Raw genomic sequence first — 115,343 nt, 5'->3', positions numbered from 1 at the left:
TTCCCGGCGCGGATCAATCGAGCCGGTGCCGGGCCCCGCCGTGGCGTCGCTCGCCTCCGAGGCGGTAGCCGTCCCGGTCCGAGAAGTCGGCGGTGATGGAGAAGCGGTCCGCGCGAACCAGGGTTTGGCGCCACTCCACGACCCGGTCCTGCCAACACCCCGCGCGGTCGATCGCGAACACGGCCGTGTCCTTCGGACACGCGAGCAACCGGCGTTCGGCGGGATTGGGTACCAGGGCCCGAATGCGCTCCCACCCGCTCAGGACGCGGATGCCGCAGTGTCGCGCGAGTTCGGCGTAGAGGCCCGTGTGCGTGAAGTCGGCCTGCAACAGCGGGGATGCCAGGTCCGCAGGCAGCCATGCCCGGTCGACCGCGAGCGGTTCCTCGTCGGCCAGGCGCAGTCGTTCCACGTGGACGAGCGGCGTGGACTCCTCCAGCCCGAGCCGGGCGGCCGCGACGCCGTCGGCTCGCCGGTCCAGGACGCGTACCGTACTGCGTTGCACCGAGCCGATCCGCTCGACGGCGTCGAAGAGGCTGTAGGCCCGTCCGACGGGCTGTTCGATGGGGGTCGCGGGTCTGGAAACCCTGCCGCGTCCGGCGATGACGTGTCCCTCGCTACGGAGCCTGCGCAGCGCCTCGCGGACTGTGTGCCGGCTGACGTCGTACTCGGCGACCAAGGCGTGTTCGCCGGGAAACGCGTCGTCGAACTCGTTCGCCGCGAGCCGGCGGTGTAGGTCCTCCCGCAGCTGAGCCCACAGCGGAATGTGGCTGGTGCGGTCGAGCGGTGTGGGCCCGGCGCCCTGCACTGTCACTTGCTGTCCCCCATGTGCACGAACCGGGTTTCGGTCGGCATGAATGTACGGTCGCCGGCGCGGGGCGGGCAAGCCGCGAACGACGCGGTGCTTTGCCGGCTTTCGGCTCGATGAGGATCGCGTCGTGCGCTCCCTGGTGCGAGTGCTCGTGCCGTTACGAGGGCCCCGGACGGTCGGATGGGTACCGGGCCTGCCACGCGGCGAAGCCGCCCCGCAGGTCCGAGACCCTCGTGAACCCGCGCGCCCGGAGCGTCGAGGCCGCCACCGAGGAGCGAGTCCCGCCGGCGCAGAAGACAACCGTGTCCTGGGTCGGGCTCAACTCCTCGATTCGGGCGAGAAGTTGCTGCAGAGCGATGTGCTTGGATCCCGCGATCGTGCCGTGTTCCCGGATCTCGCCGAGGTCACGGACATCGACGAGCCGGGTTTTTGGTCCGAGCGCCGCGATCTCTTCGGGAGTGAGTCTGGGTGCCCCGGCCAGTTCCCGCTCCGGCATCTCGGTCGCACTCGCCGCCAGGCCGGCTACCACGTTGTCGAAGCCGATGCGGGCGAGCCTGTTGCGCGCTTCGATCTCCGTACCCGGGGCTGTGACGAGCAACAGGGGGACATCGGCGTCGAGTATCTGTCCCACGAGGCCGGCGAACCTGCCGGAAAGGGCCACGTTCAGGGACCCGACGACATGGGCGTCGGCGAAGTCGTCCGGGTCGCGGGTGTCCAGCACGACGCATCCGGCGGCGCGGGCGCTCAGGAAATCCGCGGTGGCCAGTCGCGGTACGGGCTCCGTCTCGTCGAGGAGCGGCCGGTGTTCGCGGTTGCGTGCCGAGACCTTCGCGAAGTAGATCGGCGCGGCGGATTGCCCCGCGCAGACCGCGCGCACGAACTCGTCCTCGGTGAGGGGGGCGAGCGCGTAGTTCGAGCCCCGCTGTTCGCCGATGGTGCAACTGGTCTTCGAGGAAAGGTTCTTGCCGCACGCCGACCCGGCGCCGTGCGCCGGATACACCCGCGTCGGGTCCGGAAGAGCCAGGAGCCTGCGGGTCGATCGGAACAGCGCGCGGGCCAGGTCGGTCGCCGACCACCCGTGCGCGCCGAGCAGATCGGGACGCCCGACGTCTCCGATGAACAGCGTATCCCCGGTGAGTACGCCGAAGGGCACCGAGTCGCCGGCGGCGGCGCGAACGACGACGCAGATCGACTCGGGGGTATGGCCGGGGGTGTGCAGCACCTCCAACTCGACGTCGCCGAGGGAGATCCTTCGCCCGTCATCCAGGGAGTCCACCTCGAACTCGACCGAGACAGGTGACCCGTACGAGATGCGCGCGCCCGTGCGCGCGGCGAGTTCCAGGTGACCGGAGAGGAAGTCGGCGTGCACGTGCGTCTCGATCACGCGCTCGATGGTCAGGCCGTTGCGCTCCGCGTCGGCGAGATATTCCGCCACGTCCCGTCGCGGGTCCACGACGACCGCGCGACCCGTGCCCCGATCCCCGATGAGGTACGAGGCATGGGACAGGCAATCCAGGTAGTACTGCTTGAAGAACATCCGGTCGATCCGTCGCATCGAAGCGCCCCTTGGCAGTGTCGGGAGACGGGTGGGGCCGGCCGCCTCCGGGCGGCGACGCGCCGAGGGCGGATGGCGGAGGGAGGCGGTGCTCCCCGAGGCGGGGGCTCAGGCCCGGCCGCGGAGCATCAGGTTCCAGTACAGGAAGGGCAGCCCGCGACGCTTCAGGTGCCACATGTCCGTGCGCTCGCAGATCGTATCGATGAGGGGGATCGACGGCGTCGGCTTCATCGAGTAGTCGAATTCCGCCAGCAGCACCTTGCCCCGGGTCGTGGTCAGCGGGCACGAGGCGTAACCCTCGTAACGCGCTTGCACGGGCGCCGCGTTCATGGTGGCGACGAGGTTGCGCACGACGACCGGTGCCTGTTTGCGCACGGCCGCACCGGTCTTGGAATTCGGGGAGGAACCCACATCACCGAGCGCGAAGACGTTGGGGTAGCGCGTGTGCCGCATGGTGTGCTTGTCGATCCCGACGTAGCCTGCGGGGTCTTCGGGATCAGCCAAGGCGCTCTTCTTGAGCCAATCGGGTGCGCTCTGCGGAGGCACCACATGCGCCATGTCGTAGGGGAGTTCGCTCTCGACCCCGGTGGCATTGTCCCGAATCACGACGCACTTCCGGTCGGAGCGGACCCGGGTGACCTCACTGCCGAAGTGCACGTTGATCCCGTACCGGGCGACGACGTCGTCGAGAACGCGGGAGAACTCCGGGATGCCGAACATGGTCGGCGAGGGGATCACGAGGTGCACGTCGATGTCACGGAGGCGGCCTTGCGCGCGCCAGTAATCGGCGGCGAGGTACGCGATCTTCTGCGGGGCTCCCGCACACTTGATCGGGCCGGAAGGCATGGCGAAAACCGCCGAACCGGACTTGGTCGCGCGGATGAACTTCCATGTCAGTGGGGCGAGTTCGGCCAGGTAGTTGCTCGAGACCCCGTTCCGGCCGAGAGTTTCTTCCAACCCCGGGATCCGCTGCCAGTCGAGTTGGATGCCGGTGCACACGACCAGGTACTCGTATCCGACGATCGACCCGTCGTCGAGCGTCACCTCTCGGGCGTCCGGCTCGACGGCAACCGCACTGTGGCGGATCCACCGCACACCCGTCGGCATCACGGACCGCTGAGGCCGTCTGCTCTCCCCGATCGGTGCGCACCCACCGCCGACGAGCGTCCACAGCGGCTGGTAGTAGTGGTACGACGCCGGATCGACGACGGCGATGTCGGGCACACCGGCGCGGATCAGACGCGCGGCCACCGAGATGCCGGCGCTGCCGCCTCCCAGGATGACGATGCGGTGCTGGTGCCGTGTGGTCACAGTACGCCTCCCGCCACGCGTAATGTACGGACATACAAAATTAGGCATGTCGTCCTTCGTGGACAAGAGACCTCGGAGAAATCCTTCAGATGTCCGGACATTTGATCGGCGCTTACTCGGGGACGCAACGCGGGCCTGGCATGCGGGCGTTGCGTGCCATCGAGGGCTTCGGGGCCCGGCTCCGCGGCGCGGAGGCTCAGACCGTTGCCCGGCGGACCCGGTAGTTCCAGCGGGTGAGCGAGCGGACGACCGCCTCGGCGCCGGTGGGGTTGGCACTGTGGACGAAGATCGTTCCGATCCGGAAGGGCCGTCCGTCGAAGGCGGCTTCCTCCAGGACGGTCAGCACGGGCAGGATGCTGTCGTCGCCGCCGAGATCGTGGTCGAGCCAGAGTTCTTCCACGTAGCGGTCACGGTGCTCGTGCAGGAGCCGGATTCCGTCGGCGCTGGTCCGGGCGATCCGCGTGGCCCAGGGCAACGGCCGCAGGTCGTCGATACCGAGAATGATGAGCGTCGGCACCACGGGCGGGACTTCGTTCATCCGATCATGTTCCCATCGGAGCGACCACGGCGGGCACCGCTCCGAGGCAGCCGCCGGGATCTCGCGCAGGCGCGACATGCGAGGTATCGGCGACCACACCCAAGCGACCACACCCACGAGTGCCGGCGGTCACCACCTGCACGAGGTCACGGTCGACGGGGAGATCAGCGCCGAGTCGTCGCGGGTCGGACCGGTGGCTCGGTGCACATCGTCGGCGGGGTGATCGAGCCGTGCGGTTTTGCCGAACCGTCGACCAATGATCGTCTCCGCTCGGATGGGTTCCGGGGATCCGCCCTGCCAGAACCGTGCGGGCACTTCCGTTTCGCAGTCGCGATTACCGCGGGGCTCTGTCGCGGCCTGTTGCCCGTGTTGGCCACAGCAGTGCCTAGGCAACAACGATGCCGCGCTCGCCGTTGAAAGTGACGGCAGGGCCTACGTACAACTCGTAGCCGAGACTGACCGGTTGCGCACCGGTGCCCCGTGGCGGGATGTTCCGGTGCGGTACGGGCCCTGGCAGACGGTGTACGAGCGGTTCGTGCGGTGGGAGGCGGACGGGACGTGGGCCGCCTTGTTGGAGCACGTGCGGGTGCGGGACGACGCGGTCGGTCGGGTCGACTGGTGGGTGTCGGTGGACTCGACGGTCGTGCGTGCGCACCGACACGCGGCCGGGGCGCGGAAAAAGGCCCGAGACACCGACCCGTTCCGCGATCGCGCGGACAGTCAGCCGTCCGCGTCCGCGTCCGCGTCCGCGTTCGCGCCGGAGCCGGCCGATGGCCTTCCCGACGGCCGCCGTTGGGCAGACGCACCATCACCCCGTACGGCTGGTGGGTGTTCACGACCGCCGGGACGACCGCGCCACGCGTGTGGGGAACCGATCCGTCGATTCTCCCGCACGCGGCACACGCCCCTCAGTCGTGGATCGCCCGGGTTTCAGCTGCTCGTCGCCGGCGGTGACATCTCCCGCCCCCCTACCCGCGACCTGCGGCGGTCAGCTCCCGGTGAAGGCGTTGATCAGGTTGTGGGGTGTGCCGTCGCCCAGCATGTCGCGCAGCTCGGGCGCCTCGGCGTTGGCTGCTTCGGTTCGTACGAACATCGCCTGCTCGTACGCGGCCAGCCCGCTCTCGATGTCGTGGGAGTGCGCGGCGATGGCCTTGCCGAGTTCGGCGCCGTCGTACAGGGCCAGGTTGGCGCCTTCACCGTTGGGGGCCGTCAGGTGTGCGGCGTCGCCGAGCAGGGTCACCCCGGCCGTCCTGTGCCACCGGTGTTCGGCGGGCAGGGTGTGGATGTGGCGCAGGACGGGCGGGGTCTCGCCATCGGTGACCAGAGCGGTGAGTTCCGGTGCCCAGCCGTCGAATTCCCGCGCGATTCGTGCGGTGGCCGCGCCGGGATCGGTGAAATCGATATCGGCGAACCAGTTCTGCGGCCTGTCGAGCATGACCCAGGTGTGCAGGTTCCCGCCGCGCTCCCGGTGGGCCACGATCCCCTTGCCCGGTTCGAGCACCATCATCGCTCCGCCACCGACGGTCTTCGCGCTGGTCGGGTGGCGGTTGTCGCCGTCGAACAGATGGGTGTCGATGAACGAGACACCGGTGTACTCGGGTATCGCGCCGGACAGCAGCGGCCGGACCCGGGACCAGGCACCGTCCGCGCCGACCAGCAGGCTCGTGACGAGGGTAGCGCCATTGGCGAAGGCCACTTCGTGGCGGCCGGCGCCGAGGGAGCGGACGCCGTTGACCTTGTGACCCCACCGGACCGTGCCGACCGGGAGCGAGTCGAGCAGCATCCGCCGCAGTTCCCCGCGCTGCACCTCGGGGTTGCCGCCCGTGCCGTCGTCGGGCACGTCGAGCAGAACGTCCCCGTTCCGATCCAGGAGCCGCATCGCCTTACGCCCCTCCAGGATGAGCTTGCGGAACTCCTCGGTCAGGCCGGCCACCTCCAGTGCCGGTTGACCGTTGTGGTCGCGTATGTCGAGCAGCCCGCCCTGCATGCGCGCCGACGGAGACGATTCCGCCTCGTAGACCTCGGACGCGATGCCGTGCAGGTGCAGCACGCGGGCCAGCACCAGGCCGCCCAGACCTGCTCCGATGATCGTGACCGGCGTCGTCATGGTGATCCTCCTGATCCAGTGGACGATCCCCATTGGATTGCCACTCCAAAAACGTTAACACGACGTTGGAGCGACAATCCATTCGTGCGATACTGAGGGCATGGCGAAGACATCCGCGAACGGATCGGCGCGGGCTCCCCGGCGCAAGGACGGCCTGTCCAGGGAAGTGATCATCCAGAGTGCGATCGAGCTCCTGGACGGCGGCGGTGAGGGCGCACTGACTCTGCGCGCGCTCACCATTCGCCTGAACACCGGCTACGGGGCGATCTACCACCACGTCGCGGACAAGGGCGATCTGCTCGCGACCGCAACCGACGAGATCTTCGCCCGCGTGCTGACCGGTGCGGTCATCGATACGGATCCACGCGAAAACCTGCGGCACCTCGCCCTGGGACTCTTCGACGCGATCGACGCGCACCCCTGGGTCGCGGCAGAACTCTCCCGGCAGCCATGGCGGCCCGTGCTGCTGGACTTCTACGAGAGCATCGCCGGACTGCTGGACGCCCTCGACGTCCCCGAGCGGGCACGCTTCGACGCGGCCGGCACGTTCATGAGCTACGTCCTCGGTGATGCCGTACAGAACGCCGCGACCGCACGACACCTCGCCGCCAGCGGCATGGACCGAGCGGCCTTCCTCGGCGCCGCCGCCACACAATGGGCGGAAGTGAACCCCGGCAAGTACCCGTTCGTGCATGCGGCGGTGTCGCAACTGCGCGATCACGACGACCGCGAGCAGTTCCTCGCCGGCGTCGACATCTTCCTGGCCGGCATCGCAGCCCTGCGCTGATCATCCGCACCGGCGCCGGCCCCGTGTCGACATCGTCGCGAGCCGCGGCGACCACGCGCGCCGCCTTGGGCCAGGCTCGGTTCCGGTTCCGCGATCCGCGATCCGCGCTCCGGCGGAGACGAGTTCGGCGATGCGGCGTCTCTGCCGGTCGTGCGGGCAGATCGGGCGGGCAGATCGCGAATCGCGCCTGCTCGGCGCCTGGCACTTATCTCGACTCTGCCTGCTGATCTCGGTCCATAACCAGCGGCTTCGTGTCGTGGACAGCCCCGGGCGCACGTACTCATCTCGGTTGCCTGGGCGTGGGCGGCGCAGGCCGGACTGTCATGATCGCGGCTACTACGAGGCGTGCATCGAACGCATCGGCGGCCTGGCCGATGGCTTCTTCCGGGAGTTCTCCAACCATGTCGAGGGGCACATCTGGGCGGACCTGTGAGGGTCGGCTCGGTGGTCAGGCGACGTCCGTATCTCGTTCGACGGCGGCGATCCGGTGCGTTGGGCGACAGCGGCGGGGTCGAGGATGGCCCCGCTGATCTCTCCTCGGTGTGGAGGCTGCACGGAGCCGGCCGTGGGCGTGTGCGAGGGCATCGCGGAGCCGTCGGTTCTCTCTCGCGCAGTCGGCGGATTCGCTCGTGCGCGAGGGCGAGCCGCTGTCGCGGCGAGTCGTCGCCGGCCCGAGCGACGCTGTTCCGGACGCCATCCGCGGTCGTCGTTTGGGCACTCCGGCGCGGTCTGCGCGCGGTCGTGGGCACGGACGTCGAGGTGCGACCTCCGTCGCCCCCGGTCGAAACCGCCGACGCGGCGAGCGGCGAGGAACTGTGCGTCGCCCGGATCCTGTTCGGCCTTCCCTCAAGGTGGGCATCGTCCCTTGCTGCCAAAAAATTGGGAACGCGCGGTGACGGTGGCGGAAGAGGGTCAACTCACAGACGCGCTCCGGCCGGCTCCGGTCACGACGTGCAGGGCACTCTGGTGCAGGTCGAGACCGCAGGCGGCGGTGGGCTTGCCCACGCGGACGAGCCTGCCGGGTCCCTGGAACGCATCGATGCGAAGGCGGAGGTGTCCGGATCGGTGCAGCCGACGGTGCGCAGTCGCCAGGGGGCGAAGGAAGGGGCGTTCAGATGGGGCGCCGAAGCCCGAAGGCTTCACACTCGCGTCGGAGTCGGCCGCGTATCGGATGGCCGTGGGCCAACTCGCGCCGTTTCCCTGCCGGATTCAACGTGTCGATCTCCAAGACGCGGCGTGTGTGCGATTGGAGCCCGTATCGGAGGTCGACGTCACCCGGCTTCGAACCGTGCGGTGGCCTCGTTTCGGGCCGCGGACAACTCGGCGGGCACGAGCGTCCACTTCGAGCAGGCGACCCATCCAGTGGTCGGAGCCCTCGCGGCGATCCCCAGAACGGATCGGTGCTCTGGTGCAGGATTCTGGCCTCACCGGTGGTGTTCTGCGGTCGAAGCCGAGCCAACCGCGGAGCGAGCGTGCGATCGTCGAGCCCTTGCCCGTGTGCCTGCTGGGCCGGGAAAACGCTGACGGGGTGCTTTGGGCCGGCGTTGTCGGTGGCTCCGTGGTGTCGGGTGGATGTACGGATGGATCCCGGGACGGAAACGGTTCGTGGCCGGCTCGGGTCGACGGGATGCGCGGGGGCGCCGGCGGGTCGGTAAGGGCGTTTTGTACGGCGGGTGTCGCGGCGCTTCGGGCAAGTCGGGCCCGGTCGACGGTGGGCGTGGTTCGGCCGGAACGCGTCCTGTCGTGGGCCCGGTCGGGGGAGGACGCTTGGTGCCGGCGGGCGCTCCGCCCGCTCCGCCGCGTTCCCTCGCGTTCCCTCGCGTTCCCTTTTCGCCTGTTCTCCGATCGCACGTCGACCACGACGTCGTTCGGCAATGGGGGCGCGCGGCGGTGAGCGGCGGCGCGCCCGTGTCTCGGTCGGGCGCGTGCGTGTCGTCACGACCCGAAGGAGAGGGACGCGCATGTCGGTGAAACGTTGGTTCGCACAGCTCACGGCCGTGTTGCTCGTGGTGGCGGGCGGCACTGCCGGCACCACCATCGTCGCCGCGGCGGCACCCGCGGCCGCGCTGGCGGGCCCCACGCTGGTGTACCAGGAGAACGACGTGGTGCACGTGATCGCATCGCCGGGCGCGGTGAACGACATCCGCACCTCCGGGGAACCGGACGAGTTCCTGGTGGTGGAGGAGCTGGCCACCTCGATGGTGGTCGGCGACGGTTGCACGAAGTACAGCGATCACAAGGTGAGATGCCACATGGAGACCGACTGGACGAGCCTGGAGATCGATGCCGGCGACAAGAACGACTCGCTGGACATCCAGTTTCGGACCTGGTCCACGGACGTGTGCAAGGCGAACGGCGCCGCGGGTGACGACACGATCCGGGTATCCGGCTGCACGGCCCTCGGAGACGCCGGAAACGACACCATTCGTGTCATGGACAGTGCGAACGTGCAGGCCGGGCTGGGGAACGACCGGATCATCATCAGCTATACCGCCACCGGCACCGCGCGCAACATCTCGGGCGGCCCCGGCAAGGACGTGGTCAACTTCGCCGCCGCGACCGGTCCGGTATCGGTCACGCTGGACGACGTACGCAACGACGGGCAGGAGGGATATCAGACCATCGACATCCGCTCCGACGTCGAGGACCTGGAAGGCGGTCCCTACGGCGACGCCTTCGTCGGTTCCGCCATCGCCAACAACCTGGACGGCGGCGCGGGCAATGACCGGATCCTGGGCGGCGAGGGCAACGACACCCTGATCGGCGGATCGGGCAACGACGACCTCTACGGCGATGGCGGCTTGGACACGCTCAACGGCGGATTGGGCATCGATCGATGCGACGTCGGCGCCGGCGGCGGAACCCGCGTCGACTGCGAACTCCCCTGAACCCACGCACACCCGCCGGGCGGCCGGAACCACGTACCCGTCCGCCCGGCACATCCGCACGCCGCGCGCGCCGCCGACCCGGTGCTCGGGTACCACGTGCGGACGATCCTCGACGACTGCCCCCGGGAATGGATCGACGCCGGCGGTACCCGTCGTCCGGGGTCAGCGGCGGGGATCGCTCCCGTCGTCGGTGAGGTTCTTCTCCAGGTGGGTCATGATCTCCCCCATGAAGGAGCCGGTGGTGCCGTGACCGTGACCGCCCGGATCAGCTTCTCGGCCAAAACCCAATACACCAGGTTCCAGCCGTCCCCCAGCCTGGACGCGAGTCAGTCCCTGAACCCGTTCAGCAGGGCCGTGTCGGAGGCGGCGTCACAACCGTTGAGGAACGCGACCACTGTCACCAAAGGTGACACGGTCGACGAACATCTCCGGGCGCGGCCCGGGAAGTGCGGTACCGCGTGGTCCCATCACGCCCCGGACGAGGTCTTCGCGTCCCGGCCGGGAACACGTGGCGCAAACCCTTTGCGTGTTGTGCAAGGCGGTTCGTCGTGGGGATGTGCGGGTGCTATCACTGGGAGTTCCCGCACCGGCAGGCGAGGAGGTCGTCCGTGGCCGGCGTCAGGCAACAGCGGCAGCAACCGGGGTCGGGCGCGCGGGTGCGGCAGGCTCGGCCGGCCCGGGCGTGGACGCCGGCCGAACTCGGTCGGCGTGCCGGCTACTCCGCCGCGCAGGTCTCCCGGTACGAACGCGGCCTCGCGCCGTTGACGGACGTCACGGTCATCCGGCGGTTCGCCCACGCGCTGGAGTTGTCGGTCAAGGACTTCGAGCTGGCGCCCGCGCCGGCGTCACCGGCATCGCGTTCGGCCCCGGGTGGATCGCTTCCGGGGCCGGCCCTACCGTTGTGCGCCCCTCGCCGGCGCCGGGACGCCCGCGTGCGGTGATCTCCTGGTCGCACGGGTCAGGGATGCAATGCTCGGCTTGGACACGCCACCGGCGGCTGTCACCACCGCGCAATTGCGCGGCGCACTGGCCGTGGCCATGGGCGACTATCACGCCGGCCGCTACAACGCGCAATAGCGCACGCGATGATCGACCGGGTCGGGTTCCAACTCGCACGCGGCCGACTACAAGGCGTTCCTGGATCTCTACGGCCCCGGTGCCGTGGACGGCTACGTGTGGCTGGACCGGCCGATCGACGGTAGCCACGAGGAGGCCGAACGACTATGGCACCAGGGCGTCTGGGAAGCGTCGTTTCCCGATTCCTCTTCCTGGCCTTTCCATCCGACGAGGGGCGGCCTCCTCGAATGGGGCCACGACGAACAGGGCAACTCGTACTTCTTCCTGGTCCTCGAACCGGACCCCGACGACTGGCGCGTCGTCGTCGGGGAGAATGGTTCGAGACGGCCGGTACATTCACCGATTTCCTCCTGCGGTGCTTCGATCGGGTGGATCGCCCGCCGTTCCTCGACTCAGGATGGCCGGGAAGGAACGCCCGACGTCACGAATGGCCCGAACGTTCGACCGATACCGAGCACACCGACGCACGAACGCGCTGACGAACGTTGCCTCCCGGAGTCACCGGGATCGAACTGCCGGAGAACCTCGGCGTGTCCGGCGGACGCGACGTCGCCATCGCGCACCTGCGTGCCGCGGCCGACGTCGATGTGATCGTCTCGACCCCGACGACGGATTCCGCGCCGATAGCGAGACGCCGGCTATCACCGCATGACCGCCCGCAACCGCGTCCGGCTCGCCCTCCGCAACCTGCCCGCTCCACTGGTCCCCACCTATCTCGGCGCACCTGGACTCTCCCCGCCCTCGCCCGAGGCCGTCGCGTCCCCCGGGCATCAAGGGGCGGGCCGAAGGACTCCGCGAAGGCTGGTCGTCGCTCCGGGGGGCGGAGCGCGCGGTGTGGGGTCGGGTCAGGTCTCGTCGTCGGGGCGGAATGCGTGCGTCGGGCCCGGCTTGACGGTCCGCCAGATCGGCAGGTCGATGGGGCGCCCGTCGCGGAGTTGGAACATCCCGGCCCCGATCCGCGCGTCCGTGTGCGCGGAGGCCGCTCGGGCGGAGGCGGCGCGGTCGTCGAGGAGATGGGACGCGTCCGCGAACGCCGCCCGAGTGGCCGCCTCGATCGCGGCGGCCTCGCCCATCAGCCGGTCCGCGACCGTCCGTACCCAGGCGTCGAATTCGTCCGGGACCAGGTCGAGGAGTGCGTCGAAGGGGGCGGTCTGGGCGGTGACCTCCGCCTCCGCGCAGGTGAGCGCGTACGCCACGTGGCGCGGGTCGCGGTCGGCGAAGCGCTGCATGCCGAGGTAGCGCCAGATGTCCCGCTCGGTCACCCCGGTCAGGATCCGGTGCAGCCGCACGTAGTCGGCGAACTTGAGCTTGACCCGCCGGCCGGAGACGTGGCGCAGCACCCAGCCCTCGGCCGCCGTCCCGGTGATCGCCGTGCCGTCCGGCAGGCGGTTCTCGGCGGCGGCGCGGGCCAGTTCGTCCAGGGAGTCGATCGGCGTCGAGCGAACCACCCGGCCACCGAGGGCGTTCCAGGTGTCGGCGTGCGCGGCGAGCGGTTGTTCGGAGCCGTCGGCGGCGAGTACGGCGAGCAGAACGAGGGTGTACTCGCTGCCGTTGTCGACCACGATGCGGTTGTCGGGATGGATGATCTCGGTGACGTAGCCGAGTGCCGGGTCGAGCCGGTCGGTGTTGCGCTCGTCCAGCCACGCCTGTGCCCATCCGGCCTGTCGGGAGGTGAACGCGCCCTTGGACGCGGTTCGCCAACGGCCGGCGTAGTGGAACACCTGTCCCAGCGAGCCGTCTTCCTTGTCGAACGCCTCGAATCCGCCGTCCGGCAGCGCGGGGGCGTACGCGGCGCCGAGGTCGTGCTCCGCGAGACCGAAGAACTTGGGTAGGCAGGGCCCGACGATCAGGTCGGTCCCGTCCTCCACGACCAGGCCGCGGCAGTGCAGCGTCACCGGGGACCAGCGGCGCTCGAAGACGCAGGTCCTGGTGTAGGTGTAGATCGACAGTGGCAGTTGCGGATGCCGCCGACGCGCCACCAGACCACGCTCGACCGCACCGGCAAGGTCGTCGGGATGGAACAGGGCACTCACGGTGGCGGGTTCACTCATGCGGTGGCAGCGTAACCGGAACCCACACGTGACTTCGCCGGATTTTCCCGCCCGCACATCCGACGATCAGGACGCCCCACCGAACCGCGCCGAGACGAACCGACGACACAACCCCGGCTTGGGCCCCGACAGCGCCCGTGTCGCCGATGAACACCACCAACCGGTAGTCGCACGCACGTACGGCGGGAAGGCACGAACCGGGCCCGCCCTCGACCCGTCGACCCTGCGCCCGGGTCGGTGACGTGGTGGCGTGCGTAAACCGGGTTGTCGCCCCGTGCCCGTAGCCTCCCCGACGGCGAGGACCTCCGGAGGCACCATGCCTCAGCCCGGCAGCGGCCACACCGTGACGTGGACAGGGATGCCCTCGCCGGTGGGGAAATGAACAGTGTCGGTACGGGCGACACGGCCTTTGTCGGTGTGCACGCACAACACGCTGTCGTTGCCGACACGATCGGCCGCCGCCGTGCCCTGGGTGCTCGGGAGGCCGCAACAATGGCTGCATAGGTCGGAACGAAGAGCAGTTGAAGGTGAGAGTTGGCAGCACCAAGTGGCTGATGGAACCCGAGATGTCGATGAGGAATAACTGCGGCTCCCGTGCCTGGGAATGGTGGTGACAGCGACTTGGTGGCGTCCGTACCCTTCGGCGGGTGAGTCTGATCGAGATGGTTCCAGGGCAGGTCGAGCTCCTCGTCAAGGGGCCGGGAGCGCAGGCGGCCTCGGTCCGGTTGTTCGATTGGTCGCGGGCGGAGTACGAGGTCGCCTTCGCCGTCGAGGCCGTCGATGACGGTGTGCGCGCACGGCTCGGGACCGTGACCGTGACCGTCTGGGACGACATGGGCAAGTTCTTCGATGGCCTCGCGCGCGACTTCCGGGGTTGGGAGGGCGAGCGGGTCTGGGTCAACAACAACCTGATCGTGAAGGCTGTGTTCGGCTCGGGTGGTCACGTGTATTTGGGTTGGACCCTGAGTTCCGGATTCTTCCCCGGCGACTGGAGTTGCACCGTGACGACCGTGATCGAGGCCGGCGAAGGGATGACCGCCCTGGCGGCGGACCTGAGGGAGTTCCTGCGCGAGGAATAGGTCGTCGGCAGTCGGCCCGTCCCGATCGCTTTCTCAGCCGGCAGCCCGCTGTTCCGCGCGGGCGCGGGTCTGGGCGTAGCGGTAGACACCTCACGGTGCCAAGCGGTCAAGCTGGGGTCGTGAGAGGCCGGTGTAGCTTTCCGGCTGTTCGATTTCAGGCAAGGGGTGGGTATGCAATGGACGTAGCGCGGGTCATGGAGTCGTTGGCAGGGCAAGGTGTGACGGTGTTGTTCAAGGTCGATGCCGAGCGCATGCGCGATGCGACGAAACCTTGGACGTTCGTCGCGAGCGGGGCTCCGTTGCGGGATGATCTCCTGGTTCGCATGGACGCCGTGTCTCTGGAGGCGTGCCTGGAGGCCTGCCTTCCGCGGCTGCGTGAGCTGGGCTTGGTGATTCCCGATTGACCGCGCGATGCCGGGCGGTCAACGAGCCGTGATCGAGCTTCCGGAAGGCTCATGGTGGGACTGGGACATTGTCGACTGGACCCCCGGGCGGTTGCGTCTGGGCACCGGGCATGACATCTCGTATGCCCACGGCCTGGAAGTGGTGTTCAGCGACCCGGTCTTCGTCACGTGCCCGTCCTTCTTTCAGGACCCGGTGTTTCGTGCGCCGACGCCTGACGAGGTCCGACTCGTTGCTCGGCAGGTCGGTGAGATACCTCCCGTGCTGATTGCCTTCGAGGCCGATGCTGGGGGGCCGAGTCTGGCCTCCGGCCTGGTCGCGGCTGGGCAGCTCGACATCGTCCGGGGAACCGTCTTCCGCTACTGGCGCGAGAATCTGGCAGTCGGGGAACGTCTGGCCTCCTGGGTGAAACCTCCGGCTTGAGCGGTCCTCGGCCTATGCGACCGCCGCACCGAGGGCTTCGCCCGAAGGCGGGAAGGCGGCAAATTCGTCGAATAGCCGCCGGTTCTCGAGGCAGTGATGGAGCCGGCCCAGCAGCCGGTTGAAGAGGTTGCGCGCAGCCGGTTGAAGAGGTTGCGCTGGGCGGCGGCGAGCATCTGCCTACACGTCCTCGACCAGGGGCGGCTGGTGGGTCCAGCCCTGGCGGAAGGCCTCGCGGAGCCGCTCGGCTTCAGCCTCGATGCCGCGCTTACGGCCGGCTCGCTTGAGCGCGGCGATGATCTGCGGGCGCGTCAGGCGAGAGGCCCTGGCCGGCACCGGGCGGGTGGAGGCGTTCTCCCGGGCCCGATGCCCGCTTCGACGATCGGCATCGTCCGGATCTGGCGCGACGAGCGCTTCCACCGATCCGCAGGGCAGCTCACACGCAAGGTCGTGTCGTGAGCTTGTACCTCGAACGGACGCCTTCGGCACACTGGCGGCATGATCCCCGGTCGTGACCTCGCCTCGTCGGACGCCGTACGCGCATACCTCGTCGAACAGCTCAACCTCGCCCTGCGGCGGCCCGGGATGTTCGGCGGAAAGATCGCCATCCGGATGCTGTTCGACCACCTGCTGTTCGTCGAGCAGCGCCCGCAGGTGTGGAACGAGGAGCAGCACGCCCTGCAACAGCGCGGCGCTTTCGCCTCGACGGGGGTGCAGGGGGTACTGGACGCTCTGCTGCCTCGCGATCACGGCCACGGTATGTCCTCGGTGTACGCGGAGATCGCGCGTCGACAGGGCCGGCTCGTCGCCGACCGTGTACTGGATGGGGCGGCATACGCGTCGCTGCGCGAGAGCGCGGGCGAGTGGGCCGCGCGGGATCGCGTGTGGAGCGACGTCCTGGCCCGGTTCGGGCCGCCTTCGATCCTGTTCGGCGGGACGAACCCCTTGTACGGCAAGACGCTCGGCTACCTGAGCGAAGACGCCGGACAACCGATGGTGTTCTTCCACCTGTGGAACGGCACCGACGACGACGCGGAACAACCCTGGCCGCCCACGGACCCCGAGCCCCTGCTCCTGGCCGTTCGCCATGGCGACGGCCCCTTTCGGGACACCTTCACGTTCACCCCCGAGGGACGTCGTCGCAAACCTGCTCCCCCACCTTCACCGCTCTCGGAGTAGGCACCGCCGGCAACCGGGATGCCCTGCCCACCCGAACGCCGCGATGGCGGCAACGTGCGGTTCCCGTGGGGGACTTTCGTCTGTCGCGGTGGTGCTCCCGGCCGCGACCCGACGCCGTGCCCGGGCAAAGGGCTCGGGAATCGGAGCGGCGGCCGTCGAGGAGGATCGGCATGTCGACGTCCCGGCGCCCGGGGCGGGATTCACCCGATCGAGCCGCGAAATGCGGCGGGGGCGTCTCGTTCACCGCGCCGCAGCCATTGCGTATGGCCGAACACATGTCCGAAGATCTGTCGTCGTTGCCCGATCGCGTCCGGCCTCTGCTGGAGTACCAACTCGCCTTCGAACGGGCCCACCTCGCGTGCCTGCGCGCCGCCGAGACCGACAACGACGTCATCCTCGACAGGTGCCGGGCCGCGCGCCTGCAGGCCATGCGCGCGCTGATCACCGCCCGCGCCGACGCCGGCGCCGACAGCGCCCCGGACCGTGACACCCTCGAGGAGGCCGCCATGGCCGCACTCGCGCGTGAGACGGCGGACGCTTCGGAGTAGCGATCCGTGTTCGTCGAAGCCGACGCGATCGGGCGCATCGGGTCGGCCCGATCCCCGGCTGACGCGGCGCGGTCCGCGCCGGTTCGGGCGGCACCCCCACCGGGGTGGCCGGTCAAACGGGTGCGAGTCCTGTCCGGTTCGTCGTCCTGGCGTCGGCCGTCGGCGCGGGCGGGATCGGTGGTGGTCTCGCTCGCGGGCGTGGACGCCATGAGCGGGAGGCAGTTCGAGCACCTGGTGGCCGACCTGTGCCTGCGGGACGGCTGTTCGCGGGTGCGGGTGTCGGGAGGCGCGGGCGATCTGGGGGCGGACGTGGTCGGACTGCTCCCCGACGGACGCCGGTTCGTCGTCCAGTGCAAGAGGCTCGCGGTCACCTCCAAGGTCGGCTCGCCGGACATGCAGCGCTTCCTCGGCTCCGGACGGCACGTCCACGGCGCCCACGTCCTGATCTTCGCCACCACCACCGTGTTCACAACCCCCGCGCGGGACCTCGGCGTCGCCCAGTCCGTGGTCTTGATCGACCGGGACCGTCTCGGGGCGTGGTTGACGGGACGCCCCGTTCTCTCGTTCGTCGGTGGCGCACACCACTGACCACCGCCTGCTCGACGGCGCCGACGACGCTCGCGGGCCTCGAGCCGGGGCATCCGCCGGCCGTATTCGGGGCGCGGTCCGGACCGCCGTCCCTCCCTGTGGCGTCCGGGCCGCGCCCGCACCCGCGGTCCTTTCGGCGCCCGGGGCACAGTATGCCTCGCGGTGCCCAGTCGACACCCGCGCCGAACAGCCCGCTTCCGCGATCGTCCGCGGTGCGGGCCAACCGGGAGCCGGTACCGCTTCGTTGCCCTGCCGTGAGTCGGCGCGCGTACGAACACGACCTGGGTGCCTACTGCCTGGTTCCGGCCTCCGGGCACCGGGACGAGTAGGGAGCCTGTGTCCTCGCCACCCAGGTCAAGGTGAAACCGTCGGTGGTCGGGAGCGGCTCGGGATCGCGAGTACATCCGCCGGTTCGTCACGCGGGTGGATGCCCGTGGACGAGCCGTCCGGACGGACACGACCGGAGCGGAGAACCGACGGAGGGCACACCGTGTCGGTCCGGTCGCGGTTCGGCCCGTCGTGGAGCGCGCCCTGGCCGCGCCGGTGCTCGGCGGTCGGCGTGAGGTCGACCAGGGATGTCGCCGGGCCGTCAACGCACGGCAGTGCGTGGGCCGGTTCGAACAGCGGGACCGCCCAGGCGGTAGGTCGGTCGTCGAAGTCGACCCTGGACCCGAACAATGCGGCCAGGGACTCGAACCGCGAAAAATCGTCCGGCAGACTCACCTTCACGGCCTCGCCGTTGATCATCGATCTCGACAGCACACATGCCCGAGGCCGCTCCGGCGTCCCACGAACGGTGAAAATCCCCGGGCCGCGCCACACGTCGACATGGCACCCTGGGGCCGCCCAAGGGCCGGCCGCCGGACCATCGCGGGAGTGAGCAATGAAATATGTCGATCTCGATGCCCGAGTCGGCGAACTGGACGGGGTCCTCGACCCTGGTCCCTACCTTGAACTTCTGCCCGCGCTGAGCACCGACCTGCCCCCGGGTGCCAGGGCCTTCGCCACCGACCCGAGCCACTACGACTTCTCCGGGCGGCGCTGTGTGAAGGATCTGTCACTTCACCGGGCGACCTTCCTCCACGGCGGTCGAGCCCTCGACCTCCGTCTCCGTCACAACTGTTGGAAGCACGACGAGGACCTGGTCCTCTTTTACGCGGGAGTGGCGGCCGTCCGGATCGGGACTGCGAACGAGCCGTCGACCTGGAACGATCTCGGCACGCTGATCCTGGACGAGGTCCTTCCCCACGACGAGGGCTGCACTCACGAGATGGCCTTCAGACCCGGGTCGGTCAGTGTCACGTGCAACGACATCACCGCCACCTGGGTCGCAGTGGACTGCCCCGAAGCCCACTGAGGACAGAGAACAAGCTCAGGTGGTCAAGGGCCTGGTGCGGCCGCCTCGCTCATGGACACCCTCAGGCGTGGACTTCGAACTCTCGAAGTCCACGACGACTACCAGCGCGCCCTCGACGCCCTGGTCGAGACCAAGGCCGGCGGCGCCCACCCCGACGAGGCCGCCGAGCGCACCACGACCGCGAACAACGTCGTCGACCTCATGTCCGCGCTCATCGCCGGCGTCCAAGCCGCCACCAAGGGCCCGTCCCGGCGCCGAACGAACGACGCCGAAGACCACCATCAAAGGGCCCCGGAGTCCTGGCTCAGACACCAGCCGCAGGTCGCGGGTAGCCGGACGAGCCCCGTTTCCCTCCCCTTGGTGCCGTCGTTGGTCTGATCGAGTGATCGAGGTCAAAGGGGCGAGTGTGCGGCAAGGGCGGTCGCCAGAGGAGTTGTTGGCGAACTGGACGCTGGTCAACGACGTGCGCAGGCTCGGGTTGTCCGACGGGTTGTTCGCGGATTGCTCGGAGAAACTGGTGGCCGCGTGGCGGGCGCGGGCGATCACGCGCCGAGCGTCGGGTGGAGAAGCAGATCACCGCCGAGTTGAAGAAGGTCCGCCCGCGGCTAGGAGGGCATCCTCTTCAAGGCGGCGGCAGCCGCCTTCGACAAGCCCGCCGAGGTCGTACGCCCGGCCCTGTTCCCGGTGGTCGGGGATCAAGACGCTGCGTGAGCTGGTGGCCGAGGCGAAGGCGAACGAGAAGGTCTTCAAGGCCAAGGTCCGCACCCCCCTGCGCGGTTCGTACAGTTCGTACTACCGCCAGGTGCTGCCGCCGCTGCCGGCCATGCTCGGGTTCACGTGCGACAACACTGCCTACCGGCCGGTGATGGACGCGATGAAGCTGCTGAAGAGGTACGCCGGCGTCGACGGCAAGACCCGCTTGTACGAGGCCGTTGACACCGTGCCGATGGACGGCGTGGTGCTCAGGCGCGAGGCGGTCGTCGACGACAAGGGCCGCATCGAGCGCATCCCGTACGAGCTGTGTGCCCTGGTCGCGCTGCGCGACGCGGCGCGCCGCCGCGAGATCCATGTCGAGGGCGCGGCCCGCCGGCGTACCCCGGAGGACGACCTGCCGGGGGGCTTCGAGGCGACCCGTGCCGTGCACTACGCCGCGATCCGCCGGCCCCTCGATCCGGGGGTTTTCATCGCGGACCCGAAGAAGCGCATGGCCTCGGGTCTGGACCAGCTGTCCGGCGCGCTCGCCGACGGATCGTCGGGCGGGGTGAAGGTCACCACCCGCAAGGGCGAGCCGTGGATGGCCGTGCCGAAGCTTGCGCCGCTGGACGAGCCCACCGGCCTGGCGGCCCTCAAGGAGGAGGTCGCACGCCGAAGAACGCCGACTTCCTCACCGGCTTCACCGAGGAGTTCACCTCGGTGGCCGCGTACGAGCGCATCGGCCGCGCGAGGCCGCGCTGCGACACGGCGTGCGCGTCGGACTCGAAGAAGTTCGAGGTTCGAGTCCCGGTCCTCGAACTTCATGACCGAGTACCACGACCGCGGAAACCGAATACGCCGGAAAGGGGCCGCGGTAGCCGGCAGTTCGTCAGGGTGGACGTCGTGTTCGGTCGCGACGGGCGTCAGGAGGCTTTTCCCTCTCGACCGTCGGGAGGTTTACGGGGCATCGTCTGTCGAAGTCGCGTCACTGGCAGGCTTGTTGCTGTTCGGATCGACCACGGGAGTTCGGGGGCGCGGTGGTAGGCAGGTGGGACGGCGGTGCGGAGACAGGGCCTGACCCAACCGGGTCGACCGAGGCGTCCGGCGCCCCGGGCGAGACGGCGCGTTCCGCTCCTGTGGGGGGTTCGGCGGGTTCGCTTCTGCCCGGTGATCCACGGCAGTTGGGGGCTTTCTACCTCGACGGTCGGCTCGGGGCGGGCGGTCAGGGTGTGGTGTACGAGGGATACGGCCCCGACGGCACGCGCGTGGCTGTGAAGGCCCTGCACCGGGTGGGCGACGCGGACCGGGAGAATCTGCGCAAGGAGGTCCGCGCGTGGCGGCGGGTGGAACCGTTCTGCACGGCCAAGGTGCTCCAGGACGATATCGGCGGCCCGGTCCCGTTCGTCGTCAGCGAGTACGTTGCCGGTGCGGATCTGCGGCGCGCGGTCGCATCCGGTGCCCCGTTCGGGCCCGAGGAGTTGCGGCGCCTGGCGATCGGCGTGGCCACCGCGCTCGTGGCGATTCACCGCGCCGACGTCGTGCACCGGGACCTGAAGCCGGAGAACATCCTCCTCGGCCCCGACGGCCCCCGCGTGATCGACTTCGGCATCGCCCGTGTCCTGGTGGGCAGCGCCTCCGCGGGCCTGCCCATGGGCACCCTGCGCTACATGCCGCCCGAGCGCTACAACGGCGAACCCGGCGACGGCAAGGTCGACGTGTGGGCGTGGGGCGCGGTGATCCTGTTCGCCGCGACCGGACGCGACGCCTTCGACGGCGACAGCCCCGCCGTGCTGATGCTCAGAGTCGCCGGGCACCACCCGGACACGTCCGGGCTGGGGGAGCCGCTGCGCTCCCTCGTCGACGCCGCGCTGTCCAAGGACCCGGAGGAACGGCCGACGTCCGAGGAACTCCTGCTGTCCCTGGTCGGCCGCGCCGACCTGGCCGCCGCCGTGAAGACCGCGGCGGGCGGGGGGCGGCGTGGACCACGCGATCCGTCCCGCGCCGAGATCGCCGAGGCGGTCTTCGCCCGGCTGGACCCCGAGGCGCAGGAGGCCGTCTCCGCGGTCCTGCTGCGCCTGGTCGCGCCGGGCGAGCGGGCCGAGGACACGCTGCGCTCGGCCCGCCGGGCCGAGTTCGCCGACGACCGAGCCTCGGACGAGGCGGTCGACCGCGTCCTGCGGGAGTTCACCGCCTCCGGCATCCTCATCCGGGACGGCGACGCGGTGACCTTGGCCACTGCCGCGCTCATCCGGTCCTGGCCCCGGCTGCGCACCTGGGTGGACGCCGAACGCCAAGGCCTGAGCATCCACCAGCGCCTGGCCGAGGCCACCCGCACCTGGAACGACCACGGCCGCAGAAAGGGCGATCTCCTCCAGGGCACGGCCCTGGACCGCGCGCGGGACTGGGCCGCGACAGGCCGCCGCCTCCTCCCCCTCAACCGGACCGAGCGGGACTTCCTCGCCGCCGGCGCGGGACTCGCCCGCCGTCGCAGCCGCAACCGCACCCTGCTCGGCGGTCTCCTGGCCATCCTGACGGTCACCGCCGTGCTCCTCGGCCTGCTGTTCGCCTCCACCCGCGAGGAAGCCCGGGAACGCCGGGCGGCAGCCGACTCCCGGGCGCTGGCCCAAGCCTCGCGCGACACCGCGGCACTCGACCCGGTCCAGGCCACGATGCTCGCGATCGCGGGCTACCAGACCGCGCCGACGCAGGAAGCACGCAATCAACTGCTGCGACAGTACCTCGGATTCGCGGGAAAACGCCGGGTGCTGTCCGGGGTCCCCGGGGAGGTCCGAGACTTCGACACGAGTCGCGACGGCAATGTGGTTCTGTCTCTGACAGACCAAGCACTGACGACCGTGTTCGTGGGAGCCCTTTCCGGTCCGGTGCGCTCTCGGCCCGTAGACCTCGGCTACGCGAGGGACGTCGTGGTTTCCTCGGACGGCCGACGCGCGGCCTTTGTCACCTTCGGCGACATCGGCTGGTTCCCCATCGATCCGTCGGCGGCGGACCCGGTCGGTGCCGTGCACCGGTTGTCGCCCTTCCCAGCGGGGAAGTCCGGAACCGCAGTCGCGATGTCGGCTGACGGTACGCGCGTGGCCGCGCTCGTGGACAAGCGCCTCCTTTGGTGGGACCTCGACAACGGAAGCCGTGCAGGAGAGGTAGCCGTGCCTCAGCTCGACTCCTCCGGCGGCAACACGGAGGTCGAACTGTGGTTCGGCCAGGACAACCGGACGCTGCTGGCGACGACAACCGCCGGTTCCGGCGAAGGGCTCGTCTCCATCGACGTGGCGACCGGTGCGACCCGGACCGTGATTGAACCCCGGTACACGAAGGTGTTGCCTTCCGGAGACCGGACCGCCGTGGCAGTCAGCCGCGACGAAGACACCGGCGATGGGTCCACGCAGACCGTTGTCGTTGTCCGCCGTCTCGCCGACGGCGCCGACGTGGGGCGGCCATATCTCTCCCGAGGGTCGGACGGCAAACCGAAGGCGGTGGACGCGACCGGACGCCACATTCTCGTCGGGGAGGCAGGAGCCGGAGCGCTGAGGCTCGTGGACACGAATCAAGGAACGGTGGTCAACCGGCCGTATTCCGGTTACAGCAGGCTTTACGCGCCCGCCCTTGTCCCCGCCGCCGACGGGCGGCTGCTGTTGGTCGGCGGGTCAGGCAAAAGCGTCGTATACGAAGAAGTCTCGGCACACGAAGGCGTTATCGAAAGCCGCGATCGGATCCTCCTCGGCGATGGCAGCCGAAGCATCCACCTCCTGAAGGATGAAAGCCTTCAGCTCCGCACGGTGGGTGATGGCGGCAGGCTGCTTGTCCAGGCCCCGAGACCTGAACTCCACGGGGGACGGCTGGTGTCCAACCGGGATGACACCCTCATCGCGCTCCGGGAGGGCAAAGCCCCGAACATTGTCGAAGTGCGTGATGCCGCGACGCTGCGGCCGATTGCACGCATCACTGGGACCATGCCGCCGATCCGGACCGAATACCGCCTGGCGGATTTCGAGTACTTCTTTGTCGGGACGAGCCGCCTGGTGACTGTCTCCGGCACGCTGCTTCAGCAATGGGACGCGCGCACCGGCGCACTGCTCGCCACCACCGACGTCGGCGCGCTTCTCCCCCCGAACGTGGTGAACACGAACAACTGGAGCGCGAATCCCTCCCACCGGGAGAACCAGGTCGTACTCGTCGCTCTCGGAGACCCCGTTATTCGGATCGTCGACCTCGTCACGGGCCACACCACCGAGTCGTTGGACATCGGCCTCACCGACGTGCGCAGCGTCCAGTTCGACTCCGGTGGCCGTTACTTCGCGTTGGTGCGCCAAGGCAACGTGGTCGAACTGTGGCGGCACGCCCCGTTGCGGAAAGAACTTGGGCCCCTGCCCAGCTTCGAACCCACGACGTCTCCGGGGTTGCGAGCTGCTCGGTTCATCGACGACAAGGGCCACTACATGATCGGCGCCAACAACTTCGTTCGCATTTACGAAATCGGCCGACAGGCATACGCGGAATCCTACGAATTCGGTTTTCCCGACAACAGCTCGAGAGAGCGCTCGTTCGACTTCGTCGACGCCTCCAAAGACGGCAAGGTCCTCGCCTACGCCGTCGCCAACAGCATCAGCGGCACCCTGCTCCTGGACCCCGGCGTTTGGAAGCGCGACCTGTGCGACATCATCGGCAACCGCTCCTTCACCACCGACGAGCGCGACGGCCTGCCCGTCCGGATCCCCACGAAGCCCGTCTGCCCCCTCCCATACGATCCCCCAGCCGATCCCCAGCCCACGGCCGCGCAGGCCGCCGCGCTCACGACGCAGCGGGCACCCGGAGCACACGTCCGTCGCCGTTCGCGGCTCCGTGACGGATCGGGACCTGTAGACCCGGTTCGATGCTGTCGCGGGTGGTGGTCGCCGTGGAAAGCCGATCGTCGGTCTCGCCTCCGTGATGGGCGGGCGTCTACCGGGCGTGGGTAACGGTGGTGAGCGGGTCGTCGCAGCGGGCCTGGATGCGGTCGAGGGCGGCGAGTTCGGCGGTGTCGACGCTCAGGCCCCACCGGGTTTTCACGACGACCCGGTCGGTGAGTCGTCCAGGTCGTTGGCGTACGCCCGGCGTTCGGCCGCACTCCAGGCGGCGGCGCCGACGTCCCAGGCCTCGCCGAGAGGCACCATGTGGTCGACGTCGACGTCGAACTTGTCGGTCTGGGTGGTCTCGTCGTACCAGGACCATCCCTGGCCGGTGTTCGCGGTGATGGTGCAGCGGCGGGTGACCTCGGGTTGGACGGTGGCCTCGGCGAGCAGGACCTCGGCGCGGGTGTCGCATCCGTCCCGGTCCGCGTCGATCCAGCGACAGGAGATACGAACTCGCGCGTTGCCCGGATGAGTTCACCCGAATTGCCCACCCCGGCCCCTCGAACCGCACCACCTGCACCCTGCATCACCCCGGCCAGAAATCGGACCCCGACTCGCTCGGGTCACGACGGCGATGTTCCGGACATCACTGCGGTTACACGGCCCGGGAACTCTCCCGGACAGCTCGGGCCGACTCCCGCCGCGTGGCATTCGTCCGGTGGAGCGTTGGAAGAGGCGGTGGGCGGGGGCGGAACCGTCACTCGTTCGTGGGACTTCGCGGTCTCGGCCGGCCAACCGGTGCCGCATCAAGCAACGTTCGCCCTGGCGCGGTGCGGGTGATGATCTTTGTGGTACCTTCGGCGTCGCCGTGCACCACTGCACATTCGAGGAGGTGAGTCCGATCAACGCTGCGACCAGTCGGGACTCCCTCCCTTGCATGGCCTAGGGAGCGCCCGCACAAGGCATCCCGAAAGGCTTGAACCGCTGATGCGCTTCAGCTCCCAGACGTCCTCGGACGGCGTCACTGAACAGTTCTTCACCCTCGGCGAGATCCCCGGCGTGTTGTGGACGCCGGAAGACGCCTGCGGTACTCGTCCCCTGATTCTGCTGGGCCACGGCGGCGGGCAACACAAGACGGCCCCCGGCACCGTGGCCCGTGCGCGCCACTACGCAGCCGAGGGTTTCGCGGTCGTCGCGATCGATGCTCCCCATCACGGAGACCGGCCCAAGGACGAGGAGTTCGGCCGGATCACGGCCGAACTGCGGGCAGGCATTGCCGCAGGTCAGAGTCCGGGCGCGCTTGTCGCCGGAATGCACAGCCATCTGGCCTCGCAGGCCGTCGTGGACTGGCAAGCGATCCTCACTGCGGTCCAGCGCCTCGACCAGGTCGGCGTCGGCCCGGTGGGCTACTGCGGTATGTCGATGGGCTGCGGGCTCGGCATACCGCTCATCGCCGCGGAACCCCGGATCCGCGCCGCGGTGTTGGGCCTGCTCGGCGTGCACGGGCTGGCCGAGGATGCCGGGCGGATCACCGTGCCGGTGCAGTTCCTGGTGCAGTGGGACGACCAGATGGTGCCGCGGGACCAGTGCCTGGCATTGTTCGACGCCCTGGCCTCGGCTGAGAAGACGCTGCACGCCAACCCCGGCAAACACGCGGACGTGCCGTCGTTCGAAGTGGGCAGCTCGCTGCGGTTCTTCGCCCGGCATCTGAGCTGACACGAGATCCCAGCACCCGGCGCGCTGACCCGGAACCCGTTCCCGGCCGGCGCGTTCGGTCCAGACTGCTCGGCATGGCCGGACGGGTGCAGGTGCGGGAGATCGATGACGACGAGGGCAGGCGGCTGCTGCGGATCGTCCGCAGGGGCACCGGGTCGGTGGTGACCTGGCGGCGGGCGCACATGGTGCTGCCGGCCGCCCAGGGCATGAGCCTGGTGAAGGTCGCGGGCGGCCGACCGAGGACCTTCACGCTGCCCGAGCGCCGGGAGATCAAGAAGACCGCCAAGTCCAAGCCGGCCGAGCACGGCCTGCCCTTCTCGACCTGGAGCCTGGCCAAGCCGGCCGACTTCCTGGTCGCCGAGGGGGTGGTCGACGACATCAGCCACGAGGGCCTGCGCAGCCTGCTCCGCGAGGAAGGTGTCTCCTATCAACGCGTGAAGATCTGGAAGGCCTCCCGCGATACCGACTGCGACAGGCTCTACAGCCACATCAAGAAGGCCAAGAACCGCTCCAAGTTCCTGGAGTTCTGCCGCTACCCGCGCAGCCTCAATCCCGCGACGGTGCGGATCGCCCTCGTCTGTGACAACTACTCCCCGCACCTGACCACGAGGCGGTGCCGACGGGTCGCGACGTGGGCGGACGCAAACAACGTGGAGATCGCCTACACCCCGACCAACTCCTCCTGGCTCAACCGGATCGAGGCCCAGTTCACCGCCCTGCGCTACTTCACCCTCGACGGCACCGACGATCAAAGCCACAAGGAACAGGGCAGCATGATCCGCCGATACATCATCTGGCGAAACAAGCACGCCCGAGACCAGCGCCTACTCCGGATCATCAACAGGGCGAACATTGCCTGATGCGGCACCAGCATGAGGAAATCGGCTCGTGCAACATTGCACGAGCGACCGCGCGACCGTATAGGGGGCGTGCGGATCTCCGGTGGGTGGGAAAGCGGTGATCAACGTGCGGGAAGGTACGAACGGCGCGCCGGCGGGAACGCTGGGCGTCTCCGAGTGGGCGCGGAGCGCGGCGAGTTCGGCCACGGGGCACGGTGCCCGATCGGCCCTCCGCCGCGATGAAGGTCCTGGGGTCGATGCTGCGGAACGTGCGGGTGGGGCGGAGCGTGGGGTTGCAGGCGGCGGAGGTGGTGCGCGGGTCCCGTTCGAAGATCTCCCGCCTGGAACGCGGCGAGAGCCCGCCCAAACACCATGACGTCATGGGCCTGTTGCACGCCTACGGGGTGCGCGAGCCCGCGACGCCGGCCACGGTCGAGGACCTGCTGCGCAAGAGCGACGAGAAACCCTGGTGGCACCGCTACGCCGACGTCACCGCCGGCTGGCTGCGCCGGCTGATCAGCCAGATGGGGTTCCTGCTCGAAGCGATCGAACGCCAGTGGGTGTGGGCGCGGATCGTGCGGTTCGCCGGCGCCACGGACCTGACGCCGCCCTCCTCGATGGCACTGTCGCGATTCCCCCACGGCGGACCGCAGGAGATGCTGTACCTCGAACACGTCGAGGCCGCCGCCTACATCAGCCGCTGCCGCGACGTGGAGCGCTACCGCGCGCACGTGGAACGGCTCTACCTCGCCGCGGAGTCGCGCAGCCGCAGCCGCAGTAAGGAGATGCTCGCCGCGGCCCATCTCCGCTTTCGCGCGCAGGCCGAGACCTGATCATCCGGCGCGGCGCCCACGGGCCGAGAGAGTCGATGATCGAGGCCGCGGACGACGCTTTCGGCGACTGTTCCACGAAGCCGGCACGGCGGTGCCCGGGAAACCCGGGGGTCCCGGCCGACGGTGGGCCGGCGCCCGCGGCGGCGTATCGACGGATCGAACGTGACGAGGCGTCTACACGCGACACGACGCGGCACATCGTTTCGGCGCCGGTGAAGTACTCGAACGCCGTGGTCGCGGCGGGATTTGGCAACATCCGGCACCGGTTTCGCTGCTTTCGCCCGTGCGCAGGGCAGCATCCACGACGCGTTGCGTGCGGGGCAGTCGAAGGAGCTGTTCGGGACACACCGGGACAAGTCCGTTGACCTGCACGGACACGAGGGCGCTGTCCCGAACACGGTGTAGTGGTTGAGGACTCTTCCGTCCCTCGTCACATTGGTCGCGTCGGAACAGGGCCGACATTCCGGGCCCCGGATCCGCCGTGCGGGCTTCTCTGGTTCGTCCACGTGTCCCGGCGCAGCCGATGCCACGTCGTTCCTCGGGCCCGGACGGGTTCCGGCGACTCACCACCCATACGGAAGGGGTCTTTCGCCACATGATCCGAATACGACGTGCCCTCGCCATGATCGCCACCACCGTCGGCCTCATCGCCGCGGGCACCGCCATAGCGCCCGCGGCCTCCGCGTCGGCCGCAACGGACTGTTGGAGGCCGAAGCAGACCGACTTCTCCGTCGTCGCTGTGGCGATCCAGAACACCGTCACGCACGACGGGCCGTATGGCGCGTGCGGTGACGGCAGAATGCCCGGCGGCTACGTGTACGCGTCCTGCAAGTACCGGAACACCGCCGGAAACTGGTGGTACTTCACCGACTGGGGCTGGATCTACGGCGCCAAGTACATCGCCCGATGGCCCTACGGCCAACCGAACGTGACATGCACCAAGTACTGATCGGCCCAAGGCCGGACGGGCGACCGCGAGGTTGCCCGTCCGGCGGATCGCTCGACACGTCACGGGTCACGGAGTACTCGGCGAATCGGAACCTGTGTCTCGCCACCGTGCGCGAGTCCGTCGAGGCACGTGGACCGTGGCCGGCGTTCGCAAGGCCACCGGATCCGAGGACCTGATCCCCTCCGGCCCCGGAACCTCTCTCGGCCCCGGTTTGCTGCACCAGGCGACTTCGATGACGCCCCCGACCGCGCTGCCGTACGCCTTCGCCCAGCGCCCAGCGGAGCATTGCGCCGGCGTCGAGGCGTGCGCCCGTGCAACGGGTGGTGCGGGCCGGGGGGGCGTCTATCCGTGCTCCGCGCGGGCGGTCTGCGTCGACCGTGGGGCGTGGTCGAGGAGTTGGTGGCCCAGTCGGGGGTCGACGTGCAGGAACGGTCGCGGGTCGGTGCGGTCGAGTGCGCAGCTGTAGAGGGTCGGGGCGGGGCCCGGTGTGTCGGCGAACGTCTGGATCAGTCGGCCGTCGACGACGGCGTGGCACGAGCCGCTGTCCTCCGGTCGGCCGTGGAAGCGGTGGGCGACGGTGGTGCCGTCGTCGAGGTCCGCGACGAGCAGCAGCGGTACGAGATCCTCGTGTTCCTCCGGGAACAGGACGAGTCGGTGGTCGTCGAGCCAGGCGCCGTTCGGGACGCCGAGCATGCTCGCTCCCTCGTGATGGGCGACCAGGCGACCGTCGGCGGGGTCGAGGACCACGGTCACCTCGGTATCGCGGTCGTCGATGTGGGTGGCGGCCAGGAGGCGTCCGTCGGGCGAAAACCCGATCGCGCACTCCAGCGAGGACGAGCCGCCCGGGCCGGACCACATGCGCCGCCTGGCCCCGGTACGGATGTCGATCGTGGTGACAGTCGCGAGAGACTCGTCGTCACCCGCCGTCGCGAGGGTGTGTCCGTCAGGGGAGAACGCGACCAGGCGGTCGATGTCGTCCGGCCATCCGTCGAACACGAATCGCCCGCCGTCGGCCAACCGGTGCAGCACCCACCGCACGATGGGCCGCCGCGCCCACCGCACCCGAAAGACCACCCACCGTCCGTCGGGCGACAGGGCTGCGGCCGTGACCCCGGTGTCCGCAGGCGGCGGTGCGAGCGCAACGAAGCGGCCGGTGTCCGCGTCGAGCACCAGCAGGGACAGATCCGCGCAGCCCCGGGCCCCGAGAAGCAACCGGGCCCGTTCCACCGGCCGTTCCTCGAGCGTGTCGGGTGTCAGTTCCCAGGGCGGTCCGTGGATCGTGACGCCTCCGTAGGGTCGCCCGCCCGAGGGCGGATGATGTCCCGGATCTCGCACGGGACCCGGTCGAACCCGAGACCGTCGGCCCGCCGACCGGGGGGACGCGAGTGTGGCCGGCGAGCCGCTCGAGGCCGCGCCCGAAAGTGGATCACCGGGATCGGTACACGGCCGGGGTTCCCGCCCACGTCGTGGGTGTGCCGGGGTCGCCGTCCCGGTGTTCGAACCACCCTGCCCGGGTCCCGACGTGCCCAGGACACGGCTCGCTCGTCGAACCGACCGAGCGCCCCCAACCGGTAGCACACGATCCACACGTCGCACACCCCACCCGGCCCGCACACGCCCCGGACCCGGCGTCCGTACGGCAGGGCCCCGGGGCGTTCGACGCGCACTCGCCCCGCCCGACATCGGCGCCTGGAGTCACGTCCTCGGCATGGGCACACACGTCGGCATGGTGCAGGACCACCCGCAGTCCGCGCTGCCCCAGGGCTCGGAACCGTATCTGCGGCACCTGGCACAACGCCCGAGGGTGGCTCCCGCGGTGGCTCTGCGCCTGCGGGCGATCCTGCAGGAGTGGGACGCCGCGCCCACGACGGATCAAGGACGCGCCACCGGAAGCGTCGCGCCGTGCGAAAAACCCCTGCCGTAGGCGTTGTTCCCCCGCCGCAATCCGCCGTCTGCGTCGGACGCGGCCCCGCGAACGGGCCCGCAGACGCGGCGCGTTCGGCCCGGGACAAGCCCTGAGCCGGGATCCGGAAACTGGCGTGGCCGGGATCGGAAGTACGCCGGCGGAACATCCGCACAGGGAGTCGTCGTGAACGGCCCCGGCGTGCCCGGTGTGGCGACGGGGGTTCAGAGGATGCGGGCGAGGCTGCCGTATTCGATGAAGTCGCCGCCCTGGAGGACCCGGGATTCGGTGTCGGGGTGCCGGTCGGTGACCTCGGTTCAGTCGTTCTCGTCGAGGAGGGTGCGGCCGTGGGTCTCGGCGGTGGGGTCGTTGTCGACGTAGACGACGCGGCAGTCGGGGTGGACGGCCTGGGCGACCCGGTGGACGTTGTCGCGGGTCGGCAGCCCGGAGCCGTGGTCGAGGAACTGCCGGATCCCGTGCTCGCGCGCCGGCGTCCGGACCGCACGTCGTAGGAACGTGCGGTTGTTGAGCGCGAGCGCGCGGATGTCGGGGCGACGCGCAGGAGTTTCGAGCAGGCGCGGCGGTCGGCGGGGTAGTTGTCGGTGCCGCCGAGGAGGTAGTCGTGCATGCGGGGGACGCCGGGGGTTTTCGGGTCGATCGGGGGTGGGCCGGAATCGGTGTCCTGGTCCATGGTGTGCCCTCGACGTCCGTGCCACTCCCCCGCCCGGGTGACACGCCCCCATGCCAGGGAACCGGGCATCCCGTGGTGGGCAACTCCTGCGAGTGAACGCGGGTTTCGGGGCCTGTTCGTGCGGCGCCGGCGCGGATTCGGGCGCACGGGCGCGTGGCGGGGCGCGCGGCGTCGCGTTCTCCGGGATATCGGCGCCCGCGATGCGCAGGCGGAACCGAGCCGGGCGGTGCGTGACGATGTTGCGTTCCGTCCCGGCCCGCTCGTCAATCGCGGTGATCGTCAGACCCGGTCGCGCAGGGTGCCTCGTGGTCGAAGGCGACGATGTGGCTCACGCGTTCGAGCCGGTCGACGTCGACCCGTACCGCCACCGCTCCGCCGATGAAAATATCGCCTTTTCTTCTTAAACAGGGCAACTCACAGGATGGATGGTGACAAGCTGATTTGGCATCGTAACGCCAGGTATTTCAGGGCGACTTGCGTACTGCTCGTGCGCCCGGAATTTCGTCGCGTTCGTGACGGGCCGGCCCGGTTCCTCGCACGGCGGCGGCCCGTATGGACAGGACCTCGAAGTGCCCCAGGGGAGGAACCTCTTGCCCATCCGAATTCGGCTGCCGCGCGGCTTCGCCGCCGTAGGCACCGCCCTGCTCGCCATCCTGTTCGCCGCCGTCTCCGTTCCGCTGACGGCGTCCGGCGCCGCGGCGGCGTCCCCCATCTGTCTGAGCGGCAAGTTCCAGTACGACTACAAATCGGCCGAGGCCGGCACGAACAAGCCCACGATGACCAAGCCGGTCCGCAACGCGAACGCCCAACTGTGGGGCAAGGAGAAGTCCACCGACGCCCCGCGCCAACTCACCCCCGACTACCGGTACACCGGCAACGACGGCGGCTTCAACCTCTGCTACACCCCCACCTCGACCACCTCGATGAGCAGCATGTGGGTGCGGTTCCGCACCGAGAGCACCAAGCTGTGGAAGGTCGGCGACTCCACCGGCACCCCCTACATCCAGGACTCACCCACCCAGGCCGACATCTCTACCGGCATCGACCTCGGCACCCTCAAGCCGTCTGCCGACATGGCACGGGCCTGGCACGCGTTCGACACCGTCAACCTCCTGTGGTGGAGTCGCAACAACTCCGTCAGCGATTGCTGGTCCACCCACGAGGCGAACAACAACGCCTGCACCGAACTCAACATCCGGTGGACCGCCGACTCGGTCGACGGCCCGTCCTACGACCTGGCCAACACCGTCCACCTCTCCGCCACCGACCCCGACTCCGAGCACACCGTGCTCCACGAGGGCGGCCACTTCCTCCTGCATCGCCTGTACGACGGGTGGTGGCCGAACGTAACCGGCTGCAACCCGCACTACATCGAGAAGGCCAGCTCCGGCACGTGCGCCTGGGTCGAGGGCTTCGCCGACTCCGCCGCCGCCTACCTCCTCGGGGACTACCGCTACGTGTGGCCCACCGGCGACAGCCGGAGCTTCACCTACTCCACCGGCTGGGACACCGGGGACCGGGTCCAGGGCAACGTGGACGGCTCGCTGCTCGACCTGTGGAACAACGTCGACGGCGGCTGGAACGGCACGATCAGCGTGCTGACCACGCACACTCCCTCGACATTCGCCGACTACTTCAAGGCCGTTCGGCCCACCGCCAACCCCCCGCTCGCCACCACCGGAAGCGCGCTGACCCGCCTGGCCGCCCACGCCATCGACTACGGTCCCACGATCGTGGGCGACGGCCGAACCCACGCCCTCACCAACGGCGGCGGCCTGGCCATGGAACGCGTCGGCCAGTGCGGTGCGTCCGGCAGCGCCCCCGCCAACCTCTACACCTACGATCCCACCAGCACCAGACAGCAGTGGACGCTGAGGGCGAACGCGAACGGCACGGCGAAACTCATCGACGGCTGCCCGGACGCACTCGTGCTGACCGCGCCCTACAACGCCGGCGAACAGGCCACCCTGCGGGCCGTCAACTCCTCCAACGCCTGGCAGGAATGGCAGGTCACCCAGAACAGCAGCGGGACCTTCACGATCACCAACCCGGCCAGCGGATTCACCCTCGACAGCGCCTCCGTCACCATCGGCGCCGCCGTCATCACCAAGCCGACCGCCAACACCACCACCCAGAACTGGGCCGCGCTCAACTGACAGCCGACAACCCCCATGGCGCTCCTGCGGCCTCCGGCCGTCGGAGCGCCCCTCTTCGGTACGGCCCGACCCCGCGACCGGCGTGATCACCCGGACGGACACCGCCCCGCCGGCGATACCCGCCATCCCTGCCCCGGACCACCGTCTTCGAGGAACGACCCCCTCGAAGAGCGCGGCATTCCGGAACTGCGCCTTCGCGAACTCACCGGCAGCAGCCTCCTCTTCTCCGAACACGTGCCGATCGGCGGCCGGCTCGAACTGCCCTACACTCCACCCGGCTCGACCCGGCTCGCCCGCCAGGAGCGGGTGAACGGGGGCGCGTCTCGAGGCCCCGGGGGTGTCGCAGGCGGGGCCTATGCTGCGCCGCTGTGGACGTTGAAGATCTCGACTATCGGACCCGGACCCAGTCCGGGTGTATTCCTCCGGACCTGGTCACCCGCCTTCTCGAGCTCGGGCACCAGGAGGTGGTGGAGGGCTGGGCGGCGCGCGGGGAGTGGTTCTGCGCGCGCGAGCACGCACGGTGGCTGACCGCGCGGGACCGCCACGCCGAGGCGCTGCGGGTGCTCGACCCGTACGTGGCCACGGGGTGGTGGACGGCGGCCGAGGTGCTGGAGGGGTACGGGAAGGCCGAGGAGGCGATCGCGCTGGTGCGCCCGCACGCCGAGGGCGGGGGTTCGCCGGAACTGGCGTTCTGTGCCCGTCTGCTCGCCCGGCACGCTCGTGCCGACGAGGCGTTCTCGATGCTCGCTCCGCACGTCGCGGAGTGGATCCCCGCGGCGGCGCTGGTCGACGTCGCCGCGGTCGCCGGTCGCGACGAGGACGCCGCCGACCTGCTGACCGCCCGCATCCGGGCGGTGCGCGACTGTGGGCGCTGCGGCTCACCGTCGTGCGGTGGCCGTGGCGTCACCCCGTGGAACGCGGTCGAACTGCTCGCCGGGATCCGTGAGCGCCAGGGCCGTGTCGACGACGCCGTCGCCCTCCTGCGCACCCGGGAGTCCACGTCGGTCGGCAACCGCGACGCGCTCGCCGACCTGTTCGCGCGGCACGGCCGGTTCGAGGAACTGCGCGCCTATGCGATGGTCGAAGACCACGGCCACGCGGCGGCGCGTCTGGTGGAGTGGCTCGAGGAACGCGGCGACGTGGAGGGCGCGATCACGGTGCTTCGGGATCGCGTGGACGCGCGGGCCGGCTTCTCCCACCCCGAGGTGCACCTCGCGCGGTTCCTGGAGCGGCACGGCCGCGTCGACGAGGCGATCACGGTGATGCGCGCACTCGCCGACGACCACCCGGAGGACTGGACCGTGTCCATGCTGTGCACCCTGTACGCCGACCACGGCCGCGCCCGGGAAGGCCTGGCCCACCTCGACGACCTGATCCCGGGGCGACAGGACTGGGAGTTCTTCCGCAGCCGGATCACGCTGCTGGCCGCGTGCGGGCTGCACGAGGAGGCGATCGCCCAGGCCCGCGCACACCCCGAGGGAGACAGCTCGTACGCGGCGTGGACCATCGCCGAGGTGCTCGCCGACGCCGGCCGGCCCGAGGAGGCCGTGACCGAGCTCGAACGACACCCCACCGCCAACCCGAAGTTCCTGGCCCGGTATCTGATCGACCTCGGCCGCATCGAGGAAGCCGTGGCGCACCTACGACGGCCCAGCCCCAGGCCGGCCTGGCCGGCGGCGACCGGTGGCACGGACACACCTCCATTCTGAACGTCGGTGGATCGTGACATCCGGCGCGGTCGAAGCCGCGCTGTTCCGGGCCCGGGGTACGGATCGGGCGCTGACGACACCGATCTACTCCCGGGTGGGATCCTCTCGAACGTGGCCGAGCAAGTACTCGGCCTCCGAGAGGAGTTCCTCCGTCACCCGCACGCCCGTCAGCCGCTCGGCGAGCGCGAGGACGTTCGCCTTGTCGTCGTACACGTCGAGGTCGGCTCGGCCGTCGGGGTCGCACCAGACCTCCTCCATGACGGGGAGCAGGTCGTCGGGAGTGCTGCCGGCGCGGGCCTCGGGCCTGTCGAAGGTGATACGCAGTTCGCCGTCCTCGTACCAGTCGAAAAGGTGGATGGGCTTGCCGCCGTTGCTGGAATGCATGACGGCGCGCGACCCCGCGGACAGGATCTCCAGGAACCAACCGCGCATCCCGACACCACCGTCGAAGTGCAGGACCAGGGTCCAGTCCCCGCCCTCGCCCGGCACGGTGAACGCGCCCGCGAGGAACGACCCGTCCCACGTCTCGGCGGCGAAAAGCTCACTCTGCCGCTCGATCAGGCCACGAAATCCTGTGCACGCCCCCAGTGGCTCGGCCTCCATCACCCGTAGCACCTCCGCCGGCGCGACGCCGCGCACCAGGGTGAGGCAGTATCCGACCTCCATGCCGAGCCCGAGGAAGGGCGAGGAGCGTAGCCAGCCGTAATCGGCCGCGGTGACGGAATGCATGCGGCACAACCTCTCATCGGCCACCGACGCCGTCACCCCGCAACGGCAACCCGGGCCCGGACCCGCCCGGTCGGCCGGTATGAAACAGGTGCATACATCCGGGACGGGCGGGCGGGTATCGGGCCCGGCGCTCAGAGACCAGGTGCAGGGCGACGGCGGGCACGTCCAGGCCCATCAGGCCGGCGGTGTCGGCGAGTTCGCCGGTGGGCAGGGAGGCGAGAACCTTGGACACAGGCGGGTGATGTGGAGGATTCGGCCATCGCATGGCGAGATATCGCTTTGTGGTACCGAGTGATTGCGAAGTGTGATCTGATCGGGACCTGGCAGAGCCGTAGGCAGTGTCAGGTCACGCGCGTAGAGGGCGAGGGGGCGTCTCGTGCCGTTGTCCGTGGTGGATCCGCTCGTCGGTCATCCGATGCGGAGGGGACTTCGTCCCGCGCCCGGATAGGGCCCGACTCCCGAGGCGCGCCCGGCCGTCGTGACCCGAGCCGCACTGCCCGGCCGCCGGGTCGCCCGGTCGACCTGTTGTCCAGCCGCTCCGCTGCCTTGCACATCCGAGATGTCTGGAGTCTGCGATGGCCATTCCCATGCCACCCGGCCCCCACGCGAGGGTGATCTTCGTCGGTGTCGGTCAGGGCGACTGCACCCTGATCATCTTCCCCGACCCACCGCACGGCACCGGCGAGGTGGTGTTGATCGACTGCGGCTCCACCAAGGGCGCACGTTGCCTGATCACCACCCCCACGCAGGAGGTCGTGGACGCCCTCACCAATGTCAAGCGCCTCCTCGCCACCTTCGTGCCGAGGAAGACGATCGACTACCTGTTCATCTCGCACGCCGACGAGGACCACTACAACCTGCTGGTGCGCGCGCTCGACGGATTCACGGTGAAGTCCGCCTACTACACAGGGGTGCTGGAGGACTACCAAAACGGTCGCGACAAGTCCGGCGGTCTACCGAACGCCACCTACCGGTGGCTCCAGGCCAACGGCGCGCAACCACTGCCCAATTCCCTCGCGTTCAGCGGACCCCCGGCCGGCGGGGGCACCGGCGTGCCCTGGCAGTACGGTCAGCCGATCGTGCGTCTGGGCACCGACGAAGGGCTCTACGCCGTGGCGGCCAACGCCACCGGCACCTACGCGACGCGCAAGGCGAAGTGGGAGAAGTACCTGGCCCCGGCAACCGATCCGCACGAGAAGACGCGCCTGCGGAAGGAACTGGAACGCTACGACCCGAACCCGGACAGCGCGGTACTGGCGCTGGTCTACAAGAAGGCCGTGATGGTGTTCGCCGCGGACTCGACGGTGGTCACCGAGGACTTCATCCTCGCCAACTGGGCACCCCGGCTGCCGTCGGCGAACGTCACCCTCAAGATGGGGCACCACGGCAGCGACACCTCCTCCCGCGAGCGGTGGATCAAGCTGATCAAACCGCAGCGGCTCACCGTCAGTTCCGGGACCAAGTCCTTCAACGGCTCGGGTATCCCCAAGATCAGCCACCTGGAACAGGTGAAGACGTGGTCCGGCGTCGTCCAGCCCGCCGAACCGCACGAGTACACCTACTTCGACGACCGGGCCGCGCCGAACCCGTCGTTCCTGGTCGACCAGACCGACCGGGCCGTGTTCACCTCGCAGTTGATGGTCAACCCGAACTGGACGCCCACGACACCGGACGACGAGCGCTTCATCTGCGGCACATGGCACCTGACGCTCGACGCCGCCGGCAACGTCATGATCGGCTACTGAGACCCGGGGGGACAACGCCATGGCGCTGACCACAGACGAACTCCGGCGCAGGTTTCCCACGATCGGCGGCGAATTCCGCCTGACCGCCGCGGAACTGGCCGTGCCGGGCACGGAAGACCTCTTCGGCACCTACCTGGGCGGCCCGCTGGCCGTGACCGGGGTCACCGCCGTCGACCCGGAACACCTCACCCTCTCCGGGGCGGTGACCGTGCCCGGCCTGACCCCGGGCGCCGCGGCGACGATCACCTTCACCGCGAACACGACGGCATCGCCGCCGGTGGTGGCCGGCCTGACCGTCGATGTCACCCTGACCACCGCGCCGGACCCGGGCGAGTGGAAGATCGACCTCCCCTACCTCCGGCTCGAAGCCGGCTTCCTGCGCGCCTACGGCTTCGACCGACTGTTGTTGGTGTTGTCCGCCGAACCCGGCGCCGACGACGCGGTGTCCACGGTCGCGACCGTGGGCGGCGACCTGCCGTTCGCCGCCGCCGGGGAAGCGGCGCTGCGGTTGCGCACGCTCGTGCAGACCGGCCCGGCCGCCAGTACGTACACGTTGCACGGCGCGTTCGCCGGAGTGGGCTTCACCACCCTCGGCGACCTCGGCCAACTCGTCCCGGGAGTACCCGCCGGCCGCTTCGTACTGCCGGACCTGCCCGGTCTGCCGCTCCCGGCCACGCTCGAACTCCTCGAACTGAGCGTCGTGTTCACCCCCGACGCGCAGCGCGCGGCGGCCGGTCTCGATCCCGTGCTCGGCGCGTCGGTACGGGTGGGCATCCCGGCCCGCTGGGACCTGATCCCCGGCGTGTTCGACGTCGAGGAGATCGACGTCGAGTTCGGCATCGCGTCCCCGCGCAGCACCGGGGCGAACGTGCACGCCCGGCTCGGTGGAGTCCTGCGCGTCGGTGATGCCTTCGTCGGCGTGTCCGTCTCCGTGCCCGAACTCGACCTCACCGCCGAGCTGCTCCAACCGCTCCCGCTCGCCGACGTGCTCGCCCTCTTCGTACCCGGCGCCCGGATCCCCACCGGGACGGTGGAGGCGTTCGGGGCGTGGCTCGACGCGCGGTCGAAGGACTTCGGCGTCGAACTGGACCTGGCGGGCGACTGGGAGATCGGCGACGTCTTCGCGCTCACCGGCATCACGCTGTCCGTCGAGGGCACCGGGACAGCCGGCCGCACCGTCGGGCTGAGCGCCCAGGCCGCCGTCGGCGGGACCCGGCTGAGCATCGCGGCCCGCTACGACAACGGTCTGTGGCGATTCTCCGGCATCGCCAACGACCTGGTACCCGCCGACCTGTTCGCCCTCTTCGGCGTGGCGCCACCCGCGCTGCTCGCCGACCTGACGGTACGTGAGACCAGGGTGTCGTTCGACAGCGGCGGCCGGGAGTTCGACCTCGGCTGCTCCTGCGCCTTCCCGCTCGGCGACGCCGACGCCGTGCTCGACCTGACGGCCCGGCTGACGCGTCGGGCGGCCGGCGGGTACGACAAGAACGTCGCCGGCACGCTGACCGTGCAGGTCCCCGACGGGCAGGACGACCCACGCACGCTGGTCTTCGCCGTCGAGTACCACGAACAGGGCCCGGCGGCGACGATCACCGGGACGTGGCACGCGGACGAAGGTGTCGCGCTGACCGACCTGGTGGCCGCGCTCGGTATCGAACTGCCCGATCTGCCCAAGGTGTTGCGGCCCGTACTCACCGCACTGTCGGTGCGGTACGAGTCCGCGACCGGCCGGGTGCTGCTGACCGCCTCGACCGAACACACGGGCTGGGTCTACGCCGCCCGCCCCGGTACCGGTCCGGGCGCGCCCCGGGTGCACGCGGCGGCGGTGCGCGCCCGGCTCGGGGCACGCGCCTCGGACCTGCCGCTGGTCGGCGAGGCGATCCCGCCCGGCGCGGACCTCGTCGTCGACGGCGTCGCCTTCACCTCCACACCCCCCGGCTGGGACGCGCCGCAGGCCGCCGCGATCAACGACGCGTTGCACCGGATCGACTCCGGCCGCGAACGTCGACTGCCGCGTTTCGCCGGCGGCACCGCGGCCGGGCCCGGCTTCGCCGTACAGATCGAGATGAGCATCGGCGGGGTGGCGCAGGACCCGCTGCTGCTGCCGATCACCACCGGCCCCGGCGGCACGCTCGTGGCCGCCGCCCGAACCCCGCTCACGGTGCACGCGGCCCCGGCCGACACGGGCGCGCGTGACCTCGACCTGACCTTCGGGGCGGTGCGGATCTCGCGGATCGGCGTCGGCCTCGCGGACGGGCGCATCCTCGTCGCGCTGGACGCCGTGCTGTCGGTGGGCCCGGTCCGGCTCGTGCTGATGGGCCTCGGCCTGGGCATCGACGGGGAGTTGACCGTCTCGCCCCGACTGCGCGGCGCCGGTGTGCAGTTGCACCAACCGCCGCTGCGGATCAGCGGCATGGTCGAGCGCCGCACCGGTTCGGAGGTCGCCCCCGGCCTGACCGAACAGTTCATCGGACTCGCCTCCATCGAGACCGGATTCTTCGCCCTGCACGCCGCCGGCTCGTACGCCAAGGCCGTCGACGGCTGGTCGTCGATGTTCTTGTTCGGCGAACTCTCCGGCGGCGAGCGGGGGTTGTTCGGCCCGCCCCCGTTCCGGGTGATCGCCCTCTCGCTCGGCTTCGGCGTCAACAGCACCGTGCGCACCCCGACCATCGCGGACGTCGGCACCTTCCCGCTCGTCAACCGCCTGGACGGGAGCGGCAGCGGCGACACCCCGGAACAGGTGCTGGAGAAACTCGCCGGTCCCGGCGGCTGGATCACCCCGCGCGAGGGCCGGTACTGGGGCGCGGGCGGCATCGAGTTCAGCTCGTTCGAGTTCATCCGCTCCCGGGCGCTGCTCCTGGTCGAGGGCGGCGAACAGTGGAAGGTGCTGCTGATCGGGCGCACCACGATCGACCTGCCGCGCAACAAGGCCGCCGCCAAACCGATCGCCCGCGTCGTGATCGACCTGGCCATCGGATACCACCACGACCACGGCCTGTTCTCGATGGACGCCGTCATCGCGCCCGGCTCCTACGTCATCGACCCGGCGGCCGAACTCACCGGCGGCCTGTCCCTGTACATCTGGGGCAAGGACCGCACCGCCGTCGGCGGCGGCAAGGGCTTCGTGTTCACCCTGGGCGGCTACCACCCGCGGTTCAAACGACCCGCGTACTACCCCAACCCGCCACGTGTGGGCTGGCGTTGGGCGATCGGGCCGGTGGCCATCCGGGGCCGGGTGTACGCGGCGCTCACCGACGGCGCGTTCATGGCCGGCGGCGAGTTGTCCGCGAACTACGACAAGGGACACGGCATCAAGCTGCAAGCCTGGTTCACCGCCTGGCTGGACGCGCTCGTGCAGTGGAAACCCTTCTACTTCGACCTCTCCATGGGCCTGAGCATCGGCGTCGCGGCCACCGTCAAGGTGTTGTTCATCCGCGTGCGGGTCTCCCTGTCGGTCGGGGTGTCGCTGGACCTGTGGGGGCCGCCGATCGGCGGCCGGGCCCGGATCAAGGTGTGGTTCATCGGCTTCACCATCGGCTTCGGTACCGACCGCGCCGGTGTACCGGCGGTCGAATGGCCCGAGTTCGCCGTGCAGTTGCCCGCGCCGCTGTCGATCGCCCCGCTGGCCGGACTGCTGGTCGACGTCGACCCGGAGGAGACCGCGAGCCGGTCCGCCGCAGGGGAGCCACTGCTGGTCTCCGGCGACGGATTCACCGTACGCACCGAGTCCGCCGTGCCCGCGAGCCGTATCACCCTCAACGGCAAGACCTTCGCCGGCAGCGCGGACGACACCATCGACATCCGGCCGATGGGCGCCAAGGGACAGGGCGTGGTCTCCGAACACCACGTCACGCTCCAGCGGTTCGACACCGAGTACACCCCCACCGGATGGCGCGTCACCGTGCACCGGCAGGACATGCCCAAGGGCATGTGGGGCGCGCCACTGGCCAAGCCCACCGACGTGCTCGACGGCGACGGCCTGCTCACCGACCGCCCGGCCGGCCTCACCTTCGAGATCCCCGAACCCGAACTGGGCCCCGCCGTCGGCTGGGTCGACGGCAAGGCGCTGAAGGCCGACGGACTCCCGGACGCCGAGATCCCACGACTGGGCGCCCACCCGGAGGGGCCGCCGTCGATCCCCGACGACGAGGGCGAGGGCGGTATCCGCGCCATCGTCGACCCGGACACCGGCATCGCCGCGCCCACCACCGCCGAACGCCGCGCCTCGGTACACGCCGCCCTGGCCGCGCTCGGCCTCGCCCCCGGCACCGACAAACCGCCGACCCGCTACGCCGACCTCGCCCGGAGCACGTTCACCACCGCGCCCATGACCACCACAGCCGAGAGGTGAACCGACGTTGAGCGGTACCGAAGACCTCCTCGTCGCCTTCCACGACTACCGTCGCCCGCTCGCCCCCGCCGGCGTCTACACACTCACGGCGGAGCACCACCTGACCAAGGACGGCAACCGGGTCGACGCGAACCCGGCCATCCCGACCACCACGCGGCAGTTCGAGATCCGCGCGGTCCGGTTCGTGCTCGACCCGGCTTCCGTGCACGCCCACTACCCCGCCGAGGGCGCCGCGGGCGACTTCCGCCGTACCCTGCCGCACATCACGCTGGACCGCTCCATCCTGCCCTGGGAACGGCTGACCAAGGGCCGCGCCGTACCCGAACACGCGCCGTGGCCGGCGCTGATGGTCTTCCGGGCGGGCGAACTGCCCGACGACCCCGAGGGAATGGGCCGCACCACCACCCGTACCATCGCCGAACTGCGCGACCCCGGCGCCGGCATCCTCGGCCCCGACCTCAGCGACGAGGGCATCACCCCGGGCGTCGCGGCGAGTCGCTGCCAGAGCATCGACGTGCCCGCAGCGCTGTTCACCGCGCTCGTACCGCGCGAGGAGGAACTGCACTACCTCGCCCACGTCCGCGACGTCGCCACCAAGCCGCGACTCCTCGACGACGGCGAGATCCCGACCGAGGGTCGATACGCCGTCCTGGCCGCCAACCGACTCCCCCGGCACACCGGCACCTACACCGCGCACCTGGTCTCCCTGGAGGGCTTCGACGGCAAGCTCGACCCCGGCCGACTGGGCGCCGGTATCCGGTTCGTGCGGCTGTGCGTGCTGCACTCGTGGACGTTCACCAGCGACCCGGCCGGCACCCGCGACGCCGCCGCGCTGCTGGGCAACCTCGTCGCACCCGCCCGCACCGACCGGGAGAACCTGGCGCTGCGCCTGCGCCCGAACGGCGAGGTCGCGGCCCGGTCCACCGGGGACGCCGAGGACTACACCCGCCGCCGACTCCACCTGGGCTACACCCCGTTGCCGTACCGGCTGCTGTCCGGGGAGACCACATACGGCTGGTACCGCGGCCCGTTCGTCCCCGTGATCGCCGCCGAGACCCGCGACTTCGCCCGGGACACGCCCAAGACCACCGCCGACCACGCGTTGATCTACGAACCCGAACACGGCCTGTTCGACGTCTCCTACGCCGCCGCTTGGACCCTCGGCCGCACCCTGGCGCTGAGCGACCCCGACTACAGCGAGGAGATCACCCGCGCGCGGCGCGAACTCGCCAACACCGCGGCGACCGTGATGGCCCGAGCCGCGGCCGGCGGGGCGCTCGCCGACGGCGACCCGGACGGGCGGACCCTGCGCGAGTTGGCCGATCCCGGCTTCGCCGCCCGCCTGCTCGACGCACTCGGCCGCCCGCCGGCCACGCCCGACCGGGCGGCCCCGACGCCGACGCGGCGACGGCGTAACCGCCCGACCCGGCAGGGCGCCCGCGCCGCACTCGCGGCCGAAGCCGCGACGGTGGCCCTGACCGCCGCCGCCGAACGACACAGCCCCACGCTGCCGGCCTGGCTGGACGAACTGACCCTGCTGCGCCGCGTACCGTTCAACTACCTCGTCCCACACCCCGCGATGCTCCCCCCGGAATCGATCCGGCTCTTCCGCATCGACGAGAACTGGATCGAGGCACTGCTCGCGGGCGCGCGCGACGTCGGCGTACACAGCTCCCTCGACGCCCTCGTCGACACCGCGCTCACCGCCGCCGTCGACCGGCGCCGCACCCGCACCCGCACCGGGCGGGCCGGCCGCGCCGGACTGCTGATCCGCTCCGAACTCGTGCAAGCCTGGCCGGTGTTCGACCTCATCGCGAGCATCGCCGGCGCCGACGTCGGCGAACTGCGCCGCGACCACCTCGCCCCCGACACCCTGCTGGTGCTCCTGGACGCCGTGCCCGACGAGATCGTCATCCGCGAACCCGGCCAGGGCATCCACTTCGGCATCGACAGCAAGGCGGGGGCCGGCGACAACAGCGTGATCAACCTGCGCGACCACCGGCCCGGCGACAACCTCGGCCACCCGCTGCGCCGCAACTACCCCGCCGAGGGCGGCCTGCTCACCCGCCACCTGCGCCTGCCGTACGAGGGCGACGTCCCGCAGGTGCTCGCCTTGCGCGGCGACCGGGGCCTGGTACCCGCGCTCGCCGCCGGGCTCGACCCCGCGCTGCGCGACCTCGCGCCGGGCGAGTTCGCCCTGCAACTCGTCAACGCCCCCGTCGAGCAACGCCTGACCCTCGACCCCGCGCCGGAACGGGAGAGCGCCCGATGACCGACACCGATCCGACGACCGGCAGCGCCTCGACGGCCGACACCGACCTGATCGTCCCCGTCGAGGTCCACGCGCTCCTCGCCACGCGTGACGTGGCCGCGTACGACGACTTTCGTCGCTGGAGCCCGCGCTACCCGTGGACCTTCGCCGAGGAGTTCCGCAGCAACGCCGAACCGCCCGTCCAGTACGCCGAGGGCAACCCCGAAGAGGGCATCCATGTCCAGTGGCAGTTGCCCGAGGCGCTGAGCACCGGCGTGATCGACGCCGCCACCGGTGTCAGCAAGTTCCCGCTGGTGCCGAACCGTTGGCTCGTGGTGCGTTATGCCGAGGTGCGCGGCACGCTGAAGGCAGCCGGGTTCCTGGTCCACTCCGACTACCTGGAGAAGGCCGACGGCGGGCCCGTCGAGTCCGCCTTCACCCCGTTCGTGGACCCGGCGTCGCCCATGGAGCGGCCTCGCGCCGACTACATCGGTCGGGTGCATGCGCTGAGCGAGGGGCCCTGGCGCGAGCCGGCCGCCCGGCCGCTGTTCCTCACCGCCATCGGCAGTGGACTGCCCGCGTTCGCGGCGTTCGCGCCGTACCACGAGAACGTGTTCCTCTTCCACGACACCCTCGCCGACCTGAAGGCCAACGACAACCACCCACCGCCGTGCACCGTGAGCTACCAGGTGATCGGCTGGTACAGCCGGGACGACGCCGACATCCTCGCCACCGCCCGCGACATCGCCGGCCTGCTGCCCCCCGACGCCGACCCCGACGACCCGGCGGACGTGCTCCGGGCGCTGGGCTGGGCCGCGCCCGACGGCATGCCGAGCACGATCACCCGCACCCGGTACGTCGGTACCGCCCTCGGCATCCCCTGGGACCGCGAGGGTGGACACCCCGAGTCCGACCGGCCCGCGAGCGGAAGCGTCAACGTCGCCATCGGCCACAGCATCGCCGATGCCGTCGCCGCGCTCGCCGCGCGGCCGACCGGCGACACCGACCTCGCCGACCGGGTCCGCGCCCTGTTTCACGGCAACCCCGACGAACTCGACCACCCCGACGGGAAGGTCTCCCTGGACGAGATCACCCGCCGGTCGTGGTTCAGCGGACACGACGGCGGCGCGCGCTGGCAGGTGGTCAACCGACCCGGCGGACAGGCCGACAACCAGGCCCCGCCGCCCGCGCAACCGGACTGGATCGCGGATCTCAACGGCGACCAGGACGACTACGACCGGGCCGGCCACGACCTCGCCGCCGCGCAGTGGCGGCTCTGGCGCCTGTGGTGGTTGCGCCACCTGCCCGAGAACCGCCGCCCGCTCGACTTCGACCTCGACGAGACCGCCTGGGACGCGCGGATCCGGGACGCCGGCACGCGGGTGACGGACTGCCGGGCCGAAGTCGAACGGCTCGCGCCCAAGGTCCCGCACGGGCTCACTCCCGAAGCGCTCCAGGCCGCGATCGATCGCTACGCGGAAACCCGCGAACTGCCCGCCGAGTCGGAGCTGAAGCGCACACCTCGGCAGAGCTTCCACAGCCCCGCCGACCCCGTCCTCGCGCTCACCGGCTCGGGTACGTCACAACCGCTCGGCCGGGACGAGGACGACCCGCTGCCGTGCCGGCTGCCGTCGCGGCTGCTGACCCGGGTGAAGATCAACGGCACTTGGGCGGACGTCTCCGGCACCCCGCTGCTGCCCGTCAACACCCCCGAAGTGCCGGGCGGGATCAGGGCGTTGGTGGCGGAGTTCGCGCTGCTCGACCGGGCCGTACGCACCCCGGCGACCGGTGGCGAGCCCGCGCGCACGGCGCTGGACGCCGTCGTCGCCGACCCGGACGCCAACTCCGTGGGTCCGTGGCCCGAATACACCGGGGTGTGGCGGCAACCGTGGCTGCCGCTCTACCTCCAGTGGGAGGTCAAGTATTGCGCCACCCCGTACCGGAGTCCGGACGCCACCCTCAACTGGGAGTTCGGCCCCGGTCGCGACGGCGACCCCGAACCCGACATCCACCGCTACCGCTGGAGGGGTACGAACGCGGCCGAGGGCGACGGGGACGGCGGCCGACGGTGGACCGCCTTCGGCGCGCGTGCCTTCGTCACCCCCTCCACCCGCTACGTACTGCGCGAGCAGGCGCGCCGACTCGCCGGCCACGCGCCGCCGGAGCCGGCCCGGCAACTGCTGGCCATGCGCGAGGAGTTGGAGACGATGGATGTGCTCTCCCAGAGCCTCGACGGCTTCCACGACTGGCTCCTCCAGCAGGACGGCGCCGCCCAGGCCGTCACCGACGCGTCCGTCCTGGCCCTGGCCGGGGAGACCAACCACGTCCCCGACGGAGCGGAGGGTCATGGCACGCGGCGTTTCCAGCCGGTACGGGCCGGCCAGTTCCACTTCATCGAACTGATCGTCGTCGACCGCTTCGGCCGGGTGTGCTCGCTGGTGCAGCCGGTCGGCAGCCAGCCCATCCACTTTCCGCTCGTGCGGGCGGAGAGCGTGGTGCCGGATCGCGATCTGTTCCTCGACCCGCCCGGCCCGCAGCGCTTCGTGCAACTGCCGCCCCGGATCGCACAACCGGCCCGGGTGCGGCTGGATCCCGTGCCGCTGCGGGTCGACGAGCCGCCCGCGGAGGTGGATGGGGCCGGAACCGGGGCCGTCGAGGTCGCGGGATCGGCCGGCGCCGAGACGCCGGTGGCCGGATGGCTGCTGGTCAACCACCTCGACCGGACCCTCCTGGCCTACGGCCCCGACGGGGAGCCGTTGGGTGAACTGCGGGTGGTCCGCGACGTCGACAACATCCGTACCACTGCTTGGAATACGCTTCCGCACGCGCCGTTCCGGCACCCGGACGACGACGACTTCGCCGCCGCCTACCCGCACCTCGCGGCCTTCGCGCGTGGCCTGCTCGGCCACGAGCCGGCGGCGTTCGAGGCACTGACCGAGACGATCGACACCGCGCTCGACCACATCGTCGAGCCCGCGCCCGACGAGGACCGGTCCCCGGCGCGGTTGATCGGTCGCCCCATCGCACTCGTCCGGGCCCGGCTCAACCTGGATCTGATGGGTGAGCCGCTGAGCGACCCGAGTTGGAAACGTGCGCTCGTGCCGGCGGGCGAGCCCTACCCCGACGCGGGTGAGTACCCCGACCATCGCGACTACCCGGACTATCGCTGGACCGTACGGCTGGGCGATCCCGACCGGCTCTCCGACGGGCTCATCGGCTACTTCGCCGCCGACGACCACGACCTGCGCACCCGGTACCACCGCTTCCACGCCGTCGACCCGAACGGTCCGGCCAACACGTACGTCACGGCGATCGACACCGGCGCCCACCTCACCGTGCCGGCTCGGCCCGCCGATCGTCCCGCCACCCACCACCTGACCCTGCTGGCCTGCCCGCACACCGCCGTGCACGCCACCACCGACATCCTGCCCGTCGCCGAGGTCGGGGTGGACGCCGACACCACGCATCGGGCCCTGGCCCGGATCCGCGCCTCTTTCCGGCTCAACCCCCTGCTCGCCCCCGACCGCTTCGGCCCGCCCACCGCCTCGGCCTCCGCCGAGGCCGGTGCCGGGCATCCCGCCGCCGCGATGGCCGACGGCGACCCGAGTACCTCCTACGAGAGCGTCGAACCGCCGGTCGCCGGCGACTGGGTCGGCCTCGACCTGCACGTGGGACGGGCGGTGGAGGGCGTCGACATCCTCCTCGGCAGGGCCGACGGCAGTGGTATTCCGGCGGCGACCGAACTGGAGGCATCGGCGGATGGCGAGCAGTGGACCGTGTTGCGGGGCTACGGCCGGATGGCGGAGATCCACCACGATGTGGAACCCCCGCTCGCCGTGCGCTTCCTGCGGCTGCGGTACACCGGCGTTGCCGACGAGCCGTATGCGGTCCGGGAGTTCGGCGTGCGGGCCGAGCCGCCGGACAGCTCCCTCGTGATGCCCCGTCCCGCCGCCTGGCACGGCGAGTGGACCTGGGCCGAGCCGATCGTGGTGGACGGCACGGCCGACGGCGCGGCACTGCCGGACTGGGACGAGCACGTCATCCACAACGCGGACCCGTTGTCCCACCCCGACGCGCCCTTGCCGGTGGCTCGTTCGGGCTACCTCCAACTGCAACCGGCCGGGTCGGTGCGCAGGCGCGCTGCGGCGGCGGGCGGCGGGGGTTCGCCGGCTCCGACGGAGACCCCGACGGCCGCACCGGTTGCCCCGGTTGCCCCGGTTGCCCCGGTCGAGGAAGGAAGTGCTTCGTGACCAGCCCCGATTCGGCGCTGCTGCTCCCGTACCGCCTGGAGCACACCCCGGCGCCGGCCACCGGACCCGAGGAGACGGCCCTCCACCGTGTCCGGCTCACCGTCGGCGACGACCCGGAAGGCCGCACCGCCTGGCCGGTGCGGTGCGCGCGGATCGCCCTCGCGCTCCCGACCGCCCACGACACGGTCGTACGGACCGGCGAACCCGTGATCCTGCGCACCCGACTGGACGTGCGACGCGGCCCCGGGCGCGGCCGACAGTGGCTGGTCGAAACCGGCACCACCGACCCGACCACCACCCTCCTCACCCTCACCCCCGCCGAACCGGCCGGTTTCGACGGCAGTTGGACCCTCACCCTCATCCTCGACATCAGCACCCCGCTCGGCACCCTGAGCCGGATCACCGAGGACACCGCGCCGGGTGACGGCCCCCCGCAGCGCCGCGCCGGGAACACCACTCTCAGCACCGCCACCGCCACGCCGTCCGAGAGAGTTGGAGAGCCGTGACCACCGCCGCCCTTCCCATGCTGCTCCCGCCCGCCATGGTGCCCGAGCCGGGGACGCCGAACGTCTCGACGTTCGCCAAACCGGAGTACGCCAAACTGACCCTCACCTACGGCAAGGTGAAGTCGGGCGGCACCTGGCCCGTGCACTGCAAGTGGTTCAAGGTCCGAATCCCGACCGGCCGTCAGGCATCCGCGCTGACCAGCGAACCGGGGCTGATCAAGTACGAGTTGACCGTCCCCGCCGGAAAGCGGCAGTGGACCGTGGACCGCGACACCCGCGACCCGAACCAGGTGATCTTCACGTGTTCGCCGCCGCCGGACGAGCCCGCCGCGTTCGACGGAACCTGGAGCGTCGTCCTGGAGTTGTGGGGCATCGAGGTCAACGGCGGAGTCGGCCCGGTCGACATCGTCTGGGAGGAATCGACGTCGACCACCGGAGCCACCGGCCGCTTCGAGGAGCGTGAGGGTCGAGGCGAAGTGCGCAAGCGCGACGACTCGTTCTACCTGCACAGCTTCCGACCGGCCACCGTCGCCATCGCCCGCAACACCAAGGCCACCCTCCTGTGGGACGGCACCCCACACGCGACGTACACCATGTACTACCGAAAGCCGGACGGCACCCAGGGCTCCGCCCCGGCGAGCAACGGCAGTTGGACCTCCCCGGTGGCCCTGGTCGACGACTCCAGCTTCACCCTCGAAGCCAAGATGGGCAACGAAGTCCGCTACCTCACCACATACATCAAGGTCAACACCCCGGACATCGCCGTCACCAGCGTGGCGGCCCCGACCACCGCCGGCACCATCGCCGTCAAGAACACCCTGGCACTCGAGGGCAAGGCCGGGCTGACCATCCCGCAGAACGGCGGCCAGATCACCGTCTTCGGCGCCCTCACCGCGAAGGCCGGCCCGGCGGCAACCACGGGCGAACTCACCGCCAACGGCCCGCTCACCACGAACAGCACCATCACAGCCAAGGGCAACGTCACCGTCGACCCCGGCGCCAACGGATACATCTGGCTCAAGACGGGCCGCCTGGACATCAAGGACACGGCCAACATGAACGTCTACGGCACCCTCGCCGTCATCAAGGTCAAGTCCACGATCAACGGCGCCTTCACGGTCGAGAACAGCATCAGCCAGACATCGGGTTCGATCAGCACGACCGGCAACATCACGGCTACCGGCAACATCACCGCAGGCGGCCACCGGGTGCTTCGGGCCGGTGACACATTGCGTTTCGTCAGCCACACGAACAGGTACCTCGAGGAGGATGTGGCCGGTTCGTCGCAGGAGTTCGTGCCCGCCGAAACCTCCAGGACCCTCTACCGGAATTCCGACTGGAAGACTTACCACGTAGCTTCAACCCTCTCGTCCGAAGAGGCCGCCGAGAACGCCCAACAATCCGTGGAGGTCAAACAGGAGAAGGAGACGGCAACCGCCGATCCCGAGTCCTGACTCCCCCGGAGCGGGGCGACGTGGCAGGGCCCGCCGGAATGAATCGGCGGGCCACGGAAGGCAGCGTGCGGTCACGCGTGTTGCCTCTCGATGACCGTCCGCCGGTCTCGGTCGCGATACCAGACCAGTTGCTCGACTGCGGCCGTATCGGCGATGGTGGCGGTGAGGCCGAAGTCGTGGACGGTGGAGCGTTGTCGGCCGTCCCACCAGCGCCAGGCGGTCTCGACCTCGTCCCACAGGCGTCGTGGTCCGCTCCGGCGCGGCAGGTCCGCCGACCGATAGGCGGCCGGCCCGTCTCCCACCGACAGCGGCAAGGTCGACCGAGACCGCCTCCTGGCCCTCCTCGACCACGCGGAACCGGCGAAAGGCGCCACCCACGCGGCACCTCGTGCGGCGCAGCGGCGGGCGACGTCGGATCGATCGTGGCCACATTGGCGGGTCTGCTTCGGCAGGAGAAGGAGAGGATCGCCGTAACCCTGAGGATGGACGGTCTGACCTCGGCCGAGACGGGAGCGTTCCCGGGCGTGAGCGACCAACGGGCCCGGGACCTGCTCAAACGGGCCCGCAAACGCCTGCGCCGGCAATTCGCCGCCCAGGACGGACCGGACGACGGGAGCAGTTGTCTCACGACGTGTCAGTCGGCGGCTGTCTCAGGACGGCGCCATTCCCTCAGACTGCCCATCGGGCAGCGGCGTGTCGGCCACGAGCACCACCCCGGGCGCCGCGGTCTCAGGCCCGATCTGCCGCGGATCGATGCTCGACTCCGCCGCGACGACCGGCGCCCAGCACTCGCCCCAGGAGGCACCCCAACTGCTCGCCCGGTCATCTTCGGGGTCGAGGTCCTCGGGCCTGCCGGGGATCCCGAACTCGTCCAGCAGTCGGCGCTCGACGCCGAACGGCTCGCCGAGCGCGAGGCCCGGATACTCGGCGATCCACCGCCTGACCACCCGGCCATCTTCGGCGATCAGCCATGCCTCGCCGTCGTTCTGCTCGCTGTGGAAGTATGCATGGGCTCGCCCGAACTCGGCGCTCAACTGCCGGCAGAGCTCGGTGACATACGCGGTGCGCTCAAGATACGGAAGCCCGACCCAGGCCCCGATCACCAGCGTCCACGCGTTGATCGGCGGAGGGATCACGACGGTCGAGAATCGCTCCTCGCCGCTGTGCGCCACGTCGTCGACAAGATCCGCGCCCTCCGCCCACGTCGTCTCGCGGACGCCCGTGAGCCCGAGCAGCGCCGCCAACTCGGCTTGGCCTGCCCCGTGCACGGCAATCCACGAGAGCCAGCACGCGCGAATCGGCAACGGCGAACCAGGAGTCTCCACAACCACCACCATAACCAGCACCCACCGACACGACGGCGCTCGCGCTGCACGCCCCCTCGCACGATCTGCTGTTCCGTCTCCGTGGGATCCGGCCACCGTCGGCAAAGCACTTGGCCGCAGCGGCATTTGTCTGCCGGCCGCTCGCCCTCCCACACAGCAAGGTCGTGACTCATCGACGCAACCTGCCATCCCCTACCGACAGCAGCCCAACCGACCGGATCTTCGAAAACCGGGAGCGAACCGGACCGGATCGCCCGAGACCGGGTGTCCTGTCCCAACGAAGCCAGTCCGAAGGACGCCGGTTGACCTGGTCGGACCACCTTCATCGAGACCGGCACCGAGTCCTATCGCCTCGCGCAGACCAAAGCCAGGCAGCAGGCGACGAAAGAGTCAGGCGGCCGTGCGGCTGCGTCGGTAATCTCCGCGGGTGTCGTTGACTCAGTACGTCTACTTTGCGATCGCCAGCGTGGGCACCACCGCCGACGAGATCACCCAGCTGCTTGGCGTGGAACCGGACGAGGTCACGGTGCGGGGGAGCCTGCCAACCTCACCTCCCATCACCCCGTTCTGTCACTGCTGGAAGATTCGCTGCTGCGAGCCCGGCCTGTCCGTCGACGAGCAGATCCACCAGGTCATCGGCAGGCTCCGACCCCGCTTGGAGGCGCTCACCAATCTGACTACCCGTCTCGCAACCGAGGAAGGCCCCGGGGGCACGATTCTCCAGGTCGAGCGCTTCTTCAACCGGCATGACGAGCAGCCCTCCGGCTCGCCGGACGACACGAACCTCTTCGGCTGGCGCCTGGACCGCGCGGTGGTGGACTTCCTGGCCGCAACCGGCGCAGATCTGGATGTCGGCGAATACGACGTGACGCCCAGCGACGACTGACCCCGCCCTTTCAAAGCGGGGCCACCACAGACCGGAAGCGGGGCCACTCCGGGCCGGAAAAGCGGGGCTATACCGGACCGTTAGCACCAGATCTGGTGGGACAAGGCGCCGACCATGCCGCCCCGGCTCGTCGGTGCAGGAAGCGGCGGGTCGGGCAGGGTGCCGGGGGCGTGTTCGTGTAGTAGCAGAGTCTCGGCACCTCTTGACCAGGAGCGCTGCAGGACCTTCTCAGCTGCGTCGCGACCGTTGAGAAGGTCCTGCCGTCGATCGATGACGAGGGCGGCGCGATCGAGTGCAACGAGCGCCTGCGGGACATGGCCGTGTCGGCGGTCGAACTCGGGAACGCCAACTCCGGATAGCGTCGAGTGGTGCGGGCGGTGGGTCAGTCGACGCCTTGCTGTTCGGCGCGGGCGCGGGTGCCGGCGCGTCCCGCCATGATGCGTTTCTGGAGTTTCAACCCAGCGTTGGTGCAGGTAGTCGAGGTATGGGTCCAGTAAGGACGGGCGCCGGGGTGGCCGACGCACGACCTCCTGCCAGATGCGGGCGCGGGCGTACTTGCGCACCGTGCGGCGGTCCAGGCCGCGTTCGCGGGCCACGCTGCCGTGGGAGCGACCGGTGTCGGTGGCCGCGCGCACGGCTTCGAACAGCCGCCGTGCGTGGCGACCGGCGCGTGTGTCCGCCGTTGTCGCCGCTTCGTCGGTTTCCGACCTCCTCGACCACGCGCTGCAGCAGCGGAGTCCGCCGTTGGTAGCGCTCGGTCAACCCCGGCACCTGTTCGGCGAATGTCACCTTCGGGCAGGCCGGATTCTCGCAGTACAGACGGCGCACACTCAGGTCGATCCGCACGGGCCGTCCCCCGACTGCGGCATCTGCGAGGTGACGTACGTAGCGGCAGTGGCTCCACTCGCTTGGCGCACCACACCCCGTACAGGCCGCCGCGACATGGGAGTTCGTACGGGCATGGGTCCCGATCACAGGACCCGTGAGATCAGTCGAGGTCACCGGGACGTCGGCCAAGTTCGGTATCAATTCCGACAGTTCGACAGAACACAGTCAGAGGTTCCCACCGGCAACCCGGCAGACCATCATCTCGGGATGATCTCCGGCTACGAAAATCTTGCCAGAGCTACCGAAGTGCTCTGGGGGGTACCACAAATACACTCATCATGTGTAACACGATGACAATCCCGGCCCCACCCGCTTCTCCGCCGTCGAAGCCTTGGCCCGCCGTCCTACGGCTTCGGAGGAATCGCCGGCGCGGGAAGGCCGAGAACGCGAGCGAGGGCGGCTGTGACGGGATCGCGGTGGCGGGGCAGGTGCCTGGAGGCCCAGTCGGCTGCCAGGGCCAGGAAGTCGGTCAGGTCGCGTTCCGCACCGGCGAGCAGGTGGCTGAGTTCGGCGGCGGACAGTTCGATCACCGGGCTGTCGTTCTGCTCGGCGTCGACGGTGAGTCGGACGGTGTCGCCGAAGCGCTCCGCAAGCGGTGACACGGGGTCGTGACCGAAGCCGAGCGGGCTGCCATCGTCGACGAGCCGGTGCCAGTCGCGCCAGTCCTCCAGTCCGTCGCAGCAGCCGGGCAGAAAGACGACACCCGTGGAGTCGTCGGTGACCCGCAGGCCACCGGCCGCGAAGAGGTACTCGAAGGTCAGCAGTCCGTGCAGGAACGAACCGAGTGCGTCGCCTGGACGAGGCGGGCGATCACCGTCGGGGTCGATGTCGTTGCAACCCGCGATGCGCATCACGGCCGTTCCGACCTCGGCGGGTGAGAGCTCACCGCCGAGAGGCAGGAAGCCGAACGGCTCGATCCCGGCGACAGGCCAGAGGTCGAAGCCGTCAGGGGTGTGGACCTCCAGGACCGGCTGCATCGTGATCACTCGGCGAAGTGTCCCGCCTCCCCGCTCGTATCGCCTCCCGATTACGTCGAGCATCCTCGTCTCTCGGGCAAGGGAACCGGGCACCTTCGGTGGTACCGCCTCGAGCAGTTACCCATGTAGGCCGACACCACGCCGCCACCGGAGCCCGCAAGGACGATGCCGGCGGCGATTCCGAACCGACGTACGGCGGTGTGGGTTGCCGCAGCGACTCCCGGACGGGTGATCGGTCAGCGACCCTTCATCCGAATCCGTTCGGTCGTTTCGACTGTGTGAGGCATCGACCCGCACCCAACCTGGCCGCGTGACGACGCGGATGACGTTGAGCGACCCACACAAGGCATCGCCGTGCAGGGATATTCGACACGGTCGTGGATATCTTGGCTGCGAACTACCGAAGCACTGAAAATCTTTGCTTGCCTGGACCGCGCGACGCCGACGACAGCCAAGCACCTCAAACGGGCCTTCTTGCAGCGTAGCCTTGGGTTTGGCGACGGTGATCGGGGACGGTCTCCTGGAGGCTTCCGGCGTAGGGGACGTAGCCGTCGACGCCTTCCTCGAAGGCGATGTCGTCGCCGCCTTGTTCGTAGCGGGCGATGTTGCGGGCGCGGGCGGAGCCTTCGCCCCAGTATTCCTTGAGGAGCCGACCGCCGATGCGGACGCGGCGGTTGGGGCTTTCGTCGAAGCGGGCGAAGTAGCGGCCGAGCATGACGAAGTCCGCGCCGAGGGCCAGGGCGATGGCCATGTGGTAGTCGCTCAGCAGGCCGCCGTCGCAGCACAGCGGCACGTACACCCCGGTCTGTTCGGCGTAGGTGTCGCGTACGCGGGCGACGTCGATGAGGGCGGAGGCCTGGCCGCGGCCGAATCCCCTGCTCTCGCGGGTGGTGCAAATGGAGCCGCCGCCGATGCCGACCTTGACCCAGGCGGCGCCGGCGTCGGCCAGGTAGCGGAACGCCCGGGCGTCCACGACGTTCCCGGCGCCGGCGTCGACGAGGGCGGGGACGCGGTCGATGTGGTCACGGGAGTTGATGCCCGCGCCGACGCGGAAGCGCTTGTCCGTGTCGATGCTTTCGTGGCGGAAGCGGGTGGCGCTCTCGTAGTCGGCGCGCAAATCCTGGGCGAAGCCGCAGGTGAGAGCGGTGACGTCGCCGAGGGTTGCGGTGGGCGCGATGTGCAGTTCGGCGCGGCGGAATCCGGCTTTGTGGCCTTTGACGGCGGCGACGTCGGCGGCTTGGGAGGCGATGTCCTGGTTCTGGTGGATGAACGCCATGCCGCCGGTGCGCGCCAAAGCGACGGCGAGGCGGGGCGAGGACACGGCCTCCATGATCGCGCTGACCAGGGGGTGGCGATCCTGATCGGCGAGGGCTCCCCCGACGCGGTGGCGCACGATCGGTGTGGTCAGGTCGACGTTGGCGGGGGTGCAGTCCTCGGTGGTCAGTCAGGTTCGGCGGGAGCAGGTACTCGCTCAGGGTGCGCGAGACCTCGGGAAGGATCTTCAACGGTGTTCCATTTCTGACTACGCGGGGGCCGGCGGGCGTTCGGTCCGATCGCGGGGTGACCGGCGCGGCTGTGGCAGGGCGCGGTCCGGTGCGATCGGATGTTGGGGCGTGGCCGTGCGGCGGGCGCCGGACGTATCTGCGCAGCGGAATCGAGCGCTTGCGGACGGTCGCAGCGGTGGCGTGATCCTACCCGGGCCCGGCGCGCCCGCGCGTCGTGTCGAGGGGTATACCCGTTCGTCCGTAAGGGAGTTCGCCCCGCGTGCCAACGGTCACGCACTTCACCGATGCGCGTCCGGCGCGGTCGGGGTCCCGGCCGGTGCGTCCGAGAAGGTTGCGCATCGGGGCGTCAATGACCAGGGTGTGTCCGACCTCGTGGGCGACGAACACGTCGGTGGTCAGGGCGTGGAGATCGCAGCCGGCGCGGTCCAGCACGCTCCACTCGGGCAACACTGCGGCGGCGCCGATCGGGCGCCCGAGACTACCCCCGCGATCGCCGAATGGGGAGACCACGTGGATCTTCGCCCGGCACCGGGTGTGCACCGCTCTCGATCCCCGGCGACGTTGCCGGGAGGCGCGGAGCCTGCGTCGATGCGGCGGTCGGTCCGCTCGGAGACAGTCGACGAGACTGCGGTCGCGGTCGCGCCGGCGGCGGTGATGCGGGCGGCGGACGCACGGCCGGGATCCGGTTTGCCGGGAGGGACGAGCGACATCCGCCGGGCCCCCTCTGGTTGCAGCGGTGCGCGGAGCGTGGGCTGGAGGCGCCGGTCATCGGGTGTTGATGCTCATGCTCACGCGATGCGGCCTCGGGCACGAAGATCCGGCAGGCGCGGGCTACGCGCTGTCGGCGCGTCCATCTGCTCCACGATGCACGAATGAAGGTGCTCGGTGGGTCGGGCTCGATCGAAGTCGTCGGGAGTCGAGTTCACTCCGATTGTGATCTCGATTCGGTGCGATGATGCGTTGTGCGAAATCCCGATGTCTCCTTCTCGTGGCGACTGTTGATCGAGTCGTTGACAACGCTCGCCGCGGATTACGCCGACCAGCTTGCCTGGCTGGACAAGTATTGCGTGGGACCGGACGACTTGGCCTTGGACTTCGATCATGCCCATCGTCTCGTCCCGAGTCTCGTGGAGGCAGAGCGCCTCGATGGGGATGTCGTGGCCGAACTCCGCGGAATCGATGTGCTGTTCGAGGAAATGAGCGGCCGGGAGAACGTCGAGCGTTGGGCTCGCGAGGCCTTGCTCGCCGACTCGGGATGGATCGAGGTCCGCACGTCGTCCCGCCGGCTGCTCGTCGACCTCGTGGGAGACTGGCGCCTGCCGATGCCGGTGATCTGTGTGGTCCGTTGACCGGTGGGAGCAGTTCGACGAGTCGGGCGACGCCGGCTTGGCCCTCAACGGCGGTGAGTCGGTTCGAGGGTGATGAAGTCGGCAAACGGCTCGAAGCAGGCTCGGAGAAAGCGGACCCGAAGCCGGTACGCCGCCGGCGACAACCCATGGTCACCATGCGGCTGAACTCCCCCATCGCCTCAACGACGGCTGAAGCTCACATCTCGTCCCGGCCCGGCCGCGGGTAGTCGATCTCCGTGATGTCCTCGGCCAGGTCTGCGAGTGAGACCTCCACGTTCAGCCACGACACGAGCTTGTGGGTCAGCGGTCGCGAGGCATACACGTCGCGCACCGCTCCCAGGTCCACGGGAACCTCGTGGTAGTCCTCGGCGAAGCGCTGGAACGCTTCCGGCGAACGGTCGACCAGGAGTTCGAACAGACGCGTCGCCCCGTCGGGGTCGGAAGACCCGGCGGGGAAGTCGATCGCGCCGTGTCGCCACCGATCATCCGTCGACTCCCGCCACAGGCAAGCCGTCACGACGGGGACGTCGTCCTCGTCGGTGAACGCAGGTTCCTCGACGAACGGCTTGAAGACCTCCGGAACCTCGTCGATCACTCCCGGCCAGGGCTCGCCATCGTTGGTATACGGGCTCATCGGTGCCTCGTGGTCGAAGCCGCGAACACAGGCCCCGACCGCCGAGAACACGATGGAGTACTCGTCCCCCGACCCGTTGTGCATCGACGCCATCGCCTCGCCATCGGCCCAGCCCGCATTGAAGGAGTGGTACCGCCCTTCCGGATCCGGGCTCAAGATCGCATCGAGCATCGCCAGTGAACGGCACAGGTTCCGCAAATCGGCGATCGAAGGGAGCAGGCGAGCTACGTCATGGACAGTCACGTGCCCATCCAACCGGATGCCCCTGGCACCCGGAATCTCCCCCAAAGCCGTTCCGCTCACTGGCGGGGCGGCAGCACGGTCGGTCAACTCGCGACGCAATACGCGAGCCCACCAGGTCGTCGGGCGGCCCGGTTCGACACAGCAACTGACGAACCGCAACCGTGGAAGTCCTGTCGCACCCCCGGGCGATGCCGTCCCCGCCTGGTCGCGCACCGCGGCCACCGGCGCCGCAGCCGGGATTGGCTGGCTACGCGACGAGTTCGTGGACCCCTTCACACGAATGATCGAACCTCGCCGACATCGTCGCCGTCCTGCGCCTGCCGCCGGGCACACCCGTCGGCTGCCTGCGGGCCGGGCGCGAGGACTTCGTCTCCTCACCACTGCGCGGGGTCCCTGATCTGCGAGACGTGGCCGCGCGGGTGACGATGAGACAGCCGGAGCGCCGCTTCCCGCTCTCCACGCCGGTCGACGATCCCGGGAGATCCGGCCGGGGACACGTCCCGGAGGACGAAGCCACGTCCACCGTCGGCCTCCCCGAAGCATGCCATTTGCCACATTTCGCGATGGTCCGCAAGGGTTTGGGCCGTTGGTCGTAGCCGTCGTCGTGCATGTGCCAACCTTTCGGTCCGTTGTCGATCCCCGTGTGGGCGAAGGCGCTCGGCGACGCAGGACACTGGACCTCTCGCGAGCCGTAAACGGTAGATCTCGGGCCTTCAGTAAGAAACACGCCATCCCCACCGTCCCCGGCCATGATCCAGCCTGGTCGCCCGTGCCTCCGAACACGACGCCGGATCATCCGGAACAACGTGCGGTCGCGGCGGACGTCCGACCCGTCGGACACCCACGAGGGCGGGTCGGATCCCGTGAGAGACATGGCAACTACGCTCGGTGCCAGACACGTTCACATCGGGGGGATGAGATGGGCAAGCGAGACACGTCCCGCACGGGCGGGATCGCCGTCCGGTGCGCGGCCGTGATCCTGACGATCACGACGGCTGCCGCCTGCTCCGGCGGCGACGGCGCCAAGGCCCGCCCGCAGCCGCCGAAGGCGGCCCCTTCGGTGGCGGCTGCGGGGTCGGCTGGGCCCGGCTCCGAGAGCGCGGACGAGGAGGCTCCCTCCTGGGACACGGACAATCTGCCGCCGGGCGTCGACTTCTGGGCCGGGAAGGTGGACCTGGCGGTGTTCCTGTGCCAGGCCTCCGACCCGAAGACGGGCGGCTGCTCGAACGGCGCCGTCACCAACCCCCAACGCGAGGAGATCCTCGCCGCCCTCAAAGCCATGCCGCAGGTCAAGCACGTGTACTTCGAGGACCGGAGACAGGCGTGGGAGTTGTTTCGCGCGCAGAACGCCGCCAACCCCCTCCTTCTCGACGTCATGACGGCCGAGCAACTCCCGGAGTCCTTCCGCGTCAAACTCAAGGACCCCGGCACCATCACGACGGTGGCCTCCGCGTTCGAGCAACGCCCGGGAGTTGCCTCGACCATGAAGCACACCGCCTCCGGCCCTCCCACCACCGCCACGGCCGCGCTGACCCCCGAGCAGGCCAGACGCGCCGTGTTGACCGTGGACGACGTCGGCACCGGCTGGACCGCGGGCGCCCCGACCGACACCGGGCCCAAGCCGGCCGCCGCGCCGTACTCGGGCGTCAGCGGCGACGCCGGGTGCGACCACGCCCTGGCAGGTGCCCCGACCGGCCCGATCGTCGTCCTCCTCGGCGCACAGCGAACCTTCGAGAATGCGGCCGGAATCCGACTGGTCGCCACCGTCCAGGCATACGAAGGCAACGGTGCCGCGCTTCAGTTGGCCAAGACCCGCGCCATGTTGACCGGCTGCGCGGATCTGCCGGTGCCGTGGGCGGGTGCCACCGCACGTTTTCGTGCCGTCGCCGCCCCCACCGTCGGGGACGAAACACTCGGCATGCGCATCGCCACCAACCAGAGCGGCACCGCCAGGACCGTCGACTCGATCTTCGTCCGCATCGGGCCCAACCTCGCCACCGTCACGCTCCCCGCCGACGCCGGCCTCGACCCCACCACCTCGGACCGACTCACCCGCCGCGCGGCGGAACACCTCCGACACGCAGTGGCCGACTTGGGCGGGAGCAGGTGACAGTTCATTCGGCACAAACCGTCAGGCGAAGAACGGCTCCGGGGGAAATCGGGTACTCGATGCGGACACGGCCCGGGACGCTATGCAGGTGACTGAAACGTACCGCCGCGCGTCGTCCCGGCGGGGAGCGGCGCCTTGGCCGGGTGGGCGCCATCGGCGTGCGCGGACCGCTCCCCAAAGGCGACGAACGCCCACGAGTGCGCCCGTCGCCTCCGCGAGATGTCGTGAAGGCGCGGGCGCCACGCCGAGCCGCCGCGGAGCGCCTGGGCCGCGCGGGACGCCTGGGATGCTCGACTTCGCGAACGAACGACCCGCGCGGTGCGCGGGGTCGTTCGTTCGCGTGAGGTGCCGAGTGGTGGACTTCTAAAGGCAGTTCTCGTCGATCTTGTACTGCATCGCTCTCGGATAGTCGTGCCGGTCGAGCAGCACCCGAACCAGGATCGGCCCCCGGTTGATCGGGTGGTCCGGGTCGCCGATCTTGGTCAGGAGCTCGCCGAGGTCGGCGTGGGTCCGGATCCGCGTACCCGTCATCGGCTCCTTCTCGGAGCCGAACACGTCGGCGAGTCGGTCGTACTGCCACACGTGCAGGTTGTTGTAGTGCTCGGCGCCGTCGGACCGCTGGTTCCCGTCGTAGTAGCACGGGTGCAAGAGCATCTGCTCGATGCCGTAGAAGCCCTCGTTGTCCAACACGAAGACGACCGGGCGCAGCCCCATCCGTACCTGGGTGGACAGCTCTTGGCAGGTCTCCTGGAACGAGCCGTCGCCCACGAACACCAGCGGACGCTTCTCGGCTTGTTGCCTGGCCAGGGCCACACCGGTGGTCGCGCCGACCGAGTACCCGATGGCCAACCAGCTGTTCTGCGCCACGTACGAGGCCCGTTCGGCCATGTGCAGATTCATCGAGGCGATCAGTGCGAACGCCGCGTCGGAGACCACGGTGTACGGATTGACGCGGGCCCCGGGCGGTCCGACGGTCTGCTCCTCCAGGAAGGCGTTGATCTGCCGGAAGAGGCTGTCGTACGTCAGGTTCTCCGGGTAGTCCCCGCCGACCAGCCCGGCCAGGAAGGCCGCCGTGCTGTCGGGGACGTCGAGACCCGCGAGGTTCGCCTGCGCGAAGTAGTCGGCGGCGAACGAACCGGCCCCGAACTCGTGGAGCAGCGCCTCGCGCAGCGCCGGGATGAACCGGGCGAGTTGTACCTCGGGGAAGTAGGAGGCCCCGACGCTCACTCCATCGTGCGCGGCGACGACCCAGTCGTCGCCGATCGAGCGTTCACCGCCGAGGTTCTTCGAGGTGGCCCACGAGCCGAGGCCGATTCGGCAGCCGGCGGCCTGGAAGACCTCGTACACCTCGGGAAGGCTGGCCTTGCCGTTGTAGACGCCGGAGAAGCCGGGAGTCTCCTCGGACACCACCGACTTGGCGCCGACCGTGGTGCAGAACGGGATGCGGGTGTCGTGCACCAGTGCGGTGAGTTCGTCGGACAGTCGGAAGCGGTCGACCTCCTCACCGGCCCACAGGATCGGCGTGCCCAGGGTGCGGATCAACTCGACGGTGGCGGCCACGGCCCTGTCGAGCATGCGCTGGTTCGCCGCGGTGAACGGCCGTTCGCGCCTGGTCAGGCGCCCTTGCGGGGCCGGGCAGGGGGCCGACCACACGTCCGCCATGACTTCCAGATAGACCGGCCGACGGTGGGTCAGGCACGCGGTGATGGCGCCGTCGATCTGCATCGGCGCCAAGCCGGGGTTGGAAATCGCCTGGGCGTCGACGGTGACCTGTCGGTAGACGTCGAGGTTGCTTTCCGGGCGCTGGCTCATGTGCGACGTGAGCAGGCCGATGGCCTGCTGATTGAGCCACTGTTCGTATGAGGGCGCGGCGTTGATCGCGATCACCGGCACGTATTCGGCGTAGGCCCCGCCGATGGGGTTGAGCACACTGTAGGCGCCGACGCCGTAGGTGACCGCGACCGCGCCGATGCCCTGTTCGCCGAGTGTGATGTCACGGTCGGCGGAGGTCACCCGCGCGTAGGCGTCGGCCGCGTAGCCCGCACCGATCTCGTTGGGATTGCCCACCCAGCGCACATCGGTCTTGGCGTGCAGAGTGCTCAGGAACGCACCGAGAAAGTCGCCCGGTACACCGAACAGGTGCTTGATGCCGAGCTGTTGGAGTCGAATGCCGAGGTATTCGGCGACTGTGCAGGTCTCGGTGGTCATGACGTGGTCACCTTCTCGCGGGTGCGGTCGGCCGGTTCGGCGGCGGCGGTTCGGGCAGGCGTGGGTACGCCGTTGACCGCGATCGCGGCGCGTACGGCGGTCTCGACGGCGCCCTCGATCCACGCGTGCTTGAGCGAGACGTGTTCGCCCGCGAAGTGGATGGGGCCCTCGGGTCGGACCACGTCGAGGTGGAAGCTGGTCATCTGGTGCGGCGTGTACACGGCGGCCTCGCCGAACGCGTACGGATCGCGCAGCCAGCTCTGGGTCTGTCCGGCGCCGGTGAAGAACACCTCGATGCGGCGCCCGTGCAGGGATTGGAGGTTGCGCAGCGCGTAGCCGTAGCGTTCGACGTCCTCCAACGAGTCCCAACGGGCGGCGTCGTCGGACCACGAGTAGCTCGCGAGCACGACCCCGCCGGGGCTGCCGGGAATGGCGTGGGAGGGGTAGTACATGAAACGGTTCGGGTTGTCGGTGGTGGAACCGCCGCCGTAGGTGCCGGTGGCGGGCCGCACGACGGCGCCGGACAGCGGTGTGTTGCGGTGGTAGGCGACCTGCTCGGCGCTGATCCGGGACTCGTCGACGCTGGGGTGGGCACCGAGCAGCCCGGTGGGCAGGTTGCGCACTCCGGCCGGGGCGGCGGCTTCGGCCGGGTCCTCACCGAGGTTTCGGTAGTAGTCGTACAGGTCGGGGTCGATGGCGTCGAGTTCGTCCTTCCACTGGTCCTCGGTGAACTCCCACCAACGGCGCGAGAATTCGAGGAGGACCTTGGTGGCCTGGTCGTAGTGCGTCTCGATGACGGCGCGGCGCTTCTTGTACGAGAACGGCGGGGTCACCTGGGTGAAGCGCAGGCTGGAGAACGGGATCGTGATGATCGCGACGTCGCCGGTCCAGGTCTCGGGTGAGGCGTATGGGGCGTTCTCCGGCACGGTCTGGATGACGACCGCGTCGTCCGTGGATCCCGCGCGTTGGGCGCGGCCACCGGCCGAGCCGTCGCGATCGAGGTCCCGGTATTCGAGGCGGACCATGCGTTGGCCCATCACGATCCGGCCCTCGAGGTCCTTGGCGATGGTTTCCGGGAGCATCCGGCTGCCGCCCTCGATCTCCCAGTACGTGGCCTTGGGGTTGATGTCGCTGCGGCCCAGGAAGGTGTGGAAGAACGCGAGGTGCAGCCGCGAGGTCATGTTCTCGATGGTGCCGATGGCCTCGATCGCCTCGTCGCTGAATCCGGCGTACTCGCGCAGGAAGCGGCCCATCGAGAAGCCGTCGAAGTCGCGGATCACGTCGGCCCAGCCGTCGAGCCACTGCTCGAACGGCTTGTTGACCCGCTCGCCGTCGATCAGTTCGGAGTAGTAGTCACGCACCGGTTCGAGTGCGTCGTGGACCAGGGTGCCCACGGTCAGCCGTGATTCGGGGCCGGTGAGGTTGAAGCCCTCGTTCAGCACGGGTGGGTGCTCGGCGTACAACGCGCGTCGGGCCTGGGCGTGGTTGGTTCGGATCCAGGTGTGGTTGAGCTTGTCCGGTTCGCGGAACTCCGGACTGGCGGGGCCGTTGGTCCACGCTTCGCCGGTGAAGGAGCGATACACCACGGGTGGGACCCGAACGTCCTGGTTCCCGGTGTCGGGATCGATGTCGACGTTGTGGAACAGCCGTCGTTTCAGGCCTAGTTTGTCGATCAGCGCGAGGGTCAGTGGGTGGAAGTCGGGCAGCCGCATGGCGCCCGCCTCGGCGTACTGCGCGGGGTCGGTGAAGGGAGACTGCTCGCCTTCCTTGGTGTGGAAGGTCTTGATCCGGCCGCCAATCCGGTTGGCATTGGCCTCCAGGATCGTCACGTCGTGTCCGGCCTCGGTGAGCAGTGAGCCGGCGACGAGGCCTGCGATGCCGGCGCCGACGATCAGGACACGTTTGCGCTCCGATGGCGGTTGCAGGCCGTTGTCGATGAGGGTGTCGAGGTACCGCAGTTTGAGATCTTCGTTCGCGGGTTCGGGGCCGATGAGCAGCAACTCGCGGGCGAGTTGTCGGAAAGTCTGCCGATCGGCGCGGTCGACGCCGGTGTCGCGACCGTAGGGGTGTCCGTCGACCTGGCCGTTGACTCGACCGTTGGAATGGCCGTTGGAATGGCCGTTCGAATTGTTCATCGCGCTTCCTGGGACTGGAATCGGGTGGGGCGGGCGTAGCGACACCGGCGAGACGAGAGGACCGTCGAACAAGCCCGAATCGTTACACTGAGTAGCATACCAACTACATTGTGTAGTTGATTAGTTTTGTGCCCTGCCCGGCATGCCGAGGCGACGGACTCGACAGCCCCTCGTCGCGCCTGGCGACGAGCGATCCCGAACAGGATTTCGACCCACCGGTCGGCCGCCGCGGCCTTGTGACCGGGCCCCTGCGTGCGCGACGACCGGGGTCGAACCCGCGCGGCGCCTTGCATGCCCTTGCCACCGCGCCCCGGGTTCCTCCGGTGCCCCCGCGGCTCACGAACCCGGCCGCCTCCCCCTCTGCGGGGCCGGATCCACATCTAGATCGTCGTGTTTCCCCGTCGAACAGCGACCCCGTCACGCCCTCCCTGACCGAATGGCTCATCCGCGACACGACCCGGATGCTGTTCGGCACGGTTCGTCACTCCGGCTTCCTTCTCCGGCAGCTCAGTCGGCGCCACGTCGATTCCGCGCGTCACCGTTCAAGGGCGTCCGGGTCGGGGTCGGGGGAGGATTTGGGCCACGTCGCTGCGGCGCTTGATCTCACGGCTGAGCCGTGCCGGCGACGTGGTCCGGCTGGGTGCGGACCGGTTCGGCGGTGGACTGGGCGAAGACGGCGCGGATCGTCACTGCGGCGAACTCGCCGGAGTGACGATCCGCGCCAGGGGCGGCCGTCGTGCGGCGGGGTTCGGCGGCCCCGGAGAACCGCAGCGCGGTGTGTCCGGTCCGGCGGTGGGTACCAGGAGCCGGCCGGGGCGGGATGGCGCGTCGGCCGCCCGAAGCGTGCAACCGCGGTTCAGACTTCGGACTCGTGGGCCGCGGCGGTGATCTCGATCCCGAGAGCCTTGGTGATGTGACCGGCCGCCGCCATCACTCGGGCCGTGCCGACCACGGGTGCGATCGCCACGAGGACGTCCTGGACCTGTTCCGGCTGCAGGTCGGTCGCCGCGCCGGCTTCGAAATGGGCCACGTAGGACAGCGGAGGGGCGTCCATCGCGACGAGGGCGGCTATGCGGGTGAGGATGAGGGCCTCCGGTGTCAGACCGCATCGCTCCATCGAATCGAGGGTCATGGCGGCCAGGGTGTCCAGGACGGGTGTGTCGTGCGCGGTGGTCATGACGAGCCTCCTCGGCTGGTTTCTCATGCCCGAGGTGTGCCGCACGCCCGCGTGGGAGAGCCGACACGTGTCGGGCTTCTCGCCTCCCTTCGAGCCTAGGACCGCCTGCTCCCGAAGGCACCTCGGCCGGAGACGCCGAGCAAGCACGGGATGTCCCGACGGCGGGACACATGCGAGGACGGCACCACCGCTGCCGCCGGGCCCGGGGGCGAGAGTAACGACGGCCGACCTGTCGATTCCCGGCCACCGGGGTGGCGACCAACGCGTATCCCGCTCACCTGACGCGGGGAGCGGACCATGCCCAGCCCACAGACACAATCCGCCGGAGCCCCGGCCCGACCCGGGCGGCGATACGGCGGGACGCGCCGGGATCGAGCGCACCGAACGACGACCGGTTCGAAGCGGGACGGCATCGGGTCGGCGCCGCTTCGAAAGCCGTACGCGGCGCGGCGACCGCTCGGTGCCACGATGGAGTGGGGGCCTTTTCAGCCCGGCGATTCAGGAGGGCGATCATGAGCCGCGACCATCACTTTCACTGCGAGCACGCCGGCTGCTCGATCACCGTGGCCCTTCGGATGGGCCGGACGCGGGAACTGGAACTCCTCGTGGACGGGAAGGAGGTCGCCGCCGCCCGCGTCCACGGCCACCGCGCCGGGACGCACGTCATGACCGCGACCCTGCCCACCGATCCACCTCGCGACATCGAGGTGGAGGTGAGGCTCCCGGGCGCCTGCGGCGGCGACCCGGTGAGCACTCTGCTTGTGGACGGCGAACGCAGGACGATGCCCGCCCGGGAGATACCCCGACGATCACGACCGACGGAAGCCTCCTGGTACTCCTGACGGCGTCGGGACACCGATGGGGGCGACACGGCAACCGGTCGCTGTGGCTGGATCCACGCATTCCGCGACACGAACACGAGAAGGCGCCACGTTTCTCGATCCGAGCCGACCGACGTCGGCCGATCAGCCGGACGTGTCGCGCCATTGCCGCCAGGTGAGGCCGCGGGGGGCCAGTACGTCGGTGTGGAACGCGGTCCAGGTGGTGGTGTTGGGTCCCGTGCCGGGGGTGTCGGGGGCGCTCGTGTAGAGCGGGTGACGGGTGCGCACGAGGTCGGCCAGCCACGGTTCGAGCGCGTCGAAGTCGTCCAGTGTCCAGGCGCGCGCGTGGTAGACGAGGTTGCCCGGCGTCTCGCTCTCGGCGATGCCCATCGCCGGCACGTAGGGGCAGATCCGGGTCCAGCAGTTGGTGACCGGCAGCGCCGGCGTCGGGGGGCCGGTCTCGGTGTCGGAGTGGGCGCGGGCGTCGTCCTCGTGCACCAGGAAGTCGAACAACTCCCAGGAGGTGTAGGTCGAGTTCGCGAGGCCGAAGTCGTCGTCGATGCCGTATCGGTCGGCGAGGCGGTACACGGGCGGCACGTCCAGGGTCCACACCAGGTTGCGGTGCACGCGCTGCGGCGTGACCGAGCCGGCCAGCGGCACCTCGGCGGGCCCGAACACCGCGTACAGGGCGCCCTCCCGGACGCGGTACGACAACTGCACGTGGTCGTTGGCGATCGGTGGGAGGGGGCGGGTGCGCCCGTCCAGCGGGTTCGTCCACTCGGTCAGGACGGTGCCGTTCCTCGGGTCGGTGTAGAAGACGATTTCGCGCGAGACCAGGTGCAGATCCTCGGTGCCCGGCGGGTTGATCAGCCGGCGGATGTTGTAGCCCTCGACGCCGAACACCGCCTGCCCGTGCGGGAACACTTTGCCGTGCACGTCGCCGGGCACGTGGTTGTGCACCGTTCCGCTGATGCGGTACAGCATGTCGTGGCCGTCGGGGCGGCCGAGCAACCGTACGAAGAGCCGGGCGTTCGCGTCGTCGAGCGATGCGATCAGGGCCTCGGGCGATGCCTTGCCGGATTCCATGCGCGGTGTCCGTTCGTCGGTTCGGTGCGTTGCGATCGTGTCCACCGGGTGCGTGCTCTCCCGCCCGTGTGGGTGCGTCGGGCGAACCCCGGGGGCGGCCCCCGTCGTTCGTCCTCCGCCCGGCAGCCTACGCATCGCCGCGGCGCCGCACCGGTCGATGCACGACCTGCCGACGGCGGCGGCCCGTACCACCCCGAGCGGGTCGTACGTGCCGCAGTCACACCCGCGTCGGCGGCAAGCGCCGGGATGAACAACGCCGGGATGCGCGGGCAACGCTCCGCGGTCGGCTCCCAGGGCGCGTGAGTGCTACGGCGCGCGCGCATCCCCACAAAGCGCCCGGCACGCAAGTGGTGGACTGTGCCCACAAGATCGCGTGATTCGACAATCCTCCGACCGGCTGACGCCGCATCCTCACCGTGGTCTCACCGACCACCGACGCATCCTCCGGCGGGACGTCTCCCGCTCCCCTTCCATGTGCTGATGGGTGACGCCGGTCACCGATGTCAGGCTCACTGCGGGCCGCCGACCGCGACCACGCGCTCCCACGCCGACGCGAAAAGGTGGTTCCGTCCGTCGCACGTCCGCCGAGAAAAGGAGCCGATCGTGAATACGCACGTTCCACGTCAGGTCCCCCGCCCGAGATTACGGCGCCCACTCGCCGCCTCCGCCGCCCTCGCGACGCTCGCGTGCCTGGTGGTGGGCCTGCAGGCCGCTCCCGCGCACGCGGACCCGGCCGACTGCAACCCGAACATCACCCGCTACCGCGGCACCCCGATCACGGCCGTGCTCAGCCCGGTCATCACCGAGTGGGACAGCTTCTCCGTCGCCCCGGGCACCACGATCGACGAGACCCACACGCTCAACGAGGTGAACTCGGTCAGCACGTCGGTGAACAACAACCTCGAGTTCTCCTCCGAGGACAAGACCACCCTGGGCAGCGTCGGTACCAAGTTCGGGATCAGTGTCGCCACCAACGTCGGCAGCACCAAAACCACCACCCAGACCCGGACCGTGCACTTGAACCAACCCGGCGTCTACGGGCTCTATCGCGGCACCGAGCGCGTGGAGGGCGAGTGGATCATGGAGATCTGCGGTCGCACCGGCATCAATACCGGCAAGTGGGTTTGGGTCGGCGGCAGTTCCGGCACCTACGTCACCTACACCTCCCCCGATCAGGGCACCGTCTCGTGCGCCCAGGCCGAGCCCGCGGGCACCCTTCGCGCGACCGCACGCGCACGTCTGCACTGCTGACTCCGGACCGTCCCACCAACCCCGAAATGGTAGGGAACCGATGAAGCGCACCCATCGAACCCTGTTACCGATCCGACGCCTCGTCGCGGCGCTCACCACGACGATCGTCGCGACCGCGATGCTCCTCACCGCCTCTCCCCCCGCCCAGGCCGGCCCGTCGTGGCCGTCGGACATGGATTGCGGCGGCGTCTACGTCTTCCACACCGGCAGCGGCATGATGCTCGACTTCGACCAGAGCGACGACCCCTGGCACGGCCGAGTCATCCAGATGCCGTGGAACGACTGGGACGACGAGAAGTGGACCATGTGCCGCAGCAGGCCGGTCTTCGGCGATCCCGTCTTCGAGTACGAGTACACGTTCGTGACCAGGTGGGCCGGTGGGCCGTGGTGCATGGGCGTGACCGGTGGCCTTCCCGGCGAGGGCGCCATCCTCAAGGTCGAGGACTGCAACAACCTTCCGCACCAGCGGTTCAAGCTGTTCTTCAGCGTCGGCCCCATGGTGTACCCGCGACCGTTCGTGATGCAGGTGCAACACACCAAGATGTTCGTCGGGATGTCGGACTTCACGTCCGTCGGCGCCGTCGCCGAGCAACACCGCTACCGGGCCGACATGTTCTGGCTGGAACAGGTCTGACGAGCACCCCGGCCTCGTCGAACCGGCGCCGCTCTCGGCCGAACACATCGCCGAGACGGATGTGCTCGGGGTGTGGTTGACGTAGGCGAGGCAGGGGCGGCCCGGCCGGTGGGCGGGGCGTGGTTGCCGGAGACCAGGGTGCTGGAGACGTGCGGCACACGCCACGCCCGCCCGCCGGGTTCGGTCACGGGGTCGGATCCACGGCGTGCAGGACCGCTCGGTCCCCGTCGCCGGTGAGCAGGATCGCGCGGCCGACGCTGATACCCCAGGGAATGGCGGCCCGGTCCGGCATCGTGACGACGCCGGCCGACGTCACCGCGACGGGGCGGAGGTCGCGCGTGCCGTACACCCGGTCGCCGGCGACGGAGCGGGCGACGAGGCCCGGGGTGACCGATGCACGGCCCTGGGCGAGATCGACGACGACCGGTCCCAACGCGGCAAGGGGATTGCCGTCCGCGTGGATCCAGGCGCCCGACAGGGATCCGGCGGGGGCGTCGGCGCCGGCGAGTACCCGGCCGGAGGAGGAGTCGTGCACGGCGAGTGTCTCGCTGCCGTCCACGGGGCCGGACCACACGGCGGCCACCACGCCGTGCCCGGCGCCGGCCATGCGCAGCATGCGCGCGCCGGGGCGCGGTGGCAGCGGAGCCACCACGTGTGTCCGTCCGTCGAAGCCGACCAACTCCCAGGGTCCGACGGCGCGTCCCGCGAGCACATGCGCCGTATCGGCGGCCATCGCCACGGTTCCGGGAGACAACCGGACCGGGACAAGGGCATCGCCGCGCAGCACGGCGGCCGATCCGTCGGGCCCCGTCACCAGGGGGAGGGCACCGGCGTAGCTGACGCGGGCGCCGGGCGCGAACTCGATGGTGGTGGGCGGACGCGACGATTGGGGAGCGCGCAGTGGGGACCACACCAGGAGCCGGTCCTCGGTCTCGGCGACCAGGACCGGCGCGGTCGGGTCGCCGGTCGCGTGCAGCGCGACGTTGCCCGTCGGCAGCGGTTCGCCGACCTGAACGACCGCGCCGTCGTGCGGATCGAGCAGGGCGACTCGACGGTCCGGTGTGAGGATGGCGAGCACACCCCCGAGCGCCGCCACGCTCGGCCTGCCGGCTCCCGGCGGTGCGATCGACCGCGACCATGCGGACGTCTGTCGCCAGCCGGCCGGAGCGGCGACCGCGGCGGGTTCGGCACGCGAGGTCGTGCTCGTCCGGGATTCGCCGGACTCGTCGTCCGGCCATACGAGAAACGCGACGACCGTGACCGCCGCGGCGACCGCGAGGCCGATCGCGGCCGGCCGCCCTACGCGGCGGCCGGAACGCGGGGCCCGCCGCCGCGCGCGATCCGGTCGCGCGGGCACGGTCGCGGGTGGCCCCTCGGCCGGCCGCGGGGCGGATCCGGGCGGGTCCGCCACCTCGTGTGGGTCGCGCTCGTGCCCACCGTGCTCGTCGCCCGTGTCCGCGTCCGCCGTGTGCTCGTCCCCGGCGTGCTCGTCCCTGGCGTGCTCGTCGGGCGCCTGCCCGTGTGCGTCGTCCTCGTCGACACCGACCCACCACTCCCGGAAGGCTCCGTCGTGGTCGTCGGTCGGTGCCGCGTCCTCCTCGCCCGACGGGGTGTGTGGCTCCTCGTCGGGGACGTCGGGGTCCGGATCGGGATGGGGCTCGGCCAAGAACGTGAGCGTCCCGTCCGGGTCGATGAGCAGGGGATAGCGGGTGCCGTCCGGATCGATGTCGATCGCGCGGACGGGTCGGTCGAGCAGGGACGCCGTGAAGCGGACCTCGTCGATGGCGGCGTGACGGGCTTCCGCCCCCTCGGGGACGTAAACCGGCGTGCCGTCCACGGTCGCGACCCCGTCCTCGGGGTACTCGATGACGAACAGGGGCGTGGCCGGGACGGCGGAGGTGTGGTTGGTCAACGGTTCTCCCGACGGTTCGGGTGGGCGCGGACGTGGTCGGCGACAGGCCCATGAGGCGCGGCGATTCGGGCCGATCCGCGGCCTGGGGCGGGGCGTGGAGCGCGCCGCGGCAACAGGATGACCCTCTCGGCCGCGGCCGGTTCCTCGCTGTCGTTCGATCGGGTGATTCCGGCACCCGGCTTCCGCACCGGCACGTGGCACGCGCCGGTCGCGACATCGGTTCAACGAGCGACCCACACCCCGGCAACGGATCGGTCGGCGAATTGCGGCGGTGACGACACCGGGGAGTTGGGAGACCCGCCCGGGGCGGGGTCACCGAAGTCGACATCTCCGGTACCGAAGGGCGCCCCGACCCGGGCCTCCCGATCTCGTGAACCCCTTGCCGTGAGGCGCCGATCGCACCGCGAGGAGGCCACAACCCCCGAGTAACCCTTCGGGCATGCGGACGTTAGCCCCGACAGGACAGACCTCGTGTTCTCGGAGGAACGTGTGCACATCACTCGACCGGCCGCCGCGGCGGCTCTCCTGCTCCTGCTCGTGACCGCTTGCGACAGCACACCGGCCACCGCTCCCACCCGGGCCCTCGATCCCGCCTTGGCCGCCAACGGCGCGCCACTTCCCGGCGCCGGCTCGTCGGGCGCGGGGCCGTCCTCGACGACCCCTCTCGGCGCGGCCGACCCGGCGGCATCCGCGACCCCGGCGGGTACCGTACCGCCCGACCCGCCGAGGGCGACCCCGTCCGCCGACACCCGATCGGCCGCATCCTCCCCGTCGTCGCGTGGATCCGGGGCATCGGATCGGGCCGACCATTCCTCCGCTTCCGGTACATCGGCCCGACGCGGTCAGCCCGAGCGCGACGCGCCCAAGACGGGCGCCGTCAATCCCTGGGCGGCCTGTGACTTCGGGGTTCGGTTCAGCGGCCGGAGCGACGACGCCCCCGAGGCCCGCGTCTGCCGCTCCGCCCACGGCTGAACACCCGATCCCGCGTCGCGCCAAGCCGCGCGGATGCGCCCAACAGGAGGAGGGGCGGGCGTCGCGGAACCGACGTTCCCTCCCCGCCCGGCTGCCGGCCGGGCGGGGAGGGAACGAGGGCGATCAGAGCGGATCAGCCCCTGTCGGGTACCGCCAGGATGCACAGCAGCGAGCAGGCCACCGCGGCGGACGGCGCGGTGGTGCTGCGCGGGGTGCCGGCGGGCGAGTTCGCGGCGACGAAGCTCGCGGACGCGGTGTTCTTCAGCGGCAGCGCCAGCAGCAGCGAGTCGCAGTGAACTTGGCGACTGCTCCCGGCGGCCAGGGTGAAGGTGCCGGCGGCCTGCCGACACGCGGGTGTGGTGGGGTCGTTGACGGTGACGGAAGCGGCGTCCACGGGGCCCGCGTTGGTGACGGTGATCCGCCAGTGCGCGGTGCCGAGCAGACCGAGTAGGCCGACGGGACTGGTCTTTGCCCAAGGTCCGGGTCCGCCCGGTGCGCAGTCGTGCGAGTTGAGGGAGCCGCAGATCTCCTTCTCCACGCTGACCTTGGGTTGGCAGCCCGCACCGGGCGCGACGGCGGTGGTGACGGTGTTGGACGTGAAGGTGCCGGTCGAGTCGGTGCCGTTCGCGGTGTTGCCGATCGAGGTGGTCGCGCAGTCGGCGGTGACGGTGGTGCGGAAGCAGATCTGTGGCGCGTCGCCCCGGTACTCGACGACCAGCGCCGGGTGTTTGTTCGAGCCGAAGTCGTCCGCCGTGGTGAGGACGAGTTGGGCGGTGACCGTGATCGCGGGATGCGCGACGTGGTCGATGCCGGTCAGGTCGACGGTGCCGTCGCCGGCCAGGCCGGGGGTGGCGATCGTGGTGCCGTCGGGGTCGGTGACGATCGCCCGGGACGTGGCGAAGTCGATGTGTGTGAGGTCGAGGCCGGTCAACCGGGCCCGGGTGTAGCCCTGGATGTTGCCGCTGCCGCCGTCGCAATAGAAGTCGGCCGGCTTCAGCGTGACGCTCGCGCCGCCGTGCACGCAGGGGCTGGCACCGGTGGTCGGGTCGAGGGAGAACAGGTAGCCGGCGTCGCCGAGGCCGATCAGGCAGCGGGAGGTGGCGTCGTAGGCGTAGCCGTAGTCGCGGGTGGCGCCGCCGTTGACGCCGGGGTGGGTGGCGGGCAGCGGGAAGCCGGCGCAGGGCGCGGCGAGTGTCCAGTCGTGGCAGATCGTTCCGCCGGCCAGGGCGCCACCCCAGGCGGGGAAGTAGCTGCGGGTCCCGGCGGGGGTGGTGACGGTCTCGGGGCTGAAGGTCAGGGTGTTGCCGCCGAGGGAGGAGAGGGTGGCGGGCGCGGCGTGCGTGGAGCCGTCCAGCCCGTAGCAGGTCGTCAGGACGTTGGGTCCGCCGGATGCGCTGGTGCACACGCCGTCGGCATGCCCGGCGGTGTCGTAGGAGGCGAAGGCGTCATAGGTGTAGTAGGCGCTGCTCGGGCCGGCGGTGTGCGGGGTGGTCCAGCCCGCGCAGGTGTTCGCGGTGGCGGTGTCGAAGCAGCCGAGAGCGGGCGGGCCGGACACGGTGGAGCCGCCGCCCTGCGGCGAGGAGGAGGCGAACACGCGGTTGCCGACCGTGGTCAGGCCGCCGAGGTAGAGGGCGGCGGGGGTGTTCGGCAGGTCGTGGTTGGCGGCGACGATCGGCGCGTACGGCTGGCCGGCGCACGGGGTGCGGGTGGCCAGGGTCAGGCACAGCACCTGCCCGGTGTTCGCGACGCCGTACAGGTTGTCGCCGACCCGGACCAGGCCGGCCAGGTTGTTGGCGCTGCTGGGCGATCCGCCCATGGTGGCCAGTGGAACGAAGCCGCAGTTGGCGTGCGCGGCGAGATCCAGGCAGCCGACGCCGACGGCGGACGTGGTGACCGCCGGGTAGAGCAACTGGTCGGGGTGGAGCGGGTCGAGGACGTACTGCGGGGTCAGCGGGCTGCCGATGTCACCGGTGGCGCCGCTGCCGAGTGGTCCGGGCGTGGTGTTCAGCGGGCGCGGCCACGGGCCGCCGGTGCAGGGCTGACCGAGCGTCAGGTTGAGGCAGACGGCCTGCGGGGCGTTCGGCGCGGCGTGGTGGTAGATGTTCCAGGACTCGATCTCGCCGCCCGCCGTGCGGTGCAATACGGGCGTGAACCCGTCGCCGCCGGTGGGTTGGGGGGTCGGCTTCACCGGACCGAGGGCCAGGGTGGCAAGCGAGGTGCCGCCGGCCAGGGCGAGCGAGTTCTCCGCGCGGACCGCGGTGGTGGCCGTCCCCGGGTCGGCGCCGGTGAAGGTAGTGCCGTCGGTGGACCAACTCGGGGTCCACCCGGGCGGGACGCGCAGCGAGCCCGGCACATAGGTCTGGGAGCCGCCCGCGCCTGTCAACGGGTCCGTCACGGAGGCCGGGGCGGGAGTGTCGCCGGCGGTCGCGTTCCGGTAGCGGACGGTCCAGTCGAGGGTGTCCCCGTGCTCGACGGCCGCTGCCCCCGGGTGGGTGACGTCCCGGACGCTCTTCACCAGCGTGGACGGGGTATCGGCGGCGCCGGCCGGGGCGGGGGCGCCCAGGCCGAACATCAGCAGTCCGGCGGCGATCAGGGCGGCCGTGGCGGCGCGCACCGGACGGATCGCGGCGGACGAGCGGGTCAAGGTGAGCCGACGGGTCGGAACGGGCGGATGTGGACGCTGGCTTCTCGGCACTGGTTCCCCACCTCGGATCGACGAAGGGCCTGACGGAAGGTCAGGCGGCCGTGGATCAGGCTAGGACGGCGAACTGTTCGCACCGGGGCCGGTTTTTCCTATTGGTCACATGATGAAGGAATATGATTCTTTATCGACCGACCGTACGAATCAGCGAGCAACAGCCACCGGACGCCCACGAGCGAAATGCACCCCGAGCCCTTCCCGGCCACCGGCACAACGGCCGGGTGGCCCCGCCGGGACCGAGTCCGTGTCTTCGGCCGACGCAACGTCCGTCCCGCCTCGTCCGCGAAGCACACCCACGCACCTTGGTCCCTCGGTGACGGTCCGCCCCGCGGCGGCGCTCGCGAAGTCGGCCGCGTCGACGGGTATGGCGCTCCAGCCGGCAGTCACCGTCTCGGTGCCGCCGGGCCGGACCTGCTCCGGGCAGTCGACCGTGACCGGAGCCTTGACCTGCTCCGGCCGGCCGTAGCTCTGGAAGCCGATCCGCGACGTGCCGCCGGAGCCGGTGGCGGTGCCACCGATGGTCTGAGCAGTAGTCGCGGTCGATGGCCCCGAGCGGGTGGAGGCGATTCGTGGTGGCCTCGCGTGCGGCGTTCCGTCCGTCCGGGGCGCCGGCCGCCCGTCGGCCGGCCGGTGCCGGGCATCGACGTGCGGCGAGCGCCGGCGACGGGTGCTCAATCGTCGCCTCGGCCTTCGCCGGCCGGCCCCGGTTCGGGGCCGGATCCGGCGAAAAGGCGTTCGACCTCCTCGTCGTCGACGCCTTCGACGTCGACGATGCCGTCCACGATCAGCTCCAGATGCGCGAACCGGTCGACGAGTTCGGCCAGTGCGGCCGACGGGTCACCGTCGAGGTCCTCGCGTTCGATCGTCAGCTCCCCGATGGTGAGCGACCGCAGTCGTGGCAACACCGAGGATTCGGCGAGGGTCTCCAGCACCTCGTACGGGGAGGCGTCGAACTCCGCCCTGCTCAGGTCGAGATGCTCGAGCGCGGGGTAGTCGGCGGCCCGCAGTTCGTCGAGTTGGCCGACCGGGCAGAGGCATCCGAATACGTCGGTTCCGATCTCGACCTCCAGCGACGTGACGCCTGAGGTCACGCCGAGGTCGAACAGTGCGCCGTCGGCGACGACCGGGCCTCGTACCCGCAACCGTCGCACGCCGTCGTGGCACACGGAGCCGAAAAGGAAGGCTCCCTCGAGTTCCAGGGTGCGCAGGGCGGGCAGCGCCCCCCACACGTCGGTCCGCACCAGCCCCGTGTGGTGGTGGTCCAGGGGATCGAGCCGACCGCCGGTCGACGTCTTGCCGGGTGCGTACAGCAGCTCGAAGTCGTAGCCGAAGCACAGGCGTTCCAACCGGGGACGTATTCGGTTCGCGAGTGCGGACGCGGCGTGTTCGGCGGAGTGGTGCCAGTCGGTGAGGTGCAGTTCGAGGTCGCGCAGACGGTGCGCGAGCGGGTGCGAGAGCAGGGCGTCGATCAACACTCCCTCCCACCGTTCCGGGTCCGTCGGGTCGACGGTCGCGGTGTGCGGAAGGTCGAGCGTGAGCCGGTCCACCAGGTCCCGGCGTCGTGACCGGGTGTCCTCGGCGAGACGGAAGGACGCCTCGTCGAGGAAACCGCGCGACCACGTGAACCGCCACGAACCGTCCGCCCGCAGCCCGTCCAGGCCCAACTGCCGTTCCACGTCCGCGTAGGCCGCGGCCGCCAGGGCGGGGTCCCCACCCTCGGTCGCACAGCGGTGCTCCAGCCGGATCGCCTCGCCTCGCGGGTCCCCCGCGTCGGTCAGCACATCTGCATAGGCGAGCCATGCCTGCCAGTGCGATGTCTGTGGAACGTTCGGGGCATCGAAAAGTCGCACGTCATTCTCCCGATGGTGGCGGTACCGTCCGAACGTACGCGGACGTCGGCGTCGGCGTCGGACAGACCCTAAACGCGGACGCCGACACGATGTTCGCCCCCGCTGATCGGGTCTTCCTCTCCGCGACCGGTTACGTCCGGCCCCAAGCGACCCCCACCAAGCTGCGGACGGTCGTGTCCTGGATGCCGGGCAGCGTCGCGGGCGCCCGGTGGGACCAACTCGCCACGATCGGCCGGCCGTAGAGCCCCGCATCACGTTCCGTGAGCAGGTCGCCGGGCGTGCCGGGGCGCCGGCAGCGTCGGACGGTGCCGCAGGTCCCGGGCGCGGGTCGCGGCATCGACGCGCCGATCACCGAACCGGCCACCCGGGTGGGAACTCGTCGCCGCTGATTCCGCACCGGATCGACACGACCGCGGCGTCATTCCGGAGCGGCATGCGGCGCCGCGGGGATGTCGGCTTCCCCGTCGAGCCGTTCCGCGACGATCATGGCCACATCGTCGACCAGGCGGCCCTGGGTGTGGCGGAGCAATCCCCGGTGCAGTTCTTCGAGGAACTCCGACGGGGCGCATATCGGCACCGCTTCCATCGCCTCGGGTAGGGCGAAGAAGTCGTTGTCGCGGTTGCGTGCCTCGAGAACGCCGTCGGTGTGCAGCAGTAGACGGTCGCCGGGGAGGAACACATAGCTCTCCGCCTCGCCCAAAGGACTGGTGACCAGGTCCTCCAGGCCGAGGGGCGGAAGCGGCGAGGGGGGCATCAGAGCGTGCACCGTGCCCCGGCGCAGCACCAGCGCCGGCGGATGGCCGCAGTTGACCATCTCGACCACGGACCTGTCGGGTACCTGCGCCACGAGCACGGTGACGAACGACTCCGCCTGCTCCTCCTCGTCGTCGTCCCGATCGATCGCCCACGGCATGGCGCGTTCGCGTCGCAGCGCGGCCGCGCAGTGGGCCACGACCTCCACCAGGTCGTCCTCGTAGTGCACGGCCTCGCGAAACGCGCCCAACACCACCGCGGCCGAGCGCACGGCGGGCAGCCCCTTGCCGCGGACGTCTCCGATGATCATCCGGACCCCGTACCGCGTCTGCACGGCCTCGTACAGGTCACCGCCGATCTGCGCGCCGCTCTCCGCCGCGAGGTACATGCTGGCGGTCCACAGGGGACCCAGGCGCGCGGGCACCGGCCGGAGCAGGACTCTCTGCGCCGCCTCGGCGATCCGGCGAATCCGCTCGAGTTCGTTCCGTCTGCGCGTACGCATGAAACGACTGGTCATGACACTGGCTGCGGACACCAGGAGAATCGCCAGGAAATTCGTGTAGACCTGTTGGCTGCCCCATGCCTGGTTGTAGGTGGCGGTGCTCACGCTCACGGCCAGAGCGACGGCCGCCGCCGAGATCGTCCCCTTGGGACCCATCGTGACCGCGGCCAGCGCCGGCGTCGCGGTCAGCAGGGGCCCGGTGTACAGAAAGTGCGCGGGCGAGAACTCGATCCCCACCACCAGGAGTGCGATGGCGAACGGCACACACCGTGCGAGCGTGGTGAGGACCCGGCTGCGACCGCCGACTCCCGATTCGGGAGCCGAGCGTTGGAACGACCGCATACATACAGCTTGACTCTTCGAGGCGTCCGAAACGACCGCATGGGCGGGCGGGCCGCGTCTCGTCGCCCGTTCGGGTCGGCGAAGATCGTCGAACGCCGGTCGCGGCGAGAGCTGCGACGCGGGCGGCCCGAACGTGATCGCGCACGTTCTCCGCGCCCCGGACCCGGGTCCGGGGCGCGGTGATGTCTCCGCACCGTCCGGTGATTCGAGGCATCCGCGGTGCGGCCGCGCGTCACCGGGCCGACGCCGGCGCCACCGTCTCGCCTTCTCGCCTTCTCGCCTTCGATGGCCGGTTCCACCCTCCGTGGAGGGATCTTCCCTTTACCGACGATATCTCCGTGAAGGGTTGGCGTTGCGGGCGCGCTTGCCTAACGTAAGACGCGAAACATGAGCCCAACTCATATACAAGGACTGGGTGATGATCATGGTTCAATCTCTGCGCCGCAGACTCGGATCCCTCACAATGGCGTCACTGCTCCTCGCCGTGATGGCCCTGGTACTCGTTCCGACGCCCGGCTCCGCGGCGGAGCCGGACTGGTGGAACCCTGCGGCGCGGCCCACGCCCGACTCGCGGATCGACGTCACGGGCGAGCCCTTCAAGGGCACCGACGCCCAGGGGCGCGTAAGGGGATTCGTCGACGCCCACGACCACATCATGTCCAACGAGGGCTTCGGGGGCCGGCTCATCTGCGGGAAGCCGTTCTCCGAACAGGGCATAGCCGACGCGCTGAAGGACTGCCCCGAGCACTACCCCGACGGCACGCTCGCCATCTTCGACTTCATCACCAAGGGCGGCGACGGAAGGCACGACCCCGTCGGGTGGCCGACCTTCGCGGACTGGCCCGCGCACGACTCACTGACCCACCAGCAGAACTACTACGCCTGGATCGAGCGGGCCTGGCGCGGCGGCCAGCGGGTGCTCGTCAACGACCTTGTCACCAACGGCGTGATCTGCTCGGTCTACTTCTTCAAGGACCGCGGCTGCGACGAGATGACCGCCATCCGCCTCGAGGCACGGAAGTCGTACGACATGCAGGCCTTCGTCGACAGGATGTACGGCGGCCCCGGCAAGGGCTGGTTCCGCATCGTCACCGACAGCGCGCAGGCCCGCGAGGTGATCGCGCAGGGCAAGCTCGCCGTCGTCCTGGGCGTCGAGACCTCCGAGCCCTTCGGCTGCAAGCAGGTCCTCGACGTCGCGCAGTGCAGCAGGGCGGACATCGACCGCGGCCTGGACGAGCTGTACGAGCTGGGCGTGCGCAGCATGTTCCTGTGCCACAAGTTCGACAACGCGCTCTGTGGGGTCCGCTTCGACCAGGGCACCCTCGGCAGCGCGATCAACGTCGGCCAGTTCCTGTCGACCGGCACCTTCTGGGCGACGGAGACCTGTCGCGGCCCGCAGCACGACAACCCGATCGGCAACGCGGCGACGGCGGCGGAGAAGCTGCTGCCTGCGGGGGTGACCGTCCCCTCGTACGCCTCGGACGCGCAGTGCAACACCCGCGGGCTGACCGACCTCGGTGAGTACGCGGTGCGCGGCATGATGAAGCGCAAGATGATGTTGGAAATAGACCACATGGGCGTCAAGGCCGCGGGGCAGGCCTTCGACATCCTCGAATCCGAGTCGTATCCGGGTGTCATCTCCTCGCACAGCTGGATGGACTCGGGCTGGACCGAACGGCTCTACCGCCTCGGCGGGTTCGCCGCCCAGTACATGAACGGATCCGAGGCGTTCAGCGCGGAGGCCAAGCGCACGGACGCGCTGCGCGAGAAGTACGGGGTCGGCTACGGCTACGGCACCGACATGAACGGTGTCGGCGGCTGGCCCGGCCCGCGGGGCGCGAACACCCCGAACCCGGTGAAGTACCCGTTCCGCAGCACGGACGGCGGCTCGGTGATCGACAGGCAGACCACCGGCGAGCGTACGTGGGATTTCAACACCGACGGCGCGGCGCACTACGGCATGGTCCCGGACTGGATCGAGGACATCCGGATCGTCGGCGGTCAGGGCGTCGTGGACGACCTCTTCGCGGGCGCCGAGTCCTACCTCCGCACCTGGGGGAGCTCCGAACGGCACAGGTCCGGGGTGAACCTGGCCTCGGGTGCGACGGCCTCGGCGTCCTCGTCGCAGTGGTGGAACCCGTTCGTCGGCTTCGCGCCCGGCCGGGCCGTGGACGGCGACCGGGGCACCCGCTGGGCCGGCGAGTGGACCAACGACCAATGGTTGCGGATCGACCTCGGATCCGCGAACACGATCGAGCGCGTCACCCTCGACTGGGAGGCGGCGTACGGGAAGTCGTACCGCGTCGAGTTGTCGGGCGACGGCACGAACTGGCGGACGGCCTGGTCCACGACCACCGGTGACGGCGGTCTGGACACGGCGCGGTTCGCCGCGACTCCGGCGCGCTTCGTCCGGATTCAGGGGCTGGAGCGCGGCACCCAGTGGGGCTACTCGCTCCGCGAGGTGGGCGTCTACGGCGACTGACGGCGCCGGTGGGGCGTTGCCCGGGGCCGGGGCCCGGCCGGATCGGTTCTCCCGCTCCGGTCGGCCCCGGCCGACTCTTTTGCGGATCCGCCGAAGCTCGCGCGGTGTCCGTGCGAGCTTCGGCGGACGGGCGGCTCAGCCGCGCCGGGCGCGGATGAGGTCGCGATACCAGGCGAAGGAGGCCTTCGGGGTGCGGACTTGGGTGTCGTGGTCGACGTGGACGAGGCCGAAGCGCTGATGGAAGCCCTCGGCCCATTCGAAATTGTCCATCAGGGTCCAGGTGAAGTAGCCGCGGACGTCAACGCCTTGGGCCACCGCCGCGTCGACGGCCCGCAGATGGGTGTCCAGGTAGTCGATACGGTCGAAGTCGGGGACGGTGCCGTCCGCGGTGACGACGTCCTCGACCGAGCAGCCGTTCTCGGTGATGTAGATCGGCGGGAGCGCCGGGTAGCGCTCCTTGAGACCGACGAGCAGTTCGCGCAGACCGTCGGGGACGACGGGCCAGTCGAAAGCGGTGCGGCGATAGCCTTCGATCGAGGCCTCTTCGAAGGGCAGGCCCTCCGACGTCGGCGCCTGGATCCGGGTCGGGTTGTAGTAGTTGACACCGAGCGCGTCCAGCGGGGCGCCGACGAGTTCGAGGTCGCCGTCGCGAACGCAACCGCCGAGGGTGGCGTCCGCGCCGTAGGCCGACAGGTCGGGGTAGGTGCCCGTGAGGATCGGGTCGTTGAACAGGCGGTTGTGCAGGTTGTCGTAGGCCTGCGCGGCGGCGCGGTCCGCGGGGGCGTCCGAGGCGGGCCAAACCGGGGTGCAGTTGTTGGCGATCATCACCTGGAGGCCGCTTCGGCGCAGTTCCCTCAGCGCCAGGCCATGGCCGAGCAATTGGTGGTGGGCCACCGGCAGGCAATCGAGGAACAGGGTGCGGCCCGGCGCGTGGGTACCCAGGCCGTAGCCCCAGACCATGTGGATGAACGGTTCGTTGAGCGTGATCCACTTCCGGACCCGGTCCCCCAGCCTGTGGGCCACCGCGGCGGAATAATCGGCGAACCGGTACGCGGTGTCGCGGTTCAGCCAGCCGCCGTCGTCCTCGAGGCCCTGCGGGAGGTCCCAATGGAACAGGGTCGGGACGGGCTCCACGCCGCGCGCGAGCAGGCCGTCGACCAAGCGGTCGTAGAAGTCCAGCCCCCGGAGGTTGACCTCGCCCCGGCCGGTCGGCTGGATCCGAGGCCAGGCGATCGAGAAGCGGTAGCCGGTCAGGCCCACCTCGGCCATCAGCGCGAGATCCTCCTCGTACCGGTGGTAATGGTCGCAGGCCACGTCACCGGTGTGCCCGTCGCGGATCGCGCCGGGCCGGGCGGTGAAGGTGTCCCACACCGACGGGCCGCGGCCGTCCTCCGTGGTTGCGCCCTCGATCTGATAGGACGCCGTCGAGGCGCCCCAGACGAAGTCTGCGGGCAGGTGGTCGAGTGCCATGCGCGACTCCTAAAACATGAGTTCGGCTCATGTTAATCCCTCCGGATGGAATGATGGAAGCGTGAGAGATCGCACCGCGGGCACGACGCGCCGCCGCCCCGTCCAAAAACGCAGCGTCGAACGTTTCGAACGACTGTTGGACGCCTGTGCCGAACTCCTGGACGAAGTCGGCTACGTCGCACTGACCACCAAGGAAGTGGCCGGCAGAGCCGAGGTGCCCATCGGCACCCTGTACCAGTTCTTCTCCGACAAGGAGGGGCTGATCGGCGCACTGGCCGCCCGCAACCTGGACGCCTTCCTCGAACGGGTCTCGACCCGACTGGAGCACGAGAGGCCCGCGGACGTCTCGGGCATCGTCGAGGTGACCGTCGACGAGTTCGTCACCATGCGCCGGACGATCACCGGCTTCGGCGTGGTCGACTTCGGCGCGGTGGGCCGCGACCACACCCTCGATCCGGCCCTGGACAACAACACCGCGGTCGCCCGACGGCTGCGTGAACTGACCGCGACCCTGATCGGGATCCGGGACGACGCCGACCTGGAGATCGTCCTCCGAGTGGCCCTGGAATGCGCGGACAGCGTGCTCAAACTGGCCTTCCGCACCGATTCGCGGGGCGACCCCCGGTTGATCGCCGAGTGCAAACGAGTCCTCGACAGCTATCTGAACGACCGAATCCGCTCGTCGACAACGAGTTAGTGCCATGACGCGCCTCGCCGCCCAAAGACACGAACGGCGCTGCGACTTCGGCTTCCGCCCGGACGCGGCCCCCGCCCTGCCCGGCGGTGGACTCGGCGCGTAGGAGGGGGTGCGTGCGCGTCGGGTGCGGGGCGGTGGCCGTCGCCCCGTCGGCCGGGGCCGTCAGTGGTGGAAAGCCACGCGGTCCGCGTCGTGCGGGCGGCCCTCCCGGAGGTGTTTGATCGCTCGGCGCATGTCGTCGGCCAGGAGTTCGATCTGGTCGTGGTCGACGCCGTGGCGGACCAGGACGCGCTGGATGACCGTCTCCTGGCGGTCCGGTGGCAGTGGGTAGGAGGGCACCTGCCAGCCGCGCATGCGCAGCAGGTCGGACAGGTCGTACAGGCTCCAACCGGTCGAGTCCGGGTCGGTGAGCGTCCAGGACACGGCGGGCAGGGCACCGACGCCGTCGTAGAGCAGGGTGAAGGGACCCATCTCGGCGACCTGCCGGGCGAGGTGCCGGGCGGTGTCGGCGCAGGCCTGGTACACCCGGCGGTACCCCTCGCGGCCGAGCCGCAGGAACATGAAGTACTGGCTGACGACCTGTCCGCCGGGGCGGGAGAAGTTCAGCGCGAGGGTCGGCATGTCGCCGCCGAGATAGTCGACGTGGAACACCAGGTCGTCCGGCAGGGCGTCCTGATCGCGCCACAGCGCCCAGCCGACGCCGAGCGGGGCCATGCCGTACTTGTGGCCCGAGGCGTTGATCGAGGCGACCCGCGGCAGGCGGAAGTCCCAGACCAGGTCGCGGTGGAGGAACGGCGCGATGAACCCGCCCGAGGCGGCGTCGACGTGCAGCGGGACGTCGACGCCGGACTCGGCTTGCATGCGGTCGAGCTCGGCGGCGATCTCCGCGACCGGCTCGTAGGTGCAGGTGTAGGTCACGCCGAGGATCGCGACGACGCCGATGGTGTTCTCGTCGACGTACTCGCGCAGCTGGTGCGCCTGGAGGCCGGTCGCTCCGGACTCCACCGGCACCTGGCGCAATTCCACGTCGAAGTACCGGGCGAACTTCTCCCAACAGACCTGCACCGGTCCGCAGACCAGGTTGGGCCGGTCGGTGGACCGGCCGGCGGCCCGCCGGCGATCGCGCCAGCGCCACTTCAGGGCGAGGCCGCAGAGCATCGCGGCCTCGCTGGAGCCGGTGGTGGAGCAGCCGACAGCGTTGGCCTCCCCGGCGCCGCCGGGTGCGTGCCACAGGTCGGCGAGGATGTTCACGCAGCGCGATTCGATCTCCGCGGTCTGCGGATACTCGTCCTTGTCGACGATGTTCTTGTCCAGGCACAGGTCCATCAGCCGGTGGACCTCGTCGTCCGCCCAGGTGGTGCAGAAGGTGGCCAGGTTCTGCGCGGCGTTGCCGTCCAGCAGCAACTCGTTGCGCAGCAGCTGGAAGACGACGGGAGGCGGTGAGGGCAGGTCGGGCATGGACCTTTTGGACAGGGGCTGTTCACTCAGTGGTGACGCGAAAATGTCGACGGCCGGGTCGGCCGCCGGTTCCTGAGCGTTGTGCAGAGCCATCGGGGCACCTCGCGTGTCGGTCCATCGGTCCGCTTCGGACACTACGGACAGGTGGGGTGGGCGGCATGCGGGCGTGGGCCATCCGGCGGTGCGACGCGGGCGTTGTCGCCGTGCGGGTGCTCTGACGGCGTGGTTGTTCGCCGGCGTCAGGTCAGGCCGCCGTCCACGGTCACGCTCTGGCCGGTGATCCAGCGGGCGTCGGGGGAGGCGAGGAAGGCCACGACGTTCGCGATGTCCTCCGGTCGGCCCAGCCGGCCCAGTGGGGTGCGGGCCACCAGTGCCTCGGTCGGCGCGCCGGCGGCTGCGAAGCCGTCGGTGTCGGTCGGCCCCGGCAGGACGCTGTTGACCGTGATGCCGCGGGCGCCCATCTCGCGGGCGAAGCCGCGTACGAGTTGTTCCCCGGCGGCCTTGGCCGCCGCGTACAGGGCCTCGCCGGGTGGGGAGAGCCTGGTGGCCACCGACGAGACGTAGACGATGCACCCGCCCTCGCGCATACGTCGGCCGGCCTCGCGCAGCGCGACGAAGGCGGCGCGGGAGTTCAGGTCGAATACGTGCTCGTAGTCGTCGTCCGCGGCGTCGGAGAGGGGGCCGCGGACGAAGCCGGCGGCGTTGTGCACCAGGACGTCCAGGCCGCCGTAGTGCTGCTCGGCCGCGTCGATCAGTGCCCGCAACTCCCGGGGGACGGCGGCGTTCGCGCGTACCGCCGTGGCGCGGCCACCCAGTTCCTCCACGGCCGCGACCACCCGTCGGGCGGCGGCGGCGTCCGGGTGGTAGTTGACGACGACGGCCGACCCGTCGGCGGCCAGGCGCAGGGCCGTGGCCCGACCGATTCCGCGGGAACTCCCCGTGACGACCGCGACACGTTGACGCTTGCTCGGCATGACGACCCCATTCAGTCGATGGTATCGATAGTCTGTACTATCGACTAAATAGTCGACGTCATGGACTTGTCAAGTACGCTCCACGCATGGCGAAGTCGACACCCGATGCGGAACTGGCGCAGGTACTGCTGGAGATGTGCTGTGTCGTCGAGGGAATCAGAGGCACCGTCAGCCGCGACCTCGAACTCACTCCACAACAGTCGCAACTGCTCACCGCCGTGGCCGAACGCGAGCTGACGCACGGCGAGTTGGCGACCCGACTGCACTGCGACAAGACGAACGTCACCGGACTGGTCGACCGGCTCGAACGGCGCGACCTGGTGCGCAGGCGACCCGACCCGAACGATCGGCGGGTGGCCAGGGTCCACTTGACCGATCAGGGCACGGAACTGGTCGCGCGCTTCAGGGACGCGGTCACGACGGCGATCGAGACGCGACTCGCGTCCTGGCCGTCCGACCTACGAATCCGATTCGCCGAACTGGCGGGTACCGCTACCGGAGCCCTCCGCTCCTGACGCACCGCGAGCGCGTCCGCGAGGAACATCGCCGGCGGCGTCGACCCGGCGCCCCCGCGCCGCAAAGGCGCCGGCGGGACCGCCGTCCGGGGCTGCGAAGGGTCGGGCGGCGGTCGAGAATGGACGGGACCGGTGTCCTCCACGCGAGGGAGAAGGCCCCGTGAACGAGGCGATTGACGTCGAGGGCCTCAGCAAACGATTCGGCGCCGTGACAGCTCTGGATTCGGTGGACTTCCGCGTCCCCGCCGGAACGATTTTCGGTCTTTTGGGCCCGAACGGCGCGGGCAAGAGCACCGCGATCCGCATCCTGACCACGATCGTGCGTCCCACGGCCGGCCATGCCGCGGTATTCGGGTACGACGTGGTCCGCGATGCCGGCACGGTCCGGAGTCTGATCGGGCTGGCCGGGCAGTACGCGGCGATCGACAAGAACCTGACCGGCCGTGAGAACCTGCGCCTGATCGGGCGCCTCACCCACGTCCGGCGCTCGCGTATCCGGGCCCGAGCGACAGAGCTCGTGGAATGGTTCGACCTCGCGGAGGCCGGTGACCGCCCCGCTCGAACGTACTCCGGCGGCATGCGCAGGCGCCTGGACGTCGCCGCGGCGCTGGTGCCCGACCCGCGCGTGCTCTTCCTCGACGAGCCCACCACCGGGCTGGACCCGCAGAGCCGCAACGCGTTGTGGGAGATGATCCGCGGCCTCGTCGCCGACGGGACCACCGTCCTCCTCACCACGCAGTACCTGGAGGAAGCCGACCAACTCGCCTCGCGGGTGGTGGTCATCGACCGGGGGCGGGTCATCGCCGACGACACGCCGGCCGCGCTCAAGGCGCGGCTGGGCAACACGATCATCGAACTCGACGTGGAGGAGACTCGCCGGGCGGCGCGGGCGGCGGAACTCGTGAGCGCCCGGTTCTCCACCCGCCCGGACGTCGAGGGCACCCGGCTGCGCCTGACGTCGCACGACGGGTCGCGTCCGCTGCTGGAGATCCTGCGCGTTCTCGATGCCCACGGTTTGGTGCCCGGTGCCGTGGCGGTCCACGAGTCCAGCCTCGACGACGTGTTTCTGGAACTCACCGGCCGCCGCGCGGGCGATGCCCCGGACTCCGGGCGAACCTCCGCGGAGGGATCGTGAGCGGGCCGGGCGGGTCCCCGACGTATGCCGCCCGGCGCGGCCGGCAAAGGGGAGCCCCGGCGCCGCCGGCGCGCGGAGCGCCACCCCTCGTGCGTGCCGCGCAGGACGGACTCGCCGTCGCGTGGCGGAACCTGATCGCCCTGCGCCGCGTGCCGCGTCTGCTGATCTTCTCCACCATCCAGCCGCTGGTCTTCGTGCTGATGTTCCGGTACGTATTCGGCGGCGTCGTGCAACCGGCCCTTCACGGGGTCGCGTACGTCGACTTCCTGATTCCCGGCATCTTCGTGCAAACCGCGGTGTTCGGCGCCATGAACACCGCGATCGGCCTGGCCACCGACATGGACACCGGCCTGATGGAGCGGTTCAGGTCCCTGCCCATGGCCCGCTCCGCGGTACTCGTCGGCCGCACCACCGCCGATCTCGCCAGGAACGTCTTCGTCGTGGCGCTGATGGCCGCGGTGGGCTTCGCCATCGGATTCCGGATCCACGCCGGGGTGCCCGCGTTCCTCGGGGGCATCCTCCTGGTCCTGGCCTTCGGCTTCGCGATGTCGTGGATCTTCGCGGTCGTCGGTATGGCGGTCGGCGATCCGGAGACCGCCCAGGCCGCGGCCTTCCCCGTGCTCGCTCCCCTGGTGTTCGCGTCGTCGGCGTTCGTCCCGGTGGGAACCATGCCCGGCTGGCTGCAAGCCTTCGCGGAGCACCAACCGGTCTCACGCAACGCCGACGCGGTGCGCGCCCTCGTACTCGGTGGCCCGACCGCCACCGACGTCTGGCAGGCGCTGGCGTGGGATGCGGCGATCATCGCCGTCTTCGCGCCGATCGGGGTGTGGCTGTACCGCAGGGAACCCTAGGCACAGGGCCCGCCCCGCTCATGCCGTCCTGCGGCGCCGGCGCCCGATCGCGCGTCCGGCCCCGGCGGCCTTTCCTGCGGGAGGTTTCAGCCAAGCGGCAATACGGATAACTACCTATAAAATCAATAAATAGACACTAATGTGATATTTTTCTCCTGGGAATCATGCATATCAGGTGTTTAAGGAGCCGAGTCGTGCACCACGGATCCGACGGAAAGGCCGGCCCGACCGCGGGTCTTGGCAGCCCCTCGGGCCCGGGAAGCAGGACGGGGACGGGGATGGGGACGGCACGAACCGACAGATTGTGCCTGCTCGCGGCTTTGGACGACCAGGCGACGGACACCGACGTATTGACCGCCGCGGCGCAGCACGCGACCGCGGCGCTCGGTGGATTCGGCGCCATGGGACACCTGAGCGCAAGCGCCTCCCGGGGCTTGCACCTGATCGCGAGCAGCGGACTGCCCCGGGCCGTCACCCGCAACTGGGAGGACATCCGCGTCACCGATTCGGTGGCTCCGGCGCGCGCCTTCCGAACCGGCGAGTTCGCGTTCGCGTCCACCGCGCACCGCCCCGAACGCAACCCCTCGGACCCGCCTCACCCGTCGCCCGCCGCGGACCTCTCGGCGCGCTCCGCGATGGCGGCCGTACCGCTGTCCGGACCGGACGGACCGCTCGGCGTCCTGTCGGTGCTGCTACCGGTGACCGACGCGCTCTCCGTCGGGCAACGAACGTTTCTCCGGGAGGTGGCCCGGTGGGCGGCGGAACGGCTGCGCCTGGCCCCGCCCACACCGGACACCGTCTCCCGCACTCTGCTGGGGACGCCACCGGAGCGCGCTCCCGGACAGGGCCCCGGTGAGACCTCCACCGAATTCGAGTTCGAATTCGATGTGCAGGCGAACGAGGTCGTCCTCGACGAGCGGTTGCTCGACGCCATCGGCATCGAGCGGGAGACATTCGACGGACGGCTCTCGACCTTCGACGACTACGTCCATCCCGACGACCTCCCCTGGGTGGTGGGAGACGTCGAACAAGCACTCAGGACCCGTGGCCGGGCGGACAGCGAGTACCGGGTCCGCCGCTCGGACGGGACGTATGCCTGGGTGCGCTTCCGCGGCGGGGCGGTCTCGCACCGGGGCAGCGAGCCGACCCGGCTGGTCGGCACCATGTCGTACACCACCGAGACCCATGCCGCGCTGGAGTCGGTGGGGCGTGCCCTGGCACACATGAGTGACGGTTTCCTGTCCGTGGACCGCGACGGGCGGATCGGATTCGTCAACGTGGCCGCCGAGCGTCTGTTCGGCCGGCCGCGCGACCTGGTGGGGCGGTCGTTGTGGGGCGTCTCCGTCGTGCGGAAGGTGCCCCTGCTGGAGGAGCGCTCGCGCCGAGCCGTCGCCACGGGGGTCCCCGACGGGTTCGAGGTGCCGTGGCCGGGCACCGATCGCTGGTACCACCTACGGCTGGTCCCCCTTGCCGATGGACTCACCCTCTACATCACGGACGTCACCGAAAGACGCCTTCGCGAAGCGGAGCGCGCCGCCGCCGAACACGCCGCCGCCGAGCGCGCCGCCGTCATGACCCGACTGACCCGAGCACTCGCCGAGGCGACCACGACCCGGGACGTGACCGCCGCCGTGGCCGAGAGCGTCCTTCCTCCCCTCCACGCGACCGGACTGGTCATCCTGGCCCTGGGGAACGAGCGACTGGACCTTGTCGGTTCCGTCGGCTATCCGTCGGCGCTCCTCGATCGCCTCCACGGCATGCCGGTCGTCGCCACCACACCTCTGGGAGAGGTTCTGCGCACCCGCGCACCGAAGTTCATCGAGTCACCCGACGACCTCACCGCCGGCCATCCCGGCCTGGTGGACTGCCCGGTGACCGAAGGGAAGCAGGCGTGGGTCTTCCTTCCGTTGATCGTCTCGGGCCGCGAGATCGGTGTGGTCGTCGTCTCCTTCGACCAGCCGCGACACCTCACCGGGGACGAACGGAGTCTGCTGACCGTGTTCGGCGGCCAACTCGCCCACACCCTCGAGCGGGCCCGCCAGTACGACGCGGCCACGACTCGCGCCCGTGACCTCCAGAACGCCCTCCTGCCCCGGGCCCTGCCACCGCTTCCCGCGATCACCGCCGCCGCCCGATATCTGCCCGCCGGACACGGTGCGGACATCGGCGGCGACTGGTACGACATCATTCCGCTGTCCGGCGACCGTGTGGCTCTGGTCATCGGCGACGTCATGGGCCACGGCATGCCCGAGGCCGCCACCATGGGCCGCCTGCGCACCGCCGTGCGCACGCTCTCCGACCTCGAACTGCCCCCGGACGACGTCCTCACCCGACTCGACGACATCGTCGGCGAACTCGGGGAGGAGTCCTTCGTCACCTGTCTGTACGGCGTCTACGACCCGACCACCCAGATCCTCACGTATGCCAACGCCGGCCATCTCCCGCCCGTGGTCGCCCACCGCGACGGCACCGCGTCCCTGCTGACGTTCGATCCCGACCCGCCACTCGGGATCGCCGCCCCGCCCTTCGGCGTCCACGACGTGTCCCTGCCCGACGGCAGCTTCGTCGTCCTCTACACCGACGGTCTCGTGGAGACCCCGGGTCTCAACATCGACAAGGGCCTGCGCCACCTCACCGAGACCGTCGCCGCCGCTCTCGCCGACCGTGACGGGCCGGCCCAAGAGCCCGACGGGCTGTGCGACGCCGTCACCACGGCCCTGCTGCCGGCGCACCGCCGCACCACCGACGACACCGCCCTCCTCGTCGCCCGCACCCGTTCCCTTTCGCCGGGTGACATCGCCACCTGGGCCCTCCCCGAAGACCCCACGGCCGCGGGCCAAGCCCGGCACCACGTCCACGAGCAGTTCCGGATCTGGCATTTGGGCGAGGAGTTGGAAATGGCCACCGAACTCATCGTCAGCGAACTCGTCGGCAACGTCATCCGCCATGCGACCGGTCCGATCCAGTTGCGCCTGCTGCGCAGCCGCACCCTCATCTGCGAGGTCACCGACGGCAGTCTGACCACGCCTCATATCCGACACGCCCGCGCGACGGACGAGGGTGGACGCGGCCTCCAACTCGTCGCCGCCATGGCTCAACGATGGGGAACGCGCTACACCCTCACCGGCAAGTGCATCTGGACCGAGCAGGCACTCGACGCATAAACGGCCGACACGATGCCGGTACCGCCTGGCGGCGGCGGAGAACAAACGGCTTCCCACCACCGGCGGTGGATCCCGTTCGTCTCTGTGGGTTCGTGCGGTTCACCGGCAACGTCGCGGCGGCAACCGGCTGTTGGACCCGGTCGTTTTCCCTGCGGGTTTCGACTACCGCACCACACCGTGCGACTTCCGGGAGTGGCGGGAGAGCGAGTCGAGGACCACCGCGGCGAGCAGCACGCCACCGGTGATCATCGACTGCACCGACGTCTGGATGCCGATGAGCACCATCCCCGAGGCGATCGACTGGACGACCAGGACACCGAGCAGCGCGGACCAGGGTGTGCCGCGTCCGCCGAAGAGGCTGACGCCACCGATGACGGCCGCCGCGATGGCGTCGATCAGTAGGTTCGTGGAGCCCGAGGTCTGTCCCACCGAGGCGACGCGCGAGGCGAGGAACAGCCCGCCGAACGCGGCCAGCGTCCCGGAGACCGCGAACGCCGAGGCGCGGATCCACACCACGTTGATACCGGCGAGGCGGGCCGCCTCGACACCACCTCCGATCGCGAAGATCTTTCGCCCATATCTGGTGCGCCGCAGGACGAAGTCCAGACCGACGACGAAGACCAGGAAGATCAGCAGGGCGAGGGGCAGGCCCTCGAACCGGTTCAGCACGTACGCCGCCGCGAAGCCGATCACCGCCACGGTGCCGGTGCGCACGGCGATCCCGCCGAGCGAGCGGGACGAGACCCGGGCCGCCCTGCGGCGTCGCTCGTCGTGGTACGACGCCAGGAAGTACCCGGCCGCTCCGATCGCCGCGAGCCCGTACGCGACGGCCTCATTGTGGAAATAGCGTTCGGTCAGAGCGGAGACGAAGCCGTCGGAGTGCAGGTTGATGGTGCCGTTGGCGCCCAGGACGTAGAGCATCAGGCCGTTCCAGACCAGCAGTCCGGCCAGCGTGACGACGAAGGCGGGTACGCCGACCCTGGCGAAGAAGAACCCCTGGAGGGCACCGATCCCGCCCCCGACGAGGGCTGCGGTGACGGCCGCCAACCACTCGGGCATGCCACTGTTGACGTTCATCACGGCGAACACCGCCGCCGCGAGTCCGCTGACCGCGCCCACCGACAGGTCGATCTCGCCGAGCAGCAGAACGAAGACGAGCCCGACCGCGATCAGCCCGGTGCCAACGATGTCCACGCTGAGGTTGGAGAGATTACGCGGGGACAGGAAGTGGTTGTCCAGGAGTTGGAAGGTCGTCCAGATCACGATGACCGCGCACACACCGGGAACCGAGCCGAGTTCACCGTTGCGCAGCCTGAGGACGAAGTCGCTCGCGTAGCCCTTCAGGCCGGATGGGCGATCCCCGGTCCTCGGGTCGCGAGCGCCGGCCCGGTCGGTGACGGCCCCGGCCCTGTTGCGATCGGTGTCGCCCGATGTCCTCGTACCGGTCACAGCGTCGCCTCCCACGGCTGCGTCTTCCGGTGGGTCACGGCGTTGTCCGTGGCGCCGGTGATGGACGAGACGATCTGCTCCTGCGACGTGGTCAACACGTCGAAGAACCCGTTGTTGCGGCCGAGGCGCAACACCGCGACGTGGTCCGCGACGGCCTTGACGTCGCCGAGGTTGTGGCTGATCAGCAGGACGCCCAGGCCGCGTTCTCGCAACCGCTCGATCAGATCGAGGAAGTGCGCGGTCTGCCCCACGCCCAGCGCCGCGGTGGGCTCGTCGAGGATCAGGACCTTGGGCTCGCTCAGCAGCGTCCGGGCTATCGCGACAGCCTGCCGCTGCCCCGCGGAGAGCGAGGCGACCGGCACCCTCGTCCGGGGGATGCGGACGGACAGCACGTCCAGCAGGTCGAGCTCCCTCGCGCGGCGCTCCATCGCCACCTCGTCGAGCACGCCCGCCCGGCAGATCTCGTGACCCAGGAAGAGGTTGCCGACCACGTCGAGGCTCTCGCACAGGGCCAGTTCCTGGTAGACGCTGGCGATGCCCAGCGACTGGGCATCGCGGGGCCGGGCGATCCGCACCGGCCGGCCGTTCCACTCGATGACGCCCTCGTCGGCCGGGCCGGCGCCGGTGATCACCTTGACGAGGGTGGTCTTGCCGGCTCCGTTGTCGCCCACCAGGGCGACGACTTCCCCGGCGTTGATCTCCAGCTCGACGCGCGTGAGCGCGTGGAGGGCGCCGAAGCGTTTGCAGATCCCGCGCAGGGCCAGCAGCGGCGTCGTTGTCACGTGGACCATCTCCTTCGCCGCGACCGATGGCGGCTAGGTGGTGAGCCCCGCCTTTTGGCAGGCGGCCCGGAGATCCGGGGTGCAGATCTGCGCGATCGTGTACACCCCGTCCTTGACGAGGGTGCTCGCGATGGAGTCGACGGTCACGGGCGTCAGAGGACCCAGAACGGCGGGTATCGCGTTGCTGGTGTCGTTGCCGACGCGGTCCTTCGCGATGGCGTCGATGGGCGCGCCGCGGCCCAGGGCGAGTGCCATCTCCACGGCGGCTCCGGCTTCGGAGACGAAGGATTTGTAGACCGTGACGTACTGCCGGCCCGCGACGATCCGCTGCACGGCCTCGCGGTTGGCGTCCTGGCCCGTGATGGGGGGCAGCGGCTTGACGCCGGCGGCCTTGAGGGCGGTGAGGACGCCGAAGGCGAGGCCGTCGTTGGCCGAGTAGACGCCGTCGAGACGGTCCGGGCCCACATCGGCGATGGCGGCGGACATGTTGGTGAAGGCGTTCTGCGGTATCCACCCGCCGGTGTAGTACGACTTGACGATCTTCGCCCTGCCCTCGAAGGCGGAGAGCGCACCTCTCTGTAGAGCTGCCGTGTTCGGGTCGGTGGGGTCGCCGTTCATCATCACGATCCGCGGTTCGTGCGTCCCGTGCCCCATCGCCGTGAGCAGTGCCTCGGCCTGGAGCCTGCCGATCTGCTCCGAGTCGTAGCCGGAGTACGCCGAGATGGGACCTTCCGCGAGGCGGTCGTACGAGACCACCGGGATGCCCGCGTCATGCGCCCGTGTGATCGAGGGGCGCAGCGCCTTGTAGTCGACCGGGTCGAGGATCATGGCTCGTACCCCGTTGGCGATCATGGAATCCATCTGCTGCTGCTGCGTGGCCACATCCCCCGAGGCGTTGGCGTACTTGACCTCACAGTCGGGGCACAGCCGACCCACCTTCGCCTGGATCAGGGGCTTGTCGGAGGCGGCCCAGCGCGCGGTGTGGGTGTCGGGAAGCAGCAGGCCGATGGAGAAGCCCCTCGTGTTCGGGTCACCCCCGCCGGGTGTCGCGGCGGGTTGCAACGCGCCGCACGCGACCACACCGGCGACGAGCGACGCCACCGCGGCAGCCAGGACCGCACGCCCGCCGGCGCCTCCCACGGGGCCGGGTCGTCGGATCATGGCAGCCATCCAGAGGAACATCAGGACACCTGATCCGACCATACTCCGCCGCGCTGTGGCAGGCCGTTCGAATCCGTCGCGCCTCACACCCCCTGTGGCGAAAGGAGTACCTCCCCCCACACCTGCTTGCCGCCGCTCAGCGGCACCGAGCCCCATGCCTCCGACATCGCCTCGACCAGCAACAGACCCCGGCCACCGGTCACCTCCCAGTCGAGGCTGGCCGGCTTGACGGGTGTACGCGGGGAGGAGTCGCTCACCGCGACCCGGAGGCGATCGCCCGCGAGCGTGAGGTCGAGGCGTACCTCGCCCTGCGTGTGCGCGATGGCGTTGGTGACCAGTTCGGAAACGATGAGCAGGATCGCGTCGGTCTCCTCGGTCACCTGCCAGGCACGCATCGTGCGCGCGGTGAAGCGGCGCGCGTGCATGACCGCGTCGGGTAGCCGCCACACCGTCCAGCCGGCGCGCCGCGGACGCGCGGTCAGCCCGTCGTAGCGCATGAGCAACAGCGCCACGTCGTCGTCGCGGGCCTCGGCGCCGCGGATCAGTTCGTCGGCCATCCGGTCCACGTCGGACGGATCCGCCGCCGAGAGCGTTTCGCAGACCCGCCGGACACCGTCCTCCAGCGGGAGCTTGGAGGACTCGACCAGACCGTCGGTGAGCAGCGTGAGCACCGACCCCGGGGACAGCGGAGCCATGGTCAGCGGGAACTCCGCGTCCGGGAGCACCCCGAGCGGGGGCCCGCCCTCGGTCTCCACCTCCCGGGTCGTGCCGTCCGGCTCGCGCACGACCGGCAGCATGTGCCCGGCCCGCACGAACCAGGCGTCGCCCTCCTCCGTGTCCAGAGCCACATAGCAGCAGGTGGCGAAGACGTCGGTCTCCATGCCGACCAGCAGGCGGTTCGTGTGCGAGACGACCACGTCGGGCGGGTGGCCTTCGACCGCGTAGGCACGGATCGCGGTGCGGATCTGGCCCATCACCGTGGCGGCTTCGGCGCTGTGCCCCTGCACGTCGCCGATGACCAGCGCGACGAATCGGTCCGACAGCGGAATGACGTCGTACCAGTCGCCACCGACCGCGAGGCCCGCGGTCGCCGGTAGATAGCGTGCGACGGTCACGCAACCGGGCAGCGACGGGAGCTTGCGGGGCAACAGGCTGCGCTGGAGCATCGCGGCGAGTTCGTGCTCGGCATCGAACGCCCGGGCGCGTACGAGGGCCTGCCCCACCAGACCCGCGGTGGCGGTCAACAGGGAGCGCTCCTCCGTGCCGAACCGGTGCGGCTTGTCCCAGCCCAGCAGGCACAGGCCGACCACTCGGTTGCCGTACGGCAACGGCAGTATGGCGAGACCACCGCGACCGAGTTCGTCGAGGCCGGGCTCGAGGCCGGTACTGGTCTCCAACAGGCATGTGGTGCCGTCACGGAGCGCGGCCGTCAACGTCGGCAGGGCACCGGTCAGCGTGTCGGGCCGCCCCAGCCGCCACTCGCTGCGCCAGTTCTCCGGCCACGCCGTCGGCTCCGGCGGGTCCAGCACGGTGACCACCAGCCGGCCACCATGCAACTGCGACAGCGCCAGCCGGTCGGCCCCCAGCGGCTCTCGAAGCGCGCTCACCAGGCTCCGACCGACATCGCGCACGGCGAGGGCGGTCGCCAGCAGGGCGGACAGCCGCTGCACCATGGACACCTCATCGGTGCTCGGCCGCAGGTGGGAGGCATCGACGAGCACGCCCAGCAGCCTTTCCGGCCGGCCCGAGGGATCCAGCAGCGCCCGACAGCGCAGCCGCAACCACCGCAGTTCGCCCGTGGACCGGCGGATGCGAAACTCCAACTCCCGACCGCCCGGCATCGCATGCCCCGGCTCGACGACCGACATGAGTGTGGGCAGATCTTCCGGGACGGTGCGCGCCAACAAAGTCTCCACCCGACCGTCGAAGTCATCGGGAGCGATACCGACCAGGTCCAGCACGTGCTCGTCCGCCTGGATCCGCCCCGTACTCAGGACCAGGGTGAACGACCCGCCGCGGTCGTCACTCGCGGCCGAGGCGAGTCGCTTCTCCGACCGTCTTCGGCCGAGCGCCGCGTTCGCATCCGCGTCGTGGACGGCTCCACCTGCGGCCGCCACGCCCGGGAGGCCGCTCGGCAGGTCGGCTCGCACGCGAGCGTGCTCGGTCCAGCCGCCCGACGCACCGGCGAGGGCTCCGCCGGATGCGGAGCCTCCGCTCGCCGAGCACCCCGCTTCGACACGCAAGGCGACCTGGCCCGCGTACAGCTCCATGAGGCCGCGCCGCCGGGCGTCGAAGCCGTCACCCGTGCGGTCCACCACGACCAGGCAGCCCAGGCGCCTGCCGTCCACGTCGAGGGGCAACGCACCCAGCGAGGCGCCGGCGGCGGACACGATCGCGTCGCCGTCCGGAGCCGCGATCTCGTCCGAGGACAGCCACAGCGGCCGACCGGCGCGGAACGCGTCGGCGATGGGCGACCCCCCGGACAGCGCGTACCACGGCCACAGTCCGTACGCGGCGCCGGAACTCTCTCCGACCGTCTCGGTCAGGCGCAGCCCGTGCGCCTCCTCGTCCACCACGTAGACGGCGACCATCGCCACCCCGGCGGAGGCCAAGACTTGCTCTGTCACAGTCGGCGACACCCTCTCAGCGGTGGGTCAAGGGTGGACTTCCCGGGCCATCACGGCAGATGAAGCCGGGATGGCCTCCTCCAACCTCCTGCCTCATTCCAGTGTGCGCGTAACCCCGCTCCAGGTGCCCTCGACCAGGGACGGGACGCGCGGGAATATCGCCGGTCGAGGGCCCGGGCGGATCCGGTCACGAACCGTCGAACGTCGCGTCCCGCACGCGTACGGTGGAATGGCGAGCGGGCTCGGGGCTTCACCGACGAAAGGGTGGCCATGAGCACATCAGCAGGCCATCGGAGCCACGGCGGCACCGGCGGTCCGACGGGCGAGCCGGCCCACCCACGGACACAGGCACAGACACAGACACAGACACAGACACAGACACAGGGGATGCCGCCCCGCCGTGATCACCCGGATATCTTTTCGGACCTGGGGCCGTTCGATGCTTCCGCGGCGCCTTCCGGTTCGGCGGCACCAGGGCCCGAACCGACGGGCGACCCACATTCGACGGACGATCCGGGTTCGGGCGGGGGAACGCCCGTGCACGAAGGGCAGCCCCCGTCGCCGGTGGATTTCCGAGCGGTGTTCGAGGCGCTGCCGGCCGGGGTGGCGCTGCTCACGCCGGACCTGATCTATGTGGAGGCGAATCCCAGGTACCTGCGCCTGGCGGGACGCCGACGCGAAGAAGTCGTCGGCCGGTACGTCTTCGAGGCGTTCCCCGACAACCCCCGGCGCAAGGACGCGCTCGGAACACACCGCCTCGCCGCCTCACTGCGCCGGGCGGCCGGCGGGCAGCGCGACACGATGGCCGTACAGCGCTACGACACCCAGCGATCCGACGAGCCCGGCGTGTGGGACGAGCGGTACTGGAGCATTCTCAACGTCCCCGTCCTCGGCCCCGACGGCCGGGTGCGATGGGTCCTGAACCGCGTCGAGGAAGTCACCGAACTCCTGCGCGCCAAGAACGAATGCCCCGCCGAGCGCGCGAGTTTCATGGAGGCGGAACTGTACAACCACGCGCGCGAACTCCAGGACATCAACGAACGCCTGCGCGGCGCGTACGCACGCGAACGCGAAGTGGCCCTCGTCCTGCAGAGCGCGATGCTGCCCGCGCCGTCACCGTCGCCGCACGCCGGCCCCCACGCCGCGGCGGTACGCTACCGGCCCGCGCAGGGGGCGCTGAACGTGTGCGGCGACTGGTACGACCTGGTGGACCTGCCCGAGGGACGCACCGCCGTCGCGGTCGGCGACGTGGTCGGACACGGCCTCAAGGCGGCAGCCGTCATGGGCCAGCTCCGCAGCGCTCTGACCGCGACCCTGCGCATCGCCGACGGACCCGCCCACGCCCTGGAGGCGCTCGGGCTGCACGCACGCTCGGTACCCGGTGCCGAAGCCGCGACCGCCGTCGCGGTGATCGTCGACCCCGCACGCCACGACCTCCACTACAGCAGCGCGGGGCACCTGCCTCCCGCCCTCCTCGCCCCCGACGGAGGGGTCACCCTCCTCGACCGGGCCACCGACCCCCCTCTCGGCGCCCACCCCGAACACCTCCCCCGCCCCCAAGCGGCGCTCGACTACCCCACCGGCGCCACCCTGGTCCTGTACACCGACGGCCTGATCGAACGCCGCGACGAAGACATCGACACGTCCGTGGCCCGCCTCGCCCACTCCCTCGCCGGCCACCGCGCCCTCGACCCCGAACCCCTGGCCGACGCGCTCCTCGCCGACCTCCTCCCATCCGACGGCGCCACCGACGACACCGCCCTGGTGGTCCTGCCGCTGTAACGGAATCGCACGAGCGCCCACCGCCGCGAACACACGCGCTCGCCAACTCCCCACCCGGCCGACTCGCCTGGTCACCGCGGGTTCGGCGCGGGCGTGCTCGCGGACTCGATGCGGGTGCTGCGCCGCGTCGGTGTCGTCGCCCGCCCCATCGAGGGCACCACCACGGTTCAGCACGTCGTCTGCTGCGCGGATGACGACAACCCACTGGTGCGCCGGTTCGTGGACACGGCCGCGCCGGCACCGGCGATCCCCGCCCCGGCGCGAGTTGGGCTTCGCCCGAGGCGGCGTGCGGGGATCCCCCCTCGATCTCAGGACGGTTTCGCTTCGGGAGCGAACGCGGGGAGCTTGTCGAGACTGCTGCGCACGGCCTCGGCTCCGTACTCGAACATCTGCCGCTCGTAGTCGTCGACCGCGCCGAGCAGATCCCGGCGGCCCTCGTTGGCCTCGACCAAGCAGTGGCGCAGCAGGTCGGCATCGCGCAGCGCGGTGTTCGCGCCGTTGCCGCCGGTCGGAGAGGTGGCGTGGATCGCGTCGCCGAGCAGCGTGACCGGGCCGGACGCCCAGCGCTCGCCGGGCTTGACCACCCGGATGGACAGCAGCGTGCTGTTGTCCGGGTCGGCCTGCTCGATCAGCGCGCGCAGTTGTGGGTGCCAACCTCGCATCCTGGACAACACGGCGTCCTGCACGGTCGGGTCCGCCGGCGAGCCGTTCGGCGGCAGGATCATGGCCCAGCGCACATAGTCGCCGATGTCGGGCAGCGTGACTTCGGGGGCCAGTTGCTCGGCGGCCTGCTTCGGCGGGGTTCGGAAGCGCATCGCGCCGAGGAGCAGGCTGACACCGTCACCCGCGATCTTCGAGCCGTAGGCCTTGGACAGGCCGGCGAACTCGTCGGTCAGCGGGGTGCGGCCGATGACGAACCGGACGCCGGTGTCGGTCGGGGTGGTCTGCGGCGACAACACCCCGCGCACCGCGGAGGTGACGCCGTCGGCGCCGACGAGCAGGTCGGCGGTGGCGGGGTCGCGGCGGGCGAATCGGGCTCGGACCTTGCCGTCGGCCTGTACGTCGTAGCCGGTCAGCGCGGCATCGGTGTGCACGGTGAGGCCGGTCAGCAACAGGTGTCGTAGCACCTGTCGGTCGACCACGATGCCGGTGCGGCCCGCGCCGAGCCTGCCGATCTCGTTCAGCCGCGGGTCCAGGATCAGCTGCTCGGCGGAGGCGTCCATGACGATCTCGTCCAGCAGCGGGTGCCAGCGTGTGGGCAGGCATCGGCGTACCGCCCGGAAGCCGATCGGGTTCAGCACGAGCCGGTAGCCCTGGAAGCGTGCGGCGATCCCCGGGTCGCGCTCGAACACGTCGGCCTCGATCCCGGCACCGCGCAGACCCTGTGCAAGAGCCAGACCACCCAGACCTGCACCGACCACGGATACTCGCATCACGCACCTCCGGAACATCGACACGAACTTAGTTCGTTCCACTGACGATCTAAGTTCTATGCAACGAACTAAGATCGTGTCAAGTCACGCCGGGCATTCTCACCCGCAAGGAAACCCGCGTCCGGGGCTCACCGTGATCCGACCTCCGACCTCCGACCTCCGACCGCGCCGGAGCCGGCGGCCGGCCCCGCTCCGCGTCAGTGACGCGCCGCCTCCTCCTCGGCTGCGCGGGCCCGGAGTTCGAATTTCAGGACCTTGCCGCCCGGGTTGCGCGGCAGTTCGGTGACGAACTCGACCGTGCGCGCGTCCGGGACGCCGACCACCGCGGCCTCCGACATCGCCGGTGTGCAGCCGGCCGTCCGCGTCGATCGCCCCGGCCGGTCTCGTCCGGGTCTTCGAAGTAGCCCGTCATCACTTCTTCGGCAGCGGTGGAACCTTCTTGTCACACAGCTCCATCGCCTTCTTCACCTTGTCGTCGCCCAGGTCGAGGGCGACCATCCCGCCGCCCGAACCGTCGCCCATGTTCACGCCGTTCTCGCGCATGCACGCCGCTCGTTTGGCCTGCCACTCCTTGAACTTGGGGTCGTTCGGGTCGAAGTCGCTCTTCGGCTGGAACTTCTCGCACGCCTTCATCGCGTCCTCGGTCTTCGACGACCCCTCGTCCGCGGGCATCGCCCCGATCCGCATCGCGCCGCCCTCGCCGGGCTCCGGGTCGGGCATGTCCACCCCGTGCTCACGCATACAACCCGCGAACTTCACCATCTGGTCCCGCCGTTCGGCGTCGTCACCCTTGCCCGAACCCGAACCGCCCTCGCCACCACCGGACTTCGCCGCGCCGCTGCTGCCACCCGAGGCCACCTTCACCCCTGAGCCGCCGTCGTCGGCACAACCGACCGTCGTCACGGCGAGACCACCCGCCAGAACCACCCCCACGACCACCCGCAACATCAGGGGCCGGCCCGAACCCGCGCGCCCGAACCTCGTCATCACTGCCGCTCCCGTCGGTAGTCCTCTGTCGGTCCTGTCGCACCTTTCGTCGTCGCCGCCGTGACGACGAAAGAGTGCGGCACCAGGTCTACGCGCCCGCGAGTTACCAGGACGTCACCCGAATCGGTTACGGCGAGCCAACACGAAGCCGCGTATAACCGGGTGGGGGCCGATTCGAAGTCCCCGCCTTCCTGCCCCCACGCTCATCCGCATACTCCGCGCGAGGGGGTCCGAGCCATAGCAGCACATGGACGCGAACCTGATCGCGGGCTACACCTCCACCCAGGAGCCCTCCGGGCTCAAGGCAGACGACTGACCCCCAACGACATCGGTCGCCCTTGCATACCGCTCGCGCTCGCCGGACCGAGCCCGTCCCGACGCCCTCGCGCTCTCGCTATGCGCGACGAGTCTGAAGATCAGTGCACGAACCAGCATCTGCTGCCAGTCGGGATGACCACCGCTACCGGTCAGCAGGTCGGATGGAAGATCGAACCACAACAAACCATCCGCGACCACGATGGCCTCCGCGAACACCGGAGGCCGCCAATACGGCGAAAAGTCGATCACGGCAGGCACTTCGTCCCCGGAGAAGAGCACATTGCCGGTGAGGTCGCCGTGAATGAGCTGAGCGGCGTCCTGCCGTACCGGGCGCCTCAGCTCCAGCAGAGCCGAGAACGGAGCGGAGAGGTCGTCGATCACGTCGACGTCCTGCTCGCCCCAGGCGACCCGGTCGCCCACGGCCCACGGGTGGGTACGCCGGTCCAGGAAGTCCGGCCGGGGCACCTGTCGCAAGGCGGCGTGGAAGGCACGACCGGCACTGAGCACACCGGCCCAATGCCTCCGAGGGCCCGGCTCACCGGTCAGGAACTCACTGGCCGTCCAACCTTCCACGACGCTCCGACCATCGGCGGCCCGGAGCGGCAGCGGGACCCGGAAGCCGCCGCCCGGCGCCAGGCTCTCGAACAAGGAAACAGCCCACTCAACCTCGTCGTCAGGCCCCTCAGCGGGCTTGAACACGAACCCACCGACGAGAACGCTTCGTCCCTGCCCACCGACCAGCGGGACAGGAGAGCCCTTCGCACCGAAGGCATCGAGGACGGCACGGGAAGGGACAGCGTTGCTCCGCGGCTCGGTCACGCAGGGCATCCTGCCGACACCACCTTGCCTGGCACACCTGCTTTTCGCCGCGGAGAAGCGGACACGGAGGGAACCGGCCGAGACGCCCGGAGCGACCGCGCGGGAGACGGCGGACGGTTCGGGCGGATTACCCCTCCATGAAATGGGTTATTTATTATGAAAGAACTATTTAACGCATATAAGTGACTTCATCAATCGAAAGTTTCCACACGCCGATACGCACGACCGGGCAGGTGAGGTGATGAGTCCGGACGGACGGAGCCCACAGGAGCGGCGGGGTGGGGAGGATGACGGCGGCCGGGCCCACGTCGCGATGTGGGATTGGGACGTGGCCGAGGGCACGGTCGCCTGGGACGATTCCGCCGCGGCCGTGTTCGGCGTGGAGCCGGATGAACTGCGATGGGAGGCCACGGCCTGGCAGCGTCTGATCCACCCGGAGGACCTGCCGCGGGTGCTGGAGAGTGTCGAGGACGCGTCCCGTGCGCACGGTGCCTACAGCGTGGCGTGCCGGATACGGCGGCGCGACGGCGGCTACCACCGGGTGGAGTTCCGTGGCCATTGCGCGCTCGACGGGCAGGGCGCACCGAACCGCATGATCGGCACCGTGAGTGACGTCACCGATCCGCACGCACGGGATGTGGCGGCATCGCCACCGCCCTCCGGCCGAATCCCGCGGGACGAAGCGCAAGAGGCGGCCGCGGACCGCACCGAGCGGATCGCCACGATGACCACGGCCCTCGCTGCCGCGGTGACCGGGCGGGACGTGGTGAATGTCGTACACGACCACATGCTCCCCCTGTTCGTCGACGCGACCGGGGTGGGTATCTGGGTCGAGGAGGCGGGGCGGGTGTACGCGGTGGGTACCGCCGGATACTCGCAGGAGTTCATCGATTTCTTCGAGGGGCACCCCACGGAGGACACCCCGCCGGCAAGGGACGCCAAACGCGATCGTGTTCCGATCTTCATCTCGTCGGCCGAGGAGTACCTGCGTCGCTACCCGAATCTCGACCACGTCGTCGCGCTCAGCGGCAAGAAGGCCTGGGCGTTCCTGCCGCTGATCGCCTCAGGACGGGTGATCGGCTGCGCCGTCATCTCCTACAGCCGCCCGCACCGGTTCGCGCACGAGGAACGCACGCTGTGTACGGCGCTGAGCGCCCTGGTCGCCCAAGCCCTCGCGCGGGCCCGGCTCTACGACGCCGAGCACGACCGGGCCCGTCAGTTGCAACAGGGGCTGCTGCCGCGTGCCCTTCCCCCGACTCCGGCCCTCACCGCGGCGGCCCGCTACCTGCCCGCCACCGAGGGGATGGAGGTCGGGGGAGACTGGTACGACGTCATCCCCCTGGCGGGAGACCGGGTGGCCCTGGTCATCGGGGACGTCATGGGGCACGGACTGAGGGAAGCGGCGACGATGGGACGACTGCGCACCGCCGTGCAGACCCTCGCCGACCTCGAACTACCGCCGGACGAACTGCTCCACCACCTCAACGACCTGGTCTGCGGGCTCGGCGACGACTTCTACGCCACCTGCCTCTACGCCGTCTACGACCCCACCGACGGCACCTGCTCCCTCGCCACCGCCGGCCACCCGCCACCCGCCGTCGCCGACGACACCGGACACGTGCGCTTCGTCGACCTGCCCGTCAACCCGCCGCTCGGTGCCGCGGCCCCACCGTTCGACGCGAGCGAACTCGAGCTCCCCGACGGCGCTCTCCTCGTGCTCTACACCGACGGACTGGTCGAATCCAGCGCGCGGGACATCGACCGGGGAATGGCCCACCTCGCCGAACGCCTCCGAACGGTCCTGACCAACGGACCGGCCGACCCCGACGCCGTCTGCGACGACCTGGTGAAAACGACGGGACCGGACCAACAACCGACCGACGACGACACCGTGCTGCTCGTCGCCCGCACCCACCGACACGCCCCCGAGGACATCGCCACCTGGCGCCTGCCGGCCGAGCCACAGGCCGCCGGCGCCGCCCGCCACCACGTCCGCGACCAACTGTGCGCGTGGGACCTGGAGGAACTGTCCCCCGTCACCGAACTCCTGGTCAGCGAACTCCTCGGCAACGTCGTACGACACGCCAAGGGACCCGTCTCTTTGCGCCTGCTGCGCAGCCGCACCCTGATCTGCGAAGTCACCGACGGCAGCGCCACCATGCCCCGCATCCGCCGCGCGGCCGAGACCGACGAGGACGGCCGAGGGCTGCAACTGATCGCCATGCTCGCCGAACGCTGGGGCGCCCGCTACACCCCCGACGGAAAATGCATCTGGACCGAACAATCCACACCCGTCAACGCGCCCCGCCCGCCGACGCGGTAGGCCGCGGAGCCGGCCGCCCGCATGCACCCGCACGGCCCGGGGGTGTCGGTGGAAGGCGGTTCGGCGGTCGTCGTCGGCTGCGGTTCGAGTATCGAAGTCCGTTGGTCGCGGAGTCAAGCGATAAAGCCCAACCATTGGGCCTCACATGGACTATAGATGCGATACATCTGACGTGCCGGATCCGGTTGGCGGTGACACGATCAGGCATCGTGGGGTCCGCACGCTTCACCGCTCGACGCCGCTTCGACGCGGGCAACACGTCCGCCGTGGTCGTGCATCGCGGCTCGCGACCGATGCTCATGGTCGTCGGCAAATAGGCATCCACCTCGGTAAATGTGTTCGGGTCACGTGATGCGCGGGCCTCATCTCGTCCCCCGCGAAAGCTCGTTCGTCGATCCGGCACTCTCTCGTCGCACGGTTTCGCACGTGCCCTCGATGACGGGGGTGGCCAGACGTGATCGTGTCCCGAGCCTCTGGATAGATCAGAACAAAGGCTTGACTCGCCTGACGGTCGGCTGCACGCTGTATCGCACTTGCGTCGGGCTTCTTCCGGAAGAGACAGGGTAGTTCCCGCTCCGAATCGAGGTGCGGCCGCACCGGCTCACGCGTGCATCCCTCGCCGTACTCGTCCCTCGATGAGTACGAACCATACGGACGACACCACTCACCTCCGGGAGCACCTTCATCGAGGAGGAAACATGGATAGACGCCGCTTTCTGCTTGCCAGTGGCCTGGGTTCGATCGCGACGGTGGGAGCCATGGGGCTCGCCGCCTCCCCCGCTCAGGCGCTGCGAACGACCGTCGACGGCACGCCCACCGACGAGGCGTCCACCGACGGGGTATCCCTGTCGCACCCGATCATCGCGGGCTTCCTGGCGATGGGCATCGACGGCCGCGGACGGGTGAACAGCCTGATGGACCTGCGCAGCGGCACCGACTACCTGGCGCCGGGCACTTCGGTGTCGCTGGTCAGCGTGGTGGCCGACGGCGGACACGAGATCCCCACCCGGATGCGGGTCTCGCCGCGCGACCCGCGAGTGCTGGTGTTCGACAACCGGAAGGTCACGATCGAGGTGAGGGTGGTGGCCTTTCCGACCTATTCCACCCTCGAGGTGACCGCATGCACCGCGGCTCCGGGAGTGGATGTGCAGACACTGCTGTGGGGACCGTTGCCGACGAGGATCACCGAGACGATCGGTGAGACCGTCGGCATGGTCGGCGACACCGATGTCACGATGGGGGTTCGCCCGCTCAACGACAAGACCGTGGGCGGGTGGCCGAACGAGCATCTCGCGTACGGCTTCGGCCCGGACCTCGTCTGGAATCCGTACGGTCTCCAGACCGGTGAGAAGGACGAGTGGCTCGCGAGCAATGTCGCGGCCAAGACGAAGTGGGGCAGTGTGCTGCGCGCCGCCACATACGACTACAGCCGGGAACGCCTCCGCCGGCGCACCAATGGATACGAGATCCCACTCGGACCACTGCCCGGCCCGGAAGGGCGGATCGTCGGGTCGAAGATCGCACTGTTCGGCAGTGCGCCGGATCTGTCCCTCACCGTGCTGAGTCAGATCGCCCAGGCGCACGGCCAGGCCTACCCGACCCTCGACGGCCAGTGGCAGAAGGCGGCCCAGCGCACGTCGCAGTCCCACTTCTGGGTCCACGACCTCGACACGAACAACGTCACCGCCGCCGCACGGTACGCCCGGCAGGCCGGGATCCGGAACATCTACGCCATCTCCGGCGACGGGCCCTGGCGGTCGCACGGGCACTACCTGTTCAACGGCTCGTTCGGTGGATCCGACGCGGCGGCGGCCCAATTGGTGGCCGCGGCGGCGAAGGAGAACATCGAGGTCGGCGTGCACACCCTGTCCGATTTCATCGACCCCCACGACCCGTACGTGACGGCCCCGGCCGACCCGCGGCTGGCGGTGGGGGCAAGTGTCGGGCTGACCCGCCCACTCGGCGCTTCGGACACCACGCTCCACGTCGACGCCGACGGCCCGCTGGGACCCGGCGTGGACGGCCAACGACTGCGCATCGGCGACGAGTTCATCACCTACGGATCCGTCACCAAGGTCGGTGGCCGGGAATGGAGGGTGGGCAACCTGGGGCGGGCGCAATGGGGATCGACCGCGCAGACCTATCCGGTCGGCACCCGGGCCACCCGGCTCATCCAGAACGGATACGGCGGCGCGATGGGCGGGCTTCCGATCATCGACGAGATAGCGACCCGGCTGGCCACCGCGTACAACGACACCGGCATCCGGGCCACGTCCTATGACGGTTTGGAATCGGCGGGCTACACCGGTTGGGGCGGCTACGGCTTCGCGCACCTGGTCAACGGCGTGCATCGGCAGCTCCACTCGGAGGAGTTCGTCACCGAGTGCAGCAATCTCTCGTCCAACACCTGGGACGCGCAGTCCCGGGCCAGTTGGGGCGAGATCGGCCGGACGGACTACGCCCAGATCCTTCGCAGCAACACGTTCTACCGCGCCAACCGTCTGCCCGGGATGATGGGGCAGCAGGGGTTCTCCGGCAGCGACAGCCTGCAGAAGATCGAGGACACCATGGCGCGCGCGGCATCCCTGAACGCCGGCATCAACTTCGAGACCAGCGTGGGCAGTCTGGCATCGGGCGCCAACACCGCCGCGTTGCTGCGCGCGGTCGCGACCTGGGAATCCGCACGGGGCGTCGGCGCGTTCACGGCTGAGCAGAAGGGGCGGTTGGGCGACCCGGACACCCACTGGCACCTGACCGAGGTGACGCCACGTCAGGAGTGGTCGCTCCAGGAGATCGGCTCGGCCGGCCGGCCGATCGGCGAGGCGCAGCGGGTCAAGGCACCCACGCCGGGTTTCGTGACACCCGAACCGCCCGACGCCCGGGTCGGGGCCCTGTACGCGTTCAAGGTGACCTCGCGCACGCCGCAAACGATCCGGTACGACATCACCTCCGGCAGCCTTCCGCGCGGACTCACCCTCAACCGGGACACCGGCGGCCTCACCGGCGTACCCACCACGCCGGGCACCAGCAGGTTCACCGTCACCGCCCGCAACGGTGGGGACATCGCCGACGCCAGGATCACCTACCGGATGAAGACGGTGCCGCGAACGAAGCCCTGACCTGGCTGCCGATGAACGGCCCGACCGTCGTGGGTGTCCTGCGTCGGTCGGGCCGTCATGGGATCAAGCGGCTTCGGCGGCCGGTGGGCCCTCCCGGGCATGGATCACGGAGCCGGGATCCGTGCCGCGGTCATCGGGACGCCGACGCGGAATCGGCCGGCAGACCGGTCGGCAACACGAACAACGCCGAACAGGAACGCCGAAGGGGTTCCGATCGACGATGTCCTCACGGGGTGCCTTCCCGATCGGGAAAGGCAACCCGTGCGACAACCGTCCATCGGAACCCCTTCGGCGTTCCTACTCCCGGCCGTCCTCGAAGTAAGCGGCCACCTTCGGGTCCACGGGGGCGACGTCGACGGCCCTCCCACCGTCGCGCAGCGACATGGTGGCCGCGTAGCCGGCGGCGACCGCCTCGCGGGCGGCCACCGGCGAGGTGACGGTGGCCCCGCCCTCTCGGACGAACCGCAGGAACTCCGCGACGAGCACCGGGTCGGCGCCACCGTGTGTGCCGGGCGGGGTGTGGACGCGCACCACCAGGTCCGCCTCGGCGCGGTAGTCGCCGCGGCGGTTCCACACCCGGACCTCCACTCCCGGCCCCGCCTCGCCGAAGTTCTCGAGCCGCCCCTCGGTGCCGATCACGGTGTAGTTGCGCCAGTTGTCCGGCGTGTAGTGGCACTGCTGGTAGCTCGCGAAGACGCCGTTGTCCAGCCGCATCTGCATCATGCTCAGGTCTTCGACGTCCACCACCGGGTTGAGACCGGTCTGGCTCAGCGGCGGCCAGTTCTCCGTCGACAACCACTCGGTCATCCGCTCCCCGCCGCGGTCGCGGCGCGAGTCGATGCCGCCGTAGAGCGTCAGGGCGCCCATGGCGTTGACCCGCCGGGTGTAACCTCCGGCCAGCCAGTGGATGACGTCGAGGTCGTGCGCCCCCTTCTGCAGCAGCAGACCGGTGGTGTTGCGTCGGTCGGCGTGCCAGTCCTTGAAGTACCAGTCTCCGCCGTTGCCGACGAAGTGGCGGCACCAGACGGCCTTGACCTCGCCGATGGCTCCGCCGGCGATCAACTCCCGCATGGCGACCACGACCGGCATGTGCCGCATGTTGTGCCCGATGTACAGGGGTGTTCGGTGTTCCCGGGCCGTCGCGAGCAGGCGGTCGCAGGCCTCGGTGGTGATCGCCATCGGCTTGTCCAGGAAGACCGGGATTCCGGCGGTGAGGAAGTCCAGACCGATCTGCTCGTGTGTGTGATCCGGGGTCAGCACGAACACGCCGTCGAGCCCGTCGTCGAGCAGGTCGTGATGGTCCGCGGTGGTCCTCACCCCGCTGCCGAAGCGCTCCCGGGCGCCCGCGAGCGTCCGCGGGTCTCGATCGCAGACCGCTGCCACCGACGAGCCCGAGCCGGGTCGGTGGGCCAGTTCGACGAGGTCGCTGCGGGCGCCCAGGCCGACGACGCCGAGCCTGATGTCGTTCAATGCGCTTGTCCTTTCGGGGGTTTCGGCGACAGGCCCCGGGGGCGTGTCGTCGGTACCGCGGGTGAACACGCCTAACCCTTGCTGCCGGTGGAGGCAATGCCCTGGATGAAGTGGCGCTGCAACAGGATGAACGCCACGATCATCGGTGCCGTCGCCATCAGCGCCCCGGCCATCAGTACCGAGTAGTCGGTGAAGTGCTCGCCCTGGAGGGTGGCCAGGCCCGCGGAGAGGGTCATCTTGTCCGGGTCGGTGTTGATCACGAGCGGGAACATCAGGTCGTTCCACGACCAGAGGGCGGTCAGGATGCCGAGTGCCAACAGACCCGGCTTGGCCAGCGGCAGCGCGATGTGCCGGAAGACCTGCCACGGGTTGGCTCCGTCCAGCCGCGCGGCCTCCTCGATGTCGTACGGAAGGGCCATGAAGAACTGGCGCATCAAGAAGGTGCCGAAGGCGCTGAACATGCCCGGAACGGTCAGGCCCTGTAGGGAGTTCAGCCAGCCGAGATCCTGGATGATCATGTACTGCGGGATGAGGAAGAGCAGCGCCGGGACCATCAGCACCGACAGGAACAGTCCGAACAACAACCCGCTGCCGCGAAACCGCATCCGGGCGAAGGCGTAACCGGCCATGGACGAGAAGATCAGCTGACCGGCGGTGCGCCCGAGGGTCATCAACACGGTATTGACGAACATCTGCCCGAAGGGCAGCGCGTCGAACACCTCCCCGAAGTTGGACCACTGCCACGACTGCGGCAGGAGGGTCGGCGGCAGTCGGGTGGTCTCGACATACGATTTGAGCGCCGTGACCACCTGCCAGACGAACGGGCCGAGCATCAGCACCGACATGCAGATGAGCACCGCGTGGGTGGCCACCGACCGGGCGTACCGACGCGTGAGCCCGGAGCGGGGCGAGGGCTCAGGCATAGTGCACCCACTTCTTCTGCAGGCGGAACTGGATGAGCGTCATCAAGACGATGAAGCCGACCAGGACGAAGGCCACCGCGGCCCCGAACCCGATGTTGTGTTCGACGAACGACTTCTGGAAGAAGAGGTACGAGATCGACCGCACCTCGGGCAGCGCCGGGTTGGCGGTGCCGGCCGCGGAGCCGGGGGTGCTCATCATCATGTAGGCGAGATCGAACATCTGCAGCGAGTTGATCATCGTCAACACGGTGACGAAGAAGATGTTGGGGCTGAGCAGGGGCACGGTGATGCGCAGGAAGGTGCGCACCGGCCCGGCTCCGTCCATCCGCGCGGCCTCGTAGAACTCGGCGGGGATCGCCTGGAGGCCGGCGAGGAAGATGACCATGTTGTAGCCCAGCGACATCCAGATGCCGATCGCGGCCAGCGCGTACAGCGCGATGTCCGGGTCGGACGCCCAGTGCCGCCCCGAGATGCCCACCGTGGACAGCAGGTAGTTGACCAGGCCGTAGTTTCCGTCGTACATCCACCGCCACAACATCGCCATGGCCACCGGCATGGTCACCGCGGGCAGGAAGAAGATCACCCGATAGACGGTGCGACCGCGCAGGTTCTTCTGGTTCAGCAGCGCGGCCAGCATGATCGCGAGCGGGATGCCGGCCAGTTGGATGGCGGTGTACGTCAGCGTGTTGAGCACCGACTTGAGCACCGTCGGATCGTCGGCCAACGCCTTGTAGTTGGCCGTGCCGGTCCAGGTGTGCCCGCCGAACGGGCCCGAGGCGGTGAAGCTGTAATAGAAGGTCTGCGCTATGGGCCACAGGTAGAAGACCCCCAGGCCGATCGCCATCGGCGCGACCATGAAGTAGGCCCAGGCCCACTGGCGGCCGGGGCGCCGCCCGCGCCGGGTGGAGGCGCGGGCGGCACGGGCGGCGGGGCCCGGGGGGCGGGGAGCCGCAGTGCGTGTCATCGGGTCACTTTTCCTTGCCCAGCGCCGTATTCATCAGATCGGCCATCGTGCGTGCCGCCGCCCCCACGTCGGTCTTGCCTTCCCAGGCGGGGGCGAACGTGGTGGCCTCCTGGCTCTGCCACGCGGAGGTGTTCTTGGAGATGGGCAGCGCCACCGCGTAGGACACCTGGTCGAGGAATGCCTTCAGGTGGAACTCGGGAGTGGCGTCCACCCAGGCCTGCTGCGTGTTGTTGAACGCCGGGATGACTCCGCTCTCCTTCGCCCCGATGTCCGCGGCCTCCTTGGACCCGAGGAAGCCGACGAAGGCGGCCGCCTCCTTGGGGTGCTTCGTCTTGGCGTAGGCGACGTTGGCCAGACCGTGGATGACCACCGCACGCTTGGTCCCCTGCGGCAGGACGGCGACGTCGATGTCGTTCTTCAGCGCGCCGTTCTTGGCGAACGTCGAGGTGTTCCAGCTGCCGCCGTAGTACATGGCGACCTTGCCGGACTCGAAGAACTGGCTCGGAAAGGTGTCGGTCATGGACTTCAGCGACGGCGAGGAACCGTCCTTGATCAGGTCGGTCCAGAACTTCAGACCCGCGGTCGCGGCGGGCTGGTCGTAGCCCGACGACTTCCCGTCGGCGGACACGATCGAACCGCCGGCCTGGAAGATGGTGTCGTAGTAGTTCTCCTGGCCGAACGCCGGCGCGAGGATGCCGTACTGCTTCTTGGAGGCGTCGGTGAGCTTGTGGGCCGCTTCCTGGACGGTCTGCCAGGTCCAGGTGTCGTCGGGATACTTCACGCCGGCCGCGTCGAACAGCTTTTTGTTGTACCAGAGCCCGACGGTGTCGAAGTCCTTGGGCACGCCGTACTGCTTGCCGTTGTACTCGTAGAGCTTGACCAGGCTCGACGGATAGTTGGCGAGATCCACGCCGTTGGCGGCGAACTGGTCCGACAGCGGCAACAGGATGCCGTTCGACTCGTAGAGCTGGGCGTTGGGGCCGTTCATCCAGAACACATCCGGCGCACTGCCGCTGGTGGCGTCGGCCTGGAGCTTGGTCCAGTACTCCTTGTTCGCGGTGACCTGGATCTTCACCTTGACCGACGGGTGACTCGCCTGGAACGCGTCGACGATGTGCTGCATGGCCGGCTGCTGGTTCGCGTCCCAGATCCGGTAGATCAGCTCGACCTTTCCGCCCGACCCGCCATCCGAACCGCTCGAACACGCGGCGGCGCCGAGCACCAGGGCCGCGGCTGCGGTCAGCGCCGCCCAGCGTCTGCCGGACCGACCGTCGGGTCCGTTTATACGCCGAATGTTCATGGGGACATCCCATCTGTAGTGGGTGCGGTGCACACGATATAAATCTGATACATGCCGGAGCCACGAGCGCGGAACGGGTCGACTCTCCGAGGATCGCTGCGGGCCGTGCGGCTTGAAGCGGGCCATCCGGCACGGATGTCGCGGTGAGAAGCGGGCGAATCGGCCCAGCTGAGATACGGAGAGTCTGCGGTCATCGAACCTAGGCGTCAAGGGTTTGGCTATGGTTCACTGAACATCTACCGCTTGATGTATCTGAAATATATAGTGCCGACAGGCGCCGAGAGCGAAGGGGGAGAGTCGTTTGACCCACTCACCAAAGGACCCCGCGTCCGCGGAGGGCGCCTACCGTCCCGGATACGAGGTCGCGGCCGAACGCATCCTCGAGTACGTCGTCGCATCCGGACTCCAACCCGGCGCGCGTCTGCCCACCGAGAAGGACCTCGCCGACGAGGTGCGGATGAGCCGCACCGTGGTCCGGGAAGCGGTGAAGATCCTCTCCGCCCTCGGCCGGCTCTCCGTACAGAAGGGGCGTGGGATCTATGTGGCCGAACCCGAACGGCAGTCCTGGCAGACGGCGTTGACCAAATTCCTCCCCGCGGACATGCGTCAGGTGGACGAGTTGTTCGAGTTCCGCCGGCACGTGGAGACCACCGCCGCCGGCCTGGCGGCGCAGCGGGCGACCCCGACTCAGGTCAAGGCGGTACGCGAAGCCGCGCGGCAGTCCGTCCTGGCGGCGGAACAGGACGACATCGAGGCCTTCACCACCGCCGACGAGGCGTTCCACATCGGCATTGCGAACGCCTCGGCCAATACGTTCTTCGCGTCCTCCGTCGACTCCGTGCGGCGCCTTCAGCGCCAGGTCAGCGTCATCGGACTGGCCGGGGTCGCGGGCGGATCGCTGCTGGTGGCCGCGAGGCAACACGAGGCGATCGCCGCGGCCATCGCCTCCGGCGAGCCGGGCGACGCCGAGACCCTGATGGCCGAGCACATCTGTATGACGGCCGAGCAGTTCCACCGGGAGATCTGGCGTCGTGTCGTGCCCGGCAACGACGCCGACTCCTGAACTCCGGACTTCCAACAGTGAAGGACATCCATGCGCATTACCGATGTGACGATAGAACCGGTCGACCTGCCCGCGCAGCCGCCCTTCCGATGGCGTGCCGGGCTTCCGGGCTCCGAGCCGGCGGTGGTGGGCGGCATCCTCCGCGTCCACACCGATGAGGGCCTGGTGGGCGAGGCGCACACCAGGCGCGGAGTCATCGTCGCCGACCTGGTCGAGCGTCGCATCCGCGAGGACCTGGTCGGCCGGGATCCGATGATGCGCGAGCTGTTGTGGGAACGGCTGTGGGAACTGGACCGGATCGAGGAGCTGCCGATCTACGCCCTCGGCCTGGTCGACGTGGCGCTGTGGGATCTGGCCGGCAAAGCGCTCGGGCAACCGGTCCACCGGCTGCTGGGCACCTACCGCGAAGCCATCCCCGCCTACGCGAGCACGGTCACCTTCGACAGCGTCGAGGAATACCTCGACGTCGCCGACCAGTGCCTGGAACTGGGCTACGTCGGCATCAAACTGCATGCCTGGGGCGATGCGAAGGCCGATGCCGAGTTGTGCCAAAAATTGCGGGCGCACGTCGGTGACGACGTCCCGCTGATGTACGACGGCTCGGCCGGTTTCGACCTCGCCGACTCCATCCACCTCGGTCACGCGCTGTCCGAGGCCGGATACCTGTGGTACGAGGAACCCATGCGCGAGTTCAGCGTGACCGCCTATCGCCGACTGGCCGAGCAGGTCACGGTCCCGCTGCTGGTCGCGGAGACCTCCGACGGCGCGCACATGAACGTCGGCGACTTCATCGCGGCCGGCGCCGCGGGCCGGGTCAGGACGAGTGCGCAGTACAAGGGTGGGATCACCGGGGCGATGCGGATCGCTCATCTGGCCGACAGCTACCAGTTGCGGGCCGAGGTGCACGGCACCGGGGTGGTCAACGCCCATCTGTGCATGGCGATCCCCAACACCACGTACTACGAGTCCCTGGTGTACACCAACCCCGTACGGCGCGAACCCGCCGTGGGGGCCGACGGGATGGTGCGCGCCCCGCAGGCCCCCGGCATCGGTTTCGACCAGCCGGGCTGGTGACGCGTCTCCCGCCGGTCCCGGTGACGGGTCCGGCGGGAGACGCCCCGACCACCCTTCGCGGAAGGAGACGGCATCGTGTCCGTTCGACGCCACGCGGCGGTCATCCGCCTGCGTCCGGAGCTGGAGGCCGAATACCGCGCGCTGCACGCGGCTGCCTGGCCCGAGGTATTGGCGACGCTCAAGCGCGCCAACATCGGCAACTACTCGATCTTCCTGCGCGACGGCCTGCTCTTCAGCTATCTGGAGTACACCGGCGACGACTACGAGGCCGACAGCGCGCTGATCGCCGAGTGCCCGGTCACCCGAGAGTGGTGGGCACGTACCGATCCCTGCCAGGAACCGATGGACGGTGTCGACGCCGGCTCGCGCTGGGCTCCGGCCGAAGAGGTCTTCCACCTCGAATGACCGGGGACGACGTGTGAAGG

General features: G+C 69.9%; 86 protein-coding genes and 3 pseudogenes. 48 read left to right on the top strand and 41 right to left on the bottom strand.

Annotated features, from left to right (window positions below):
- Nucleotides 1–13 precede the first annotated feature (13 nt).
- The 4 genes from ACFRCG_RS03030 to ACFRCG_RS03015 all read right to left on the bottom strand — a co-directional run bounded on the left by ACFRCG_RS03030 (nucleotide 14) and on the right by ACFRCG_RS03015 (nucleotide 4,212).
- Entirely contained in the window at nucleotides 14–811 is a 798-nt protein-coding gene (locus tag ACFRCG_RS03030; protein WP_380028137.1) for a GntR family transcriptional regulator, read from the bottom strand.
- 154 nt (nucleotides 812–965) lie between these two features.
- Nucleotides 966–2,363 (bottom strand): rhodanese-like domain-containing protein, encoded by a 1,398-nt coding sequence (locus tag ACFRCG_RS03025; protein WP_380028135.1) that lies wholly within the window; start codon nucleotides 2,361–2,363, stop codon nucleotides 966–968.
- A 108-nt stretch (nucleotides 2,364–2,471) separates the two neighbouring features.
- On the bottom strand, nucleotides 2,472–3,674 hold the full coding sequence (locus tag ACFRCG_RS03020; protein WP_380028133.1) for an FAD-dependent oxidoreductase: 1,203 nt from the start codon (nucleotides 3,672–3,674) through the stop codon (nucleotides 2,472–2,474).
- 196 nt (nucleotides 3,675–3,870) lie between these two features.
- Complete coding sequence (locus tag ACFRCG_RS03015; RefSeq protein WP_380028131.1) at nucleotides 3,871–4,212, bottom strand: cyclic-phosphate processing receiver domain-containing protein; 342 nt, start codon at nucleotides 4,210–4,212, stop codon at nucleotides 3,871–3,873.
- A 460-nt stretch (nucleotides 4,213–4,672) separates the two neighbouring features.
- Here ACFRCG_RS03015 and ACFRCG_RS03010 point away from each other — a divergent pair.
- A pseudogene (locus ACFRCG_RS03010) lies at nucleotides 4,673–4,894 on the top strand (transposase); the annotation flags it as partial.
- 306 nt (nucleotides 4,895–5,200) lie between these two features.
- On the opposite strand, the gene ACFRCG_RS03005 reads toward ACFRCG_RS03010, so the two are convergent.
- Nucleotides 5,201–6,319, bottom strand: coding sequence for an FAD-dependent oxidoreductase (locus ACFRCG_RS03005; RefSeq protein ID WP_380028129.1), 1,119 nt, complete (start codon nucleotides 6,317–6,319; stop codon nucleotides 5,201–5,203).
- 100 nt (nucleotides 6,320–6,419) lie between these two features.
- Here ACFRCG_RS03005 and ACFRCG_RS03000 point away from each other — a divergent pair, with 100 nt between their 5' ends.
- The 3 genes from ACFRCG_RS03000 to ACFRCG_RS02990 all read left to right on the top strand — a co-directional run bounded on the left by ACFRCG_RS03000 (nucleotide 6,420) and on the right by ACFRCG_RS02990 (nucleotide 9,994).
- Nucleotides 6,420–7,106 carry a TetR/AcrR family transcriptional regulator gene (locus ACFRCG_RS03000; protein WP_380028127.1) on the top strand — a complete coding sequence of 229 codons (687 nt, stop codon included), beginning with the start codon at nucleotides 6,420–6,422 and terminating at the stop codon, nucleotides 7,104–7,106.
- 289 nt (nucleotides 7,107–7,395) lie between these two features.
- On the top strand, nucleotides 7,396–7,539 hold the full coding sequence (locus ACFRCG_RS02995; protein ID WP_380028125.1) for a hypothetical protein: 144 nt from the start codon (nucleotides 7,396–7,398) through the stop codon (nucleotides 7,537–7,539).
- A gap of 1,528 nt (nucleotides 7,540–9,067) precedes the next feature.
- Complete coding sequence (locus ACFRCG_RS02990; protein WP_380028123.1) at nucleotides 9,068–9,994, top strand: calcium-binding protein; 927 nt, start codon at nucleotides 9,068–9,070, stop codon at nucleotides 9,992–9,994.
- A gap of 162 nt (nucleotides 9,995–10,156) precedes the next feature.
- Here ACFRCG_RS02990 and ACFRCG_RS02985 read toward each other — a convergent pair whose 3' ends face one another.
- Nucleotides 10,157–10,282, bottom strand: a complete 126-nt coding sequence (locus ACFRCG_RS02985; protein WP_380028121.1) for a hypothetical protein — start codon at nucleotides 10,280–10,282, stop codon at nucleotides 10,157–10,159.
- A 320-nt stretch (nucleotides 10,283–10,602) separates the two neighbouring features.
- Between ACFRCG_RS02985 and ACFRCG_RS02980 the strand changes: the two genes are divergently transcribed.
- Both ACFRCG_RS02980 and ACFRCG_RS02975 read left to right on the top strand, forming a co-directional pair.
- The gene (locus tag ACFRCG_RS02980; RefSeq protein WP_380028119.1) at nucleotides 10,603–10,935 is read left to right on the top strand and encodes a helix-turn-helix domain-containing protein; all 333 of its coding nucleotides are present in this window, start codon (nucleotides 10,603–10,605) and stop codon (nucleotides 10,933–10,935) included.
- 621 nt (nucleotides 10,936–11,556) lie between these two features.
- Nucleotides 11,557–11,667: pseudogene (locus ACFRCG_RS02975) on the top strand (glycosyltransferase family 2 protein); the annotation flags it as partial.
- Nucleotides 11,668–11,916: 249 nt separating this feature from the next.
- On the opposite strand, the gene ACFRCG_RS02970 reads toward ACFRCG_RS02975, so the two are convergent.
- Nucleotides 11,917–13,122 carry a polynucleotide kinase gene (locus ACFRCG_RS02970; protein WP_380028117.1) on the bottom strand — a complete coding sequence of 402 codons (1,206 nt, stop codon included), beginning with the start codon at nucleotides 13,120–13,122 and terminating at the stop codon, nucleotides 11,917–11,919.
- Nucleotides 13,123–13,769: 647 nt separating this feature from the next.
- Between ACFRCG_RS02970 and ACFRCG_RS02965 the strand changes: the two genes are divergently transcribed.
- The 3 genes from ACFRCG_RS02965 (at nucleotide 13,770) to ACFRCG_RS02955 (ending at nucleotide 15,026) form a co-directional block, all read left to right on the top strand.
- Nucleotides 13,770–14,201 (top strand): DUF6228 family protein, encoded by a 432-nt coding sequence (locus tag ACFRCG_RS02965; protein WP_380028114.1) that lies wholly within the window; start codon nucleotides 13,770–13,772, stop codon nucleotides 14,199–14,201.
- 224 nt (nucleotides 14,202–14,425) lie between these two features.
- On the top strand, nucleotides 14,426–14,605 hold the full coding sequence (locus ACFRCG_RS02960) for a hypothetical protein (RefSeq protein WP_380028111.1): 180 nt from the start codon (nucleotides 14,426–14,428) through the stop codon (nucleotides 14,603–14,605).
- A 28-nt stretch (nucleotides 14,606–14,633) separates the two neighbouring features.
- Entirely contained in the window at nucleotides 14,634–15,026 is a 393-nt protein-coding gene (locus tag ACFRCG_RS02955; protein WP_380028109.1) for a hypothetical protein, read from the top strand.
- A 177-nt stretch (nucleotides 15,027–15,203) separates the two neighbouring features.
- Here the strand turns inward: ACFRCG_RS02955 and ACFRCG_RS02950 are convergent, their stop codons facing one another.
- Entirely contained in the window at nucleotides 15,204–15,443 is a 240-nt protein-coding gene (locus ACFRCG_RS02950; RefSeq protein WP_380028107.1) for a hypothetical protein, read from the bottom strand.
- Between the two features lie 78 nt (nucleotides 15,444–15,521).
- Here ACFRCG_RS02950 and ACFRCG_RS02945 point away from each other — a divergent pair, with 78 nt between their 5' ends.
- The 11 genes from ACFRCG_RS02945 (at nucleotide 15,522) to ACFRCG_RS02895 (ending at nucleotide 28,572) form a co-directional block, all read left to right on the top strand.
- A complete protein-coding gene (locus ACFRCG_RS02945; RefSeq protein WP_380028106.1) occupies nucleotides 15,522–16,202 on the top strand; it encodes a hypothetical protein in 681 nt (226 codons plus the stop codon).
- Nucleotides 16,203–16,477: 275 nt separating this feature from the next.
- Nucleotides 16,478–16,750, top strand: coding sequence for a hypothetical protein (locus ACFRCG_RS02940; protein ID WP_380028104.1), 273 nt, complete (start codon nucleotides 16,478–16,480; stop codon nucleotides 16,748–16,750).
- Between the two features lie 120 nt (nucleotides 16,751–16,870).
- Nucleotides 16,871–17,338 (top strand): restriction endonuclease, encoded by a 468-nt coding sequence (locus ACFRCG_RS02935; protein ID WP_380028102.1) that lies wholly within the window; start codon nucleotides 16,871–16,873, stop codon nucleotides 17,336–17,338.
- Between the two features lie 883 nt (nucleotides 17,339–18,221).
- The gene (locus ACFRCG_RS02930) at nucleotides 18,222–18,695 is read left to right on the top strand and encodes a hypothetical protein (protein ID WP_380028100.1); all 474 of its coding nucleotides are present in this window, start codon (nucleotides 18,222–18,224) and stop codon (nucleotides 18,693–18,695) included.
- A gap of 51 nt (nucleotides 18,696–18,746) precedes the next feature.
- Nucleotides 18,747–19,073 (top strand): hypothetical protein, encoded by a 327-nt coding sequence (locus tag ACFRCG_RS02925; protein ID WP_380028098.1) that lies wholly within the window; start codon nucleotides 18,747–18,749, stop codon nucleotides 19,071–19,073.
- 424 nt (nucleotides 19,074–19,497) lie between these two features.
- On the top strand, nucleotides 19,498–20,466 hold the full coding sequence (locus ACFRCG_RS02920; protein WP_380028096.1) for a hypothetical protein: 969 nt from the start codon (nucleotides 19,498–19,500) through the stop codon (nucleotides 20,464–20,466).
- 103 nt (nucleotides 20,467–20,569) lie between these two features.
- Complete coding sequence (locus ACFRCG_RS02915; RefSeq protein ID WP_380028094.1) at nucleotides 20,570–24,361, top strand: protein kinase; 3,792 nt, start codon at nucleotides 20,570–20,572, stop codon at nucleotides 24,359–24,361.
- A gap of 861 nt (nucleotides 24,362–25,222) precedes the next feature.
- On the top strand, nucleotides 25,223–25,951 hold the full coding sequence (locus tag ACFRCG_RS02910; protein WP_380028092.1) for a dienelactone hydrolase family protein: 729 nt from the start codon (nucleotides 25,223–25,225) through the stop codon (nucleotides 25,949–25,951).
- A gap of 74 nt (nucleotides 25,952–26,025) precedes the next feature.
- Nucleotides 26,026–26,811 carry a transposase gene (locus tag ACFRCG_RS02905; protein WP_380028090.1) on the top strand — a complete coding sequence of 262 codons (786 nt, stop codon included), beginning with the start codon at nucleotides 26,026–26,028 and terminating at the stop codon, nucleotides 26,809–26,811.
- 194 nt (nucleotides 26,812–27,005) lie between these two features.
- Nucleotides 27,006–27,623: a Scr1 family TA system antitoxin-like transcriptional regulator gene (locus tag ACFRCG_RS02900; RefSeq protein WP_380028088.1), complete on the top strand. Its 618-nt coding sequence runs from the start codon at nucleotides 27,006–27,008 to the stop codon at nucleotides 27,621–27,623.
- Between the two features lie 595 nt (nucleotides 27,624–28,218).
- Entirely contained in the window at nucleotides 28,219–28,572 is a 354-nt protein-coding gene (locus tag ACFRCG_RS02895) for a hypothetical protein (RefSeq protein ID WP_380028086.1), read from the top strand.
- Between the two features lie 342 nt (nucleotides 28,573–28,914).
- On the opposite strand, the gene ACFRCG_RS02890 is transcribed toward ACFRCG_RS02895, so the two are convergent.
- Nucleotides 28,915–29,799, bottom strand: coding sequence for a WD40 repeat domain-containing protein (locus tag ACFRCG_RS02890; protein ID WP_380028084.1), 885 nt, complete (start codon nucleotides 29,797–29,799; stop codon nucleotides 28,915–28,917).
- A 481-nt stretch (nucleotides 29,800–30,280) separates the two neighbouring features.
- Between ACFRCG_RS02890 and ACFRCG_RS02885 the strand changes: the two genes are divergently transcribed.
- The gene (locus tag ACFRCG_RS02885) at nucleotides 30,281–30,496 is read left to right on the top strand and encodes a hypothetical protein (RefSeq protein ID WP_380028082.1); all 216 of its coding nucleotides are present in this window, start codon (nucleotides 30,281–30,283) and stop codon (nucleotides 30,494–30,496) included.
- Nucleotides 30,497–30,792: 296 nt separating this feature from the next.
- Here ACFRCG_RS02885 and ACFRCG_RS02880 read toward each other — a convergent pair.
- Nucleotides 30,793–31,235: pseudogene (locus tag ACFRCG_RS02880) on the bottom strand (SAM-dependent methyltransferase).
- A gap of 521 nt (nucleotides 31,236–31,756) precedes the next feature.
- Between ACFRCG_RS02880 and ACFRCG_RS02875 the strand changes: the two are divergent.
- Both ACFRCG_RS02875 and ACFRCG_RS02870 read left to right on the top strand, forming a co-directional pair.
- The gene (locus ACFRCG_RS02875; RefSeq protein WP_380028077.1) at nucleotides 31,757–33,322 is read left to right on the top strand and encodes an RICIN domain-containing protein; all 1,566 of its coding nucleotides are present in this window, start codon (nucleotides 31,757–31,759) and stop codon (nucleotides 33,320–33,322) included.
- A 368-nt stretch (nucleotides 33,323–33,690) separates the two neighbouring features.
- Nucleotides 33,691–35,031: a tetratricopeptide repeat protein gene (locus ACFRCG_RS02870; protein ID WP_380028075.1), complete on the top strand. Its 1,341-nt coding sequence runs from the start codon at nucleotides 33,691–33,693 to the stop codon at nucleotides 35,029–35,031.
- Nucleotides 35,032–35,115: 84 nt separating this feature from the next.
- Here the strand turns inward: ACFRCG_RS02870 and ACFRCG_RS02865 are convergent, their stop codons facing one another.
- Together ACFRCG_RS02865 and ACFRCG_RS02860 are read right to left on the bottom strand one after the other, a co-directional pair.
- A complete protein-coding gene (locus ACFRCG_RS02865; protein WP_380028073.1) occupies nucleotides 35,116–35,760 on the bottom strand; it encodes a DUF6461 domain-containing protein in 645 nt (214 codons plus the stop codon).
- A 13-nt stretch (nucleotides 35,761–35,773) separates the two neighbouring features.
- Nucleotides 35,774–35,992, bottom strand: coding sequence for a hypothetical protein (locus ACFRCG_RS02860; RefSeq protein ID WP_380028070.1), 219 nt, complete (start codon nucleotides 35,990–35,992; stop codon nucleotides 35,774–35,776).
- Between the two features lie 343 nt (nucleotides 35,993–36,335).
- Here ACFRCG_RS02860 and ACFRCG_RS02855 point away from each other — a divergent pair, with 343 nt between their 5' ends.
- From ACFRCG_RS02855 to ACFRCG_RS02830, 6 genes are read left to right on the top strand one after another with little or no spacing between them, the layout of a single operon-like run.
- The gene (locus ACFRCG_RS02855; RefSeq protein WP_380028067.1) at nucleotides 36,336–37,505 is read left to right on the top strand and encodes a ComEC/Rec2 family competence protein; all 1,170 of its coding nucleotides are present in this window, start codon (nucleotides 36,336–36,338) and stop codon (nucleotides 37,503–37,505) included.
- A 19-nt stretch (nucleotides 37,506–37,524) separates the two neighbouring features.
- Complete coding sequence (locus ACFRCG_RS02850; RefSeq protein ID WP_380028064.1) at nucleotides 37,525–41,856, top strand: DUF6603 domain-containing protein; 4,332 nt, start codon at nucleotides 37,525–37,527, stop codon at nucleotides 41,854–41,856.
- 7 nt (nucleotides 41,857–41,863) lie between these two features.
- A complete protein-coding gene (locus ACFRCG_RS02845) occupies nucleotides 41,864–44,128 on the top strand; it encodes a hypothetical protein (RefSeq protein WP_380028062.1) in 2,265 nt (754 codons plus the stop codon).
- On the top strand, nucleotides 44,125–48,357 hold the full coding sequence (locus ACFRCG_RS02840) for a discoidin domain-containing protein (protein WP_380028060.1): 4,233 nt from the start codon (nucleotides 44,125–44,127) through the stop codon (nucleotides 48,355–48,357). The genes ACFRCG_RS02845 and ACFRCG_RS02840 overlap by 4 nt, the downstream gene beginning before the upstream one ends.
- Complete coding sequence (locus tag ACFRCG_RS02835) at nucleotides 48,354–48,863, top strand: hypothetical protein (RefSeq protein ID WP_380028059.1); 510 nt, start codon at nucleotides 48,354–48,356, stop codon at nucleotides 48,861–48,863. Before ACFRCG_RS02840 ends, ACFRCG_RS02835 begins: the two co-directional genes overlap by 4 nt.
- Nucleotides 48,860–50,317, top strand: a complete 1,458-nt coding sequence (locus tag ACFRCG_RS02830) for a hypothetical protein (RefSeq protein WP_380028058.1) — start codon at nucleotides 48,860–48,862, stop codon at nucleotides 50,315–50,317. The genes ACFRCG_RS02835 and ACFRCG_RS02830 overlap by 4 nt, the downstream gene beginning before the upstream one ends.
- 71 nt (nucleotides 50,318–50,388) lie before the next feature.
- On the opposite strand, the gene ACFRCG_RS02825 is transcribed toward ACFRCG_RS02830, so the two are convergent.
- A complete protein-coding gene (locus tag ACFRCG_RS02825) occupies nucleotides 50,389–50,619 on the bottom strand; it encodes a hypothetical protein (protein WP_380028056.1) in 231 nt (76 codons plus the stop codon).
- Between the two features lie 348 nt (nucleotides 50,620–50,967).
- A complete protein-coding gene (locus tag ACFRCG_RS02820) occupies nucleotides 50,968–51,663 on the bottom strand; it encodes a hypothetical protein (protein WP_380028054.1) in 696 nt (231 codons plus the stop codon).
- Between the two features lie 406 nt (nucleotides 51,664–52,069).
- Between ACFRCG_RS02820 and ACFRCG_RS02815 the strand changes: the two genes are divergently transcribed.
- Nucleotides 52,070–52,528, top strand: coding sequence for a DUF4279 domain-containing protein (locus ACFRCG_RS02815; RefSeq protein ID WP_380028052.1), 459 nt, complete (start codon nucleotides 52,070–52,072; stop codon nucleotides 52,526–52,528).
- Nucleotides 52,529–53,760: 1,232 nt separating this feature from the next.
- On the opposite strand, the gene ACFRCG_RS02810 is transcribed toward ACFRCG_RS02815, so the two are convergent.
- Nucleotides 53,761–54,393 carry a hypothetical protein gene (locus ACFRCG_RS02810; protein WP_380028437.1) on the bottom strand — a complete coding sequence of 211 codons (633 nt, stop codon included), beginning with the start codon at nucleotides 54,391–54,393 and terminating at the stop codon, nucleotides 53,761–53,763.
- A gap of 460 nt (nucleotides 54,394–54,853) precedes the next feature.
- Nucleotides 54,854–55,786 carry an IMP dehydrogenase gene (locus ACFRCG_RS02805; RefSeq protein ID WP_380028050.1) on the bottom strand — a complete coding sequence of 311 codons (933 nt, stop codon included), beginning with the start codon at nucleotides 55,784–55,786 and terminating at the stop codon, nucleotides 54,854–54,856.
- Nucleotides 55,787–56,896: 1,110 nt separating this feature from the next.
- Between ACFRCG_RS02805 and ACFRCG_RS02800 the strand changes: the two genes are divergently transcribed.
- Complete coding sequence (locus ACFRCG_RS02800) at nucleotides 56,897–57,247, top strand: hypothetical protein (protein WP_380028048.1); 351 nt, start codon at nucleotides 56,897–56,899, stop codon at nucleotides 57,245–57,247.
- A gap of 196 nt (nucleotides 57,248–57,443) precedes the next feature.
- Here the strand turns inward: ACFRCG_RS02800 and ACFRCG_RS02795 are convergent, their stop codons facing one another.
- The gene (locus ACFRCG_RS02795; protein ID WP_380028435.1) at nucleotides 57,444–58,124 is read right to left on the bottom strand and encodes a hypothetical protein; all 681 of its coding nucleotides are present in this window, start codon (nucleotides 58,122–58,124) and stop codon (nucleotides 57,444–57,446) included.
- Nucleotides 58,125–59,043: 919 nt separating this feature from the next.
- Between ACFRCG_RS02795 and ACFRCG_RS02790 the strand changes: the two genes are divergently transcribed.
- Nucleotides 59,044–60,234: a permease-like cell division protein FtsX gene (locus ACFRCG_RS02790; protein WP_380028046.1), complete on the top strand. Its 1,191-nt coding sequence runs from the start codon at nucleotides 59,044–59,046 to the stop codon at nucleotides 60,232–60,234.
- Nucleotides 60,235–60,597: 363 nt separating this feature from the next.
- Here the strand turns inward: ACFRCG_RS02790 and ACFRCG_RS02785 are convergent, their stop codons facing one another.
- The 4 genes from ACFRCG_RS02785 to ACFRCG_RS02770 form a co-directional block, all read right to left on the bottom strand.
- Nucleotides 60,598–62,442 carry an alpha-keto acid decarboxylase family protein gene (locus ACFRCG_RS02785; RefSeq protein ID WP_380028043.1) on the bottom strand — a complete coding sequence of 615 codons (1,845 nt, stop codon included), beginning with the start codon at nucleotides 62,440–62,442 and terminating at the stop codon, nucleotides 60,598–60,600.
- Nucleotides 62,439–64,577: a flavin monoamine oxidase family protein gene (locus tag ACFRCG_RS02780; RefSeq protein WP_380028041.1), complete on the bottom strand. Its 2,139-nt coding sequence runs from the start codon at nucleotides 64,575–64,577 to the stop codon at nucleotides 62,439–62,441. The genes ACFRCG_RS02785 and ACFRCG_RS02780 overlap by 4 nt, the downstream gene beginning before the upstream one ends.
- A gap of 603 nt (nucleotides 64,578–65,180) precedes the next feature.
- The gene (locus tag ACFRCG_RS02775) at nucleotides 65,181–65,426 is read right to left on the bottom strand and encodes a hypothetical protein (protein ID WP_380028039.1); all 246 of its coding nucleotides are present in this window, start codon (nucleotides 65,424–65,426) and stop codon (nucleotides 65,181–65,183) included.
- Nucleotides 65,427–65,433: 7 nt separating this feature from the next.
- On the bottom strand, nucleotides 65,434–65,754 hold the full coding sequence (locus ACFRCG_RS02770; protein WP_380028037.1) for a carboxymuconolactone decarboxylase: 321 nt from the start codon (nucleotides 65,752–65,754) through the stop codon (nucleotides 65,434–65,436).
- A 512-nt stretch (nucleotides 65,755–66,266) separates the two neighbouring features.
- Here ACFRCG_RS02770 and ACFRCG_RS02765 point away from each other — a divergent pair.
- The gene (locus ACFRCG_RS02765) at nucleotides 66,267–66,596 is read left to right on the top strand and encodes a hypothetical protein (protein ID WP_380028035.1); all 330 of its coding nucleotides are present in this window, start codon (nucleotides 66,267–66,269) and stop codon (nucleotides 66,594–66,596) included.
- Between the two features lie 123 nt (nucleotides 66,597–66,719).
- Here ACFRCG_RS02765 and ACFRCG_RS02760 read toward each other — a convergent pair whose 3' ends face one another.
- Nucleotides 66,720–67,661 carry a DUF1838 family protein gene (locus ACFRCG_RS02760; RefSeq protein WP_380028032.1) on the bottom strand — a complete coding sequence of 314 codons (942 nt, stop codon included), beginning with the start codon at nucleotides 67,659–67,661 and terminating at the stop codon, nucleotides 66,720–66,722.
- A gap of 603 nt (nucleotides 67,662–68,264) precedes the next feature.
- Between ACFRCG_RS02760 and ACFRCG_RS02755 the strand changes: the two genes are divergently transcribed.
- Together ACFRCG_RS02755 and ACFRCG_RS02750 are read left to right on the top strand one after the other, a co-directional pair.
- Complete coding sequence (locus ACFRCG_RS02755; RefSeq protein ID WP_380028030.1) at nucleotides 68,265–68,912, top strand: hypothetical protein; 648 nt, start codon at nucleotides 68,265–68,267, stop codon at nucleotides 68,910–68,912.
- Nucleotides 68,913–68,952: 40 nt separating this feature from the next.
- A complete protein-coding gene (locus ACFRCG_RS02750) occupies nucleotides 68,953–69,546 on the top strand; it encodes an RICIN domain-containing protein (RefSeq protein ID WP_380028028.1) in 594 nt (197 codons plus the stop codon).
- 184 nt (nucleotides 69,547–69,730) lie between these two features.
- On the opposite strand, the gene ACFRCG_RS02745 is transcribed toward ACFRCG_RS02750, so the two are convergent.
- From ACFRCG_RS02745 to ACFRCG_RS02735, 3 genes are all read right to left on the bottom strand, one after another.
- Nucleotides 69,731–71,458, bottom strand: coding sequence for a hypothetical protein (locus ACFRCG_RS02745; protein ID WP_380028026.1), 1,728 nt, complete (start codon nucleotides 71,456–71,458; stop codon nucleotides 69,731–69,733).
- A 1,105-nt stretch (nucleotides 71,459–72,563) separates the two neighbouring features.
- Nucleotides 72,564–75,044, bottom strand: a complete 2,481-nt coding sequence (locus tag ACFRCG_RS02740) for a hypothetical protein (protein WP_380028024.1) — start codon at nucleotides 75,042–75,044, stop codon at nucleotides 72,564–72,566.
- A gap of 758 nt (nucleotides 75,045–75,802) precedes the next feature.
- Nucleotides 75,803–76,981 (bottom strand): hypothetical protein, encoded by a 1,179-nt coding sequence (locus tag ACFRCG_RS02735; protein WP_380028022.1) that lies wholly within the window; start codon nucleotides 76,979–76,981, stop codon nucleotides 75,803–75,805.
- Nucleotides 76,982–77,070: 89 nt separating this feature from the next.
- Here ACFRCG_RS02735 and ACFRCG_RS02730 point away from each other — a divergent pair, with 89 nt between their 5' ends.
- Complete coding sequence (locus ACFRCG_RS02730) at nucleotides 77,071–77,223, top strand: hypothetical protein (RefSeq protein ID WP_380028020.1); 153 nt, start codon at nucleotides 77,071–77,073, stop codon at nucleotides 77,221–77,223.
- A gap of 176 nt (nucleotides 77,224–77,399) precedes the next feature.
- On the opposite strand, the gene ACFRCG_RS02725 is transcribed toward ACFRCG_RS02730, so the two are convergent.
- Nucleotides 77,400–78,578, bottom strand: a complete 1,179-nt coding sequence (locus ACFRCG_RS02725; protein ID WP_380028018.1) for a PP2C family protein-serine/threonine phosphatase — start codon at nucleotides 78,576–78,578, stop codon at nucleotides 77,400–77,402.
- A 463-nt stretch (nucleotides 78,579–79,041) separates the two neighbouring features.
- Between ACFRCG_RS02725 and ACFRCG_RS02720 the strand changes: the two genes are divergently transcribed.
- Nucleotides 79,042–81,060, top strand: coding sequence for a discoidin domain-containing protein (locus ACFRCG_RS02720; protein ID WP_380028016.1), 2,019 nt, complete (start codon nucleotides 79,042–79,044; stop codon nucleotides 81,058–81,060).
- A 135-nt stretch (nucleotides 81,061–81,195) separates the two neighbouring features.
- Here the strand turns inward: ACFRCG_RS02720 and ACFRCG_RS02715 are convergent, their stop codons facing one another.
- On the bottom strand, nucleotides 81,196–82,530 hold the full coding sequence (locus ACFRCG_RS02715; RefSeq protein ID WP_380028013.1) for a GH1 family beta-glucosidase: 1,335 nt from the start codon (nucleotides 82,528–82,530) through the stop codon (nucleotides 81,196–81,198).
- Nucleotides 82,531–82,591: 61 nt separating this feature from the next.
- On the opposite strand from ACFRCG_RS02715, the gene ACFRCG_RS02710 reads away from it, so the two are divergent.
- Nucleotides 82,592–83,227: a TetR/AcrR family transcriptional regulator gene (locus ACFRCG_RS02710; RefSeq protein ID WP_380028011.1), complete on the top strand. Its 636-nt coding sequence runs from the start codon at nucleotides 82,592–82,594 to the stop codon at nucleotides 83,225–83,227.
- Nucleotides 83,228–83,389: 162 nt separating this feature from the next.
- Here ACFRCG_RS02710 and ACFRCG_RS02705 read toward each other — a convergent pair whose 3' ends face one another.
- The gene (locus ACFRCG_RS02705; protein WP_380028009.1) at nucleotides 83,390–84,778 is read right to left on the bottom strand and encodes a glutamate decarboxylase; all 1,389 of its coding nucleotides are present in this window, start codon (nucleotides 84,776–84,778) and stop codon (nucleotides 83,390–83,392) included.
- A gap of 146 nt (nucleotides 84,779–84,924) precedes the next feature.
- Nucleotides 84,925–85,659, bottom strand: a complete 735-nt coding sequence (locus ACFRCG_RS02700; protein WP_380028007.1) for an SDR family oxidoreductase — start codon at nucleotides 85,657–85,659, stop codon at nucleotides 84,925–84,927.
- Between the two features lie 86 nt (nucleotides 85,660–85,745).
- Here ACFRCG_RS02700 and ACFRCG_RS02695 point away from each other — a divergent pair, with 86 nt between their 5' ends.
- The 4 genes from ACFRCG_RS02695 (at nucleotide 85,746) to ACFRCG_RS02680 (ending at nucleotide 91,324) form a co-directional block, all read left to right on the top strand.
- Nucleotides 85,746–86,174 (top strand): MarR family winged helix-turn-helix transcriptional regulator, encoded by a 429-nt coding sequence (locus ACFRCG_RS02695; protein ID WP_380028004.1) that lies wholly within the window; start codon nucleotides 85,746–85,748, stop codon nucleotides 86,172–86,174.
- Nucleotides 86,175–86,334: 160 nt separating this feature from the next.
- The gene (locus ACFRCG_RS02690; protein ID WP_380028002.1) at nucleotides 86,335–87,309 is read left to right on the top strand and encodes an ATP-binding cassette domain-containing protein; all 975 of its coding nucleotides are present in this window, start codon (nucleotides 86,335–86,337) and stop codon (nucleotides 87,307–87,309) included.
- An 89-nt stretch (nucleotides 87,310–87,398) separates the two neighbouring features.
- Nucleotides 87,399–88,160 (top strand): ABC transporter permease, encoded by a 762-nt coding sequence (locus tag ACFRCG_RS02685; RefSeq protein WP_380028000.1) that lies wholly within the window; start codon nucleotides 87,399–87,401, stop codon nucleotides 88,158–88,160.
- Between the two features lie 278 nt (nucleotides 88,161–88,438).
- Nucleotides 88,439–91,324: a SpoIIE family protein phosphatase gene (locus ACFRCG_RS02680; RefSeq protein ID WP_380027998.1), complete on the top strand. Its 2,886-nt coding sequence runs from the start codon at nucleotides 88,439–88,441 to the stop codon at nucleotides 91,322–91,324.
- Between the two features lie 162 nt (nucleotides 91,325–91,486).
- On the opposite strand, the gene ACFRCG_RS02675 is transcribed toward ACFRCG_RS02680, so the two are convergent.
- The 4 genes from ACFRCG_RS02675 to ACFRCG_RS02660 form a co-directional block, all read right to left on the bottom strand.
- The gene (locus ACFRCG_RS02675) at nucleotides 91,487–92,773 is read right to left on the bottom strand and encodes a sugar ABC transporter permease (RefSeq protein WP_380027996.1); all 1,287 of its coding nucleotides are present in this window, start codon (nucleotides 92,771–92,773) and stop codon (nucleotides 91,487–91,489) included.
- Nucleotides 92,770–93,564: an ATP-binding cassette domain-containing protein gene (locus ACFRCG_RS02670; RefSeq protein ID WP_380027994.1), complete on the bottom strand. Its 795-nt coding sequence runs from the start codon at nucleotides 93,562–93,564 to the stop codon at nucleotides 92,770–92,772. Before ACFRCG_RS02670 ends, ACFRCG_RS02675 begins: the two co-directional genes overlap by 4 nt.
- A 24-nt stretch (nucleotides 93,565–93,588) precedes the next feature.
- Nucleotides 93,589–94,716 carry a substrate-binding domain-containing protein gene (locus ACFRCG_RS02665; protein WP_380028433.1) on the bottom strand — a complete coding sequence of 376 codons (1,128 nt, stop codon included), beginning with the start codon at nucleotides 94,714–94,716 and terminating at the stop codon, nucleotides 93,589–93,591.
- 83 nt (nucleotides 94,717–94,799) lie between these two features.
- Nucleotides 94,800–97,355 (bottom strand): SpoIIE family protein phosphatase, encoded by a 2,556-nt coding sequence (locus ACFRCG_RS02660; RefSeq protein WP_380027991.1) that lies wholly within the window; start codon nucleotides 97,353–97,355, stop codon nucleotides 94,800–94,802.
- Nucleotides 97,356–97,880: 525 nt separating this feature from the next.
- Here ACFRCG_RS02660 and ACFRCG_RS02655 point away from each other — a divergent pair.
- Nucleotides 97,881–99,125: a PP2C family protein-serine/threonine phosphatase gene (locus ACFRCG_RS02655; RefSeq protein ID WP_380027989.1), complete on the top strand. Its 1,245-nt coding sequence runs from the start codon at nucleotides 97,881–97,883 to the stop codon at nucleotides 99,123–99,125.
- Between the two features lie 308 nt (nucleotides 99,126–99,433).
- On the opposite strand, the gene ACFRCG_RS02650 is transcribed toward ACFRCG_RS02655, so the two are convergent.
- From ACFRCG_RS02650 to ACFRCG_RS02635, 4 genes are all read right to left on the bottom strand, one after another.
- On the bottom strand, nucleotides 99,434–100,558 hold the full coding sequence (locus ACFRCG_RS02650; protein WP_380027987.1) for an FAD-dependent oxidoreductase: 1,125 nt from the start codon (nucleotides 100,556–100,558) through the stop codon (nucleotides 99,434–99,436).
- A gap of 197 nt (nucleotides 100,559–100,755) precedes the next feature.
- Nucleotides 100,756–100,896, bottom strand: coding sequence for a hypothetical protein (locus ACFRCG_RS02645; protein ID WP_380027985.1), 141 nt, complete (start codon nucleotides 100,894–100,896; stop codon nucleotides 100,756–100,758).
- Nucleotides 100,897–100,969: 73 nt separating this feature from the next.
- Entirely contained in the window at nucleotides 100,970–101,545 is a 576-nt protein-coding gene (locus tag ACFRCG_RS02640) for a hypothetical protein (protein ID WP_380027983.1), read from the bottom strand.
- 270 nt (nucleotides 101,546–101,815) lie between these two features.
- Complete coding sequence (locus tag ACFRCG_RS02635) at nucleotides 101,816–102,682, bottom strand: aminoglycoside phosphotransferase (protein ID WP_380027981.1); 867 nt, start codon at nucleotides 102,680–102,682, stop codon at nucleotides 101,816–101,818.
- 241 nt (nucleotides 102,683–102,923) lie between these two features.
- Between ACFRCG_RS02635 and ACFRCG_RS02630 the strand changes: the two genes are divergently transcribed.
- Both ACFRCG_RS02630 and ACFRCG_RS02625 read left to right on the top strand, forming a co-directional pair.
- Nucleotides 102,924–105,005, top strand: a complete 2,082-nt coding sequence (locus ACFRCG_RS02630; protein WP_380027979.1) for a SpoIIE family protein phosphatase — start codon at nucleotides 102,924–102,926, stop codon at nucleotides 105,003–105,005.
- Between the two features lie 698 nt (nucleotides 105,006–105,703).
- Nucleotides 105,704–108,124: an Ig domain-containing protein gene (locus ACFRCG_RS02625; RefSeq protein ID WP_380027977.1), complete on the top strand. Its 2,421-nt coding sequence runs from the start codon at nucleotides 105,704–105,706 to the stop codon at nucleotides 108,122–108,124.
- 297 nt (nucleotides 108,125–108,421) lie between these two features.
- Here the strand turns inward: ACFRCG_RS02625 and ACFRCG_RS02620 are convergent, their stop codons facing one another.
- The 4 genes from ACFRCG_RS02620 to ACFRCG_RS02605 form a co-directional block, all read right to left on the bottom strand.
- Nucleotides 108,422–109,594: a Gfo/Idh/MocA family protein gene (locus ACFRCG_RS02620; protein ID WP_380027975.1), complete on the bottom strand. Its 1,173-nt coding sequence runs from the start codon at nucleotides 109,592–109,594 to the stop codon at nucleotides 108,422–108,424.
- A gap of 71 nt (nucleotides 109,595–109,665) precedes the next feature.
- Nucleotides 109,666–110,517 carry a carbohydrate ABC transporter permease gene (locus tag ACFRCG_RS02615; protein WP_380027973.1) on the bottom strand — a complete coding sequence of 284 codons (852 nt, stop codon included), beginning with the start codon at nucleotides 110,515–110,517 and terminating at the stop codon, nucleotides 109,666–109,668.
- Nucleotides 110,510–111,481, bottom strand: a complete 972-nt coding sequence (locus ACFRCG_RS02610) for a carbohydrate ABC transporter permease (RefSeq protein ID WP_380027971.1) — start codon at nucleotides 111,479–111,481, stop codon at nucleotides 110,510–110,512. Before ACFRCG_RS02610 ends, ACFRCG_RS02615 begins: the two co-directional genes overlap by 8 nt.
- A 4-nt stretch (nucleotides 111,482–111,485) precedes the next feature.
- Nucleotides 111,486–112,781, bottom strand: a complete 1,296-nt coding sequence (locus tag ACFRCG_RS02605) for an ABC transporter substrate-binding protein (RefSeq protein WP_380027969.1) — start codon at nucleotides 112,779–112,781, stop codon at nucleotides 111,486–111,488.
- A 301-nt stretch (nucleotides 112,782–113,082) separates the two neighbouring features.
- On the opposite strand from ACFRCG_RS02605, the gene ACFRCG_RS02600 reads away from it, so the two are divergent.
- From ACFRCG_RS02600 to ACFRCG_RS02590, 3 genes are all read left to right on the top strand, one after another.
- Nucleotides 113,083–113,844, top strand: coding sequence for a FadR/GntR family transcriptional regulator (locus ACFRCG_RS02600; protein ID WP_380027967.1), 762 nt, complete (start codon nucleotides 113,083–113,085; stop codon nucleotides 113,842–113,844).
- 30 nt (nucleotides 113,845–113,874) lie between these two features.
- Nucleotides 113,875–114,918, top strand: coding sequence for an enolase C-terminal domain-like protein (locus ACFRCG_RS02595; protein ID WP_380027965.1), 1,044 nt, complete (start codon nucleotides 113,875–113,877; stop codon nucleotides 114,916–114,918).
- Between the two features lie 75 nt (nucleotides 114,919–114,993).
- Entirely contained in the window at nucleotides 114,994–115,323 is a 330-nt protein-coding gene (locus ACFRCG_RS02590; RefSeq protein ID WP_380027963.1) for an L-rhamnose mutarotase, read from the top strand.
- The last annotated feature ends 20 nt before the right edge of the window (nucleotides 115,324–115,343 follow it).

This window comes from Embleya sp. NPDC056575 (assembly GCF_042793325.1).
In the GTDB taxonomy this organism is placed as follows: Bacteria; Actinomycetota; Actinomycetes; order Streptomycetales; family Streptomycetaceae; genus Embleya.
This window is presented reverse-complemented; position numbering and strand designations above follow the sequence as displayed.

Coding starts and splice junctions, on each gene's coding strand:
- ACFRCG_RS03025 (WP_380028135.1), bottom strand. CDS start 2,363: ATGCGACGGATCGACCGGATGTTCTTCAAGCAGTACTACCTGGATTGC.
- ACFRCG_RS03015 (WP_380028131.1), bottom strand. CDS start 4,212: ATGAACGAAGTCCCGCCCGTGGTGCCGACGCTCATCATTCTCGGTATC.
- ACFRCG_RS03005 (WP_380028129.1), bottom strand. CDS start 6,319: ATGACGACGCCGGTCACGATCATCGGAGCAGGTCTGGGCGGCCTGGTG.
- ACFRCG_RS03000 (WP_380028127.1), top strand. CDS start 6,420: ATGGCGAAGACATCCGCGAACGGATCGGCGCGGGCTCCCCGGCGCAAG.
- ACFRCG_RS02990 (WP_380028123.1), top strand. CDS start 9,068: ATGTCGGTGAAACGTTGGTTCGCACAGCTCACGGCCGTGTTGCTCGTG.
- ACFRCG_RS02970 (WP_380028117.1), bottom strand. CDS start 13,122: ATGAGTGAACCCGCCACCGTGAGTGCCCTGTTCCATCCCGACGACCTT.
- ACFRCG_RS02945 (WP_380028106.1), top strand. CDS start 15,522: ATGATCCCCGGTCGTGACCTCGCCTCGTCGGACGCCGTACGCGCATAC.
- ACFRCG_RS02940 (WP_380028104.1), top strand. CDS start 16,478: ATGTCCGAAGATCTGTCGTCGTTGCCCGATCGCGTCCGGCCTCTGCTG.
- ACFRCG_RS02930 (WP_380028100.1), top strand. CDS start 18,222: ATGAAATATGTCGATCTCGATGCCCGAGTCGGCGAACTGGACGGGGTC.
- ACFRCG_RS02925 (WP_380028098.1), top strand. CDS start 18,747: ATGGACACCCTCAGGCGTGGACTTCGAACTCTCGAAGTCCACGACGAC.
- ACFRCG_RS02910 (WP_380028092.1), top strand. CDS start 25,223: ATGCGCTTCAGCTCCCAGACGTCCTCGGACGGCGTCACTGAACAGTTC.
- ACFRCG_RS02905 (WP_380028090.1), top strand. CDS start 26,026: ATGGCCGGACGGGTGCAGGTGCGGGAGATCGATGACGACGAGGGCAGG.
- ACFRCG_RS02895 (WP_380028086.1), top strand. CDS start 28,219: ATGATCCGAATACGACGTGCCCTCGCCATGATCGCCACCACCGTCGGC.
- ACFRCG_RS02885 (WP_380028082.1), top strand. CDS start 30,281: ATGGGCACACACGTCGGCATGGTGCAGGACCACCCGCAGTCCGCGCTG.
- ACFRCG_RS02865 (WP_380028073.1), bottom strand. CDS start 35,760: ATGCATTCCGTCACCGCGGCCGATTACGGCTGGCTACGCTCCTCGCCC.
- ACFRCG_RS02855 (WP_380028067.1), top strand. CDS start 36,336: ATGGCCATTCCCATGCCACCCGGCCCCCACGCGAGGGTGATCTTCGTC.
- ACFRCG_RS02850 (WP_380028064.1), top strand. CDS start 37,525: ATGGCGCTGACCACAGACGAACTCCGGCGCAGGTTTCCCACGATCGGC.
- ACFRCG_RS02840 (WP_380028060.1), top strand. CDS start 44,125: ATGACCGACACCGATCCGACGACCGGCAGCGCCTCGACGGCCGACACC.
- ACFRCG_RS02810 (WP_380028437.1), bottom strand. CDS start 54,393: ATGCAGCCGGTCCTGGAGGTCCACACCCCTGACGGCTTCGACCTCTGG.
- ACFRCG_RS02790 (WP_380028046.1), top strand. CDS start 59,044: ATGGGCAAGCGAGACACGTCCCGCACGGGCGGGATCGCCGTCCGGTGC.
- ACFRCG_RS02785 (WP_380028043.1), bottom strand. CDS start 62,442: ATGACCACCGAGACCTGCACAGTCGCCGAATACCTCGGCATTCGACTC.
- ACFRCG_RS02780 (WP_380028041.1), bottom strand. CDS start 64,577: ATGAACAATTCGAACGGCCATTCCAACGGCCATTCCAACGGTCGAGTC.
- ACFRCG_RS02770 (WP_380028037.1), bottom strand. CDS start 65,754: ATGACCACCGCGCACGACACACCCGTCCTGGACACCCTGGCCGCCATG.
- ACFRCG_RS02765 (WP_380028035.1), top strand. CDS start 66,267: ATGAGCCGCGACCATCACTTTCACTGCGAGCACGCCGGCTGCTCGATC.
- ACFRCG_RS02760 (WP_380028032.1), bottom strand. CDS start 67,661: ATGGAATCCGGCAAGGCATCGCCCGAGGCCCTGATCGCATCGCTCGAC.
- ACFRCG_RS02750 (WP_380028028.1), top strand. CDS start 68,953: ATGAAGCGCACCCATCGAACCCTGTTACCGATCCGACGCCTCGTCGCG.
- ACFRCG_RS02730 (WP_380028020.1), top strand. CDS start 77,071: ATGTTCGCCCCCGCTGATCGGGTCTTCCTCTCCGCGACCGGTTACGTC.
- ACFRCG_RS02725 (WP_380028018.1), bottom strand. CDS start 78,578: ATGCGGTCGTTCCAACGCTCGGCTCCCGAATCGGGAGTCGGCGGTCGC.
- ACFRCG_RS02720 (WP_380028016.1), top strand. CDS start 79,042: ATGGCGTCACTGCTCCTCGCCGTGATGGCCCTGGTACTCGTTCCGACG.
- ACFRCG_RS02715 (WP_380028013.1), bottom strand. CDS start 82,530: ATGGCACTCGACCACCTGCCCGCAGACTTCGTCTGGGGCGCCTCGACG.
- ACFRCG_RS02705 (WP_380028009.1), bottom strand. CDS start 84,778: ATGGCTCTGCACAACGCTCAGGAACCGGCGGCCGACCCGGCCGTCGAC.
- ACFRCG_RS02700 (WP_380028007.1), bottom strand. CDS start 85,659: ATGCCGAGCAAGCGTCAACGTGTCGCGGTCGTCACGGGGAGTTCCCGC.
- ACFRCG_RS02695 (WP_380028004.1), top strand. CDS start 85,746: ATGGCGAAGTCGACACCCGATGCGGAACTGGCGCAGGTACTGCTGGAG.
- ACFRCG_RS02680 (WP_380027998.1), top strand. CDS start 88,439: ATGGGGACGGCACGAACCGACAGATTGTGCCTGCTCGCGGCTTTGGAC.
- ACFRCG_RS02670 (WP_380027994.1), bottom strand. CDS start 93,564: ATGGTCCACGTGACAACGACGCCGCTGCTGGCCCTGCGCGGGATCTGC.
- ACFRCG_RS02665 (WP_380028433.1), bottom strand. CDS start 94,716: ATGATCCGACGACCCGGCCCCGTGGGAGGCGCCGGCGGGCGTGCGGTC.
- ACFRCG_RS02650 (WP_380027987.1), bottom strand. CDS start 100,558: ATGCGAGTATCCGTGGTCGGTGCAGGTCTGGGTGGTCTGGCTCTTGCA.
- ACFRCG_RS02645 (WP_380027985.1), bottom strand. CDS start 100,896: ATGTCGGAGGCCGCGGTGGTCGGCGTCCCGGACGCGCGCACGGTCGAG.
- ACFRCG_RS02640 (WP_380027983.1), bottom strand. CDS start 101,545: ATGACGAGGTTCGGGCGCGCGGGTTCGGGCCGGCCCCTGATGTTGCGG.
- ACFRCG_RS02630 (WP_380027979.1), top strand. CDS start 102,924: ATGAGTCCGGACGGACGGAGCCCACAGGAGCGGCGGGGTGGGGAGGAT.
- ACFRCG_RS02625 (WP_380027977.1), top strand. CDS start 105,704: ATGGATAGACGCCGCTTTCTGCTTGCCAGTGGCCTGGGTTCGATCGCG.
- ACFRCG_RS02615 (WP_380027973.1), bottom strand. CDS start 110,517: ATGCCTGAGCCCTCGCCCCGCTCCGGGCTCACGCGTCGGTACGCCCGG.
- ACFRCG_RS02610 (WP_380027971.1), bottom strand. CDS start 111,481: ATGACACGCACTGCGGCTCCCCGCCCCCCGGGCCCCGCCGCCCGTGCC.
- ACFRCG_RS02605 (WP_380027969.1), bottom strand. CDS start 112,781: ATGAACATTCGGCGTATAAACGGACCCGACGGTCGGTCCGGCAGACGC.
- ACFRCG_RS02595 (WP_380027965.1), top strand. CDS start 113,875: ATGCGCATTACCGATGTGACGATAGAACCGGTCGACCTGCCCGCGCAG.